The organism is Saccharospirillum alexandrii, from assembly GCF_004000275.1.
In the GTDB taxonomy this organism is placed as follows: domain Bacteria; phylum Pseudomonadota; class Gammaproteobacteria; order Pseudomonadales; family Natronospirillaceae; genus Saccharospirillum; species Saccharospirillum alexandrii.
In genome coordinates, this window is record NZ_RCIP01000003.1 from 57672 (window position 1) to 173014 (window position 115343).

General features: G+C 54.6%; 107 protein-coding genes and 4 pseudogenes (2 of these 111 cut by a window edge). 56 read left to right on the plus strand and 55 right to left on the minus strand.

The window, feature by feature from the left end:
* Window positions 1-1241 carry the final stretch of an efflux RND transporter permease subunit gene (locus EP166_RS13885; RefSeq protein ID WP_127558120.1) on the plus strand. Its footprint begins 1852 nt before the window's first position, so the window shows 1241 of its 3093 coding nt (coding positions 1853-3093); its start codon lies off the left edge, out of view; its stop codon occupies window positions 1239-1241.
* An 11-nt stretch (window positions 1242-1252) separates the two neighbouring features.
* On the opposite strand, the gene EP166_RS13890 is transcribed toward EP166_RS13885, so the two are convergent.
* The 5 genes and pseudogenes from EP166_RS13890 to EP166_RS13910 all read right to left on the minus strand — a co-directional run bounded on the left by EP166_RS13890 (window position 1253) and on the right by EP166_RS13910 (window position 6524).
* Window positions 1253-2122: an ATP-binding cassette domain-containing protein gene (locus EP166_RS13890; protein ID WP_127558122.1), complete on the minus strand. Its 870-nt coding sequence runs from the start codon at window positions 2120-2122 to the stop codon at window positions 1253-1255.
* Between the two features lie 4 nt (window positions 2123-2126).
* A pseudogene (locus tag EP166_RS21520) lies at window positions 2127-3094 on the minus strand (iron chelate uptake ABC transporter family permease subunit).
* Window positions 3091-4065, minus strand: coding sequence for a FecCD family ABC transporter permease (locus EP166_RS13900; protein WP_164743948.1), 975 nt, complete (start codon window positions 4063-4065; stop codon window positions 3091-3093). Before EP166_RS13900 ends, EP166_RS21520 begins: the two are co-directional and overlap by 4 nt.
* Window positions 4066-4121: 56 nt before the next feature.
* A complete protein-coding gene (locus tag EP166_RS13905) occupies window positions 4122-5018 on the minus strand; it encodes a Fe(3+) dicitrate ABC transporter substrate-binding protein (RefSeq protein ID WP_127558126.1) in 897 nt (298 codons plus the stop codon).
* A 366-nt stretch (window positions 5019-5384) separates the two neighbouring features.
* Complete coding sequence (locus EP166_RS13910; RefSeq protein WP_127558128.1) at window positions 5385-6524, minus strand: serine hydrolase domain-containing protein; 1140 nt, start codon at window positions 6522-6524, stop codon at window positions 5385-5387.
* Window positions 6525-6654: 130 nt separating this feature from the next.
* On the opposite strand from EP166_RS13910, the gene EP166_RS13915 reads away from it, so the two are divergent.
* Window positions 6655-6945, plus strand: a complete 291-nt coding sequence (locus EP166_RS13915) for a hypothetical protein (RefSeq protein ID WP_127558130.1) — start codon at window positions 6655-6657, stop codon at window positions 6943-6945.
* Between the two features lie 52 nt (window positions 6946-6997).
* Window positions 6998-7354 carry a winged helix-turn-helix domain-containing protein gene (locus tag EP166_RS13920; RefSeq protein ID WP_181952724.1) on the plus strand — a complete coding sequence of 119 codons (357 nt, stop codon included), beginning with the start codon at window positions 6998-7000 and terminating at the stop codon, window positions 7352-7354.
* On the opposite strand, the gene modC is transcribed toward EP166_RS13920, so the two are convergent.
* The 3 genes from modC to modA are packed head-to-tail and all read right to left on the minus strand — an operon-like array spanning window position 7348 to window position 9890.
* The gene (modC, locus tag EP166_RS13925; protein WP_127558132.1) at window positions 7348-8409 is read right to left on the minus strand and encodes a molybdenum ABC transporter ATP-binding protein; all 1062 of its coding nucleotides are present in this window, start codon (window positions 8407-8409) and stop codon (window positions 7348-7350) included. The genes EP166_RS13920 and modC overlap by 7 nt on opposite strands.
* Window positions 8406-9104, minus strand: coding sequence for a molybdate ABC transporter permease subunit (modB, locus tag EP166_RS13930; RefSeq protein ID WP_220432586.1), 699 nt, complete (start codon window positions 9102-9104; stop codon window positions 8406-8408). Before modB ends, modC begins: the two co-directional genes overlap by 4 nt.
* Window positions 9105-9113: 9 nt before the next feature.
* Window positions 9114-9890: a molybdate ABC transporter substrate-binding protein gene (modA, locus tag EP166_RS13935; protein WP_127558134.1), complete on the minus strand. Its 777-nt coding sequence runs from the start codon at window positions 9888-9890 to the stop codon at window positions 9114-9116.
* A gap of 447 nt (window positions 9891-10337) precedes the next feature.
* Between modA and phnD the strand changes: the two genes are divergently transcribed.
* From phnD to EP166_RS13970, 7 genes are all read left to right on the plus strand, one after another.
* On the plus strand, window positions 10338-11279 hold the full coding sequence (phnD, locus tag EP166_RS13940; RefSeq protein WP_425470049.1) for a phosphate/phosphite/phosphonate ABC transporter substrate-binding protein: 942 nt from the start codon (window positions 10338-10340) through the stop codon (window positions 11277-11279).
* 52 nt (window positions 11280-11331) lie between these two features.
* A complete protein-coding gene (gene phnC, locus EP166_RS13945; RefSeq protein ID WP_127558138.1) occupies window positions 11332-12129 on the plus strand; it encodes a phosphonate ABC transporter ATP-binding protein in 798 nt (265 codons plus the stop codon).
* Window positions 12126-12944 (plus strand): phosphonate ABC transporter, permease protein PhnE, encoded by an 819-nt coding sequence (gene phnE / locus EP166_RS13950; protein WP_127558140.1) that lies wholly within the window; start codon window positions 12126-12128, stop codon window positions 12942-12944. Before phnC ends, phnE (EP166_RS13950) begins: the two co-directional genes overlap by 4 nt.
* Complete coding sequence (phnE, locus tag EP166_RS13955; RefSeq protein WP_127558141.1) at window positions 12938-13747, plus strand: phosphonate ABC transporter, permease protein PhnE; 810 nt, start codon at window positions 12938-12940, stop codon at window positions 13745-13747. The genes phnE (EP166_RS13950) and phnE (EP166_RS13955) overlap by 7 nt, the downstream gene beginning before the upstream one ends.
* A gap of 72 nt (window positions 13748-13819) precedes the next feature.
* On the plus strand, window positions 13820-14728 hold the full coding sequence (locus EP166_RS13960; RefSeq protein WP_220432587.1) for a DeoR/GlpR family DNA-binding transcription regulator: 909 nt from the start codon (window positions 13820-13822) through the stop codon (window positions 14726-14728).
* Window positions 14729-14838: 110 nt separating this feature from the next.
* On the plus strand, window positions 14839-16887 hold the full coding sequence (locus EP166_RS13965) for a hypothetical protein (protein WP_127558143.1): 2049 nt from the start codon (window positions 14839-14841) through the stop codon (window positions 16885-16887).
* Window positions 16888-16960: 73 nt separating this feature from the next.
* On the plus strand, window positions 16961-18916 hold the full coding sequence (locus tag EP166_RS13970; RefSeq protein WP_127558145.1) for a choice-of-anchor tandem repeat NxxGxxAF-containing protein: 1956 nt from the start codon (window positions 16961-16963) through the stop codon (window positions 18914-18916).
* 33 nt (window positions 18917-18949) lie between these two features.
* Here EP166_RS13970 and EP166_RS13975 read toward each other — a convergent pair whose 3' ends face one another.
* Window positions 18950-19834: an EamA family transporter gene (locus EP166_RS13975; RefSeq protein WP_127558147.1), complete on the minus strand. Its 885-nt coding sequence runs from the start codon at window positions 19832-19834 to the stop codon at window positions 18950-18952.
* A gap of 147 nt (window positions 19835-19981) precedes the next feature.
* Between EP166_RS13975 and EP166_RS13980 the strand changes: the two genes are divergently transcribed.
* Window positions 19982-21406 carry an aminotransferase-like domain-containing protein gene (locus EP166_RS13980; protein WP_127558149.1) on the plus strand — a complete coding sequence of 475 codons (1425 nt, stop codon included), beginning with the start codon at window positions 19982-19984 and terminating at the stop codon, window positions 21404-21406.
* A 56-nt stretch (window positions 21407-21462) separates the two neighbouring features.
* Here the strand turns inward: EP166_RS13980 and EP166_RS13985 are convergent, their stop codons facing one another.
* On the minus strand, window positions 21463-22674 hold the full coding sequence (locus tag EP166_RS13985; protein ID WP_164743950.1) for a cyclic di-GMP phosphodiesterase: 1212 nt from the start codon (window positions 22672-22674) through the stop codon (window positions 21463-21465).
* Between the two features lie 233 nt (window positions 22675-22907).
* On the opposite strand from EP166_RS13985, the gene EP166_RS13990 reads away from it, so the two are divergent.
* Window positions 22908-24191, plus strand: coding sequence for an aspartate aminotransferase type Ic (locus tag EP166_RS13990; RefSeq protein ID WP_127558153.1), 1284 nt, complete (start codon window positions 22908-22910; stop codon window positions 24189-24191).
* Window positions 24192-24268: 77 nt separating this feature from the next.
* On the opposite strand, the gene EP166_RS13995 is transcribed toward EP166_RS13990, so the two are convergent.
* From EP166_RS13995 to hydA, 5 genes are all read right to left on the minus strand, one after another.
* Complete coding sequence (locus tag EP166_RS13995; RefSeq protein ID WP_127558155.1) at window positions 24269-25267, minus strand: ABC transporter substrate-binding protein; 999 nt, start codon at window positions 25265-25267, stop codon at window positions 24269-24271.
* Window positions 25268-25318: 51 nt separating this feature from the next.
* Window positions 25319-26281, minus strand: coding sequence for an ABC transporter permease (locus EP166_RS14000; protein ID WP_127558157.1), 963 nt, complete (start codon window positions 26279-26281; stop codon window positions 25319-25321).
* Window positions 26274-27107 carry an ABC transporter permease gene (locus EP166_RS14005; RefSeq protein WP_246026306.1) on the minus strand — a complete coding sequence of 278 codons (834 nt, stop codon included), beginning with the start codon at window positions 27105-27107 and terminating at the stop codon, window positions 26274-26276. The genes EP166_RS14000 and EP166_RS14005 overlap by 8 nt, the downstream gene beginning before the upstream one ends.
* A 72-nt stretch (window positions 27108-27179) precedes the next feature.
* Complete coding sequence (locus EP166_RS14010; protein WP_127558159.1) at window positions 27180-28013, minus strand: ABC transporter ATP-binding protein; 834 nt, start codon at window positions 28011-28013, stop codon at window positions 27180-27182.
* A 22-nt stretch (window positions 28014-28035) separates the two neighbouring features.
* Entirely contained in the window at window positions 28036-29481 is a 1446-nt protein-coding gene (gene hydA / locus EP166_RS14015; RefSeq protein WP_127558161.1) for a dihydropyrimidinase, read from the minus strand.
* Between the two features lie 459 nt (window positions 29482-29940).
* On the opposite strand from hydA, the gene EP166_RS14020 reads away from it, so the two are divergent.
* Window positions 29941-31209 carry a Zn-dependent hydrolase gene (locus tag EP166_RS14020; RefSeq protein ID WP_127558163.1) on the plus strand — a complete coding sequence of 423 codons (1269 nt, stop codon included), beginning with the start codon at window positions 29941-29943 and terminating at the stop codon, window positions 31207-31209.
* Between the two features lie 20 nt (window positions 31210-31229).
* Here EP166_RS14020 and EP166_RS14025 read toward each other — a convergent pair whose 3' ends face one another.
* Window positions 31230-31907: a TetR/AcrR family transcriptional regulator gene (locus EP166_RS14025; RefSeq protein WP_127558165.1), complete on the minus strand. Its 678-nt coding sequence runs from the start codon at window positions 31905-31907 to the stop codon at window positions 31230-31232.
* A gap of 296 nt (window positions 31908-32203) precedes the next feature.
* Here EP166_RS14025 and EP166_RS14030 point away from each other — a divergent pair, with 296 nt between their 5' ends.
* The 4 genes from EP166_RS14030 (at window position 32204) to EP166_RS21640 (ending at window position 37855) form a co-directional block, all read left to right on the plus strand.
* Window positions 32204-33556, plus strand: coding sequence for an NAD(P)-dependent oxidoreductase (locus EP166_RS14030; protein ID WP_127558167.1), 1353 nt, complete (start codon window positions 32204-32206; stop codon window positions 33554-33556).
* Between the two features lies 1 nt (window position 33557).
* Window positions 33558-34832 (plus strand): NAD-dependent dihydropyrimidine dehydrogenase subunit PreA, encoded by a 1275-nt coding sequence (gene preA / locus EP166_RS14035; RefSeq protein WP_127558169.1) that lies wholly within the window; start codon window positions 33558-33560, stop codon window positions 34830-34832.
* Window positions 34833-35036: 204 nt separating this feature from the next.
* A complete protein-coding gene (locus EP166_RS14040; RefSeq protein WP_127558171.1) occupies window positions 35037-35861 on the plus strand; it encodes a M48 family metallopeptidase in 825 nt (274 codons plus the stop codon).
* A gap of 260 nt (window positions 35862-36121) precedes the next feature.
* On the plus strand, window positions 36122-37855 hold the full coding sequence (locus EP166_RS21640) for a methyl-accepting chemotaxis protein (RefSeq protein WP_127558173.1): 1734 nt from the start codon (window positions 36122-36124) through the stop codon (window positions 37853-37855).
* 28 nt (window positions 37856-37883) lie between these two features.
* Here the strand turns inward: EP166_RS21640 and EP166_RS14050 are convergent, their stop codons facing one another.
* A complete protein-coding gene (locus tag EP166_RS14050) occupies window positions 37884-38714 on the minus strand; it encodes a hypothetical protein (RefSeq protein ID WP_127558175.1) in 831 nt (276 codons plus the stop codon).
* 21 nt (window positions 38715-38735) lie between these two features.
* The gene (locus EP166_RS14055; protein ID WP_127558177.1) at window positions 38736-39302 is read right to left on the minus strand and encodes a YceI family protein; all 567 of its coding nucleotides are present in this window, start codon (window positions 39300-39302) and stop codon (window positions 38736-38738) included.
* A gap of 212 nt (window positions 39303-39514) precedes the next feature.
* Between EP166_RS14055 and EP166_RS14060 the strand changes: the two genes are divergently transcribed.
* From EP166_RS14060 to EP166_RS14090, 7 genes are all read left to right on the plus strand, one after another.
* Entirely contained in the window at window positions 39515-40402 is an 888-nt protein-coding gene (locus EP166_RS14060; protein WP_164743951.1) for a LysR family transcriptional regulator, read from the plus strand.
* Window positions 40403-40796: 394 nt separating this feature from the next.
* The gene (locus EP166_RS14065; protein WP_127558181.1) at window positions 40797-42533 is read left to right on the plus strand and encodes an AMP-binding protein; all 1737 of its coding nucleotides are present in this window, start codon (window positions 40797-40799) and stop codon (window positions 42531-42533) included.
* A gap of 25 nt (window positions 42534-42558) precedes the next feature.
* On the plus strand, window positions 42559-43455 hold the full coding sequence (locus EP166_RS14070; RefSeq protein WP_127558183.1) for a bile acid:sodium symporter family protein: 897 nt from the start codon (window positions 42559-42561) through the stop codon (window positions 43453-43455).
* 263 nt (window positions 43456-43718) lie between these two features.
* The gene (bioB, locus tag EP166_RS14075; protein ID WP_127558185.1) at window positions 43719-44774 is read left to right on the plus strand and encodes a biotin synthase BioB; all 1056 of its coding nucleotides are present in this window, start codon (window positions 43719-43721) and stop codon (window positions 44772-44774) included.
* 264 nt (window positions 44775-45038) lie between these two features.
* Window positions 45039-45905: a putative selenate ABC transporter substrate-binding protein gene (locus EP166_RS14080; RefSeq protein WP_127558187.1), complete on the plus strand. Its 867-nt coding sequence runs from the start codon at window positions 45039-45041 to the stop codon at window positions 45903-45905.
* Entirely contained in the window at window positions 45902-46567 is a 666-nt protein-coding gene (locus tag EP166_RS14085; RefSeq protein ID WP_127558189.1) for an ATP-binding cassette domain-containing protein, read from the plus strand. Before EP166_RS14080 ends, EP166_RS14085 begins: the two co-directional genes overlap by 4 nt.
* Window positions 46564-48045, plus strand: a complete 1482-nt coding sequence (locus tag EP166_RS14090; protein ID WP_220432588.1) for a PhnE/PtxC family ABC transporter permease — start codon at window positions 46564-46566, stop codon at window positions 48043-48045. The genes EP166_RS14085 and EP166_RS14090 overlap by 4 nt, the downstream gene beginning before the upstream one ends.
* A 337-nt stretch (window positions 48046-48382) precedes the next feature.
* Here the strand turns inward: EP166_RS14090 and EP166_RS14095 are convergent, their stop codons facing one another.
* The 7 genes from EP166_RS14095 to EP166_RS14125 all read right to left on the minus strand — a co-directional run bounded on the left by EP166_RS14095 (window position 48383) and on the right by EP166_RS14125 (window position 57841).
* Window positions 48383-50497 (minus strand): TonB-dependent siderophore receptor, encoded by a 2115-nt coding sequence (locus EP166_RS14095; protein WP_127558191.1) that lies wholly within the window; start codon window positions 50495-50497, stop codon window positions 48383-48385.
* Window positions 50498-50616: 119 nt separating this feature from the next.
* Entirely contained in the window at window positions 50617-51585 is a 969-nt protein-coding gene (locus tag EP166_RS14100; protein WP_127558193.1) for a helix-turn-helix transcriptional regulator, read from the minus strand.
* Between the two features lie 301 nt (window positions 51586-51886).
* On the minus strand, window positions 51887-52918 hold the full coding sequence (locus EP166_RS14105; RefSeq protein ID WP_127558195.1) for a DUF2157 domain-containing protein: 1032 nt from the start codon (window positions 52916-52918) through the stop codon (window positions 51887-51889).
* A 453-nt stretch (window positions 52919-53371) separates the two neighbouring features.
* The gene (locus EP166_RS14110) at window positions 53372-53986 is read right to left on the minus strand and encodes a LysE family translocator (RefSeq protein WP_127558197.1); all 615 of its coding nucleotides are present in this window, start codon (window positions 53984-53986) and stop codon (window positions 53372-53374) included.
* Window positions 53987-54046: 60 nt separating this feature from the next.
* Window positions 54047-55846, minus strand: a complete 1800-nt coding sequence (locus EP166_RS14115) for an ABC transporter ATP-binding protein (RefSeq protein ID WP_127558199.1) — start codon at window positions 55844-55846, stop codon at window positions 54047-54049.
* Window positions 55843-57600: an ABC transporter ATP-binding protein gene (locus EP166_RS14120; RefSeq protein WP_127558201.1), complete on the minus strand. Its 1758-nt coding sequence runs from the start codon at window positions 57598-57600 to the stop codon at window positions 55843-55845. The genes EP166_RS14115 and EP166_RS14120 overlap by 4 nt, the downstream gene beginning before the upstream one ends.
* Complete coding sequence (locus EP166_RS14125) at window positions 57593-57841, minus strand: hypothetical protein (RefSeq protein WP_127558203.1); 249 nt, start codon at window positions 57839-57841, stop codon at window positions 57593-57595. Before EP166_RS14125 ends, EP166_RS14120 begins: the two co-directional genes overlap by 8 nt.
* 155 nt (window positions 57842-57996) lie before the next feature.
* On the opposite strand from EP166_RS14125, the gene gloA reads away from it, so the two are divergent.
* The 3 genes from gloA to EP166_RS14140 all read left to right on the plus strand — a co-directional run bounded on the left by gloA (window position 57997) and on the right by EP166_RS14140 (window position 60449).
* Window positions 57997-58554: a lactoylglutathione lyase gene (gene gloA, locus EP166_RS14130; RefSeq protein WP_127558204.1), complete on the plus strand. Its 558-nt coding sequence runs from the start codon at window positions 57997-57999 to the stop codon at window positions 58552-58554.
* A 276-nt stretch (window positions 58555-58830) separates the two neighbouring features.
* Complete coding sequence (locus tag EP166_RS14135; protein WP_127558206.1) at window positions 58831-59301, plus strand: hypothetical protein; 471 nt, start codon at window positions 58831-58833, stop codon at window positions 59299-59301.
* On the plus strand, window positions 59268-60449 hold the full coding sequence (locus tag EP166_RS14140; RefSeq protein ID WP_164743952.1) for a GGDEF domain-containing protein: 1182 nt from the start codon (window positions 59268-59270) through the stop codon (window positions 60447-60449). Before EP166_RS14135 ends, EP166_RS14140 begins: the two co-directional genes overlap by 34 nt.
* Window positions 60450-60821: 372 nt before the next feature.
* On the opposite strand, the gene EP166_RS14145 is transcribed toward EP166_RS14140, so the two are convergent.
* Complete coding sequence (locus EP166_RS14145; protein WP_127558210.1) at window positions 60822-62138, minus strand: methyl-accepting chemotaxis protein; 1317 nt, start codon at window positions 62136-62138, stop codon at window positions 60822-60824.
* An 819-nt stretch (window positions 62139-62957) separates the two neighbouring features.
* Here EP166_RS14145 and EP166_RS14150 point away from each other — a divergent pair.
* The 5 genes from EP166_RS14150 (at window position 62958) to EP166_RS14170 (ending at window position 66076) form a co-directional block, all read left to right on the plus strand.
* Window positions 62958-63611 carry a response regulator transcription factor gene (locus tag EP166_RS14150; protein WP_127558213.1) on the plus strand — a complete coding sequence of 218 codons (654 nt, stop codon included), beginning with the start codon at window positions 62958-62960 and terminating at the stop codon, window positions 63609-63611.
* Between the two features lie 131 nt (window positions 63612-63742).
* The gene (locus EP166_RS14155; protein ID WP_127558215.1) at window positions 63743-64870 is read left to right on the plus strand and encodes an SLC13 family permease; all 1128 of its coding nucleotides are present in this window, start codon (window positions 63743-63745) and stop codon (window positions 64868-64870) included.
* Window positions 64831-65274: an anion permease gene (locus EP166_RS21645; protein ID WP_127558217.1), complete on the plus strand. Its 444-nt coding sequence runs from the start codon at window positions 64831-64833 to the stop codon at window positions 65272-65274. The genes EP166_RS14155 and EP166_RS21645 overlap by 40 nt, the downstream gene beginning before the upstream one ends.
* A 23-nt stretch (window positions 65275-65297) precedes the next feature.
* Window positions 65298-65816: a hypothetical protein gene (locus EP166_RS14165; RefSeq protein WP_127558219.1), complete on the plus strand. Its 519-nt coding sequence runs from the start codon at window positions 65298-65300 to the stop codon at window positions 65814-65816.
* A 56-nt stretch (window positions 65817-65872) separates the two neighbouring features.
* Window positions 65873-66076 (plus strand): hypothetical protein, encoded by a 204-nt coding sequence (locus EP166_RS14170; protein ID WP_127558221.1) that lies wholly within the window; start codon window positions 65873-65875, stop codon window positions 66074-66076.
* Between the two features lie 83 nt (window positions 66077-66159).
* Here EP166_RS14170 and EP166_RS14175 read toward each other — a convergent pair whose 3' ends face one another.
* Window positions 66160-66714 carry a hypothetical protein gene (locus tag EP166_RS14175; protein ID WP_127558223.1) on the minus strand — a complete coding sequence of 185 codons (555 nt, stop codon included), beginning with the start codon at window positions 66712-66714 and terminating at the stop codon, window positions 66160-66162.
* A 410-nt stretch (window positions 66715-67124) separates the two neighbouring features.
* Window positions 67125-68177 (minus strand): helix-turn-helix domain-containing protein, encoded by a 1053-nt coding sequence (locus EP166_RS14185; protein WP_127558225.1) that lies wholly within the window; start codon window positions 68175-68177, stop codon window positions 67125-67127.
* Between the two features lie 138 nt (window positions 68178-68315).
* Between EP166_RS14185 and EP166_RS14190 the strand changes: the two genes are divergently transcribed.
* Both EP166_RS14190 and EP166_RS14195 read left to right on the plus strand, forming a co-directional pair.
* Window positions 68316-68669: a DUF805 domain-containing protein gene (locus EP166_RS14190; RefSeq protein WP_127558227.1), complete on the plus strand. Its 354-nt coding sequence runs from the start codon at window positions 68316-68318 to the stop codon at window positions 68667-68669.
* Window positions 68666-69214, plus strand: coding sequence for a hypothetical protein (locus EP166_RS14195; protein WP_127558229.1), 549 nt, complete (start codon window positions 68666-68668; stop codon window positions 69212-69214). The genes EP166_RS14190 and EP166_RS14195 overlap by 4 nt, the downstream gene beginning before the upstream one ends.
* A 167-nt stretch (window positions 69215-69381) precedes the next feature.
* Here EP166_RS14195 and EP166_RS14200 read toward each other — a convergent pair whose 3' ends face one another.
* The gene (locus EP166_RS14200) at window positions 69382-70506 is read right to left on the minus strand and encodes an NADH:flavin oxidoreductase (RefSeq protein WP_127558231.1); all 1125 of its coding nucleotides are present in this window, start codon (window positions 70504-70506) and stop codon (window positions 69382-69384) included.
* Window positions 70507-70611: 105 nt separating this feature from the next.
* Between EP166_RS14200 and EP166_RS14205 the strand changes: the two genes are divergently transcribed.
* Window positions 70612-70977 (plus strand): winged helix-turn-helix transcriptional regulator, encoded by a 366-nt coding sequence (locus tag EP166_RS14205; RefSeq protein WP_220432589.1) that lies wholly within the window; start codon window positions 70612-70614, stop codon window positions 70975-70977.
* Between the two features lie 102 nt (window positions 70978-71079).
* Here the strand turns inward: EP166_RS14205 and EP166_RS14210 are convergent, their stop codons facing one another.
* Together EP166_RS14210 and EP166_RS14215 are read right to left on the minus strand one after the other, a co-directional pair.
* Window positions 71080-71709, minus strand: a complete 630-nt coding sequence (locus EP166_RS14210; protein ID WP_127558233.1) for a hypothetical protein — start codon at window positions 71707-71709, stop codon at window positions 71080-71082.
* A 100-nt stretch (window positions 71710-71809) separates the two neighbouring features.
* Window positions 71810-72571 carry a helix-turn-helix domain-containing protein gene (locus EP166_RS14215; protein ID WP_127558235.1) on the minus strand — a complete coding sequence of 254 codons (762 nt, stop codon included), beginning with the start codon at window positions 72569-72571 and terminating at the stop codon, window positions 71810-71812.
* A gap of 121 nt (window positions 72572-72692) precedes the next feature.
* Here EP166_RS14215 and EP166_RS14220 point away from each other — a divergent pair, with 121 nt between their 5' ends.
* A complete protein-coding gene (locus tag EP166_RS14220) occupies window positions 72693-73556 on the plus strand; it encodes an SMP-30/gluconolactonase/LRE family protein (RefSeq protein WP_127558237.1) in 864 nt (287 codons plus the stop codon).
* Between the two features lie 54 nt (window positions 73557-73610).
* On the opposite strand, the gene EP166_RS14225 is transcribed toward EP166_RS14220, so the two are convergent.
* On the minus strand, window positions 73611-74012 hold the full coding sequence (locus EP166_RS14225; protein WP_127558238.1) for a RidA family protein: 402 nt from the start codon (window positions 74010-74012) through the stop codon (window positions 73611-73613).
* Window positions 74013-74154: 142 nt separating this feature from the next.
* Between EP166_RS14225 and EP166_RS14230 the strand changes: the two are divergent.
* Together EP166_RS14230 and EP166_RS14235 are read left to right on the plus strand one after the other, a co-directional pair.
* A pseudogene (locus EP166_RS14230) lies at window positions 74155-75047 on the plus strand (LysR family transcriptional regulator).
* 241 nt (window positions 75048-75288) lie between these two features.
* Complete coding sequence (locus EP166_RS14235) at window positions 75289-76926, plus strand: methyl-accepting chemotaxis protein (protein ID WP_220432590.1); 1638 nt, start codon at window positions 75289-75291, stop codon at window positions 76924-76926.
* A gap of 299 nt (window positions 76927-77225) precedes the next feature.
* On the opposite strand, the gene EP166_RS21760 is transcribed toward EP166_RS14235, so the two are convergent.
* The gene (locus EP166_RS21760; RefSeq protein ID WP_127558240.1) at window positions 77226-77414 is read right to left on the minus strand and encodes a LysR family transcriptional regulator; all 189 of its coding nucleotides are present in this window, start codon (window positions 77412-77414) and stop codon (window positions 77226-77228) included.
* A 105-nt stretch (window positions 77415-77519) separates the two neighbouring features.
* Between EP166_RS21760 and EP166_RS14250 the strand changes: the two genes are divergently transcribed.
* Window positions 77520-78356, plus strand: coding sequence for a PhzF family phenazine biosynthesis protein (locus EP166_RS14250; RefSeq protein WP_127558242.1), 837 nt, complete (start codon window positions 77520-77522; stop codon window positions 78354-78356).
* Between the two features lie 106 nt (window positions 78357-78462).
* On the plus strand, window positions 78463-78663 hold the full coding sequence (locus EP166_RS14255; RefSeq protein ID WP_220432591.1) for a DUF2237 family protein: 201 nt from the start codon (window positions 78463-78465) through the stop codon (window positions 78661-78663).
* A gap of 116 nt (window positions 78664-78779) precedes the next feature.
* Here EP166_RS14255 and EP166_RS14260 read toward each other — a convergent pair whose 3' ends face one another.
* From EP166_RS14260 to EP166_RS14270, 3 genes are read right to left on the minus strand one after another with little or no spacing between them, the layout of a single operon-like run.
* Entirely contained in the window at window positions 78780-79169 is a 390-nt protein-coding gene (locus tag EP166_RS14260; RefSeq protein WP_127558244.1) for a hypothetical protein, read from the minus strand.
* Window positions 79166-79660 carry an anthrone oxygenase family protein gene (locus EP166_RS14265; protein WP_127558246.1) on the minus strand — a complete coding sequence of 165 codons (495 nt, stop codon included), beginning with the start codon at window positions 79658-79660 and terminating at the stop codon, window positions 79166-79168. Before EP166_RS14265 ends, EP166_RS14260 begins: the two co-directional genes overlap by 4 nt.
* A 49-nt stretch (window positions 79661-79709) precedes the next feature.
* Entirely contained in the window at window positions 79710-80900 is a 1191-nt protein-coding gene (locus EP166_RS14270) for a helix-turn-helix transcriptional regulator (RefSeq protein WP_127558248.1), read from the minus strand.
* 241 nt (window positions 80901-81141) lie between these two features.
* Between EP166_RS14270 and EP166_RS14275 the strand changes: the two genes are divergently transcribed.
* From EP166_RS14275 to EP166_RS21765, 3 genes and pseudogenes are all read left to right on the plus strand, one after another.
* Window positions 81142-81717, plus strand: coding sequence for an OmpW family outer membrane protein (locus EP166_RS14275; protein WP_127558251.1), 576 nt, complete (start codon window positions 81142-81144; stop codon window positions 81715-81717).
* Between the two features lie 205 nt (window positions 81718-81922).
* Window positions 81923-82600: a DUF4386 family protein gene (locus EP166_RS14280; protein WP_127558253.1), complete on the plus strand. Its 678-nt coding sequence runs from the start codon at window positions 81923-81925 to the stop codon at window positions 82598-82600.
* A gap of 59 nt (window positions 82601-82659) precedes the next feature.
* Window positions 82660-82812 (plus strand): annotated as a pseudogene (locus EP166_RS21765) (LysR family transcriptional regulator); the annotation flags it as partial.
* 55 nt (window positions 82813-82867) lie between these two features.
* Here EP166_RS21765 and EP166_RS14290 read toward each other — a convergent pair.
* Window positions 82868-83698, minus strand: a complete 831-nt coding sequence (locus EP166_RS14290; protein ID WP_127558255.1) for a LysR family transcriptional regulator — start codon at window positions 83696-83698, stop codon at window positions 82868-82870.
* Window positions 83699-83851: 153 nt separating this feature from the next.
* Between EP166_RS14290 and EP166_RS14295 the strand changes: the two genes are divergently transcribed.
* The gene (locus EP166_RS14295; RefSeq protein WP_127558257.1) at window positions 83852-84130 is read left to right on the plus strand and encodes a hypothetical protein; all 279 of its coding nucleotides are present in this window, start codon (window positions 83852-83854) and stop codon (window positions 84128-84130) included.
* A gap of 162 nt (window positions 84131-84292) precedes the next feature.
* Window positions 84293-84886 (plus strand): LysE family translocator, encoded by a 594-nt coding sequence (locus EP166_RS14300; protein WP_127558259.1) that lies wholly within the window; start codon window positions 84293-84295, stop codon window positions 84884-84886.
* Window positions 84887-85268: 382 nt separating this feature from the next.
* Here EP166_RS14300 and EP166_RS14305 read toward each other — a convergent pair whose 3' ends face one another.
* Window positions 85269-85712 carry a MarR family winged helix-turn-helix transcriptional regulator gene (locus tag EP166_RS14305; protein WP_127558261.1) on the minus strand — a complete coding sequence of 148 codons (444 nt, stop codon included), beginning with the start codon at window positions 85710-85712 and terminating at the stop codon, window positions 85269-85271.
* Between the two features lie 99 nt (window positions 85713-85811).
* Here EP166_RS14305 and EP166_RS14310 point away from each other — a divergent pair, with 99 nt between their 5' ends.
* Complete coding sequence (locus EP166_RS14310) at window positions 85812-86303, plus strand: DUF2798 domain-containing protein (RefSeq protein WP_127558263.1); 492 nt, start codon at window positions 85812-85814, stop codon at window positions 86301-86303.
* Between the two features lie 60 nt (window positions 86304-86363).
* Here the strand turns inward: EP166_RS14310 and EP166_RS14315 are convergent, their stop codons facing one another.
* Window positions 86364-87272 carry an oxidoreductase gene (locus tag EP166_RS14315; RefSeq protein WP_127558265.1) on the minus strand — a complete coding sequence of 303 codons (909 nt, stop codon included), beginning with the start codon at window positions 87270-87272 and terminating at the stop codon, window positions 86364-86366.
* Window positions 87265-88362, minus strand: a complete 1098-nt coding sequence (locus EP166_RS14320; protein WP_127558267.1) for an MBL fold metallo-hydrolase — start codon at window positions 88360-88362, stop codon at window positions 87265-87267. Before EP166_RS14320 ends, EP166_RS14315 begins: the two co-directional genes overlap by 8 nt.
* Window positions 88363-88646: 284 nt before the next feature.
* Between EP166_RS14320 and EP166_RS14325 the strand changes: the two genes are divergently transcribed.
* Window positions 88647-89321 carry a TetR/AcrR family transcriptional regulator gene (locus EP166_RS14325; RefSeq protein ID WP_127558269.1) on the plus strand — a complete coding sequence of 225 codons (675 nt, stop codon included), beginning with the start codon at window positions 88647-88649 and terminating at the stop codon, window positions 89319-89321.
* Window positions 89322-89648: 327 nt separating this feature from the next.
* Window positions 89649-91397: an ABC-F family ATP-binding cassette domain-containing protein gene (locus EP166_RS14330; protein ID WP_127558271.1), complete on the plus strand. Its 1749-nt coding sequence runs from the start codon at window positions 89649-89651 to the stop codon at window positions 91395-91397.
* A 286-nt stretch (window positions 91398-91683) separates the two neighbouring features.
* Here the strand turns inward: EP166_RS14330 and EP166_RS14335 are convergent, their stop codons facing one another.
* From EP166_RS14335 to EP166_RS14345, 3 genes are all read right to left on the minus strand, one after another.
* On the minus strand, window positions 91684-91917 hold the full coding sequence (locus EP166_RS14335) for a DUF1059 domain-containing protein (RefSeq protein WP_127558273.1): 234 nt from the start codon (window positions 91915-91917) through the stop codon (window positions 91684-91686).
* 61 nt (window positions 91918-91978) lie between these two features.
* Window positions 91979-92359, minus strand: a complete 381-nt coding sequence (locus EP166_RS14340) for a SpoIIAA family protein (protein ID WP_127558275.1) — start codon at window positions 92357-92359, stop codon at window positions 91979-91981.
* Between the two features lie 643 nt (window positions 92360-93002).
* The gene (locus EP166_RS14345) at window positions 93003-93641 is read right to left on the minus strand and encodes a dioxygenase family protein (protein ID WP_127558277.1); all 639 of its coding nucleotides are present in this window, start codon (window positions 93639-93641) and stop codon (window positions 93003-93005) included.
* A gap of 364 nt (window positions 93642-94005) precedes the next feature.
* On the opposite strand from EP166_RS14345, the gene EP166_RS14350 reads away from it, so the two are divergent.
* Window positions 94006-94545 carry a CAP domain-containing protein gene (locus EP166_RS14350; protein ID WP_220432592.1) on the plus strand — a complete coding sequence of 180 codons (540 nt, stop codon included), beginning with the start codon at window positions 94006-94008 and terminating at the stop codon, window positions 94543-94545.
* Window positions 94546-94757: 212 nt separating this feature from the next.
* On the opposite strand, the pseudogene EP166_RS14355 reads toward EP166_RS14350, so the two are convergent.
* From EP166_RS14355 to EP166_RS14380, 6 genes and pseudogenes are all read right to left on the minus strand, one after another.
* A pseudogene (locus EP166_RS14355) lies at window positions 94758-94937 on the minus strand (transposase); the annotation flags it as partial.
* A 67-nt stretch (window positions 94938-95004) separates the two neighbouring features.
* On the minus strand, window positions 95005-95325 hold the full coding sequence (locus tag EP166_RS14360; protein WP_127558279.1) for a hypothetical protein: 321 nt from the start codon (window positions 95323-95325) through the stop codon (window positions 95005-95007).
* Window positions 95326-95335: 10 nt separating this feature from the next.
* Window positions 95336-95695, minus strand: coding sequence for a hypothetical protein (locus EP166_RS14365; protein WP_127558281.1), 360 nt, complete (start codon window positions 95693-95695; stop codon window positions 95336-95338).
* A 50-nt stretch (window positions 95696-95745) separates the two neighbouring features.
* Window positions 95746-96072: a hypothetical protein gene (locus tag EP166_RS14370; protein WP_127558283.1), complete on the minus strand. Its 327-nt coding sequence runs from the start codon at window positions 96070-96072 to the stop codon at window positions 95746-95748.
* 15 nt (window positions 96073-96087) lie between these two features.
* Window positions 96088-96531, minus strand: a complete 444-nt coding sequence (locus tag EP166_RS14375) for a hypothetical protein (protein WP_127558285.1) — start codon at window positions 96529-96531, stop codon at window positions 96088-96090.
* A 992-nt stretch (window positions 96532-97523) separates the two neighbouring features.
* Complete coding sequence (locus tag EP166_RS14380; RefSeq protein ID WP_127558287.1) at window positions 97524-98153, minus strand: dioxygenase family protein; 630 nt, start codon at window positions 98151-98153, stop codon at window positions 97524-97526.
* 142 nt (window positions 98154-98295) lie between these two features.
* On the opposite strand from EP166_RS14380, the gene EP166_RS14385 reads away from it, so the two are divergent.
* On the plus strand, window positions 98296-98835 hold the full coding sequence (locus EP166_RS14385) for a CAP domain-containing protein (RefSeq protein ID WP_220432593.1): 540 nt from the start codon (window positions 98296-98298) through the stop codon (window positions 98833-98835).
* A 128-nt stretch (window positions 98836-98963) separates the two neighbouring features.
* Here EP166_RS14385 and EP166_RS14390 read toward each other — a convergent pair whose 3' ends face one another.
* The 5 genes from EP166_RS14390 to EP166_RS14410 all read right to left on the minus strand — a co-directional run bounded on the left by EP166_RS14390 (window position 98964) and on the right by EP166_RS14410 (window position 105763).
* Window positions 98964-99908 (minus strand): DUF2971 domain-containing protein, encoded by a 945-nt coding sequence (locus EP166_RS14390; RefSeq protein WP_127558289.1) that lies wholly within the window; start codon window positions 99906-99908, stop codon window positions 98964-98966.
* A 188-nt stretch (window positions 99909-100096) separates the two neighbouring features.
* The gene (locus tag EP166_RS14395) at window positions 100097-102094 is read right to left on the minus strand and encodes an ATP-binding protein (RefSeq protein WP_127558291.1); all 1998 of its coding nucleotides are present in this window, start codon (window positions 102092-102094) and stop codon (window positions 100097-100099) included.
* A 248-nt stretch (window positions 102095-102342) separates the two neighbouring features.
* On the minus strand, window positions 102343-103212 hold the full coding sequence (locus tag EP166_RS14400; protein WP_164743953.1) for a DUF4435 domain-containing protein: 870 nt from the start codon (window positions 103210-103212) through the stop codon (window positions 102343-102345).
* 2 nt (window positions 103213-103214) lie between these two features.
* The gene (locus EP166_RS14405; RefSeq protein WP_127558294.1) at window positions 103215-104516 is read right to left on the minus strand and encodes an AAA family ATPase; all 1302 of its coding nucleotides are present in this window, start codon (window positions 104514-104516) and stop codon (window positions 103215-103217) included.
* A 320-nt stretch (window positions 104517-104836) separates the two neighbouring features.
* Window positions 104837-105763 (minus strand): LysR family transcriptional regulator, encoded by a 927-nt coding sequence (locus EP166_RS14410; RefSeq protein WP_127558296.1) that lies wholly within the window; start codon window positions 105761-105763, stop codon window positions 104837-104839.
* Between the two features lie 140 nt (window positions 105764-105903).
* Here EP166_RS14410 and EP166_RS14415 point away from each other — a divergent pair, with 140 nt between their 5' ends.
* Genes EP166_RS14415 through atzF form a run of 5 tightly spaced genes read left to right on the plus strand, consistent with a single transcriptional unit; the run spans window position 105904 to window position 112894 of the window.
* Entirely contained in the window at window positions 105904-107508 is a 1605-nt protein-coding gene (locus tag EP166_RS14415) for an ABC transporter substrate-binding protein (RefSeq protein ID WP_127558298.1), read from the plus strand.
* A gap of 4 nt (window positions 107509-107512) precedes the next feature.
* Window positions 107513-108538, plus strand: coding sequence for an ABC transporter permease (locus EP166_RS14420; RefSeq protein WP_127558300.1), 1026 nt, complete (start codon window positions 107513-107515; stop codon window positions 108536-108538).
* Window positions 108535-109413 carry an ABC transporter permease gene (locus EP166_RS14425; protein ID WP_127558302.1) on the plus strand — a complete coding sequence of 293 codons (879 nt, stop codon included), beginning with the start codon at window positions 108535-108537 and terminating at the stop codon, window positions 109411-109413. The genes EP166_RS14420 and EP166_RS14425 overlap by 4 nt, the downstream gene beginning before the upstream one ends.
* Entirely contained in the window at window positions 109413-111077 is a 1665-nt protein-coding gene (locus EP166_RS14430) for a dipeptide ABC transporter ATP-binding protein (protein ID WP_246026307.1), read from the plus strand. Before EP166_RS14425 ends, EP166_RS14430 begins: the two co-directional genes overlap by 1 nt.
* Window positions 111074-112894 (plus strand): allophanate hydrolase, encoded by a 1821-nt coding sequence (gene atzF, locus EP166_RS14435; protein ID WP_127558304.1) that lies wholly within the window; start codon window positions 111074-111076, stop codon window positions 112892-112894. The genes EP166_RS14430 and atzF overlap by 4 nt, the downstream gene beginning before the upstream one ends.
* A gap of 5 nt (window positions 112895-112899) precedes the next feature.
* Here atzF and EP166_RS14440 read toward each other — a convergent pair whose 3' ends face one another.
* Window positions 112900-113316, minus strand: a complete 417-nt coding sequence (locus tag EP166_RS14440) for a hypothetical protein (protein ID WP_127558306.1) — start codon at window positions 113314-113316, stop codon at window positions 112900-112902.
* A 465-nt stretch (window positions 113317-113781) separates the two neighbouring features.
* On the opposite strand from EP166_RS14440, the gene EP166_RS14445 reads away from it, so the two are divergent.
* On the plus strand, window positions 113782-115343 hold the 5' portion of the coding sequence (locus tag EP166_RS14445; protein WP_127558308.1) for an alpha/beta hydrolase. Its footprint extends 193 nt past the window's final position; the window shows 1562 of its 1755 coding nt (coding positions 1-1562); the start codon lies at window positions 113782-113784; its stop codon lies off the right edge, out of view.

The following is a 115343-nucleotide window of genomic DNA, read 5'->3' on the forward strand; positions in this document are numbered from 1 at the left end:
TGGTCGACCGCGATAATCGCCCTGTCTCTAACGGCGATTTTCTGAAAGCCTGGGGCGAGCGCATTGAGACCGGGCCCGAAGTTTCCTATCTGTCGACGGAAAATGAGAGCGGAGGTGGCCAGTCGACGCTGACCTTCTTTCTTGCCGGACGCAGCCTTACGGATCTCAAACAGGGCGCGGAAGAATTAAAAACTCGCCTCGAAGATTACAGCGGGCTCGCCAATGTCCGCGACACCCTGCCCTGGGGCGATGAACAACGGCTCTATGAACTAAACGCCACCGGCCGCGGCCTGGGGTTAACCGAGCCCGATATCGCCGCCCAGATCCGCCAGGCGTTCATGGGCATCGAAGCCCAATCCTTTACCGAATACGGCCAGGACATCCCGGTCATGGTTCGGCTGGCCCAGGCCGATCGAGATGCCCCAGGCGCTCTGTATGACCTGCCAATACGCACCGGCGAAGGCCACTATGTGCGCCTGGCTGACGTCGTTGATTTTCGAACCGAACGCGAACTCAATTCCATATTTCACAACAACGGCCAACTGGGTGTGGAAGTAAAAGCCGACGTGCTCGGCGAAGACGCTAACCTGGCTGACATTGCCAATGACATTCGCGCACAGGAGCTGCAACCCATTCTCGACCGTTACGGACTGACGGCCGAGATTCAGGGCAGCGCCCAGGACATTCAGGAAATGCAGCAGAACCTGATCTTCGCCGCCCTCGGTGGGTTCGCCCTGATCTACTTCATACTGGTGTGGATGTTCGGCAGTTACAGCTGGCCGCTGGCGGTCATGTCGGCCATACCACTCGGGATGACCGGGGCTATTCTCGGGCACTGGCTGCTCGGCTATGAACTGACGTTCCTGTCGTTCTTCGGCTTGTTTGGCCTGGGCGGCATCATCATCAACGACGCCATTATTCTGATTAACCGCTACCAGGAAATTCGCGTTGAACAACCGGAACTCGACTCAAGACTGGCTATTATCGAAGCCAGTTGCCAGCGCTTTCGCGCCGTCATGCTGACGTCAATCACCACCGTAGCCGGGCTGATACCCATTCTTATGGCTGACTCAGTGCAGGCGCAGCTGGTGAAAAGCATGGCCACTTCGCTGGCCTTCGGGCTCGCCTATGGCACCCTACTGGTGCTGGTTGTCATTCCCGCTACCCTGACGTTCATTGAATCGGCCAACCACCGGCGCCAGCAATTTTCAGGCTGGGTGAAGCGACGCGTTGTATCCTAGGGGTTGAGCGGTTAGCTGCGAGCCGTTAGCGCACAACTCGCAGCTCGCAACTCAACCCCCTCACCCGCCGGGTTAGGGCGAGCCGACGCGGGTCGCTTCACTCGCGGCACGCACAAAGGCGTACCGCTTTCCGGGTCGGGGACAATGCGTGCATCCAAACCGAACACCTCGGCCAACAAGGGCTCGGATATGACGGCTTCCGGTTTGCCCTGGGCCATAATCTGGCCTTCTTTCATGACGACCAGCTCGTCTGCGAAGCGGCAGGCCTGATTCAGATCATGCAGCACAGTGATCACAGTCCGCCCTTCGCCGATCAGTTCCCGCACCAATTCCAACAGGTCATACTGGTGTGCCAGATCCAGGTAGGTGGTGGGCTCGTCGAGCAACACAATGCCGGTGTCCTGTGCCAGGATCATCGCCATCCAGACTCGTTGGCGCTGGCCGCCGGAAAGCTGTGCGACCGGCCTGGCCGCCAGTCCGGTCACATCCATCCGCGTCATAGCCTGACGGACCCGCTCACGATCGTGCTCCCTGAGCTGACCGAAGGCATTGAGGTGGGGCGACCGGCCATAGGCGACCAGATCAAACACTCGAATGCCTTCCGGTACCAGGGGTGTCTGTGGCAACAGGGCGATGCGGCGGGCGATGGCTTTGGTACTCAGGCCGTTCAAAGTGGTGCCGTCTTGAAGCACGACTTGCCCGTGTTGTGGCGTCAGCAAGTGCGCCAGGCTTTTTAGCAGTGTCGATTTGCCACAGCCATTCGGGCCGACCAGCGCAGTCAGGCGGCCCTGGCCGAGGCTAAGAGTCAAGCGGTCGATAATGATGCGCTGGTCATAACCGACAGTCAGGTTCTGGACATGGAAAGCAGGAGGCAAAGTCATGGCATCACCAGTGTTTGTAGCGGGTGATCAGAAAAACGAAATAGGGCGCGCCAATAAAGGCTGTGACAATACCGGCCGGCAGTTCGATCGGCGGCATCAGAATCCGGGCGAACAGGTCGGCACTGACCATCAGAATCGCGCCCAGCAGCAGGCAAACCGGGATCAGCGGCAGATGCCGGTGCCCGACCATAAAGCGAGCCATGTGCGGCGCCACCAAGCCAACGAAGCTGATGGCGCCGCACACCGATACGGATGCACTGGCCAGCGCCACGGCGGTCACCAGAGCCAGCAGCCGCAACCGACCGACACGGGTACCCAGACTGGTGGCGGCTTCGTCGCCCAGATCGAGTAGATCGAGCCGATAGGCGATAAAGGCGGCGACGGGAATCAGCACCGCCAGCCAGGGAGCAATCAATGGCAGGTGCGACCCCAGACAGAACCGGTCAGCCAGATCAACGACGAATTAATTTCCAAAGGATACAGCGTCAGCAAAAAATCGATAGCAGCAGCGAAAAGGGCCGAGAGGGCCACGCCGACCAGTGCCAGTGAGGCCGGCTGGTTCAACACTGGCCGCGCCAGCCAAAGCAGGCAACCGAGGCTGGCAAAACCACCCGCCAGTGCGACGAACGGGACCCAGACGACAGAGGCGCCGGTCCACACAATGGAGAAACCGACGACGGCCAGGCTGGCGCCACCGGTTACACCCAGAATGTCGGGCGAAGCCAGGGGGTTGCGCACCACCCCCTGCACCAGCAGCCCGGACAACGCCAAAGCAGCACCGACCAGCGCGGCGATGAATAACCGCGGCATGCGATAGCCGTAGAGAATGAATTCATAGTCGGACTGGCCATGCACCAACGTCTGCCACAGCTCCGGTAGTGATATCTTTACCGCGCCAAACCCCAGATGCCAGGCAGCAAAGACGAGGAGTACCATCAGCAGGGTCACGGACGTGGGCAACCAGCGGGTCATCCCATGACCTCCAGGGTTTTCCGTCGTGCCAGGAACAGAAAGAAGCCTGCACCAAGGAGGGTAGTCAGGATGCCGACCGGGCTGTCGTTTGGAAAACGCAGACCACGCGCCAGTGTATCGGCTACCAGCAGCAGGATGGCGCCAAGCAGGGCGCAGGCCGGTACCAGCAATCGATAATCCGTCCCGATCAGGGCACGGGCGATGTGCGGCACCATCAGGCCGACAAAACCAATCGGGCCAGCGACGCAGACCGCCGCGGCGACCAGCAGAACCACCACCAGACTGCCCAGCCAGCGCACTTGCCGAATACCACCGCCCAGGTTCTGCATGCGCTCTTCACCCAGGCGCAGCAGGTTCAACGGTTGGCTCAGCCACAGCGCACCGGCAAGCCCCAGTAGCGTCCAGGGCACTACCAACTGGACGTCATCGAACGTGACGTTGCCAAGGCTGCCGGTCAGCCAGTGAAACACTCCGTAGGCGTTTTCATCGGCAAGGATAACCGCCCCCCGGGTCATGGAGAGAAACAGGAAGTTCAACGCGACGCCTGCCAGAATCACCCGAACAGGATGAATGGGCGTACGGTGCAAACCGCCAAGAAAGAACACCAGCACACCGGCCAGGCCCGCGCCGCAAAAGGTCACCAGCAGCAGTGGCAAGGCGGCCACCCAGGCGATCAGACCCGTCGCGGAGACGGCGAACGCCAGCGCCGCGCCGGCGCTGACACCAAACACCGATGGCGATGCCAGGGGGTTCCGGGTCATACCCTGCATCACCAGGCCGGCAACGGCCAGGGCCGCACCGACAAAGGTTGCAGCCAGGGCGCGCGGCAGGCGCAGTGACGCGATCACCTGATGGTTCAGATTGGCAGGGTCGAACGCGACTGCCAGGGTGACAACATCCCGCAAGCGGAGATCAAACTGAGAATGGCTGGTCAGGGCCAGGCCAAACGCCACCAACAGAACCGGGACCAACGCTCCGATCCGCCACAAGGGTGAAACGGCTCGCCTGACTGGCAAGGCTAGCGTCATTACTGAGCGGCCGTAGAGGTACCCAGCATCTCAACCAACTCTGCAGCCATGATTTCCGCCGAGATCATGCCCCGGTTGAGTGACCAGAGGCGCGGGTCGGTCTCGACGTAATGATCGTTCTTTACCGCGGTAATAACAGACCACAGCGGGTTTTGTTTGTAGGTATCAACAGCGGTCTGATCGCCGTACTCACCCACCAGAAAATAATCCGGGTTGGCCTGAACCAGACGCTCGAGCGTAATCTGGATGTAGGCTTGCTCGGTCTCTTCCGGGATGGGGCTGTTCAGCCCAAGACGTGCAATAACACCCCCGGCATAGGCACGCGGACCGTGCAACCAAACCCCCTTCTCGCTCGATACCGCGAATTGCACGGTGGCCTGGCTGTTCACCTGGGCGGCATACGCATCCATGGTCGCGTTGTGCTGCGCGATGCGCTCCGCCATGGCCTCTTCCTGACCGAAAGCCTGGGCGACTTTCATCACCGCATTCAGATTGTCTTCGTAGGTTTCACCACGGCTTTTCAGAATCAGGGTGGGTGCAATGCGCTGCAGGTCTTCATAAACAGCGGCGTGGCGCTCGACATCGGCAATGATCAAATCGGGTTCGAGCGAGGCGATGACTTCCAGGCTTGGCTGGGAACGAGACCCCAGGGATGTCCACTCATTCAGCTTGGCACGGATCGGATCGATCACCCGGGTCGCGTCGCCATCGTCGGCTACGCCAACCGGTGACACGCCCAGCGTCGCCAGCGCATCAACGAAAGAAAACTCCAGCGCCACCACCCGTTCAGGAGGGGCGGGCAAAACAACATCGCCCAACTCGCCAGCCACCCGGACTTCCGCCAGGGAAACGCCGGACAGCATCAATACAAGGAATAGAGACAGTACGCGTAGCATGGGTGGCACTCCTGATAGATGAAGCGCGGATGGTAGATAACCCCTCCTGCAAATGCAAATCATAATCATTAGTGAGGGTATAACCCCTCATCACTCTCGCTGATGTTGTTCATCACGCCTTGAGAATCTTCGCCAAACAAGACCGGGGTCCGATGCATAGGTTGATCACCATTACCTCGCGACGCTCTCGACTGGCTGGGGCTAGCCTTATCGGTGCATTGCTCTGGTTCACAGCCAGGGTATTCATGAGTAATCAGTAGCAACCCCGGGTCCCGCCCTGACCCGGGGGCATACACCTTGCCTAGGAGGCAGCATTTCGCTCATGCTGTGAGATAAGCGTCTGGCTGTAAGCCGCTAACTCGCAGCTCATAACCCTGTTCCAAGACTCCGCGCCACCCATGCCCAGGCCAGAGCGTCTGCACGGGGTACATTGCCTTCATTGAACACCATGGCGACCACGGTATCCCGCTCGGGAACCAGCACCAGCAAGCTGTACCACATAGTGTTGGAGCCGTTGTGCCAGAGCAGAGGCCCGGTGTCAGCGTTGCCCTCACGCAGCACCCAGCCAAAGGCGTAGTTCTCGAGAACCGGTCGGTGCAGGCGCTGATAACTGCCGGCACTCAGCAGAGTGCCTTCGCCACGCTCACCACGCAGGTGCTCATAGCCATAACGCGCCAGGTCTTCGACCGTCATATGCACGGTACCGGCCGGGCCGATGATGGCATTGTTGTCTGCTGCCTCACCGGCCGCCAGGGTGAGGCCCAGCAGATGTCGGTGGCCGCGTGGCTCAGTGAGTGATCCCCCGTTACTCCGGGGTGGCCCAAAGCCGGCACTGCCTAGATCCAGCGGCGCGAACAACCGCTCGCGCATGGCTTGCTCCCAGGGCTGACCAGTTAGGGTTTCTATCACGACGCCAGCGAGGGTATACCCCACATTAGAGTACTCGAACCCGGAGCCAGGCGTGGATTTCGGTGGCTTTTTCAACACCTCCATTACCGCCTGCCGGCGTGCAGCCGGGCGCTCTGCTTCTTCGGGTGATGACGTCATATTGACCCGTAGAGAGAAGTTGGCCGGCAAGCCGGCGGTATGGCTAAGCACCTGCGCCAACGTCAGCCCTTCCCAGCCCGGGTGCGCTGTGTCGGCCATGCCCATAACAGGCAGCAGCGGTGTTTCCCAGCCGATGTCACCGGCCTCTACCAAACCGGCCAGTACCGTCGCCGTCATCGACTTGGTGATCGAACCAAGGTGCCAGCGATCGGTCACGGTGATCGCAACGCCAGCCCCTTTCTTGCGGTCACCGGCGGCGCCGAGGTATCGAACCTCGCCGCCCTGAATGACGACGGCCGCCATGCCGACCAGGCCAGTCTCAGCCTGTTGCTGCTGTAGCCAGACATCGTCCATACCGTACTCTTTCTCCTCGGCCAGGCTGCTCGCTGGCCAGTGCAAAAACAGCATCAGGCCAACCGATAGCGTGATTCGATGATGTTGACGAGTGACCTTGTTCATTGCAATCACTGAGGTTACCTTGGGGGGCTCTGATGGAGCCGTGACGTCGATGTAAACCAGACGCTTGGCTGCGCCAATGACCGGAAGTCATCATTGTGAAACCATAGCCAAAACCTGAGAGAACGCCGGGATGTCACTCCAAAAAATATCGGGCCTGCTTATTACACTCTGCCTGTTGGCCACAACCGTGCTGGCAGGGTGCGCAACCGCCCCAACGGCTGCCCGGGACAACGACGATAACCTGCTCGGGCAAGACGTTCGCCTGGTGTATCAGCAGTGGGGAGAACCCGAGTACCGCTCCAATGCGACCACTGACGAACAGCAGCTTCATATCTGGGACGTCCATGGCTGCAAGCACAACATCACCACCCGGCCCAATGGCACCATTATTGGTTATGCCATAACCGGCAATTGCCCATAATCAGCCAGGGCCAATCCAGCCCGATCGATCAACATTCACAGGAGCTCACTGCGTGACAACAGCGCCCCGTTTCAGCCTGAAATTGCGCCTGCATCAGGGCGACGCCATCGCGCTTGGCCCGGGTAAAATTGAGCTGCTCGAAGCGCTGCACACCACCGGCTCCATCAGCTCGGCGGCGCGCAGTATGAAGATGAGCTATCGCCGAGCCTGGCTGCTGATCGATACCATGAACACGTGCTTTAAGGCACCGCTGGTCGGCACCGCCAAAGGCGGTAAAGGCGGTGGCGGAGCCCATCTAACGGAACTGGGTGAACAAGTGCTCAGGCATTACCAGCAAATGGAGCAGACCGCCCTGCACAGTATTGAAACGGACGTTGCTGCGCTTATGGCACACCTGAAACCTCAGTGAACGGCAATGCCTTTGATCAGGGCGTGCACCCGGTCTCCCGGTTTCAAGGCCAATTGCCGGCGTGAGCGTTCGGTAATGCGCGACAGCAGCACCTGCTTGCCCAACTTCAGCGCTATTAGCACATGACCCGGATGCGGGTCTGACTCCAGCGCCTCTATCTGAACTTCCAGGCAATTCAGCACGCTGCTGTCGGTCGCCGGTACAAGGCTGATCGTCACATCCCGGGCCGCCACGCTCAACCGCACCCGGGTGCCACGAGCCTGGCTCAATTGGGAGACCCAGACTGACTGGCCTTCGCACACCACCTCGGTCAGGTGGTCGGCCTCATCCTGGTGGGTGACAACGCCTTCCAACAGAGCTTGTGCGCCCTGCTGATGCGCCAGCGGCATATCGAGCCGGGTGAGCACCCGGGCTACCGGGCCCTGGGTCAGCACCCGGCCGTCATCCATCAGAACCAACTGGTCAGCCAGCCGCAACACTTCCTCCTGGCTGTGGCTGACATACACCACGGGCAACGCCAGGCTGCGATGCAGTTGCTCCAGATAGGGCAGTATCTCAGCCTTGCTGTCACTGTCGAGCGAGGCCAGGGGTTCATCCATCAACAACAGATCTGGGCTTGTCAGCAAGGCCCTGCCCAGCGCCACACGCTGGCGCTGGCCACCGGAGAGCTGATCCGGGTAGCGATTCAGCAAGGGGCCCAGTCCCAGCAATTCGATGGTCGTCTGCCACTCAACGCGCCGATGCGACGGCGCTACTCGCCGCCAGCCATAGCGCAGATTGCGCTCCACAGTCAGGTGGGCAAAGAGGCTGGCTTCCTGAAACACATAGCCCAGAGAACGCCGGTGCGTCGCCAGGCTCTGAACACCTGCTTGCCAGACTTCACCGGCCACGTCCAACTGCCCCCAGGCATCTGGCTCAAGCCCCGCCATGCAACGCAGCAGGCTGGTTTTACCGCAACCAGAGCGACCAAAAACGGCGGTAATGCCCCGTTCGGCCAGGTCAAAGGCTGCATCCAGTGTGAAGCCCCCCCGTTTAAGCTGAAAACGGACCTTCATTGCGCCACCCCTACCAGACGAAAGCGCCGGTTCAGGGCGTAGACGGCCAGCAACAGCGAGAACGCCAGCACCAGCAAGACCAGCGAGAGGCCATGAGCCGCGCCGTAGTCGAGCGCTTCGACGTGGTTGTAGATGGCGATGGACGCCACCTGTGTCTGGCCGGGAATACTGCCGCCAATCATCAGCAGCACACCGAATTCACCCAGAGTATGGGCAAAAGACAGCACAAAGGCGGTAAGAAAGCCGCGCCGTGTCAGCGGCAACACCACAGACAGAAAACGATCGACAGGCCCGGCACGCAAAGTTGCGGCGGCTTCGAGCGGCCGGCTGCCCAGGCTTTGAAAAGCATTCTGCAGCGGTTGCACCACAAACGGCAGGGAATAGACCATCGACCCGATGACCAGACCGGTAAAGCTGAACGCCAGATGGGTAAGCCCAATCGACTCCAGCGCCCCGCCTATGGCGCCCCTCGGGCCCAGCAATATCAGCAGATAAAAACCGATCACCGTCGGTGGTAACACCAGCGGCAATGCCACCAGCGCTTCAATCAGCACCTTGGCCCGGCTTGGAGTAAACGCCAGCCACCAGGCCAGGGGTACGCAGAGCACCAGCAGCAGAAGCGTGCTGGTCAGGGCGAGCCTGAGTGTCAGCAACAAGGCAATCCAGTCTGTCTCGGCGATGCCGGCTATCATCATCTCAGCACCTCAGGGTACGTCAGCGGGCAGATCATACCCGTAGGTCCGAAACAGGGTTGCCGCCTCCGCTCCGCGCAGGTAGCCGGCAAAATGCCGGGCGACTTCGTTTTGCATGGCACGGCGGGTCACCACTAACCCCTGTTCCAGCGGCTGGTGAACGCCAGCGTCGATCAGCGCGTGCCCGCCCTGCGACGCGATACCGGAGTTCAGCACCTGGGCCAGGGCAACGATACCAACCTCAGCAGCGCCGCTTTGCACCAGCTGCAGGGTGCCAGAGACGTTGTCGCCATAGACCAGCCGGGGCTGCAGAGCGTCCCAGAGGCCGGCCGAGATCAACGCTTCTTTTGCCCGCGCGCCATAGGGCGCAAGCCGGGGGTTGGCGATGGCCACCCGGCGGAAACGCTCGTCGGTCAGGTCAGCGAGCGCCAGCGATTGCGCATCGACCGTATTGCTCCAAATTGCGATGCGACCGATGGCGTAGGGCATCACCTCACTGGCGGCGAAGCCTGCCTCAACCAGTGCAGTGGGGTAGTCCATATCCGCAGAGAGGTAAAGATCGAAGGGGGCGCCGTGGGTGATTTGCGCGAAAAACCGGCCAGACGATCCATATTGAACGTCGATCCTGTTTTGCGGATAACGCTCACGATACTGTGCCGTTATCGCCTCCAGTACGAAACGCAGCTGGGAGGCTGCAGCTACCCGGGTGATTTGCTGTGCCTGAACCGCCGTCGCCATCAGCAGCGCCGTCGCCGCCAGTCCAGCCAACACCGTCTGACGGATCCACATCGCACGCTTCCTGACGTTAGGGGTTAACGCCCCGAAATATATCGTCATATATAACGACTGACAACACCGTAACAGACTCACCCGCAGCCACCGGGGGCTATTGAGGCGAAAAGGCCTGAGCCACCCACGGCCGCTGGTGCACCAGATCGAAGCAGACGATTCAATTGAACATACCATTCGATGACTGCCCTCTTATATTTCAATAACTTACTGCGACCAGTCTAAAGGCTTGCACTTTTTTGGCGCAGTTCGCCTTGCCAATTGAAGGTTTGCTGTTAGTATGAATGTTCAATTGAACATCTAACAATAACAAACGTATGGGGCAGGTCCTTTCAGGATGTTCAATTCAAGGCATGGAGCCTTAACGCATGGACCGCACCCAATGGAGAACCAATCATGAATCTGCATAAAACAATGCTCTCCCGCCTTTCACCTACGGCCACTGCCATGGCAACCGCTTTGTTGCTTGGCGTCAGCAGCCAGGCGTTGGCTGAATGCGAACGCGGTGCGCTCGATGCCATGTATTGCGACACCGACGGTGATTTGGTCGCTGACTTGCCGGCCGATGAATCGCAATGGGTTGACCCGGACACGTTGATTTTCGCGTACACACCGGTTGAAGATCCGGCCATTTATTCCGACATCTGGCAGCCGTTTATCGACCATCTGGCTGAAGTCACAGGCAAAGATGTGCGCTTTTTTGCCGTGCAATCCAACTCGGCCCAGGTAGAAGCCATGCGCAGCGGTCGTTTGCATGTGGCTGGCTTTTCCACCGGGCCTACGCCGTTCGCGGTTAACCTGGCGGGCGCCGTTCCGTTCGCGCTGATGGGCTCAAGCTCCGGTCAATTTGGGTATTCACTGCAGGTGTACACCCACGTCGATTCCGACATTTATGAGATGGCCGACCTGAAAGGCAAGCGCATCGCTCATACTTCGCCAACCTCCAACTCCGGCAACCAGGCACCCCGTGCCCTGTTCCCTGAAATGGGCGTTGTTCCGGGCGAAGACTATGAAATTTCGTTCTCTGGCAGCCACGACCAGTCAATGCTGGGTGTCGTTGCAAAAGACTACGATGCGGCGCCGGTCGCCTCGGAAGTGGTGGAACGCATGGCCGCACGCGGCCTCTATGATGAAGCCGACGTCCGCCTGGTCTGGGAGTCGGACCGTTTCCCGACAACCTCCTATAACCACGCCTACAACCTTCACCCTGAGCTTGCCGAAAAGGTACGTCAGGCTTTCTATACCTTTGAATTCGCAGGTACCGAATTAGGTGAAGAGTTCGACGGTGTTGAGACCTTCATCCCGATCAACTACAAGGATAACTGGCGCGTCATCCGCACCATTCAGGCCTCCAATGGTGTGCAGTACACCCGCGACAATCTTCAATAAGAAAAACAGGTGCCCAGGCCTGATGGCCGGGGCACCTCCGGGAGCGAAACCAATGTTAGAAATCACCAATCTGGTAAAACGATACGGGCGCAACGATCCGGTGCTCAAAGGCCTTAATCTGAGTGTCGATGGCAGCAGCGTTGTGTCGATCGTCGGCGCATCCGGTGCGGGCAAGAGCACCATGCTGCGCTGCATCAACCGATTGGTCGAGCCGACCTCGGGCTCGATCAAGCTCAACGGCCATGAACTGGTCAATCTTCGCGGCAGCGAGCTACGCCACTCCCGCCGACGCATCGGCATGGTGTTTCAGGGGTTCAACCTGATCGACCGGCTGACGGTAATGGAAAACGTTCTGTCCGGGCGGCTCGGTTATGTGTCGTTTTTCCAGGCGCTGACACGCCGCTTTCCGCAAACCGATATTAATCGTGCCTTCAACCTGATGGAGCGTGTGGGCATCGCGCACTACGCCAACAAACGGGCCGACCAGCTCTCGGGTGGTGAACGCCAGCGAGTTGCTGTGGTGCGAGCACTGATGCAAGAACCGGAGATTCTGCTGGCCGATGAGCCAACCGCGTCACTCGACCCAAAGACCTCCCAGCAAATCATGAGACTGCTGCAAACCCTGGCCAGTGAAATGTCGCTGCCCGTGCTGATTAATATTCACAACGTTACTCAGGCCCGAATGTATACCGATCGCATTGTCGGCATGCGCCATGGCCAGATGATATTCGACGGCGCGCCCAAAGATTTTAATCAGGACGCACTGGACGCCATCTACGGCGGCATCGAATCGCCGGAAGAAGACAGTGGTGAACCGCAACACCAGACGGCTCAGGAGGCACTGGCATGACACCCGTCAGAACCGCTACCGATGCGTCGTCGGGCAGGGTCTGGAAGAAACCCCCCTTTATTGCTAACCCCTGGGTTCGGTATGGGCTGGTTGCCATCACCCTGGTGTATCTATATTGGGCATTTTCAACACTGCCATTCAACTGGGAACGCATTGCCGAGGGCATGCCGCGTGCGCTGAGAATTTTTGGCGGCGCCTTCCCACCGAGTTTTGAACGGGCCGGATTGCTGTGGACCGGTTTCAAGGAAAGCTTCCAGATCGCATTCCTATCTACATTACTGGGGGTGTTTCTGTCGGTACCAATCGCGGTCATGGCGGCGCGCAACGTCGCTCCGCTACCGGTGTATTTGCTTGGGCGTACCATCATTATCGTATCGCGCAGTTTTCATCCGGTCATCGTGGCCATCTTGTTTGTCGCAGCGGTCGGCTTTGGGCCGCTGGCGGGCATTCTTACGCTCACGCTCTACTCCATCGGTTTTGTCGCCAAATTACTGGCTGAAGAGATTGAAGAGATCGACTGGGGCCAGGTAGAAGCCATGCGTTCGGTCGGTGCCGGCTACCTGAAGATGCTGATTTACGGTGTGTTCCCGCAAATCATGCCGCGTCAGATTGGGTTGTCCATGTACCAGCTCGATAGCAATTTACGTGCTTCGGCCGTCGTCGGCATTGTCGGCGCCGGCGGTATCGGAGGCACGCTGATGAACGCTTTCGGACGTTACGATTACGATTTCGCATTTGCCATTCTGCTGATGATCATCGGCATCATTCTGGTCAGTGAAGGCATCAGCGGATGGGTGAGGAAAAAAGTATGGTAGACCACGCAGCAAAACTGTCCGATCACGTCTGGTCTCGCTACGACCGCAAAGAACAGTGGACCCGCTACGCCGTATACCTGGCTACGCTGATCGCCATTGTCTGGGCGGTACGCGATATCGATATTTTCTGGCCCTGGGTCTGGGATGCCCCCAACCAGATTCAAAGCCTGGGCGCACGCATGTGGCCGCCCCGGTTCGATACCTGGAATGCCATATTCCACGCCATGCTGGAGACGGTGCACATTGCCACCCTGTCGACCATGCTGACCATTTTTATTGCTCTGCCGGTCTCCTACATCGCGGCACAGAACACAACGCCAAACAAGGCAACGCTGTGGCTGGGCCGGTTCATTCTGGTCTCCAGCCGCTCGGTGAACACCATCATCTGGGCGCTACTGTTCGTGGCTATTTTCGGCCCGGGTGTGTTGGCCGGTATTCTTGCGGTGATGTTCCGCTCCGTTGGCTTTATCGGCAAGCTAATGGGCGAGGCCATCGAGGAGATCGACCGGCGCCCGGTGGAAGCCATGGAAGCCACTGGCGCCAGCAAAATGAAGGTCGTGCTATACGCCATTGTGCCCCAGGTAATGCCGGCGTTCTTTGCCATCATCATTCTGCGCTGGGACATCAACATCCGTGAATCCACCGTGCTTGGTCTGGTCGGTGCCGGTGGCATCGGGGTGCTGCTGCAAGGGTCGATCGACCTCTTTGCCTGGCAGACTGTTGCAACCATTCTGCTGGCCATTGTCGCATTGGTTATTCTGGGTGAAGCGGTAACCAGCGCACTGCGCAAAAAGGTCATTTAACGCCCGCTGCGGGTGCCCGGCAATAGCCACGGCACCCGCGGTCAGTCGAATCTCGACGGCAATTCCGCTAGTATGGATGGTAGCAAAGCTGATGTTCTGTTCACCGGGTTGGACCATGCCGAGGCGCGCCTCGTACAATATCAACAAGGGTTTACTGATAGTGGCTTTATTCTAATGGGTGCCAAAGAACGGCAGTACAGTATTCTCGAATGGGTGCGCGAACAAGAGCATGTCGAGGTTGAAGACATTGCCCGGCGCTTCGGTGTCACCACCCAAACCATTCGCCGGGATATCAACAGACTCTGTGAACAGGGCTTGTTACGCCGCCGTTACGGCGGTGTCAGTTTGCCAACCAGTGCGTCAAAAAGCCCGCTGGGCGACCCCAAAGTCCGCAACCTGCTGGCCAAACAGCAGATGGCCAGGCGGGTGGCGGCTGACATCCCTGAAAACGCCACTGTCAGTCTGGGCGTGGGCAGCAGCATAGAGCTGGTCGCTCAAGCGCTGCTTCACCATCAGTCACTGCGCATTTTGACCAACAACCTCAGCGTCGCGTCCGCGTTATCAGGAAACCCCGGCATTGAAGTCATCGTCTCTGGCGGGCAATACCGACACAACGATCACGATGTGGTCGGCCCGGAAGTCACCAACTTTTTCAGCTCCTTCATTACCGACTACGGCATCATCAGCACCGGCAGCATGGATCTGCAACACGGCCTGATGGACTACGACATTCGCGAAGCCGAAGTGAGCCGCGCCATCATTTCCAATACCCGCGCCCGGCTGCTTGTGGCTGATCACAGTAAATGGACACTCAACTCGCACTGCAAGGTTGCCTCGTTCAAGTATGTGGATCGCTTTTACACCGACGTGATACCCGCCAATAAACGTGCGGAGTTACCCGATTCGGTAAACATCGTCGAATGTGGCGAAGCTGAGTCGGAGTTGGATAAACAGAACCCGCTGTCTGTCAGTAACCTCTAACCCTACCGACGATAGAGATGAGCCGGGCCGGTTCAGAGACAACTGCCTCAGGTTTCGCTAGGCTTGTATAACCGTTTAGCAACCTTCTTCATGCAAACAGGGCATCCAATGTGTCTCAACCGTCCGATCTGGCTGACAAACTGAACCGAAACCGGCGACGATTCCTGGTCGGGCGCCATCCGGAAAAAGCGGCCATAGAAGCCTTTGTTACGGCATCCCCGGATCAACCCGGACTGGTCATACACCTGTGTGCTCCTGGCGGGGTCGGCAAAACAACCCTGCTAAAAGACTGTCTTCAGGATACCCGTTACGAACACCCCATCTTGTGGTTCGATGCCCGTAACCTACCACCCAACCCCAACTTGTTTACCGCTGCCATTCAGTCTTTGCGTGACGAAAAAGGCGTTGGAGAAAAAGAGCCGCACCTACTGATCATTGACACCTTTGAATGTCTGGCACCCCTGGAAGGCTGGCTAAGGGACGTATTCATACCCGCGCACACTCTGGGCTTCAAACTGATCCTGGCCGGTCGGAATCCGCCCGCCCTGGAGTGGCGAACCGACCCGGTCTGGATCGATGAACATCGCCAGATAACCCTATCACCGTTTACCGACACCGAAGTGGATGACTACTTAACACTGCGCGGCATAGAAGCCTCAGGCTTTGAGCGCGCCCGACAGTTTGCCCGGGGGAATCCGCTGGCGCTGGCACTCTATACCGATTCGATCGGCAAGCAGGAGGGGCTCTCTAGCAGCCTCGCTCGCAGTTGGCATCAGAGACTGGTCGACAGCCTCGACAGCACGCATCAGCGAGCGGCACTTGAAGCCTGCTGTACGGTCCGCCAGATGGATGAACCCATGCTGGCCAGCATGCTCAAACTGCACCCACACGAAGCGGCCGACCTATACGACTGGCTGGCTTCGCAGTCGTACATTGAAACCGGAAGTAACGGCCTGTTCCCGCACGATCTGCTGCGCCAGGCGTTCACCGACGAGCTCAGGCAGCGCCAGCCTAACCGGCTGATTGAGCTGGGAGACCGGGCTTTTACCTACATCCATGATCGGCTTGAACACGCGGTCGAAGACCGACTCGGGCTCATTCAGGACGCCTTCTTTTTGCTGCGGGACATGGATATTCAGCAAACCATGAGCGAGCCGGATCGCAGTGATGTTTACGTCGACAGCCTTCGCCCGGCGGACTGGCCGTCCATCGATGACATGGTGCGACGCTTCGAAAATGACCATGCCGTTGACCTGGTTCATCAGTTTCACGCCTGTCAGCCCGAGTCGCTGACGGTTGTCAGGGACAGCGCCGGTAAAGCCATCGGTTTCTTTCAGATTCTTCGGGTCGACCGGTTACCCGCACACGTGCTGGAGGCAGACTCCGTATGTGCAGACTTTCTGTGCCTGGCCAGGCAGTCGCTGAAGCACTCGGGAACCGTTGTTTTGCATCGGTTCTGGCTGCACAGCGATCAGGACATGGCGGCGTCTTCGGTCTACACACAGGCTTTTTCGCACGCCGCTTTTCTATCGGTCAGTGTCACGCCAGCGGTGATGGGCAGTGTTCAGGGAGACACCCCCGAATGGCGGCGAGCGATGGCTCGTTTTGGTCACTCAGATGCCGAAATCACCATGCCCCGGCGACGCGGAACGCCAGCCATGGTCTTATACCAGGACTGGAGCGCCGACAACCGGGCTGGCATCAACTGGCTACGAAACGCCTATCGACAGGCGTTTGGTCTGGCAGAACCGCTCAACAGCGTGTCAGTGGCAACAGCACCTCTGCCTGACAAAAAGGCCTTCCAGAACGCCCTGCGTCAGGCATTTCGCAGCGCTACCCGACTCGACCGACTGCAATCCAACGCCCTGCTCGACAGCAAAGTGGTGCTCCAACACGGCCCGAACCAGGACCGGGTCACTCGCGCACAAAGCCTTCAGCGCCAGCTTGAAACAACCTGCGAACGACTTGAATCGCAAGTCACAACCCGTGACCATGCCCGAGTGTTGCAAGCCACCTATTTACGGCCGGCTCCCAACCAGCAAGCCGCCGCTGATCGGCTGGCCTTATCCTATGCCACTTACCGCCGCCGCCTCACGGAAGCCCTGAAGTTGGTAGAATCAGAATGGTGGGCTGACGAGCTGACATTGCGCGAAATGTGAGCAAAAAATGGAGCAGATTGTGAGCCATGACCCTCGTACAGTGAATGGACATTCGCTGAAGGATTAGACGGTCATGGAAACCAAACTCGCAACGCCACACCCTCACCTGCGTCGGGTACTGCTCAGTCTGATCATAACCCCTGCTCTGCTGCTGACGGGTTGCGGCAGCAGCGCCAGTGACGAGGCTGACGATACCGAAGACACCAGCGACAATGGCTCGGGGCCCATTGAAGGCCTGGTCGCGCCAACCGTGTCGGTGGACTATGACAACTGGCAATTGCGATTCAGTTGGCCGGAGATGACGGGCGCCGATGTCTATCGCATCTATGAAGACCCGGACAGCATGAGTGGCTACTCCCAGCTCGGGTCGGACCTGACCAGCAACGACTACGTGTACAACATCAACCTCAGCGAACGCACCAACGCCCGCTTTATTATCGAGGCGTGTGACGCGGAACAATGCATCGATTCCGAACCAGTGACGTTGGATGCCGTGGCATCAGGCATCACACCCATCGTCGTCAGTGGCGATGCTGCGCCAGGCATGGGCAGCGCTGTGTTCAGCAGCAACATAGGAACCGCACTCGACTTCGACGTCAATGGCCCGGGCACCATTGCCATACATGGGGTGACCGACCAGACCGACAGCGGCGGCAGTGCCCGTGATGGCATCTTTAAATATGAATCCGAAACCGGATTGACGCTCGTCCAGGCCGACGATGACAACCTGCCTTCAAGCGATGCCAGCTACAACGGGTTCTACGATGTCTGGATCGCCAATAACGGCAGCATTCTCTTTGCCGGGTTGCTGAATCTCGACAACACATTGACCGACGATGTTGACGGGCTCAACAACGAAGTCCTGTTACGCAATACGTCCGGCACCACAGAGCTACTGGCCCGTGAAGGCGAGCCTGGCAGGGGCGGCACGGCCTTCCCGACGCTAGACGCCGGCGCAAGCGTTTACTTCTCGGAAAACATCACCGCGAACCGGGTTTTTACCAACCTCAGTATCGATGCGTCTGGAGGCATTACCTTCCAGCTGGGGTCCAACACCGATGCCTTTCGAGTCGACGACGACTCTGACTTTACCGACCCGACCATCTGGACCATCACAGGCGATAACACCAAACGCCAATCGCTGAGTGCCAACCAGACAGAACTCCCGGGCAGTCTCGATATCGGTGTGTTCAGTGCGTTCAAACAATACAGCCAGAATGCATCCGGCCAGCTTGCCTACGGTCTGGCAATTAACGGGGTAGCCACCAGTACCAATTCCGGGGTGTATGTCCGGGATACAGACGGCTCACATACCGAGGTGGCCCGGGAAGCCGGTGGATCAGCCAGCGACTACATTGATCGATTGCAAACAGCCACCGTACAGATCACAGACAACGGCGAAGTATTCTACTTCACCCAAAGAGACGTCGCAGGTGTGGGCAACAGAGGCCTTTACACAAACGCAACCGGCACGTCCAATACCCGGATCGCCCGCATTGGCCTGCCGTTCTTGCTGGAAGACGGAACCACACAGGAAATTACAGGTTTCATCGGCGGAGGCAGCTCATTTTCTGCTGCCGACGACACAGCGGCATTTCTCGTGAATGCGGGTTCGGCAGACACAGAAGACGCCCTGATTGTCTGGCAAGATGGCACTGCGAAGCGTCGGTTCCAGGAAGGCGATGCGGTTCGCGGGCTGCTGGACAGTTCAACCGTTGATCTCGATCTGGTATCCGTCCCCGGAACCGGGCCGAGGATCGAAGTCAACAACAGCGGCTGGATTGGATTCCAGGGGCTCACGGCCTTTGGCACTGAAGCGTTGTTTGTTTCCAGCCCCAATGAGTACACTCGATTGATTGTGCGGGAAGGCCAGTCGTTCTCAGTGGGTGACACTGACTATGGCACCGTCACGGAGGTCCTCGACTTCCAAATTGATCAAGCCGCCAACATGATTGTAGGCTTGCGTTTCGTCGGCGGTACCAACGGCATTTTCAGTGTCACCCTGTGCGGTTCTGACGAACCTTGCTGACGTTGTGCCGGCAGGGCCAGGGTGGCCCGCCTTTCAGGAAGTCCGTCCTGACAGGCGGGTTAACATCCCGGCCCGCCATTGACTGACCACCAGGCCGGACAGTATCAGCATACCGGCAATCAACTTGGTACCGTTCATCGATTCGCCGTAAAACAGATAGCTCCCCAGTAAACCAAAGATGGGCACCAGCAGCGTTAAGGGTGCCACGGTCGACAAGGGGTATTTAACGATCAGGCGGTTCCACAGCCAATACCCCAGCAAAGTCGTGGGGTACGCCTGAAACAGGACAGAAAACCAGACGTCCCGGTTCATCTGTGCCGGCAACATCAGAAAGACGTCTGAACCTTGAGCAAGCCAGGCCACTCCTACCAGCGGCACAGGGGCAAACAACATTCCCCAGACACTGAACGCAAAGACCTCAGTGGTCCCTGCTTTTTTGACGATAATGCCGGTCAGACTCCAGCTAATGGCCGCAACCAATACGAACAACGTACCCACCAAACTGACCGAACCATCCTGCAACGTCAGGCTGACAGCAAGCCCCAGCAGGGCCAGCCCGGCGCCCAGCAATTTAGGGCGTGTCAATCTCTCCTTCAACCAGAGCCAGCCCAACAACAGACTTGAGACCACACTCAACTGCATCAGCAAGCCTGCCATTCCGGCCGATATCCCGACGGTGATTGACCAGGTCATCATGCCCCAAACGCCGGTGCCAAACGTCAGCCCGTAAGCGAAGAAATAGCGAACGGGAACCGCCGGTCGGGTAACGAAAAATACCGCTGGAATAGCCGCCAATGTGAAGCGCAATGCGACCAGTATGGTCGGGTCTATCTGATCGGCCCCCAACTTAATCACCGAAAAGTTGAACCCCCACAGACACATCACAGCGATGCCCAACAGCAAATCATTCATACGCATGGTCGTTTCTCCGGCCTCATCAACATCAGAGTGCCATGGTAACCAGCGCTCAAAAGAGTAAACAGATTCAATTCTTAACAATAAAAAGAGTACAATTTACGAACGCTCGCCCCTCAATAGCACGCCGCTCCGGTAAGAGGCCCTGACATGCGCTACAAAACGATCGCCGATCAGATCATCAGCGACATCGAACAAGGCACCCGGGTGGCCGGCACCCGAATGCCCCCGTTGCGTGCATTGACCAAACTTTACGGGGTCAGCATGACCACGGCGATCAACAGTTACCGGTTGCTTGAGGAGCTAGGCTGGATCGTCGCCAAACCCCAGTCGGGTTTTTACGTCACCCAGCCGCTGGCCGAACAAAAGACACCCACACCACCGTCGTTCCAAAGCCGGATGACGGATCCAATCCAGGGGCACTCGAAACCGTTCATCGCACCGTCCGTGATCAACCCGGGACCTGGTCCACTGGGCATATCACAAATGTGTCCGTCTTTAATGCCAACTGATGCTTTGCAACGAAGCCTGAAGCGCGGTATCCAAAGGCTGGGAAGACGCTTACACGATTACCCGGATCGTCAGGGTGAGAAAACACTGAGGCACGCACTGGAACGGCATTTCCTGGCGTATGGCTTCCCCTTCTCCGCTGATGAGCTGGTCATCACCAACGGTTGCATGGATGCCGTACGTGTCGCCCTGGAAGCCACAACCCGGCGAGGCGATGCCGTTGCCATCAGTTCGCCCTGTTTCAGCGGGTTGCTGGAGCTGCTGGCCGGACTGTCCCGCAAAGTGGTTGAAATACCCTATACCGAGGAAGGCATTGATCTGATCCAGCTAGAGCAACACCTTAAAAACGGAACCGTCAAAGCCGGTTTATTCAGCACATCACACATGAACCCTCAGGGAACCAGCCTGTCACTTGCCCAGAAACAGGCACTGGCTGCACTGGCCAGCCAATACAAGACGCCCATCATCGAAGACGATGTCTACATGGAACTGGGTTATGAAAAAGTCACGCCACTGCCGGCAAAGCACTGGGATTCAGACGGTTACATTCTCTGGTGCGGTTCCGTCTCAAAAACGCTGACAGCAGGCTACCGCGTCGGCTGGTGTTTACCCGGGCGCTACTTGCCCGACGTCGTACGACGCAATGAGTTCAGTCACTTCGGTGTGAACTCCCCCATTCAAATGGGGCTGGCAGACTTCATCGCGACTGGTCAATACCACAGTCACTTGCAGAAAACGCGCCTTCGATTGGCCAACCAGATGCGTCAATACCGAAACGCACTGGTCGGGTTGTTACCGGCTGACGCAGCGTTGAGCAATCCGACCGGCGGGATGGTGTTGTGGGTACAGGTACCCGGTTTGAACACGACTGAGCTGATAAAGGCTGCTCAGCAGAAAGGCATCAGTCTTCGAATTGGCTCACAATTCACTAGTCTGCCTTTGTACCACGACTGTTTCAGAATAAATGCAGGCTGGCCGCTTGAAGAAGACACCGATGAAAGCCGGCTGGCCAGTAGGCATTTGCACGCACTGGCAGAATGGGTCGCCCGAAACCGGGAAGAGTGATCGCTTTGCTGCGATTCACACATTCCGTGATCTGACGTGACGCAGGGATGCTAAGGTTACAGAAATGGCGTGACATCCAGGTTTAACTGACGCGCGTCCAGCGTCCCTACAATGTCGTACTTCGCATTTTCGCTGGAAAGGTCGACAAGCACCGGCTCAACCTGATGCCGGTTCACGGTATTGTAAAAGACTCTGACCATAGGGTGTTTCGGGCTGCGTCGGTTGGCTTCAACCACCACCCCGGCCCTGTTCCGTGTTAACTCAACAAGCGTTCCCACCGGATAAACTGACAGACACCGGATAAAGTCGTACACCAGATCCTTGTCGAGGTGGAAAACACTCCACTCAATCAGCTTTCTCAGCGCCATGTCGGGCGCCATGCCCGCGTGGTAGACACGGTCTGCGGTCACGGCATCGTAAACGTCGCAGATGGCCGCCATCCGGCCATAGCGATCGATTTGATCCCCTGTTTTGTTTCGCGGATAGCCCGTGCCGTCAAGTCGTTCATGATGCAGCTGGCAAATCGACCGGCTCAGGTCACTTAACCCGGCCGTCACGTCCAGAATCTTCTCGCCATAGGTGACATGGCGCTTCATTTCCTCCCACTCGTCAGCTTCAAGCTTGCCGGGCTTGTGCAATATCGAATCAGGCACCAGTACCTTGCCTATATCGTGCAGGATACCGCCGATCACCAGCTCCTTTAAGACGGTTGGCTCGAGCCGCATTGAGCGGCCAAATATGCCCAGCAGAATGCCGACGTTTATCGAGTGTTGAAGTAGATAGGTATCTTTTGAGCGAATATGCGACAGGCAAGCCAGGGCATTTTCATTGGTATTGAGTGATTCAAGGAGCTCTTCGGAGGTCTCATCGACCGCCGCTACATCGATGGGCTGGTTGTTTTTGACATCATTCAACACATCGTCCAGAACAGTGCGGGCTTGCTGGTAGCGCTTTTCAGCCCGGTCTCGCTCTTGCGACACCGGTACCCGTTTTAGGGCCGTTCCGGCATCCGACTGAAGTTGCAACGACTCCAGTTGCTGGGCTTGAATCTGCTTTTGTTCATCCGCAGGCAATGCCTCCGGACAATCCAGCCCCTTGGCCGTGTCTATATACAGCTCGGTAACCCCAAGCCGCTTAATCTTCTCGATGGTCGCCTGATTGCCAATCTTGCCACTTCGTGATGCATTATTGCTCGGAACCCACTGATTATTCAGATCGGAGACATACATTCCGGGCTTCAACATGCCGATCAGTATCTTCTTTATCACTGTACACCCCGAACCATGATGAAAACCTTCCACTACCATCTGCCTATATTAGCAACTTGCCCAATACCTGTCCCATATATGAGCAACTATTAACCAATGATTCAGATAGGCCGGTTATATCGTACATCGCTCCAGTATAGGCGGTTTAATCCACCCCATATGAAGACGGTCTACAAATCTCGCGCCCGGGTGGTAGAGTTAAGGCGCAACCGACAGGGAAACCAGCCAACACCATGATCACCGACCCGACTACTTTGACCCCGAGCCAGCTAAAGACCCTGGAAATTGAACTGTTCAATCAATTCTGTGCGCTTAAGCGGCTGGGACTGAACCTCGATTTAACCCGCGGCAAGCCCTCTACCGAGCAGTTAACCCTGTCCAACAGTCTGGATGGCATGCTTAAGGGCGACTATCGATCACGCGATGGCATCGATGTGCGTAACTACGGTGGCCTGGAAGGTTTGTCAGAATGTCGTGAACTGGGTGCCACCCTGCTCGACATGCCTGCCAACCAGGTGCTCGCGGGTGGCCATTCCAGCCTGACGCTGATGCACCAGGCCATGAGCATTGGCTACTACGATGGCCTCAGTGGCCCCGGCAGCGCCTGGCGTCTGAGCGGGCCAGTCCGGTGGCTCTGCCCGGTGCCGGGCTACGACAGGCATTTCAGCATCTGCGAGCACCTTGGCATCGAGATGATTCCGATCAGCATGACCGACACCGGCCCGAACATGGATGACATCGAACGCGCCGTTCAACAAGACCCCAGCATCAAAGGTTTGTGGTGCGTCCCGCGTTTTTCCAACCCGACTGGAATCGTCTACGACGAACAGACTGTTCAACGAATCGCCAGGCTAAGCAAGATTGCCGGCGAGCATTTTCGGGTCTTTTGGGATAACGCCTACAGCGTGCATGCGCTCGACGACGATGCCCCCGAACTTGCCAGTCTCTACGAAGCTTGCCGTGACGCGGGCACTGAAGACAGCGTACTGCAGTTCGCATCAACCTCTAAAATCACCTTTGCTGGCGCCGGGGTCGCGTTCCTGGGTGCCAGTCACGACAACCTGAAACACATAACCGCCTCGCTCAGTGCCATGACCATAGGCCCGGACAAAGTCAACCAACTGCGGCATGCGCGCTTTTTTGAACAACACAACGCCCTCGAAACTCATATGGCTCAGCATGCGGCGGTTCTGAAACCGCGTTTTAAAGCGGTTCACCACCACTTAAAAGACGCCTTTGGCAGCAATAACCTGGGGCACTGGAAAACGGTGAAGGGCGGGTATTTTGTCGCTTTTCATACCCGGCCCGGGCTGGCCAAAACCGTTGTGAAACTCGCCGCAGAAGCGGGCGTGAAACTGACACCCGCCGGTGCCACCCACCCTTATGGCAACGACCCGAACGACACCTGCATTCGAATCGCGCCTTCTGTACCCAGCGTCGACGACGTCACCGCCGCCATGAAGGTTTTCACGCTGTGTGTGGAACTTGCCACCGTTCGACAGGCACTTGATCTGTGAAGCGGCATGGCTGACCTGAAGAGACTGAACAAGGAGCCAGCTGGGTGCTTGCTCATTACAAGTTCGTTCATTTACCCTTACATGCTCATTGCATTAAACACGGCATGCGAATAGGCCCCTTGTGGAACCTGGGTAATTACCGGGTCTGAATCACTGCCGAGCAGTATATCAACGGTGCGATCAAACGCAGCGGGCTCCAAATAACCGATTCCCTCGCCACTGGTGCTTAGCAACTTGGCAACTTCAGTCATCATTCGAACCTGGTGTTCTTCCGTTTGTGCGCCGGTCTCGTCATACTCCAGAACGATCATTGCAGCAGCCTCCGGGTTCTCCATGGCCCACTCCCAGCCTTTAATCGTCGCTTTCAGGAACTTGGCGTAAGACTCAACCATGGCCGGGTCCGCCAGGTCTTCCTCCAGCACATACAAGCCGTCTTCCAGTGTTGCAACACCTTCATCCTCATACTTGAAAAGAACGAGTTCGTCTGGCGTCATGCCGCCGTCGATCACCTGCCAATACTCGTTGTACGTCATGGTAGACACGCAATCGGCCTGCCCCTGAAAGAGAGGGTCCACATTAAAGCCCTGCTTTAATACGGTTACTCCTTCACCACCCTGGGTTGAATACCCTAACTTCGCCATCCAGTTTAGAAACGGATACTCATTGCCGAAAAACCAAACACCGAGTGTTTTACCGCCAAAGTCTTCAGGTGATTCAATACCGCTCGACTCCAAACAAGTAAGCATCATGCCAGACGCATCGTAAATTTGACCGATGTTCACCAAGGGTAACCCTTTCTCTCGTGTAGCAAGCGCAGAGGGCAGCCAGTCGACTACGATGTCGGCGCCACCCCCGGCCAGAACTTGCGCTGGCGCGATATCCGGGCCACCAGGTCTTATGGTCAGATCAATACCCTCGTCTTCATAGTAACCATTTTCCAGAGCTACGTAATAACCAGCGAACTGCGCCTGGGTCACCCATTTCAATTGCAGAGTTAATTCGTCAGCAGCGTGTGCTACCAGGCTAGATGCGAACAACGCAGCGCCAGCAGCTAATGAGACTACGGTTTTGTTCATCTTTTTATCCCTTACAATTAGCCCAATAATAAGCACTTCAATTGGATCAGCTTAACGAGCCCGCATACCACGCACGGAGGCATGCCAGAACAAGGTCGCTTTTTCCAGTAATGCCAAAGCGCCGTAACTTATGGAACCAGCCAGGGCCGCCACCAAAATGGTGGCCCAGACCATGTCCATATTCATCCGACCTACTTCGGTCGAGATTCGAAAACCCATGCCAACAATGGGGGTACCAAAGAACTCGGCAACAATCGCGCCGATCAGCGCCAGGGTTGAGTTGATCTTCAATGCGTTAAAAATAAAGGGAAGCGCTTGCGGCAGCTGACTCTTAAAGAAGGTCTGCGTCTTGGTTGCGGCATAGGTGTGAAACAAATCTTTCTGCAAGGCATCGACTGACTTCAAGCCAGTGAGCGTATTGATAAACATGGGGAAGAACGTCATCACCACAATCACAGCTGCTTTGGACTGCCAGTCAAATCCGAACCACATCACCATGATCGGCGCTATACCCACGATGGGAATTGCCGACATGAAGTTGCCCATAGGCACCAGCCCATTTTGCAGGTACCTGCTCTTTACAGCCAATTTCGCAACAACAAACCCCGATGTACAACCGATGACATACCCGGCTAATACCGCTTTCAAATAAGTTTGCCTGAAATCCGCCCACAGAATTGAGGTGTTATTAAAGAAAGCGCTGACAATCGTGCTCGGCGGAGGCAGTAGAACAAAGGGGACCTGATATCCGCTCACCATACTCTCCCAGGTAAGCCCGACTATCAGTGCAAACACCAGCGGCACAGAAATGCGCGAATAACGACTTAATGGCCTACCCTGGTCGCCATAGGCCGTTAACAGACTCATGACTTTCGCAGCACTGACATAGATAGCTGGAAAGAGCAGTAACAGAACAGGAGACCGATCAAAGAACCCGGGTTCTACCATCAAGGATATCGCAGATAAACTGCAGAAAGATAAGGCAAAAAAACCGCACACCAACTTGCTATTCATGAGCAAGCCCTCTGCGGCGCAGTAAAACTTTTTCAGCAAGACTGACCAGCCAAACCAAGACCGAACCCAATAGTGCGGCCATGAACAGCGCTGACCATATCTGTGTGGTTTGTCCGTAATAGGAGCCGCTTAACAGCCGCGCGCCCAAACCACCCTGTGCACCCGTTGGCAATTCGCCCACAATGGCACCGACCAACGCCGCTGCTATTCCTACTTTTAGACTGGCAAACAAATAGGGTTGCGCCGAAAACCAACGTAACTTCCAAAACAGCTGATGAGCATTGGCACTGTAGGTATGCAGTAGTTCCATATGCAGGCTGTCAGCTGAGCGCAGGCCTTTCACCATGCCGATAGTGACGGGGAAAAACGACAAGTACATGGATATTATGGATTTTGGCACCAACCCCGTTAAGCCCACTGCACCAAGAACAACAACGATCATCGGTGCTATGGCGAGAATAGGAATGGTTTGAGAGGCGATCACCCAAGGCATCAGGCTGGCTTCCAGCGTTCGGTTATGGACAATACCGACGGCAATCAGGATACCCAGAGCAGTGCCGAGCAGGAACCCTAGCAATGTCGACTGCAAGGTTATGAGCGTATGAAACACCAGGGATCGTTTCGAGGTTATGCGAGTGTCAAAGACCGTATTGTAAAGCTCATCAATCACTTGGTGCGGTGCGGGTAGCATTGGCCGTTTCACCTGGTAGGCTTCTGCAACAACGGAACTGATTGTCCAGTCCATATTCCGGCGCTCGTAGTTATTTACTAACTGGTTACCATTCATTAATAGCGCAAAAAGATACCAGGCACCGATGATGATCACGATGAAACTCGCTATTGCAAACCACTTTTCATGCACTATTCTGCTCAACACAAAAAAGAACCCCGCAGTCAGTTAGTCAATGGCATGCTCATGCGCCAGTGCGGCTCGTATCTGAGCCGACAGGGCATGAAAGGCCTCGGTGTCTCGCAAACCCAGATGCTTCATCTTTGGCAGTGGGCTGTCGATAACGCTGACGACGCGGCCAGGCCGGGGTGACATAACAACTATCTTGGTCGACAACATGACCGCTTCTGCAATTGAATGGGTAACAAATACCACCGTTTTTTGGGTTTGCTCCCAAATTTTCAAAAGCTCAACGTTCATGTGATCCCGAGTAATCTCGTCGAGGGCTCCAAATGGCTCATCCATCAACAGAAGGTCTGGCTCAATACATAAAGCGCGCGCTATGGAGGCCCGCTGCTGCATCCCGCCGGACAGCTGCCAGGGGTATTTCTTGTGGAAGTCATTCAGGCCAACCATGCTCAGATACTTGTCGATCTGCTTATTCTGATGCTCGGTCGACTGGCCGGATATTTCCATGGGCAGTGCGCAGTTTTGTTGAATTGTCCGCCAAGGCAGCAACGCCGAGGCTTGAAACACATAACCATAAAGACGATTCAAACGGGCATCCTCTGGCGTTGTGCCGTTTACGGTAATGCTGCCGTCAGTTTGTTGCTCCAGGTCAGCAATAACACGCAGCAAGGTCGTTTTACCACAACCCGACGGGCCAATAAGAGACACAAACTCACCTTCCTGAATATCCAGGTTGATATCAGAAAGCGCGTTCACCGGGCCGTCGTTGGTTTCAAAAACCAGAGACAACCCCTTTACGCCAATCATTGTCCGCCTTGCGGTACCAGGGTCAGCTTCAGTCGATTCGGTTATTGAGCTTTCTACCGCCAACATTGTGTCTCCTCACATATCACGGTTAGGATGAGCGCGTTACAGCAACCGGAGCGTTAACTTCATTGTGTTTCTTCACGGCCTCGAAAATGGTCGGAAACGCTGGACGCTTGATGTAGCGGCCGGCGCCCTCCTCTACCATCAACTGACCCTCTCTGAACACGACCTTGCCCTGGCTAATGGTGATTTCAGGAGACCCTTTGACGGTGCGGCCTTCAAAGATATTGAAATCGATGTTTTGGTGATGCGTCTTCGCTGAAATGGTGTGTTCTTTATTGGCATCCCAGATGACGATATCGGCATCCGCACCTTCGGTGATGGACCCCTTTTGTGGGTACAGGTTGAATATCTTCGCCGTATTGGTCGACGTTACCGAGACAAATTCGTTTTCGGTCAATCGGCCTTTGTTGACGCCGGAGTCCCACAGAACCATCAGGCGGTCTTCTATTCCCGCCGTTCCGTTTGGAATTTTGGAGAAGTCATCTTTACCCGCTGCTTTCTGGTCTTCGCAGAAACAACAGTGGTCTGTTGCAGTCGTTTGCAGAGTGCCACCCTGCAGCGCTTTCCACAGCACTTCCTGGTGACCTTTAGGGCGAAAGGGTGGGCTCATAACATGCGCCGCTGCCGTGGCGAAATCCTCTGCCTGGTAAACGCTGTCGTCCAGCTCCAGATGGCCAGCCAACACTTCACCGTATACGCGCTGACCGTTGTGACGCGCCCTGGCAATTTCATCGACCGCTTCCTTGCAGGACACATGGACCAAATACAATGGCAATCCAATGGTCTGCGCAATGCTGATCGCCCGGTTAGCTGCCTCGCCCTCAACCTGGCTCGGGCGCGACAAGGGGTGCGCTTCAGGGCCGGTAAAGCCAGCCGCCAGTAACTGCTTCTGCAAGTGGTAAACCAACTCACCGTTCTCAGCATGAACCGTTGGCATGGCGCCCAGCTCCAGGCACCGGCTAAAGCTGTTCACCAGCGTTTCGTCGGCCGCCATAATGGCGTTTTTATAGGCCATAAAGTGTTTGAAACTGTTGATACCTTCTTCTTTTACCAGCCTGCCCATGTCCTCATACACGGTGTCATCCCACCAGGTAATCGCCACATGGAAGGAATAATCGGAAACCGCCCGTGACGCCCAATCTTTCCACTTTTCATAGGCTTGCATGATCGGCTCTTGAGGGCTTGGAATAACGAAGTCGATGATCATGGTGGTGCCGCCCGCCAGACCGGCCGCTGTGCCTGTGTAAAAATCCTCGCTGGCGACCGTTCCCATAAACGGCAGTTGCATATGAGTATGAGGGTCGATTCCACCGGGCATGACCAGCTTGCCCGTGGCATCGATGATTTCGGTGTCTGTCGGTACATCCAGCCCCAAACCGATTCCTTTAATCACGCCGTCTTCACAGTAAACATCTGCAACCGTGCTGACGTCCGCATTAACTATTTTTCCGCCCTTAATCAGAATGCCCATATCTACCGTCCTCATGCTTCAGTGTCATCTACGCGTCTGGCTGTGTTTTTTGAGGCGCTATGTTTGCTGCGCCGGTGTTGATCCAGCCCGCGTTTATACATCCATAGAAAAGGGTGAAAGCAATTGATTGACCAACTGGACAAATGATGAGAAATAAATTTTCAGGAAATGGATAAATCGGGCGCTGCAGGGCCTAGGGGATCACCAAATCGTTCATTTTCTTGAACAGGACGAGATGGTTGCCGGCTCAAAAAACGATCAGTAATGGGGCATAACAGGGCTTTAGCGACGCATTTTGAAGCACTCACCATCTACACTGACCAATATATTTAACACACCCTGTTCAATAACCACCCTAAATCAATGGGTTAGCGTTAATCGTTAATGTTCTGTCCAATTGGTCAAATCATTGCTTACCAAAACGACACCTTGTTGGAAAACTCTGCAGCGGAGGCCGCAATGAACACATTCAGCATTAACAGCGATCGTCTTTGGGACAGCCTGATGGAAATGGCCAAAATTGGTGCCACAGAAAAGGGCGGCTGCCGGCGCCTGGCACTGACCGACCTCGACAAACAAGGCCGTGATCTGTACGTAGCATGGGCCAAAGAAGCCGGGTGCACGGTGAAGGTCGACCAGGTCGGTAATATCATCTGCACCCGCCCCGGCGAAAACAACGATCTGCCACCCGTCGGCACCGGCAGCCACCTCGACACTCAACCCTCTGGCGGCAAATTTGATGGCGTGTTCGGTGTTCTGGCAGGCCTGGAAGTCATTCGTTCCATGAAAGACCACAGTATAAAAACCAAACACCCCATCGAAATATCCGTTTGGACCAACGAAGAAGGCTCCCGCTTTGCCCCTGCCATGATGGGTTCGGGCGTGGTTTCTGGTCGCTTTGGCTTGCAAGAGATTCTGGATAAGGTTGACGTTGAAGGCCTGCGTTTCGGTGATGAGTTGGAGCGAATAGGTTACGCGGGAGATACCCCTGTTACCGGCCGAAAGTTCCATGCTTTCTTTGAAACCCACATTGAACAGGGGCCGTATCTGGAGGCCGAGGAGAAGCAAATTGGTGTGGTCACCGGCGGCCAGGGCCAGCGCTGGTTCGACGTGGTGCTTACTGGCCGCGAATCCCACGCAGGCACTACACCGATGCACTTGCGCAAAGATGCGTTGGTGGCCACCTCACAACTGGTGCTGAAAGTTGAAGAGATCGCCAAATCTCACAAGCCAGGCTGTGGCACGGTTGGCTACATGCAGGTATTACCCAACTCTCGCAACACCATTCCCGGGGAAATTTCGATGAGCGTCGATCTCCGCCATCCTGTCGATGAGGAATTGACGGCCATGGATGAAGCGCTTAAAGCCGCTGTTGCGGAGATCATCGCCGATACGGGTGTCGATATCGCTTTGAAGCCGATCTGGTATTACGCGCCCATTCCTTTTGACGACAACTGCATCGAAGCGGTGCGCAACGCCACCATCGATCTCGGCTACAGCTACATGGACATCATTGCCGGGGCCGGCCACGATGCCTGCTATGTTTCAGATTTCGCGCCGGCCAGCATGATCTTCACGCCCTGCCTGAACGGCATTAGCCACAATGAAATAGAAAGTACAACGCAGGAAGAGTGTGAAGCGGGCTGCTCAGTTTTACTGAACGCCATGACCCGCATTGCGGGCCTGGTTTCGGCCGATGCTTCCGTAGGTGAGGCCGTTGGTGCCTGAAACCGGCACTGTGGCGTGAGCTAGACCAGGCTAACGCCACAGCCTTTCAATACAACGCGAGTAATTAACTCTACCCCTTCATTGTAATCGGCTTCTTCCAGCGCATCCCTGGACAATAGAATACTGCTCTGCACTTCAAAGTCGGCATAGGATTGTGTCGATGACCACAGCATGAACATCAGATGTTCCGGGCTGACTGGGTCCATCCACCGTTTAGCCACCCAGCTGCGAATTACGCCACAGGTACGCTCAAATTGCTCTTTTAGCGGCCCCTCCAGCTGTTCTCTAAGGAAAGGAGCGCCGTGTAAAACCTCAGCTGCAAATATTCGCGATGCATTTGGGTGCTCTTTGGATTGACGAATCTTACTAACAATATAATTGCGCAACGCTTCGCGCGGATGCTGATCGGCTGTCATGTCATCCATGTGGTGCATCCACCCCTGTAGTAAGTCCACCAATACGGCCTTGTACAACCCTTCCTTACTTTTAAAGTAATACAAAATGTTGGCTTTAGGCAGTTCAGCCGCGTCAGCAATAGCCGATATCGTCGTTCCCTTAAAGCCTCGCTCACTGAATACCTGTTCAGCCACCCGCAAGATTTGCTCAGAATTATCTTTGCGTATATCGACTAACTTGCGACGACCCGACGCTGTCCCCGTCGTTTTTTTGGTTTTGGATACTGCTGCTGCTTTTGTCATGCCTTGATACTGCGCTCTCAGGTTATGCAATGCTTGGTTTCGGTGCGCTATTGAATAACACCCCGAACACATCAACGGGATTCATCCTCCTGCAGTGTAATCGAATAGTTTCGATGATGCCCCTTAAGCCTTTGCTGCAACAGGGATTTTTCACTCATCCCAGCGCGCTCATCACGCCATTGCGTCATCTATTGACCATTTGGTCAGAAGGTGGCACGACCAATGCTTAGCGTTAATCACATACCGTACACACAACAATACTCAAAGATTTCTTGCAGTCTGACAGAGGACACACCATGACCGCGGCCAGCACCCTGGTGGATACCGATCCATCGCCCAGCCTTGATGACTTGTTCAGTGATATTAAACCGGCGCTGTCCCATCGCCAGGCAGTCATAGAAAGCGCCCGATGTTACTACTGCTACGACGCACCGTGCGTCAAAGCCTGCCCCAGTGATATTGACATTCCCAGTTTCATCGCAAGCATTCACCATGAGGATGTGAACGGTGCCGCTGAAACCATCTATGAGCAGAACATCATGGGTGGCAGCTGCGCCCGGGTATGCCCTACCGAAATATTGTGTGAGCAAGCCTGTGTACGGAATAAGGAAGAAGAGTGCGCACCGGTGTTAATTGGCTTGCTACAACGCCATGCAACAGACAACGCCGTGTTTCCAGACCACCCTATTGGCCGCGCATCCTCAACCGGTAAGAAAGTTGCTGTCGTCGGGGCTGGCCCCGCAGGCTTGAGCTGCGCGCATCGCCTGGCTGTATTGGGCAATGAAGTGGATGTCTTCGAAGCCCAAAGCAAAGCAGGCGGCCTGAACGAGTACGGCATCGCCAAATACAAACTCACCAATCAGTTTGCCCAGAAAGAAGTCGATTTTATTCTGGGTGTTGGTGGCATAACAATTCACTACAACAAGGCACTCGGAAAAGAGATTCATCTAACCGATTTGACCGAACGGTACGACTCGGTCTTTTTGGGTATTGGCTTACAAGACACCCGTGAGCTCGGACTTGCCAACGAAAGCAGCATCGGCGTGCTCAACGCCGTTGACTTCATAAAAGAGCTCCGTCAGGCCAATGACATCGACCAACTCGACGTACCACGCACTAGCGCTGTCGTTATTGGCGCTGGTAACACCGCCATCGATATCGCCTGTCAGTTGAAGCGCCTGGGAACCGAGGAAGTCACGCTGGTTTACCGGCGTGGCGAGGCGGATATGAGTGCCACCGACCACGAACAGCACATCGCCAAAGAGCACCAGGTGCGCATTAAAACCTGGGCACGTCCGGTCGAAATAAGGGCGGACGCAAACAACCATGTCAGCGCCGTCCGCTTTGCAAAAACCAGGATCGACAACGGCAAGCTAATGGATACCGGCGAGTTTTTTGAAGTGGCTTGTGAAGCTGTATACAAGGCAGTCGGTCAATCCCTGGCCTACCCAGCGGATGAAACCCAGCTACCCGACCTCGGTGGGGGCAAAATCTCAACGATGGATAACTTCAAAACGACCATCAGCAAGGTATTCGCCGGAGGGGACTGCACCGGAGTGGGCCAGGACTTGACGGTCGAAGCGGTACAACAAGGCAAACTGGCCGCAATGGCGATTCACAACTACTTAACCGGCTCAGAGGGAAACTAAGATGGCTGATTTGACAACCGTATTTGCAGGCATTAAGTCACCCAACCCGTTCTGGCTGGCCTCGGCACCACCCACCGACAAAGCGTACAACGTAGAGCGCGCTTATGAAGCAGGCTGGGGTGGCGTGGTTTGGAAGACGCTGGGTGAAGACCCGGCTGCAGTCAACGTTTCCTCTCGCTATTCCGCGCATTACGATGGCAACGGCAACGTATCGGGTTTCAATAACATAGAGCTGATCACCGATCGCAGCCTGGAAGTGAACCTGCGTGAAATTGAAGCGGTTAAGAAAAGCTGGCCCGAGCAGGCACTGATTGTTTCCCTCATGGTGCCATGTGAAGAGCACGCCTGGAAAACCATCGTCAGGGAGGTCGAGAAAACCGGTGCTGATGGCCTGGAGTTAAACTTCGGCTGCCCCCATGGTATGCCGGAAAGGGGAATGGGTGCCGCCGTTGGTCAGGTACCGGAATACGTAGAACAGGTTGCCCGCTGGTGCAAGATGTACAGTACACTGCCTGTTATCGTGAAACTGACGCCCAACATCACCGACATTCGCTTTGCAGCTCGTGCGGCCAACGCCGGCGGTGCTGATGCCGTATCGTTAATCAACACCATCAACTCGATTACCAGCATAGATCTGGACCAGATGGCGGCACGGCCCATTGTCGACGGTAAGAGCACTCACGGCGGCTATTGTGGCCCTGCCGTCAAACCCATTGCCCTGAACATGGTGGCCGAAATTGCCCGCGACCCTGAAACCGCCAGTTTGCCGATTTCAGGTATTGGTGGCATCAGCAACTGGCGCGACGCGGCGGAGTTTATCTCGCTCGGTTGCGGCAATGTTCAGGTATGCACCGCGGCCATGATCCATGGTTTCAGGATCGTGAAGGAAATGAAAGACGGCTTATCCCACTGGATGGACAGCAAAGGCTATAACACCATTGCCGACTTCCAGGGCGCAGCGGTACCAAACACCACCGATTGGAAATACCTCAACATTAACTACAAGGTGGTTGCGGAAATTGACCAGGAAAAATGCATAGGGTGTGGACGCTGTTTCATCAGCTGCGAGGATACCTCCCATCAGGCGATTGCCATCACCGCACAAAACAACGGCACCAATAAGCTGGAAATCATTGAAGAAGAGTGTGTTGGCTGTAACCTCTGTGAGATTACCTGCCCGGTAGACGACTGCATCACCATGGTAAAACGCGATGTTGAAAAACCTTACCTGAACTGGACACAAGACCCTCGCAATCCGCACCGCGAGGCATCCTGAAGGTCAGATACAGAGTCCGGGTCGGCAAGTCACATTGACTGGCATCAGGCGGAGGCTCGGAGCAGCCTGCCAGTGAACGTGCAGGCCATGCCGGGGCTCTCTCCTGTAAAGTCAATTCGAGGAGTGAACAGAAACAAACGGAAGCTGCTACTATAAAAAGCGTTCACCGATCATGGTGATTGTCCAACACTGCAAGGATCTTCCATGAAACACATACTCATCACCGGATTGACCGTGTTGCTGATCTCAGCCTGCGCCACCAGCCCCACCGGCCGCTCCCAATTGATGCTGATATCGCCGGAAATGGCCATCAGTGAGTCCAAACAGGCCTACGTCAGCACGGTTACTGACATATCCAATGAGTTTCAGCTGATGACCGACGAGGCGTGGGTTGACCGCATTTCCACGATCACCGGCCGCCTGGTCACCGAGGCGATCAGGAAATACCCGGATTCACGAGACTGGGACTGGAGCGTCGCCATCATCGACGACCCGGACACGCTCAACGCCTGGTGCATGGCGGGTGGGCGAATGGCGATCTACACCGGCATTGTTACCCAGCTGAACCTGACGGATGACGAAATTGCTCAGATCATGGGGCACGAAATCTCCCACGCGCTGGCCAATCACACCGCCGAAAAGATGTCCCGCGCCGTGCTGGTGAATACAGGGTTGGCCATCACCTCTCAGGTCACCGACCAGAATGGCTATGTACTGAACGGCAGTGCCATCGCCGCGCAGCTGGCGCTGCAACTGCCCAACAGCCGGGATGCGGAACGTGAAGCAGACGAAATAGGCATAGAGCTGGCTATTCGGGCCGGTTACCGGCCCGAGGCAGCCGTCTCGCTCTGGCGCAAGATGTCACAGGCTGGCAGCGGCGGGCCGGAATTTCTAAGCACTCACCCCTCACCAGGCAACCGTATGGACACCCTTCAGGATCTGGGTAACAAACTGAAGTCCTTGAATCCAACTCAGTCAAAATCTGCAGTACACCCGGTTAGCATTGTGACCGATACCCGACAACTGTAAATCAGAGAATCGTTGGGGGAGGCATTGCGCCAGTGTTGCAAGCCTCCCGGGATTTACCCTGTCGCAACAGCCCTTCCGCGGGGCTGCTTCACCAGGCATATGCGATCAACCCTGTGTGCAAATCGCCGAGCCGACTGAAACCCAAACAGCACCCCGCCTTCGTTCTTACCCAAACAAAGTATAAAGTTTTGTCTAAACTGCCAGATAACCTGCTCAGTGACTGAATGTCCTGACCCATCTCTTTATGGAGCTACCTGGCTATGCTTGGCTTTTCTAACAACGTTCTCACGGCAATTAACAATACCTTTGCCTCTATTGAGTTCAAACTCGATGGTACCATCGTTAGAGCCAATGCGCTTTTTCTGGAAACCATGGGCTACCGGGCTGACGAAGTCGTTGGCAAGCACCATCGGCTGTTTGTAGACCCCGACGAAGCGAACAGTCGGCAGTATGAAGACTTCTGGAAAAACCTTCGGGCAGGCAAGGCACAAACCGCCCGGTTCGAGCGAATCACCAAAGACGGCCGCAAGGTCTGGTTGCAGGCTTCCTATACGCCCATTCTGAAAGGTGGAAAAGTAAGCCGGATCATCAAGTTTGCCAATGACATTACCAGCCAGGTATTGCGTGAATCGGATTACGAGTCAAAGGTCCAGGCCATTCTTCGGTCTCAGGCAGTCATCGAGTTCGACCTTTATGGCAACATTCTGGACGTCAATGAAAACTTCCTGGCTGTATTTGGCTATGAAAAGCAAGAGCTCGTTGGCAACCACCACCGCCTGTTCGTCGATGCGGCCTACGCCCAGAGCACGGACTACAAGGCATTCTGGGAAAATCTGCGCAAAGGTCAGTTTCAGTCCAATGAGTATCGGCGAATCGCCAAAGATGGGTCGGATGTCTGGATTCAGGCCACCTACAACCCCGTTAAGGATCCGAAGGGCAACGTCCTGAAAATCATCAAGTTTGCCAGCGATATCACGGCCGACGTGTTAAAGCGTGAGAATTTCAAACTGTTGTCGCTGGTCGCCAATGAAACCGATAACTCAGTGATCATTACCGACGCCAATGGCCTGATCGATTACGTTAACCCGGGGTTTGAACGCCTTACCGGTTATAGCCTTCAAGAAGTCGCTGGCAAGAAGCCGGGGGCACTGCTTCAGGGGCCGGATACAGACAAGGCTGCGATCGCCCGAATCCGCCAGGCGCTCGACAAGCAAGTGCCCTTTTACGATGAAATATTGAACTACAGCCGCAGCGGTGAACCTTACTGGATATCCCTCTCCATCAATCCAATCTTCGATGACAGTGGCGCCATTGATAAATACATATCCATCCAGGCAAACATAACTTCTGTCAAACAAATGGCTCTCGACTTCGATCGCAAGTTGGCCGCCATCAGTGAAGTATTGCTGCTCGTAGAGCTAACCCCCAATGGTAAGCACGCGCACTGGAACGAGTTAGCGAAAGCCAAACTACTACCCATCATCTCAGAAGCAGACTTCGCAAGCCTTGTGTTTAATGGATTAACGAAAGAAGAAATTGGGCGAATAGATACCGAAGGGTCTGTTAAAAAGATGGTCAGTGTTGAACGCAACGGCAAAGCACTGCATCTCGACGCTCGTCTTTGCTGCCTCAGAAATGTGAAGCAGGAGGTCGCACAATACCTTTTGCTGGGACTTGATATCACAGATCGAAAGCAGGCAGTGGGTCAGACTAAGGTGGCGATGACCAGTGTGCTGGATGCCAGCAAACAGATCAGCGCCATTGTCAGTGCCATTAACGGCATTTCCGAACAAACCAACTTGCTGGCACTCAACGCTGCCATTGAGGCAGCGCGCGCCGGGGATGTCGGTCGGGGCTTTGCCGTAGTCGCCGATGAAGTAAGAAGCCTTGCTGCGAACTCAAAGCAATCGAGTACTGAAATAGACAGCCTGGTAAAAGTAACCGTCGGGAAGATTGAGGAATTGGCAGGCTTGCTGTCCAAAATCGACGACTAAGCCTGCATCGATACCATTAACGCTCACGTCAGTACAACGACTGCTCCGGCCACACGTACCAGAGGCTGAATGCCAGCGGCAATGCGGTTACCAACACCAACACGACCAGCTTAAGCCACCAGCGACTTGCCTCAAGCCGGGCACGAAACAGGCTGCCTACCAGCCAGGGCAAGGCGGCGGCCAGCAGAGCCACGGCAGGTACTTCAACAAGGTGGTAGGCCGTCAGCGCGACCCACATCAGCGGCAGCGTCAGGCAGGGAAGCAGGCGTTGCCACAAACGGGGAACTTGCCAGCCTGCAATAAGCGGCGCACCCCTGGCAACCCACCAGCAAACCGCCATCACCACACCCATGGCACCGGCAATTTCGGCAAGCTTGATACTGCCGGCCAGTCCAACGGTCGGTGCCAGCACCGCCACCGGCGCGACCAGGAAGCCTGGCATCCAGAAGTCTGTGGTTTTCGGCGAGTCTTCCCGGTCATCTGCACCCAAGGCCACCAGGGCAACAGGCACGAGCAGCGCCAGTGCCTGGCTTATCCAGACCACGGGGCCAATTGAACCGGCAAACACCCAAACCACCCAGACACTGATTGGAAGGCCGAGCAGCATCAGCGCCGCGCCCTGACGTCGGCCGAGGCTGGCGGCGAGTACGGCCACCAGTGTCATCAGCCAGAGGCCATCCATCGCCGCAGGTTCCAGCACGTGGTTTAACCGGAAGCCCTGTATCCAGCCAAAAGCACCCAGAATAGCCAGTAATGCCCCAGCCGCGGGCGCCCAACTCAATCGCAAGCTGGCCGCCGCTGCCGCCAACATGACCAGCAATGGCATTACAACGGTGGGCAGCAGCATGTCACCAATCATGGTTATAACTCCCGCTGGCCGTTATTGGCGAATACCTTCAATGAAGATCGTCAGTTCGGTTTCATCGGGCACGTTGGGGATGAAATAGTCGATGTCAAAATCGCTGCGCATCAGTTCGGTGGTCGCTACGAAGCCCTGACGAAAGCCACCCCAGGGGTCGTCACCTTCACCGATTTTCACAATGTTCATTTCCACTTCGCGGGTTACACCGTGCATGGTCAACTCGCCTGTCAGCACACCTTCCTCTGCGGTGCCTTCGTAGGCGGTGCTGGTAAACTCAATGGTCGGGTACTGGCGAACGTTGAAGAAATCCGGGCTGCGCAGGTGCTCATCGCGATCAGAGTGGTTGGTGTCGATGCTGTCTGCCTGAATTTCAATGGATACGGTATTCTCCGACAGGTTGTCGTCCGACCAGGTATAGGAGCCTGAAAATTCGTTAAAGCGGCCCGGCAAACGGGAAACCCCCAGGTGACCGGTTTCAAAGGTAACCGCCGAGTGGGCATGGTCAATCTGGTAATCGGCGGCCAGTGCCGAGGCACTGATCATTGAGGCGGAAATGGCCGCCAGCGTCAGGGACAGAGTTTTCATGATCGCTTCCTTATTGAGTGTGAGACAGGATAGAGCCCGCCACTCTACTGAGTCACTCACACGCTGTAATCCACTGTAATTGAAAATGGCTTTTTCGAATTTGGAAAACAGTGACCCCGGTTCTACTCTGATGTATAGAAAGCATAAGGACACCAACATCAAATCCAAAACCGGGTACCATGACCGGTTGGGTCAGAAGAAGGAGGCCGTTGATGGACCGATTGGACGCCCTGCGGGTGTTTTGCGCCGTCGTCGAACACAGTAGTTTTTCCCGCGCTGCGGCAGAGTTGAACATATCGGTCGCGAAAACCAGCAAACTGGTCCAGTCGCTGGAACAGGCCCTGAACACCAGCCTGTTGCGTCGCAATACCCGGCGCATCACCCTGACCGAAGCCGGTGAACGCTACTACCACGACGTCGTGCCCCTGCTGGAAGAGATGGCCAACATCGATGCCCGCGTCGAACGCATGACGACCACCATCAGCGGCACTCTTCGCATGACCATGCCGCTCGACTTCGGGCGCCGGCTGATCATGCCACTGATCCCCGAATTCAAACTGACCTACCCCGACCTGGAGCTGGACATTGAACTGTCGGATCGTCACGCCGATCTGGTTGCCGAGGGCTTCGACCTGGGTCTGCGTGTGGCCGACCTCAAAGACAGTAGCCTGATCGCCAAACCGCTCGGCACCTATCGCATGAAGTGCGCCGCCTCACCGGAATATCTGGCCCGCCACCCAGCCATCAACACGCCGGATGATCTGGAAGCACACCCCTGCCTGACCTACTCACTGAGCGCCCAACCCTGCAACTGGCATCTGATTAGCGACGAGGAAGAAGCCCGGGTTCGGGTTCGCTCGGCTCTGCAGTTGAACAACGGCGATTTGCTGGCCCAGGCAGCCTGTCAGCACCTGGGGGTCCTTTACCAGCCGGACTTTATCCTGAGCACCTACCTGGACTCCGGCGCACTGACGCCCATCTTAACCAACTGGCAAGACCGGATGGTTCATGCCTGGCTGGTCTACCCGGCCCGAAAATACCTGCCGATGAAAGTGCAGGCGATGCTCGGCTTTCTGAAAACCCACCTTTCAGACCAATAACCGGTTACCAAGGGTAGCGGAAAACCCGTCTGGCGATTCAGCCAATCCACCGCTTCACCCTGACACCGCACCTGCAACAACGCCCGCTCTATGTGTCACCCATGCACCACCACCGGCTAGCCAGTCGTTATTGAAGATCCACTTTCGCATTAGGTGTCAAGTAGATGGCGGCAAGTGTCGGTGACGCTTTGGCAAAGTAGCGATCGGGGTCAATAATCCGTGAGTAGTTCGGGCATATGTGCAGTTTTCTACACACAGACACTAAAGCGGTTGTTGCTTTACAGTACTGTTGAGTATTGTATCGGAGAATAAAAACAAAAAAGACCTGTAGCACGTTACCCGGAGTCCGCCTTGGGGTACGAACGCTGACAGCGTCATCACTGCGAGGCCATTCATGTCGAATGATCAGTATTACGATAGCAAACCCTGGGAAAGCCATTACCGGGCAGCCCGATCCGAGGCCGGTAACAGCACAGCCAGTCACCCCAAGCACAACAATCTACCCGCCCTGATCCAAACGGCCAGCCAGACCTACAGCGACCAGCCGGCGTTCACCACCTGCATGCCAAACGGCATGAACGGCCGGCTCACCTACGCCGAAGTTGATGAAATGTCCGATGCCTTTGCCGTCTATTTGCGCGAATGCGTCAAGCTTGAAGCTGGCACCCGGGTTGCGGTGCAAATGCCCAACTGCCTGACTCTGCCGGTGGTCGCCTTTGGCGTATTAAAAGCCGGTTGCATCCTGGTGAACGTCAACCCGCTCTACACCAAGCGGGAAATGGAGCACCAGTTCAACGACAGTGGTGCCCAGGCGCTGATCATCGTCGATATGTTCGTCGATAAACTCGACGCCATCCTGGCGAAAACCGGCATCAAACAAGTGGTCATCACCTCTGTTGCCCAGTGGTTTCCCCCGGTCGTTAGGGGTGTGCTCAAAGCCGTACTGAAATACTGGAATCGGGCGATACCCCGCCATCAGGTCAAAGCCGACGACATCAACCAGGCCCTCAAGAAAGGCCGCGAAGCAAAAGCACAGGCAAGCCTCGACGTTCGCCAATACTGGGAGCACCTGACTCGCTCAGACACCGCACTGCTGCAGTACACGGGCGGAACCACCGGGGTCAGCAAAGGGGCCGAGCTGACGCACGGCAACCTGATCAGCAACCTTGAACAGGTCGATTCCGTGGTTCAGGGGTACATCGAACCCGGCAGGGAATGCATTCTGACCGCCTTGCCGATGTACCACATCTTTGCGTTCACGGTGAATTTACTGGCTTTCTACCACAAGGGCGCACACAACGTTTTGGTACCCAGCCCCCGGCCCATCCAGAATTGCCAGCGCGCTTTCGATAACTACCCAATCTCGGCCATCTCGGGGGTCAACACTCTCTATAACGCCCTGCTGAACGAAGAATGGTTTACCGTCTACCCGCCCAAAACCATGAAGGTAGCCATGGCAGGCGGTACCGCGCTGCACCAGGCGGTCGCCGAGCGTTGGCGTACCATAGTTGGGAGCCCCATCTCTGAAGGCTATGGCCTGACCGAAACCGCCCCGGTCATTTGTTTTAACCCGATCGGCCAGGAACGCCCCAACAGCATCGGCATCCCCGCACCCGACACTGACGTGCGCATCGTCGACGAACAGGGAGCCACCGTACCCGTCGGCGAGCCCGGTGAAATCATCGTTCGTGGCCCTCAAGTCATGAAAGGTTACTGGAACCGCCCCCAGGATACCGCCGATGCCGTCAGAGACGGCTGGTTCTATACCGGCGACATCGGCGTGATGACCGAAGACGGTCACTTCAGCATTGTTGATCGCAAGAAAGACATGATTCTGGTCAGCGGCTTTAACGTCTACCCCAATGAGATCGAAGACTGCATCGCCCGCATTCCCCAGGTACAGGAGTCAGCCGTGATTGGTGTCGCCGACGACCAAACAGGTGAAGCGGTACAGGCGTTTGTGGTGTTGCGCGAAGAGGGCATTACCGAGCGCGACATCATCGCCCACTGCAAGCAGGAACTCGCGGCCTACAAAGTGCCCCGAAAAATCGTCTTCTGGGATGAGTTGCCCAAAACGCCGGTCGGCAAGGTGCTCAGAAAAGAAGTCCGCGCCGCCGCCTTACAACAATAACCGCTACTCAGTCGGAGCACAGAACATGCTTAGTCCATTGGAAGAAAGTTTACTGTCGGTGATGATGGTGATCATCATGTTTGGCATGGGGTCATCACTCACCTTTAAAGATTTCCGACTGGCCTTGCGTCACCCGCAAGCGGTGGGCGTGGGTTTTGCCTCTCAGTACTTGCTGATGCCGCTGATCGCCTTTGTGTTGTCACGGGTACTGAATTTAACGGTTGAACAAACGGTGGGCCTGGTGCTCATCGGTTGCATGCCGGGCGGTACCACCTCCAACATTTTTGCGTATTTTTCAAAGAGCTTGCTCAGCCTGAGCATTATGATGACCATTTGCTCCACCCTGGCCGGCTTTGTGATGGTGCCCCTGTTAATGGAGTTTTATACTCAGGGCATTGACGATGCGTTTCGCATACCGCCAGACCAGATCGCGCGCTTATTGTTTGTGTTGCTGATTCCCACCCTGATCGGCATGTGGCTGCGCCGTAAAAATTCCAACATCGGCGCGGTTATCGAACTGATGGGCGGTATTCTCGGGGCCATCGTCATCATCTTTCTCGTGATCACCTGGGTACCCAGAAACTGGCGCTTGCTGGTCGAGACCAACTGGGAAGTGTACGCCGCGGTGATTTTGATCGGGCTCATTGGCTTCACCTTCGGCTATTTATTCTCCCGCGTGCTCAGACTGAACCCGCAAAAAGCCAGAACGGTATCGCTGGAAACCGGTATCCAGAATGGTCCGCTGGCGGCGCTGATCGTCATCATGACGTTCGCCGATGAAACCCAGCAGCTCATCCTGCTGATACCGGTCATGTACTCCCTGTTTATCGTGATCAACTCCACCATCGCTACTGTCTTCTACCGTCGCTGGACCCGGCGTGAAGAACTGGCACGAGACCAGGCCAAAGTCGAACCGGCCTGAAGTCCCCCTTTCTGCCACACCTTGCGGCTAACCGTCGCAAGGTGTTGCTCTGAATACATCGCTTGTTTTCTAGCGCCCGGTTGAGCCATGCGGTTGGCTGCAAACATCTGACTGCGGCTTATTGATCCAACAAATACGGTGCTTGAACACCACAAGACAGCCGATCACAAATCATCCAGCTGTAAATTTTTAGATCCGAAAAAGTTGACTGCGATTGGCTCACACTTAGACTTCCAGGCGCCACTCAACAACAAGGATTTCTCATGCAGGCGCCCGGTGCAATTCGGCACGACTGGACAACCGCCGAGGTGGGTGAGCTTTTCGCACTGCCGTTCAATGATTTGCTGTTTCAGGCTCAGAGCGTACACCGCCAGTATTTCGACCCCAATCGCGTACAAGTCAGTACCTTATTGTCGATAAAGACGGGCGCCTGCCCGGAAGATTGCAAATACTGCCCGCAAAGCGCGCGCTACAATACCGGGTTAAAAAAAGAGCGGCTGATGGACGTAGAAACCGTGCTGCAACGGGCGAGGGAAGCCAAACACAATGGCGCTACTCGCTTTTGCATGGGCGCAGCCTGGCGCAACCCTCACGACAGAGACATGCCCGCCGTTATCGGAATGATCAGCGGGGTTAAAGCACTGGGCCTGGAAACCTGCATGACGCTGGGCATGCTCAGCCCCCAGCAAGCCGCTAGGCTGAAAGACGCCGGGCTCGATTACTACAACCACAACCTCGATACCTCGCCAGACTACTACGCCGATATCATCAGCACCCGCACCTACCAGAACCGGTTGGATACGCTGGAACAAGTGCGCCAGGCGGGCATGAAGGTATGTTCAGGCGGCATTGTCGGTATGGGTGAAAGTGCCAACGACAGAGCCGGTTTGCTGGTGCAACTGGCCAACCTGAAGCCGCACCCTGAAAGCGTACCCATCAACAAACTGGTCAGGGTAGCGGGAACACCCCTGGAACAGGTCGAAGACCTTGATGAATTTGAGTTCATCCGCACCATTGCGGTAGCTCGCATCATGATGCCCGGCAGCCACGTGCGGCTCTCCGCCGGCCGTGAAGCCATGAACGAACAGATGCAGGCGCTGTGCTTTTTGGCCGGTGCCAATTCGATATTTTACGGCTGCAAGCTACTGACAACCGCCAACCCCGAAGAAGATGCCGACACCCGCCTGTTCAGTAAACTCGGCATCAACACCGAACACAGCCACCGCGACAGCCATAAAGAGCCGGAGGCCGACGCAATGAATGCATTGAATCGCCAGCCAACCAATGCGTTGTTTTATGATGCCAGCTCCAAATCCTAGTTAGCCCCCAGAGTGCGTCGTTTGCCTTTTGCAAAACCAAGGGGCAAACCACACCGTCACGACTGCACAGACGATGCCACCTGCCTCACCATCCCGCGGTAAAAGCCACGGGCACCGCTACCTTGCATCATTGCCAAAGTATGTCACTGAATTGCTCTGCGACAATGACCGGGTAAATACAAGCTCAATGCCGTATTTTGATATACTCCCACCCCAATTTCCTCATGCCCGTTTACGACAAGGGCCTCAACAAGGACACACTCCATGAACCGGATAACAAAAACCCTCTGCGTCAGCATCGCATCGCTTCTGACGCCAGCCGTTCTGGCCGACACCTTTGTGTTCACCGCCATCCCAGATCAGGACGAACGCCAGTTAACCGAACGGTTTGGCAAGATCGCGGACTATCTGGAACAGCAGTTGGAGGTCGACGTTCAATACATTCCGGTTAAAAGCTATTCTGCTGCGGTCAGCGCGTTTCGCAGTGACCAGGTGCAAATGGCCTGGTTTGGCGGCTTAACCGGCGTTCAGGCGCGTCAGTTGGTGCCGGGCAGTCAGGCCATTGCCCAGGGTGTGGAAGACACCGCCTTCATCTCCTATTTTATTGCCCATGAAAGCACCGGCCTCGCCCCGGCCGATTCGCTGACCGATACCTTGCGTGGTAAAAGCTTCACCTTTGGTTCCAAGGGTTCTACCTCGGGCCGGCTAATGCCGGAGTTTTATCTGCGAGAACAGTTCGGCGAAGCGCCGGAAACCCTGTTCAACCGGGTCGGTTTTTCCGGCGACCATTCGCGTACCATCGCCCTGGTCGAATCGGGCGCTTATGACGTGGGCGCCGTAAACTACGCTGTTTGGGACGCCGGAGTCGAGGCAGGTGATATCGATACCGACGCCGTGCAGGTCATTTGGGAAACCCCGGCCTATCCGGATTACCAGTGGACGATCCGCGGTGATGCTGACGCCCGTTTTGGCGACGGCTTTACCCAGCGCGTTCAACAGGCCCTGCTCGACATGACCGACCCGGATCTGCTCGCCGCCTTCCCGCGCAGCGGTTTCATCCCGGCAACGAACGCGGACTACGCGCCGATTGAAGCCACCGCCGTCACCATCGGCATCATGGACGCGCAGTGACCGGGTTTCGACTCCAACAGGCCGCGCTAACCGTAGGCGGCCAAACTGTTTTGCACGATCTGGATATCACCATCCGGCCAGGTGAGCGGGTGGCGCTACTGGGAGAATCCGGCGCGGGCAAAACGACTCTGTTGCGAGCGCTGCGCGAGCAGCAACCAAACCGTATCGCCTGGTGCCCGCAGCAGCCCGGGCTAGTGCCGGTGCTGCCTGTCTTTCACAATCTCTATATGGGCCGACTCGATCAATACGCCACTGCCTATAACCTGTTGAACCTGATTCGCCCCACCCCGGCCCGCCGCCGCGAGGTCACAGAGCTGGCCGACCGGTTGGGCCTGGGTGACCAGTTGTGGAAACCTGTAGAACAACTCTCTGGCGGTCAGCAAAGCCGGGTCAATCTCGGCCGGGCGCTGTATCAGCAACGCCCCCTCTTCATCGGCGACGAGCCGGTATCGGCCATCGACGAACGCCAGGGTGCCGACCTGCTCACCCTGATATGCGAACAACACGAGACCGTTGTGCTCGCCCTGCATAACATCGACCAGGCCCTGGCACACTGCAACCGCATCATTGGCATTCGGGCCGGGCGGGTGGCATTCGATAGCCCGAGCGACCAACTGACCAGCGCCGACATCAAACCGCTTTATCCATCAGACGCATCATGACCACGCGCCTTCAGCTTCGCGATACTGGCGCCATGCGCCGCACCACCGGCCTGTTCATTCTACTGGCGCTGCTGTGCCTGCCCTGGGCCGATATTGCTGTGCATACATTGGACCCCGGCCGTGAACTGGGGCGCCTGGCCCAAGGCCTGCTGTGGCCACAATGGCCTACCACCCGCACCCTGGCCGAGGCCATAGCCAGCACCCTGGCCTTCGCTTTCCAGGGCGTGGCTTTGGGTGCCATCGCAGGCTTTGGCCTGGCATTGCTGTACCGGCGCCGCGCTGTTCGCTGGCTTGCCGCCTCGCTGCGTGCGGTGCATGAATTGTTCTGGGCGCTGCTGTTTATTCAGTTGTTTGGGCTGAGTACTCTGGCCGGTGTACTGGCCATTGCTGTCCCCTATGCTGGAATATTCGCCAAGGTCTACGGCGAACTGTTCGAGGAGACCGACCCGGCGCCGCGCCAGGCATTACCGGCCAACGCCAGCCGACTGTCGAGCCTGATGTTCACTACCCTCCCCCAAGCCTGGCCAAACCTCGCCGCCTACACCCGCTACCGTTTGGAGTGCGGCATTCGCAGCTCCGCCGTGCTCGGTTTTATTGGTTTGCCAACGCTGGGCTACCATCTGGAAAGTCTGTTGCGCCAGGGCTTCTACGCTGAGGCAGCACCGTTTTTCTATGCCCTGCTGATTCTGATTGCCACCCAACATCGCTGGTGCCGGGGCTGGATGATTCCGGCAATGCTGCTGGCTGCGCTGTGGTGGCTGCCGCCGGTCGCCCCGGTAAACGGCGCCCTGATCTGGCAATTTCTGACGCACGACATTGTGCCCGCCCCGTTGCGTAGCGGCATGGATGCACTGCCCTGGTTTATGGATCTGTGGCAAGGCCAGCTTTGGCCGGGGCTTATTAACACCCTGGTATTAGCCATGCTGTCCCTGGTGGTAATGGGGTTACTCGGCGTGATGCTGTTCCCAACCGTTTCACGATTATTCGGCAACCGCTGGACGCGAGGCCTAAGCCACGGCGTGCTGGTGATTCTGCGTTCCCTGCCAGAATACCTGCTGGCATTTATTGCGCTCATCTTGCTCGGCCCTAGCATGCTGCCCGCGATTATCGCGCTTGGCCTGCACAACGGCGCCATCATCGCCCACCTGATCGGCCAGTACAGCAACACCCTGGTGCTGCGCGACGATGCCGCCCGGGGCCTAAACCGTTATTTCTTCGAGGTGCTACCGCGCCAGTTCCGGCTGTTCCTGGCATTTTCACTCTACCGCTTCGAAACCGTCATCCGCGAGACAGCAATTCTCGGCATGCTCGGTATCCCCACGCTCGGCTTCTTCATCGATTCCGCCTTCGCCGAATTCCGATTCGACCGGGCGGTAATGCTACTCGTCGCCAGCGCTGTGCTGAACATCGCAGTGGATGGGTGTGCACGGATAATAAGGCGACGGCTGCACTTGCAGCAGCAGGTTCAGGTGTGTTGAATCAACTCTACATGCGACATAACTAGCCCCCCGAAGGTGACGACGTTGATTACGCAACGTCTCTAGAGATATCTACAGGGTCGAGAAACCGGAATTATGAATGTCGGGTACATCCCATGGATCTAGATTAGGGCCAGATACTCGTGCCTACTTTGGTTATTACCTGTCCAGGATCTCCGAGGGCCATCCAACATGGTTTCAACCGCGCCGAAGAACATTGGGTGATACCACGCGCCATCCGACCTCCAGGCAAGACCCGGCCATGAGTGCCGGGCCCTTACCGTGTAATGCATTCAGTGTATCCCGGTTAGCGCGCTTTTGCTGATCGGGCCGGCCCTTAAAAGGCGTACGACACCGCGGCGGTAATGGTCCGCTCGGCGCCGAAATAACAGAAATCCAGACTGTTGTAACAAGACGCTACGTAAGACTCGTCGAGCAAATTGTTCACCGTTACCCGGCTGGTGAGGCCGTTGGCACCCAGCGCGCCGAAATCGTAACCCACCGTCAGGTCCAGCAGGGTGTAGTCCGGAACCTTTTTGGTATTGGCATCGTCAGCGTAGATATCAGCCGCATGGCGCACACCCAGACCCACTTCGCCGCCCTCCAGCAACCCACGGCCAAAGCGGTAATCCGCCCAGACATTCAGTTGATGCCTGGGCACCTGGCTGGCGGTCTTGCCCTCGCGATAGGGTTCCGACTGCTCGAAGGTCACATCGGTATAAGCATAGCTGGCCTGAACCTTCAGTTGGTCGGTCAGCTGGCTACGGGCTTCCAACTCAACCCCCTGGGAGCGCATTTCACCGATGCTCCGGTAGAAACTCTCCTGGGGTAGCTTGGTCGCCAGGTCTTCCTGGTGAATGCGAAACAGGGACAGCGAGTACTGATCCTGAGAGCCTGTCGGCTGAACTTTCACCCCGGCTTCGATCTGCCTGCCCTGGCTCGGCGCCAGCAAATCGCCGCCTTCATCCGTATAGGCACTGGGCGAGAATGAGGTGGAATAAGAGGCATAGGGCGCGACCCCGCTTTCAAACGCATACACCAGGCCCGCCCGTCCACTGAACTGGGTATCATCCAGTTGTGCGACAACGTCGGTGTCTTTGTTGGTATTGTTGATCGCCACCCAGTCGTGGCGGCCGCCCACGGTCAGGTGCCAGCCGCCCAGGGCGAGCTGATCCTGCAGGTACAGCCCGGTCTGGCGCAGCTCGCGCTCATTGCGCACTGCCGGGTACATGGCACTGGGTTCGGCTCCATAGTCGGGGTCAAAGGCGTCGATGTTGGGAAAGACCCCCGAGGACCAGACCACCTCGTTGTCGCGCTGCTGGTAATCCACACCAACCAGGACTCTGTGCTCCACCGGCCCGGTCCTCAGATCCGCCTGCACCTGGTTGTCCAGGGTGACGGCCTGCAACTGCTCGTCACCCCCGGAGTAATAGCGGGTCAGTTCGGTATCGTTGGCCCAGCCATAAGCATAGACTTGCGCCAGCGACACCTCGGCCGACAAGTAGCGCGCTTTCTGACGGACCGTCCAGTTGTCTGTGAAGCTGTGCTCCAGGTCATACCCCAGCAAGGTGGTGTCCCGCTCGAACCGGTCGTAGCCAGGCTCCCCCTCAAAGAAGGTATTATCGATGGTCTGACCATTGCGCGGCTCAACGGTACCTTCATAGGGCAGGCCGCTGTGGTAGCCACCTTCCGGTTCATGTTGCAGATAGGCCAGCACGGTCAGGCTGGTATCGTCGGTCAGGTAGCCGGTGATCGACGGCGCGATCGCATAGCGCTCTTCTTTCACAAAATCCTGCTGGCCATCGGCACCGGAAGCCAGCCCGGTCAGCCGATAGGCAAAGGCATGGTCGTCATCCACCGGGCCAGTCAGATCGAAGGCCAGGCTGCCTTGCTGATGGCTGCCAGTGGTCAGCCGCACTTCGCCACTGCGTTCAAATTCCGGTTGCTTGCTGCTGAGCGCAACCAGGCCACCCGGCGATCCCTGGCCGTACAGCACCGAAGCCGGCCCCTTGACCAGTTCAACCCGGTCGAGAAACCACGGATCGATAACGAACGAGCTGTAGGAACCACCGTCGTTCATCACCCGCAGTCCGTCCAGGTAGGTATTGTTGATACTGCCATCCGAGAAGCCACGCAGAATCAGGTAATCGTACCGGTTGGAGGCACCCACCTGGTTGGTGCCGACGCCCGGGCTGTAACGGGCGGCCTGCTGGACGGACCTGGCACCCTGCGATTCCCAATCATCCGGGCTGATAACTGACACGGTTTGGGGGGTTTCCAGAAAAGGGGTTTCGGTTTTGGTCGCGCCTTCGGAAGCGGTGACCGAGACAGCATCCAGCTGGAGGCTGTGGGGCTGGTCGTCGGCTGCCACCTGTTCAGCCATGGCAGAGGAGCCTGCCAATCCGGCAATAGCCAGCGTGACAGACCGGGACAACAAGGAAGGTTGGAACATGGGGTTGGACCTCAAGTGACATCTCATAAAATAGTAATGAGAATTATTACTTTTTGAGGCCCGTTGCGCGTATGCGTCCTGACAGGCTGCGTATGCGCAACGACAAATCCGGCGGTTACTCAGGCGATGTCGCTGGGTGACACCCCAAATTGCTTGCGAAACGCGGTCGCGAAATTGGTGGCGTGCCGGTATCCGCTCCGGTGGGCGGCCTGCTGAACGCTGAACCCCTGTTGCAGCAACGAACGCGCCAGCTCCAGGCGACAATGGCGCAGATACTCGAACACCGGCATGCCGTAGGCCCGGCTGAACTTGGCGCGCAGACTGCTGGGGCTCATCGCCACCTGACCGGCCAATTGGTGCAGGCTGTAGTCGTCGGTGGGGGCCAGTTCCAGCTGTTGCCGGATGCGCTCCAGTCGTTGAAACTCGGCCGGGCTTACCCCCCGGCTGGCCGCCATGGCCATCGGCTCGCCGGACAGCCCGTGCCCCACCAGCTGCAGGGCCAGGCCCTCCAGCACCAGTTGACCGGCCAGGTCTGCCGCTTCCGACTCGAGAGCCTGCTGCAGAGTGGTCAACAGGTTGACGGGCACCCGCCAGGCATGAACGGGCGATGGCGACGCCCGCAGCAGTTGCGCCAGCGACGGGCTCAGTGCGCCAAGCTGACCCGGCGTCGCCGGGTTCAGCGCCAGTGTTACTGTCTTCAGCCGTGGCCCGGGGCATTGCACCGCATGCAAGGCGTGGCCCGCCCGCAGCTGCAAACTGAGTGCCTGGCCGGCCTTGAGCTCACAACGGTAGGCACCCACCTCCAGGCTGATGGCGCCTTCCACTACAATCACAATCAATAACGGTGACTGGCCGAGAGAGATCGACTCGTACCGGTGCAGCACATTCAAATCAGACAGGGTAAACCGAAAGCCGGAAGCCAAGGTCCATTGTCGAACAACACCCCGGGCCACCGCCTGATGATCCAATCCCCGACGGTGGGATCTCAATCCGGGGAAGCGGTAATCTATGCCGAAGCGCTGCCCAAACGACAGAAAATCCCCTACGGAAAAAGCCCGGTTAGCCGGGTAGACCTGAGTTTCCCGCACCTGCGAAGACCCTTTGTTAACCTGATGAACAGTGCCAGCTGGTAACCAGCGGCCCGGAGGGTATCAGCTCGAAGGATGACACTCAATATAAATGGTATTGATTATCATTCGAAGATTCTATCTGATGTCCATCACGTGACGCGCTCAGAAACCGGGGTTTGATGGTCACTGATGTGGGCGTCTTAGGAAGATCTCTCCGCGTTGGACTCATTTGCAAGGTCTGGACATGCCTGCATGAGTCCGCCTTGTGGCAACGCCCCTCGGATAAGCCAGAACCCGGGGGGAGTGATTCAGAGGCTCTCTAGCGGTTTTTCGAGTCCAGCAATTCCCGAAAGGCAACAGGCAGCCAACCCCGTACTTTTGCAGTCAGCGCGTGCTCATTCTTCTGCCAAAGAACTCCCAAATAGATAATCGCCAGGCCAATCGCCGTTAGCGCAATCGGAAACAGCAGGCTCTCTTCAAACACCGAGTGGGCGAGGTACCCGAGATAAAAGCTACTGCCCAGCGCACCAAACACCACAAAAACCCGGCGCACCAGCATCACGCCCAAGCCCATCATTAACAGGTTAATGCCAAAATACAGCAGTTTCGACAACTCGCTGTCAGAATGCTGTGCGGTCAGGCCACCCCAGAACGTCAACACACCGAACAGGTAAAGCCAGAACGCGTAATCCGCCGAATGCCTGGCCCGAATGTCCACCCAGAATGCCAGGCCCAGCATCAGCAAACCAAAATACAGCGATACCAGCGACCGCAATTCAAAATCGGGACGCTCACCCACCAGCATGGCCGCCAGATCCATCGATAAGTACCACAGAGTGAAAGCGATCGGCAAAACCAGAAACGGGTACTTGTATAGCCGGGCAATAATGACACCACTGGCAAGCGTACCGAGCTCCATATAAAGCCAATGCCACTTAATGTACCGGTGGTAATCACGGTACTCACTGCCTTCGGGCCAGACACCCAGCCCTTGCTGAAACCCGTAGATGAACAACGGCGTGAGAAACACCGCGAAGGTGGCACATATGCCCGCTGGAATGGCATAACCTTGCTTCTGAAACCGGTTGGCAAGCAGTAACCCGCCTGCCGCATAGAAAAACGAAATACAGACAATGCCCCAGCCACCAAAGGCTTCCCAGCCTAGGCCCATAAACAAGGTCATGGCGCCAATGGCAATGAGCCCGCCAAGGTAGTAGAGCACATGGGTCAGGCTGAAGCTTGGACCCACCTCCGGTCGGGCTTGCAGAAACGCCAGCAACCGCGAGGATTGCTCCTGCGAGAGAATGCCTTCCGCGACGGCCGCGTCCATGGCGCTTTTTGTTATTTTCATTCGGTTATTTCCTTGTTTTGGCTAGACCAGCGAGCCATCTGAACTGGCCTGTCACCTGCCCTATTATTTTCGTCATTCATACTTGACCTCAAGTTAACATGAGGAATTAGCATGGCCGTGCTCAGATCAAACACAGCAACCATGAGGAAGCAGCCATGTGGACCCGTCAACTTCTGAACGTCATCAGATCACGATACCAGCGCGCCAAGTGGTTAAAACACCAGCGGGCCATGCGCCTGGACTTGGCTCATCTGAGCGATCACCTTAAAAAAGACATTGGGCTGAACAACCGTGGCGCAGTGCCTTTACTGACCTGGCTCGATGCGCCAGAAACAACACGGACTGCGCCAACCAGGGAGCACCCACATCCAATTAATCTCCCAAGAACGAACAGCTATTGAGGAACCGTTAACCGGAATGCAGGGCAGGCATCCCGCTCATAAAACGCCGATGTTAATGACTGGTAAACGGTAAGGCTGAGCCAATGGCAATAAACAGCCCGCCACAGACGTGATTAAACCGCTTACCGACCCGGGCCAGCCAGGGCCTAATGGTAAAAGCCAATCGTGCCAGCCCGTACTCGACAAAGAACTCACCCACGGCAAAGGTCAGCGCCATGATCACGAACTGCTGCAACAGGGCCGCATTCGGGTCCAGAAACTGCGGTAGAAATGCACCAAAGAACAACAGCACCTTGGGGTTTGATACAGCGGCCAGCAAGCCTTGCCGGAACAATGTGGTACCCGATACCCATCTCTGTTCCGAAACATTCTCGACCTGCGGCGGAGGTGAGCGCCATACCTGGATGCCCAGCCACACCAGATACGCCGCCCCGACCCATTTCAACACCATCAGCGCATGGGCTGAGGCCTGCAATAATAGGCCGATACCAAACATCGACAAGGCAATGGCGATAATAAAACCAAGCGTGCCACCACTGATGGTAAACAGAGACCGCCGGTGGCCATAAAGCGCGCCATGGGTCAGCGCGAGCAGGCTATTGGGCCCGGGTGTTAACGACAACCCAATGACCGCAACCAGATAAATCAACCAGATGTCCAGCGCCATGGCCCCGCCCTCATGTCCCTTTATCGGGGCACTATGCAGCCCGCTCCGGCCGTTGTCTACTCAGGTTACAGCATTAGGTTCGCCATCATGGCCGTCGGCATCACCCGGGTTGTCGGCCTGTTGCAACAACCCGGCGTACACGGCGTTTTGCGCCAGCAACTGCTCATGGTTACCCTGCTCGACGATGCGCCCCTGGTCGAGCACGAGAATGGTGTCGCTGTGCCGGATCGTACTCAGGCGGTGTGCAATGGCGATCACGGTCCGTTCTTTAAACAGTCGGCTGATCGCCCGTTGAATCAGGTTTTCGGTCACCGAATCGACGGAGCTGGTCGCTTCGTCAAGCATAATCACCTGGCCGCCCTGGGCGACAGCCCGGGCAAAGGAAATCAATTGCGTCTGACCGGCACTGAGGTTGCCGCCATTGCCGTCCAGCTCCATGTCATACCCGCCGGGCAGTGTTTTGATAAAGCCATCGGCATACACATAGCGAGCGGCTTCGTGTATCTGTTCCCGGTCTACCGAGGGTTTACCGAGGCCAATGTTGAAAGCAATGCTTTCGTCGAACAGGTACACATCCTGCTGCATCAGAGAAAACAAAGGCATGGCGTCTTCGATCGATAAAGACGACAGTTCGATGCCGTTGAGCAGAATGCTGCCTTCGTAATCCTGGTAGACTTTTGAGATCAACCGCAGAATCGTCGATTTGCCGGAACCGGTTGTGCCCACCAACGCCAGCTGATGGCCCTTTTCCAGCCGAAAAGAGACGTCTTTCAGCACCCAGGGGGCGTCAACCGCGTAACGGAAAGACACATCCCGAAACTCCAGCGACTCGAAAGTCTGCAACCGATCCCCCAGCGTCTCTTTACTGATGAGGTCACGGCCGTCTTCCTCCAGCGGTTCCTGAAAAAGTTCGTCGATGTGATCGAACGCAGCGAACGAGCGCTGAATAGCGGCGATCTGTCCGGTGAAATCACGCAGCGGTACGAAGACTTTTTCCATGTTGTTAATGAAGGCGATCAGCACACCGAGCGTCACCGCCTCCTGCACCACCTTGCCGGAGCCGTACCAGATGATCAGACCAATGGTGATGGTGGTCACACCGGTAATCACGGAAAACAGCACGGCATCATATTTGTTCGACTTCAACTGGGCCTGTAAAAACGACTCTGTATAGTCGGCATAGCGTCGTTCAACTTCCTCTTCGGCTCCGTACAGCTGCACCGTCTTGACGCCGAGCAGACACTCCTGCAAAAAACCGGTGCCCCTGGCCAGAGCGCTGCGGGTAATCTGATACATGCTGCGCAGTTTGTCGCGAATCAGTTTGGTGATGTAGAGCACCGGCGGAAAAACGGTCAGCACGATCAACGTCAGCTTCCAGTCGATGGCCAGCATCAGAATGATCAAGGCGATGGTATTGATCAGGTCCCGCACCATCGACAAAACACCCATGACAAAGGAATCGGAAATGGCTTCCAAGTCACTGGTCAGGCGCGATAGGGTAACGCCCGCCGGTGTCCGGTCGAAATAGGTTCGGGGCAATTTCAGGATGCGTCGGAACAGCACCATGCGAATATCAAACAGTGTGAACTGCCCGGTTTTTCTCAGGAAAAACGAATAACAGGAATCAGCGATGTAATTGACAGCAACCACGCCAACCATCAGCCCAATCAGCAAGGGCAAGCCTTCGAACTCACCAACGGACAGATAGTCGTCAATAATCTTAATGGTCAGCCAAGGAAACAGCAGGTTGCTCGCGATGGACAATGGCAACATCGCGACGCCGATCAGGCCCCAGGTTTTGTAGGGCTTCGCAAATTGCAGAAAACGGCGAATGTAGCTGATGTCGAGTCCCCTGATCATGCGGTTTCCTCCACATCGTGCTGCTGCAGCTCCCAGGTTTCCCGGTAGTAATCGCTGCTGTCGAGCAATTGCTCATGAGTGCCCCGAGCAATGATTTCTCCGTCGTGCAGCACCAGAATCTTATCCAGATTTTCCAGAGCGCTGATGCGATGCGAGACCACCAGCACCGACTGCTGCCCGATGCGATTGAACAGGCCACCGAGGATTTTGCGCTCCGTCTCGTAATCCACGGCAGAGAGGACATTGTCCATGATGATCAGATCGGCCGGGCTGAGCAGTGCCCGCGCGATACTCAGACGCTGCTTCTGGCCGCCGGAGAGCATAATGCCCTTCTCGCCTACCAGAGTCTGGTCGCCATCCTGAAAGCGCGAGATGTCGTCGCTCAACTGGCTCAACGCCAGAACCTCGTCGATCTGATGTTTGTCGATAGACTGCCCATCGGTTCCGAAGCGGACATTGGCTTCCACCGTATCGGAAAACAAATAGGGCTCCTGGGTGATGGTGCGCACTGTGCCACGCCACTGCCGGCGCGGCAGTCGGGCAATGTCGTCCTCGCCCCAGAAAATATGCCCTTCCGGAACCTCGAGATGGTGGTTAATGCAATTGACCAGTGTCGTTTTCCCGGCCCCGATGCTGCCCAGCACACCCACCTTTTTGCCGGGCCCAATATCGAAGCTGATGTCTTTCAGCGCCAGGGTCTCCTGCCCCGGGTAGGCAAAGTTCAGATGACGCACACTGAGGGTTCGCCCGACCGGCGCCGAGGACGCAGGCTCAAGCAAGGTACGATCCGTCTCGGGTATCTCGGCGTTCATAATGGACTGAACACTTTCGATGCTGACCATCCCCATCTGATAGACCACGGCGATCCGGCCCAGTTGCGCCAGTGGCAACGCCAACAGCGCGGAATACGACAGGAAGGCGGTCATTTCCCCCAGCGTCAGCCCCTGTTGCAGCACCATGTAACCCCCGAACCCGAGAATCACGACCTTCATCAGGTCGTTGGCGTAATCCAGCAACGGCAGAATGAACGTCTGTATCCGGGTCACTCGCATAATGGTATCCAGCAGGCGGCCGTTCACCTGCTCGATTTCAGCCAACACCCAGGGGCCCATCTGCTGGTTCTTGATCAAGTCGATGCCGGAGAGGTAGTTCATCAACTGTTCGGAAAGCCGTTGCAACCGATTCATGCGCTCGGCCTGGTACTTGCGCATTCGCAAAAAGCCCTGGTTGAAGGCAATGAACGCCAGCGCCACCGGAATGACCGAATACAGCATCAGCGAGGGCGAAATGCGCCACATCCAGATCGGCGTCAAGGTCAGCGCGAAGATCACATTCACGGTCTGCAGGAAGCCAATGCCGTAGAACAGCCGGATGCCGTTCATGTCATTGTTGATGATCGAAATCAGCTTGCCGGACTGAAACCGCTGATGATAGGCGTTGGGTAATCGATTCAGCCGAAAAAACAAATCGTTCTTCAACTGCGCTTCGGTAATTCGCCCCGGGTTCAGTGAATACATTCGCGACAGAATGCGCACACCGACCATGATCAGCGAAAACGCAACCACCCACAGTACGTACTCATTCAAATTGCTGCGGGCCGCCTGATCGGCTTTGCCAAGCAGATCGATGGCCTGCTGAATGTAGCGCGGTATCTCAACCTGCAGCCAATTGACCACGAAAATACAAACCACAGCAATCAGATACGACCACTTATTCAGCAAGAAATAGTGAAGAATGAACTGGCGTTTAGTCATCGGCCTTCTCAGGCGTGCTGCAGACGGATGGTTCGGTGCAGTGGGTGGGCGGCTCGATGCCGTACTCGTTTTGACAGGCACGGATAATGGCGTGGCGAACATCGCCCTGCTGTTCGAGGGCGTCGAGCAACCAAACCGGCAGACGAACCGGCCGTGTTTTGATGCCGGGTTTACGGCCACAGCCGGGCCGGGCGCCGCCACGGCTGCAGCAGCCGCCTGGCTTGTTGGTCGAATCTGACAAGAGGAACTCCGGGGGAAATTTTGAAAAGTGTACACTTTTCATTTCAAAAGTACAGCCCGGGCTTCGGCGGCTTGCCCTTCCCTGACGCTTGAGCCAACCCGGTGTTTGGGCTTTACTGTGCGCCGATAACCCTTCAAGCAACAACAGGAGTAACGATGAGCCGCCATTTTGAAACGGCCGAAGGCCTGAGCGAAGCACGCGACCCGGCAACCGAAGGCTTTGTCTTCAACCAGACCATGCTGCGCATTAAGTCACCTCAAGCCTCACTGGACTTCTACACCCGCGTGATGGGCATGACGCTGGTACGCAAACTGCCCTTTCCCGACATGCAATTTACCCTCTACTTCCTGGCTGCCGTAGACCCGGCCGACCTCAAAAACTGGGCAACCGACACCGACACACGCACAGAACAGACGTTCAGCCGCCCAGCCATGCTCGAACTGACTTACAATTGGGGCTCGGAACAGGATGATGCGGTTGCCTACCACAATGGCAACAGCGACCCTCGCGGCTTTGGCCACATCGGCTTTGCTGTGCCCAACCTAAACGATGCCTGCGCCCGCTTTGAAGACTTGGGCGTGCCCTTTGTGAAACGTCCACAAGACGGCAAAATGAACGACCTCGCCTTTATTCAAGACCCGGATGGCTATTGGATCGAGATCTTTGAACCCAGCCGCATCCCGGCTGGCCTGGCGGCACACCTCGGGGAGTAAACAGGCCCGGTAACTTCTTGTTGGTTCGCTCAATAGAGTCCATGTACACTGTCGGACGTTTTTTGACCGATACCGCGACCTTCGGGGCCATGATGTTCAAGAGCGCAATGCCCTTTTTCATCCTCTTCAACCCCGAGGTCCGGCAGAAGCATACGACTACCGGTCAATAGCCAACCTGAAAGCTACGCTGTACATTCGGTTGTGTGGAGGGGCTGCTGACACAACCTGACGTACCAACATCGCGTTTCAAGGTCTCAACGGACAAGAGGGCTTTCCGTGAAAATGCTGTACAAGGCACTTATTTCGCTTTCGTTATTCCTACCCATGCTGGCGTGGTCGACGAACCATCGCGAGGGCATCACGCTGATTCAAGGTACTGAAAGCCGCGTGATGAACCTGGAGGAGCTACACACCCAGGCAAACGTCTCCATTGCTATTTATGAACCTTTCCGGCGCGATCAGATCTCAATCCAGGGCATTCGCCTGGCAGACTTTGTATCGCAGCACTTCGAAGGTACCCCCGACAGTATCGAACTTCAGGCACACGATGGTTACACCGTCGTCATCTCCAACTGGCAAGACCAAAACTGGATTCTCATGACCCACGAGAACGACCGGCCACTGACGTTACGAACCCATGGTCCGGTCAGGTTGGTAGAGGAAGACCTGCGCAATCGCGATCCGAACATACTGCGGGACTTCACCGAATGGGTATGGATGATTCAACAGATCAGGGCGGTAGAGTGAACCTGCCGCAAAACCGGTTATCCTGGTGGTTGTGGCTAGCCACGTTGAGCTTCGGTGTTGTTGCGGCCTGGGTGGTGTACGAAGTACGCTGGTTTTATCCGGACCTGCAACGCCATTTCGGCCCGGTGGGCGACCCACAGGTAGGCCGCCAGATCATCACCCGTTCTCGCGAGTATTTGCAAAACGGGCTCACGATACTGGCCACGGAGCCGCTGGATGAAGCGCAGTTCGAAGACGGCTATTTTCAATTCGAACTGGCCTACAGCTTCCTTAATGTTGGGCTCTATCTGGAGCGTTATGAGTGCACTGAACCGAGTTTGAACCAACTCGGTCAACTGTTAGATCGCCTAACGAGTCCCGCCACGACCGATCTGGCGTCCGTCGTGCGCACCGTCAACCCCGTCATTCAGTGCGCAACGTCCATTGAACAACATCAGTGGGAACTGCGTCAGACACGTGCCCTGCACATGGCCGAACGCCTCGATCGCAGTCAGCGCTGGTTTTTAACCGTTACCGGCATTGCCTACTCCATGGGTGTATTGTTTCTTGTGTTTTATGAACTCCAGAGACGACACACCAATCGTTCTTTGAAATCCCAGGTATCCTGGATGGAAAAAGCGCTGGAAGATGCCCTGACCGGCGCGCAAAACCGGCGCGCCTTCGACCAGGACCTCCAACGCCATTTCAAACGATTCAAGAAAGGCGGTGACAGTTTTTCGTTGCTGATGTGCGACCTGGACTATTTCAAAACCTACAACGACCAATTTGGCCATACTCGCGGCGACGAAGCCTTGCAGCAGGTGGTTGAAGCCATCACCCACACCCTGAGACCCGGGGATCAGGTGTACCGGTACGGCGGTGAAGAGCTGGCCATCCTTTTGCCCAATACGCGTCAGCAAGAAGCGCGCCCAATTGCGGACAGAGCCATTACGGCAGTGCGCCGGCTGGGCATCGGCAATCCCGCCAGCCCATTGAAAACATTGACCCTAAGTGCCGGCCTGGCAACCAGTGGCGACACCGACACAACAGGGGAAGACGTGCTAAACCGGGCAGACAGTCTTCTGTACCAGGTAAAAGTAAGCGGCAAAAACGCTGTCATCGACGAATCACAGAGCGACGTTATTCCGCATGATTCCAACACACCCTAACACGGTGTGATGGAACCAGCCTGCACTTCACACTCAAGCACCCTGGTCAGGTTAAATCTCGTAGCCTATCGATTCAAGACATGAGTCGTGGTTCCTGTGCTGGCCGGTTGAAAGAGGCGTACATTCTTCAGACAAACCACAGGTCACCATGAGTTCGAAGCCGCCTCCCTCCCGGTTACATTCAGCCACCGCAGCTAGCGCGGCAGCGATAGTAGCGGCGGACGAACCACCGACGCTGCGAAACTGATACCTGGACGCCAACCAAAGCAGTAATTTAGGGTAAACCATACCGCTTGTTACCCCACCTTTTATAATGAGGTCACAGGCTTCCTTCTAACTTAGAATTGTCCTCCTTGGACACGTAAACCCAGCCTATTTCAGCTGATTGGCAAACTGGCTGACAACGCTCACAACTTGCTGCGCGCCTTTTTTGATTTCTTTCATAACGCGGCCAGATTCACTGGACAGCTCCAAACTTTGCTGTGCTTTTTCTTTACTCTGTTTGATCGCGTTGACCGAAGACTGTGTCAGGTTCTGATTTCTTTGCACTACTTCCGCAATTTCCTCGGTGGCGTTACTGGTTCTTGAAGCCAATTGGCGAACCTCATCGGCCACTACCGCAAAACCCCGCCCCTGCTCCCCGGCCCGGGCTGCTTCAATGGCCGCATTAAGTGCCAGCAGGTTGGTCTGATCGGCAATGCTGCTTATGCTCTGTACGATACTGGCAATCAGTTGCGATTGTTTGTCCAGGGCCGATATTTCCTCTCCCGCCAGATCCATTTGGGTGGACAATTCGCGAATGACATTAAGGGTTTTTTCAATAACCTGGGCACCCTCATCGGCCATGGCATCGGTTTCTTTTGAGGTGCTGTAAGCAATGTCTGCCGCAGAGGCTACGGCCTTTTCTCTTTCAACTTCGGTTGTGATAACAGTGGCAAACTTAACCACCTTGTAAAGCACGTCATCCTGGCTAAAAATAGGGTTGTACGAGGCCTCTAGCCAGACATCTCTGCCACTCTTGCTGATTCGCCTAAATCGGTCAGAAACGCTTTCACCGTTGGCCAGCCTTTCCCAGAAACGGGCATAAGAGCTGGAAGCCACTTCTTCAGGATCACAAAAAATTCGATGGTGCTTCCCTTTTATTTCATCCATGGAATAACCCATAGCATCCAGAAAAAGGTCATTCGCATGCATCACATGACCATGTGTATCAAACTCGATTAACGCCGTTGAGCGATTCAGTGCTTCAACCAGATCCTGATAGGCTCTGGACGTATCAATGGTGCGAGTGAGAACGGTGCTGTGTAGCGTAAATTCCTCGAGGTTACCTGCTTCATCTACGACTGGCTGAAACACTGACCTCAGCCATTCTTGCTTGCCATGTGCATTCAGAAATTGTATGGCACCAACCCAGTGTTCTCTGTTTTCCAGGGCGCTCTTAAGGCTAGCAAAATGCGGTGTATCTCTCGCATTCTCAGGCACGCATTCCAGGAGCTTTCTGCCCTTTATTTCCTCATCGGAGTACCCTAGCTCATCGGCCGTATTCTTGTTTTGCGCCGTAATGGTGCCTGAGCCGTCTATTATCAGCACCAGCATTTCTGCATCCAGGCTTTTTCTAACCTGCTTCAACTTGAACAGCTTACTTTCTAGTCTGGCTATTTCGGCTTTTGAGCTTCGATTAAAAAACATAAAGATACCATCGTCTGGGTGGGCAATAGCGCTAGCATTGTAACGGCTGCTTAGCAGGTAAACTTTAGGGGATTATAGCCAACAAAATACAAACCGCGATTCGTCCAAAAAAACGACCGGACAGCGCCTCTGAGACACTCACCTGGGTATGAGACCAACCAAACATACCCAGTCGTCTTTTACGCGGCAGCCAGTCGCTGCGTCAGATCACGCCGACTAATTTGGTGGAGATCGAGTGTCGAATCTCGGGCATCAGAGGCAGCCGGGTATCCACGTTAGGACTATCTTTTTGGCTATTAAAAAGCCCCCATTGATAGCCAATAAGTATGAATTTCATCGGGACTCTATCCGGCAGATTGGCGCTTGTTGTGCATGTTCACCAGGGCTCTTTCAACAGCATTGCCCAAGTTTAGTGCTTTGCGACCCATCGCCTCTGGACTTATAACAAAGAGAGTCCGAATATGACGCTGTGCGGCACTACATCGCATAATTGAAGTTGGCCCTTGTGGCCTGAGCGCTACTTTTAGCTCCCATTAACAATGGGGGATTATTGCAAGAGCAGTACGGCGGACCCTACGAAGTCCCGGCGAACCATAGAAGGGCGCCCTAACCGCTAGTCAATCTTGGTCAGTCGTACCTTTTTTGAAGTCCCCGGGACTCTCATTAACACTGACAAGGATAGGCTACGATGCAAAAGGCCCCTGTGAATCACTCTGCCACACCCTCCATCTTCCTTGCGGTTCACACCCGCCGGCTCGCCTTGTTTAAACCCGGCACCAGGTAATATCCAGAGTTCGGGCTAGACACAGGTCTAACTCAGTGGATATTAGAGTCTTCATTTCACACAGCTACCCGTTATTGCGGTATGGATTACGCTGTCTTATTACCGACGCCCCAGGGTTGTTACTGGTAGGAGAGAATGACGCAAGCCGTCAACCGCTGCGACAGTTGCAACGCCTAAAGCCAGATGTTGCGTTAATCGAACAACAAGACAATGAAAAATGCTGGCAAACACTAGACGCCATTAAAGTTCGCGGCCTGGCCGTCCGGGTGATTTTGGTAGCCATTCATCCCAGAGGAGAGGTCATCTACCGCGCCATGACAGTCGGTGCCGCCGGATACATTACCCGCCAGACGCCTGCTGGTCGTATTGCCGAAGCGATTGAAATTGCGGCCTCTGGGGATGTAGCCCTCTCTCCCGATGCGCAATCATCTCTGCAAGCGTTTTTGCAATACCAAAGCAATCACCAGCAAGAACAGTCACCCCATCCATTACCGCGTTTTTCAGAAATAGAACTGGAAGTGCTCTATCTGATCGCTCAGGGGTTGTCTAACAGCGAAACCGGGCGTCTGCTCCACATCAGCTCGTCCACGGTCAAAAACCACCGCCAGAATCTCTTCGCCAAACTGGGCGTGCCTAACGCACCCGCAGCGGTGTATCGCGCCATCCAGAACGGCCTGCTCGAACCCTGACTCTTTTCGGGTACATCACCGCTCCTGAGCCCATGCCTGCCGACTTGTCCAAAAGTCTGGCCGTTCAACCCATGGTCGTCTGCATTGCCCTGGCCTAGCGTTGAGGCTCCTGAGCAGCGAAGGAGGCCGACATGGCTCTTCCAGAAACCAAAACGCCAACGTCCAACAAGCCACCTTTCACCCGAACCAAAGTAATAGGCCTGTTACTCGGACCAACACTGATGCTGGCCATCCTGATGATTCCCCTGAGCCTGACCTGGGAGCAGCAGGCGCTGCTGGCGGTTATTTTTATGACCGTTACCTACTGGATCACCCAGCCCATTCCCATTCCGGTGACCTCCATCCTCGGCCTGACGCTAACCGTCGTGTTCAATGTTGCGCCTGCCCGTACCGTCTTCGGTGCGTTCTCGTCGCCAACCCTGTTTCTGTTGATCGGCGGCTTTATGATTACGCTGTCTATGGTGAAATACGGCCTGGGGCAGCGGGTTGCCCTGGGCGTGCTGTCACTACCGGGTATTGGCCATTCAACCACGCGCATCATCTTTGCGTTCGGCCTGCTTGCGGCCCTGCTGTCCGGTGTCATCGATAACGGCGCGGTGGCCTCTATGCTGGTACCGATCGCCATTGGCCTGGTGCAAGCGCTCTCGCCAGACATTCATGAAAAACGCCCGGACCTGTCCAACCACCACCCCCTCCGTTTCGCCACGGCACTGATGCTGATTACCGCCTACGGCGCCACCGTCGGTGCGCTGATGACGCCCTTTGGTGATGCCACCAATATGGTGGGCCGCGAGTTTATACAAGCCGAATTCGACGTGTTGATTTCAGTAGGCAGCTGGATGGCGCTGGCAGTACCCATCGTCGCGGTTCTGTTTCTGCTGCTGGTCACCATCGTCATCCTGATCAATCGTCCGGAAGTGCGCACGCTGCCCAATGCTCAACAGCATCTGGCCGAACACCGTCGCCAGTTGGGCAGAATGAGCCGCGGCGAAAAGAACACGGCCATCGCCTTCGGTCTGGCGGTCTTCTTGTGGCTGCTGCCAGCACTGATGGCCTTGATCTTTGGTCATGGTTCGGCACCACACCTGTTCCTGGTGCAACGGCTGCCACCACCCGTCGTCGCTATTCTGGTTGCCTGCAGCTTGTTTCTGATGCCAGTCAATCGCACAGAGGGCTTCACGCTGCGCTGGCGTGATGTCCGGCAGATGGATTGGGCCCCGTGTTGCTGGTCGGTTGCGCCCTGGCGCTGGGCAACCTGATGACACTGACCGGCCTGGCTCAGGTTTTCGGTGCGGGCTTGGCCGACCGCATCGGCAATGTCGGCCCGCTGATTGTCAGTTTTCTCGCCTCGGGCACGGCCATTCTGTTCTCCGAGATCAGCACCAACCTGGTGAGCATCACTGTTCTGGTTCCGACTATTCCACCAGTCGCCGAAGCCGGCGGTGGTAACCCGCTGGTCGTAGCGCTGATCGCCACGTTTTCCGCCATTTACGGCTTTATGCTGCCGATATCGACCTCGGCCAACGCCATTGTTTTCGGTTCTGGCCAGGTGCCGGTCTGGCAGATGATCAAGACCGGGTTCTTCGTCGACCTGTCGGGGATCCTGGTCATCGTGACGGGTGTGACCCTGCTACTGCATGTTGTGCAGGTGGTTTCACTCTAACCCCACAGCGAAAGAGGTGACCCATGAGTACGCTCAAGACCCATGCAAACAGTAATACCGATACCGACACTAACACGGACGCTGATACGGACACTGACACCAATAGTGCCAAGGCCACGGCCGACCGGGAAGCGGAAGCTCAGCAAGAGAAATACAAGGAAAAACCGGTGGTCGACCGCGGCCCTCACGCCGTGGCGACCTCGGCCGTAGCCGCCGAAGCCGAACAGGGTGACGGCCCGGCTTCAGCTAGCGCGGCGAGCTCAGCGGTCGGCGATGGCGTCGCCGAAACCAGCGCGGTCTCAGTCAGTGTTTGCTCCGACTACGCCGCTGCCGCATCAGACACCGTCGCTGTCGCCGTTGGCCCTTATGGTGCCGCCGCAGCCGGGCCGGTCGGGGTGGCAGTAGTCGCGCCGGACGGTGCCAGCGCATCGAGCAATGCGGCCAACTCGAGCAGCACCAGCATCAATCACAAGGCTGGACAAGAGGCCACCGGAGAGGTGACCGAGTCCAACCGAAAAGCAACCAAGCGTCCGCATGCCTGAGGTGAAAGCCCTGGGTGAGGACAAACGCAGTCAACTGCTAACCATAGGAGGAAATCATGACACAACAAACCGACACGCAAGGCGCCATCCTGTCTCTGGTTAAAGAGATCAAGACGATGGTTATGGCAGAACGTCGTGAAGCCGAGTTCGATCAGGTACACGACAAGTTGAACGCTCTGACCCGGCAGCATGAAACGATTCGCAATGATTTGCGGGAAATTCTCATGATGCTGGCTCAGAACCAGACTGCCGCTGATTGACTCGACCCCTGGTTCGAGTGCCAAGCCCCCGGGGCTATTGCTCCGGGGGCTTTCTGCCTAATTATTACTGCCGCCCACTTCGGCTACCTAAGCGCATCGAACAGCAGCGGGGTCATCGTCGATACCTCCTGCGCGTACAAATCCTTCTCGCCTCTATGAACCACACCATTCAGGACCAAATCGAACTTTACGCGAACGTACCAGCCATCAACACAGGGGACTGGCTCCAGGCTTTCCGAGTCAAAATGTTGCTGACCTTGCTGCCAGAAGCCAGTTGTATAGTCACTAAGTAACACCACCGGTGCCTGCCCCGGAAATTCATAGGAGAAATTTCTTACGAGTATTGATTCAATGTTTGGGTTACGTCCAGCAGTGGTACCCGTGGCCCGCACAAAAAATTCAAAATTAACTGACTGGGGAGCATGCGAGTTTTTGTATAAAAAAGGGATATGATTTTTTGTTGCTGGAAACCAGGATGGGAACGTAGAGACCACTAGCTCGTTTTCATCATCGAGCGGAAACACATGCGACTCATACTCGTACTTCACAAAACGAGCACAACCCGCAATGGAGGTGAGAACTGCGACTAACACTGCACATTTGAATAGAGCCATAAAACTACCAAGCTTACATTGCATCCTGCCACCTTTAAAAAAACTTGCCGGTTAATCCATTGAACCACTAGTGGCAACTTATGATAATGAAGCCGCTAACAGCGAATTTTGAATCATCTTCATATCAACTTTCGACAGAAAATGACGCCCTGTTGACTTGATACAAGCAATCATTACCCTGCCACTGATAGCCAGAAAAGGCAGGCGCTTCATTGCTTTAGCCCAATTGAATCACGTAAGGGACTTTCGTACGGTACCTTTACACTAAAAGTGGGTTATCGCTTCTCTTCCATCAGACCGACCAGGTTACCACCCGGATCCCGAAGAAAACCCGTCCATAGCTCATGGTCCGGCATATTAGCAGCGAGTTGCGGTGCAAGTGTATCTGCAACAGCCAACATAGACGCCCACCTAACGTACACTGCAGTATCCCATCATGACGCCTTCAGTGACCGACGATACGCGCTTGGTGTTAGCTGAGTTACCCGAAGAAACTCCCGGTTAAAGTTGGACTTGGTCTGAAAACCAGACTCTAAGTAAACCTGGGTGATCGAGTGGGTGGTATTGGCCAGTAATTCCTTGGCCCGCTCAATGCGGTATTCATTTACAACTTGCGAAATGTTTCTGTTATACACCCGGTTTATTGCCACCGATATCTGTCGCGCCGGTATTCCGGACTTGCGAGCCAACCTGTCCAGTGTCAGGTCTGGGTCCAGGAATACCTCTTTCTCAATCATTAACGCCGTCACGGCCTTAATGATCGCTTTGGCCGCATCATCAGAAAGCTCCGAGCTCGGGTTGTCGTCAATAGGGCTGCCCGCTGTTTGCTCAGCCGGCTGTGCCACCTGGCCTCGACGGTCTGACGGTACCCTGCTCATGCCAATTAACAGCACCATCCCGGAGAGCACCGGCAGTAGAATGAAGTGCCCAATGCTGAGAATCGCATCGGCATGCACCCCCTGAAATGTAGCCATATCAACGCTGATGACAATGTCGAGCATTGCGGACAGTAGCAACAGTACGCCGGCGAATCGCTCAGCCACGATCGCGGTACCCGCCTGGGAAAGCCGCACTTGACCGGGCACTTTGTCGGCACTGAAGGACACCCGAATCAGAGCAACCCCATATCCCAAATAGATGAACGCCAAAAGAGGATCCAGCGGTGGGTTCCAAAAAGGATAGGTTAGCGAGCCCAGTATAACGAGCAGTGGCCACAGCGCATGAACCAGGAAGGCTGTCTTGTGATGGTGAGCCCGGGCGAAGCAATACCAGGCAGCGACAGGAACGCAGGATGCGACGGCCGGTTGCAACGCTCTGAATAGAGGGATATCCGTCAACGCTCTGATTCCCACGATGACGGGAACGGCCGCGCACAACCCGATAAACATATAGGTTGCCAGGCCAACAGGCCGTTGCTGTGCAATCAGTACGATAGCCAGAATAACCAGTAACAATGCAACGACAAAGGGGAGTGGCACAAAAATCATAGGAACCTGTAATCAGCAAGTTAATCGCCAGTGTGGCCTCAATCGCTTTCCAGTACGTCCTCGAACCCGATTGAGGACGCCTACGACGCTAGCACAGCCGACGATTGAGGTGTCTGGAATTGATAGGAGGACAACATTATGTACGAGTACCTGGACGGCTGGAAACGGTCCTTTCAATGGTCAGGAAACGCCTCTCGCCAGGCTTTCTGGCAGTTCATGCTGGTTAACTTACTGATCTCGGCGATCCTGGTTGGCATCGATGCCAGCCTTCATGGGTACGGCGCTTTAGAGGGACTCTACAGTGCCCTTGCACTGATCCCGACCCTCTCGGTCAGTGTACGACGACTCCACGACATCGGGCAATCGGGGTGGTGCCTGCTGCTGATTGTGATCCCTGTTATCGGGGTCCTGTGGCTCATCTGGCTACTCGCACAGCCAGGCGAGGATCAGGGCAACATCCATATCAACGCATCGACCGGGGGTCACGAATGAAACGCTCATACTGTATTGGCACGATTGCGAGCCTGTTCTTGGCCGGTGTCGCCATAACCGGTGCATTCGGCAGCGTTCCGGTTCCTGAACCTGACTCACCCGAGCCCGCTTTGAGCGATAGTGTCTTACCCATGGGAATGATTTTTATCGAATCGCCAAAACGAGGCAGGCTGGTGAGGCTAGAGGGGATTGTCGGCAAAGGTGAGCTGGTAGCGAGGCAGAATGACGGATCCTGTGTTTCGGTTGCCATTCGAATCGCCTCGGGGAATGTCAACGGACAGGGGGTCGGCATTTCACGAGCCGAAAGCATCCAACTCATTATCCACTCCAAAGCCATCACCGAGAGTTTATTGGCTGGACAGGAAATATTCAGCAGCCACCATACGGTGGGCTATAGCGATGGAGTGCCGGTGAGCGATATGCAGATAGCCAATGGGCTGAACATCACTGATGAGTTTGTCCTCAACCCCGGCGAATGGTCATGGACCTCCTTATTTGGGCTGGCTAAAACGGAAGTGACCTGTGAGCGACTGTTCTCTACCTGATACCCGGGTTCGGACTGTCGGCGCTTGACGCCCAGGCAATAGCTGAGCGACCAGGCCACCCCGTCCCATTGCCGATGCGACGCCACTTATCGGGGGTGTCACGAACGAGTCTGGCTGAAACCGGTGTTAGCCGTTGCTGAACACCGGTACAGTGAATGCTGGTCAGATCAGACCAGCTCTGCCAGTTGCGCCGGTTCGAATCCGGTCAGTTCATCGCTGGCACCACGTTGCACTTTCTGCGCCCAGTTGGGATCGCCCAACAAGGCCCGCCCGACGGCGATCAGATCAAACTCTTTGCGCTCCAGGCGCTGCACCAATTGATCCAGCTCCGTGCGCTGCGAACTGTGACCGCCAAAGGCAGAGAAGAAATCGCCATCGAGGCCCACCGAACCAACACTGATGGTGGGTTTGCCGGTCAGCTTTTTCGCCCAGCCCGCGAAGTTCAATCCGTTTTCACCATCAACCTCAGGAAATTCGGCTTCCCAGAAACGGCGTTGCGAGCAATGGAAAACATCCACTCCGGCATCGGCCAGAACCCCGAGCCATGCGTCCATTTCCGCTGGTGACTGCGCCAGCCTGGCTTTGTAGTCCTGCTGTTTCCATTGGCTTAACCGCAACAGCACGGGAAAATCCGCACCCACCGCCTGGCGGATCGATTTAATGACTTCAACACCAAAGTTGGCACGTGCCAGCACCGTGTCGCCACCCCAGCGGTCGGTCCGCTGATTGGTACCTGCCCAGAAAAACTGGTCAATCAGATAACCATGAGCGCCGTGCACTTCAACCACATCAAAACCCAGGCGTTTGGCATCTACTGCGGCTTGAGTAAAGGCGTCGATGGTGTCGGCGATATCAGCATCGGTCATGGTTTTACCAACGGGCTTATCCGGAGCGAACAGACCGGACGGGCTTTCCATCTCACCTTCCGCCTTCCAGCCACTGCCGCTGGGCGCCGTGCCGGTATGCCAGATTTGCGGACCCATACGACCGCCAGCCTGATGCACACCATCGATGACCGTTTTCCAACCGGCCAGCGCTTGTTCGCCGTGAAAAAAGGGAATGTTCGGTTCGTTACGAGACACCGGTCGATTGATCACCGTGCCTTCCGACAGGATCAGGCCGACATCCGCTTCGGCACGACGACGATAGTAGTCGGCATTGGCTTGGCCGGGAATGCCTTCGGGCGCCATATTGCGCGTCATAGGGGCCATAACAATGCGATTTTTAAGGGTCAGAGAGCCCAGTTCAACGGGCTGGAAGAGAACGGATGTATCAATAGAATCTGCAGACATCAAAAGAATTTCCTGTTCGGGTGTTTAACGGCGCACATAGTATATTTTTTATACCTAGTGTAAATTAGGCACTTCAATTGCACCAAGTTACCTTGAGGAAACCTTGTGGCCGACAATCCGTGTTTTACCGCCCATTGCCCAAATCGAGTTCTATTTGCCGAAATTGCCGACAAGTGGACGATGATGATTCTGACCGTCCTTGAGCAGCACCCGCGTCGCTTCAACGACATCAAGCGACTATTGGAAGGTATTTCCCAGAAGTCACTGACCCAGACCTTAAGACGCCTGGAGCGCAACGGCATTGTCACCCGCGATGTTATCAGCAGCTCACCGGTAGCGGTACAGTATGAACTAACAGACATCGGCCAAAGCCTGTTGCAGCCCTACAAGGCACTGTATTGCTGGACGAAGGAGAAACTGCCGGAGGTGAATAAGGCGCGCCAGGCATTCGACCAGCGCCAGCCCGCCTGAATCGACACCGGTACAGGGCAAAGGCACCCGCCCCGTCCATTAACGCAAGCTATAAGAAGATGGTTTTTGATAGCCGCCGATTGCAAGTGCCCCATCAGATCCTTAGCGGTTCTTATCGAGTCCAATTTTACTTCTAATGCGCTTTGCCCACCGTGGCCGCTGCATTTTATACCGATACAGACTGTCCGGAACGGTGATGTTCGGGTTGGCTAATACCAGCGCATCGAAAAAAGCCCGCCGATCAAACCCGCGATAGTTCCCGTACATGAGTTGCTTTTGCCCTCCGTCTTTGAGCAGGATCACGTTTGATAAAAACTCGTTCCTAACATCGCTGACTTGCTTCAACTCCGTGATGTCGGCCGTGTTAACCTCCCAGCTCACATCACCAAAGGTCGGGTCGACGTAAGACAGGGTGGTTGGTGTGACCTTTACCTCAACTTGCTTATTTTCAATCCAAAACCACAGTGCTAACCCAAGCAACATAGCTTCAACCACCCAAATAGCGATATCCAGAACGTAAAGCAGTTGATTAAGCGCTTCGGTATCACTCGTGAGCGTCGGGAGATAGGTGTGGGCTGCCCAATAGAGAAAGAGCGCAACGCCCGCATTAACCACAAGCAAAGTGGCTGAAGACCGCTGTTGTCTGGTATACAGAAAGTAAGTTGGCATGGTTTTACCTTCGTAAAATTCAATCTTACGCCCCCCCAGACCCTGATTCTGGCGAATGCTCACCGTGAACCCTATTTCAGAGCCTGACGAATTTCTGTTTTAAATGAACCCTTATTCGCAGCGAGCTGGATCCGCCAATCAGGACCAAACCAAGACACCCACTTTATAGCCCCACGGATATTTCTGCAGGTTCCTCGATAGTAAACAATCGATCAAAAGGAGCCAGCCCGAACCCCGCAGTGAGTTTGTAGCCCCGACGGTGCTCCTTCGGCGCCATCAAACTATCGCGAAGCGCCAATCGTTGCATACGCTCAACGATCTCTTCCAAGTCGTGCATGATGATCTGGGCACTTTCACGGGTCAAATGCCGTCCCAATGTTTCAAACGCATAGTCCGGGCGGTGTTTATGGTCGAACACCCAACCCAGAAACGACTCGTTAACCTCACGGATGACGCGAGCAAGATGCTTGTCCCCGACAAAATCGACAGGGGTCTCCACACGCAACGAAACGTCCCCGCTGACCGGGTTTAGGTCAATCAGCTCCAGTGTTTCCAGCCGTCGCAAATAGTGATACAAACCGGGCTCGGTTAGACCCGAGACTTGTTGCAGTTGCTCGGGCTGGTATCGGCTCACCAGCATCATGAACACACCGAGCAATGACCGGTCTTTTGCCAGAGCCCGTGACTGCTCCGGTTGCAACGGCGTCGATACCGGGATCGCCTGGCTCTCAACCTCGATCAATTCGTGCAAATCCACCCCCACCGCCCGGCAAAGGGCAGAAAGGCGGCTCAGTTTGCAGTCTTTGTCGGCGAAAATCCGCTTAATGGTGACCTCCGAGACCCCCATGCGCTCGGCCACATCGGCATAAGTCATCTCCCGGGTGCGCAGGATGGCTTTCAAGCGAGAAAACAGTTGGTCAGACATAGTGCGATACTCTCTCCCCACGATAGGTATCCAATTACGATACGCACCAACCTTCGAGTATCAAATTACAAAATCCACTTTAAGCTGAGCTATGTTCCCATCGCACAAAGAGGAGCCACACATGAAACGCATCCTGCTCGGTTTATGGTTAACGTCAGTTCTGAGTCAGACATCCCTGGCGACTGATACCCCCACCACACTTTGGACAGTAAACGGTTTCGATCAACCGGAATCTGCCCTGATGGACCCTGAACGGTCCTACGTTTATGTCTCCAATATCAACGGGGACCCAGACGAAAAAAACGGTCAGGGTTATCTGTCTCGCCTGACAACTGACGGCCGCTTGACCGAGCAACGATGGGTAACTGGCTTGAATGCACCCAAAGGCATGGCGATCCATGACGGGTATCTGTACGTGGCAGACATCGACCGTCTTGTGAAAATCGAATTGAACACTGGCCGGTGGGTGCGCGATTTCACTGCGCCGGAGGCATTACTGCTGAACGATGTCGTCGCTAACGGCAACGGAACCCTCTATGTATCGGATATGGTCGGCAACGCCCTATACCGTTTACAAGGGGGTGAATTCGTCGCCTGGATAAGAGACGACCGGCTGATGCACCCGAATGGATTAACGATCCATGACGGCGCTCTGATCGTGGCCGCCTGGGGTACACCGATCAACGCCGATTTCAGTACCGCCCAGCCCGGTAGCCTGCTGAGAATTGACTTGACCACTTACACCATCACCGAAATTGACGGCGGAGAGTCCCTGGGCAATCTAGACGGTCTGGTTAGAGTCGATTCAGGCTATGTCGTCAGCGATTGGATGTCGGGCACGCTCATGCGTATCGGGGACGAGGGACGCCGAACCGTGCTGGCCCATTGGACAATGGGGTTGGCGGATATCGGCGGTGCTGGCTCCACCCTGGTAGTCCCGTTCACAATGGACGGAGAAATCAGGGCGGTTAGCGTGGCGCCCTAGTGCGGAAGTACAGGGGATATCCCAATGACAGCCACGCGGTTCCGACTCTCCGGGCTAAGACACATTTTCAGGCAGTTTTGCGATCACCTTGATTTCAAACTGAAAGCCAAACAACCAAGTAACCCCAATTCCGGTCAGTGTTGGGTAGGGCGCCTCGCCCCAGTTTTCATGCACTACCTTCATCACAGGGCCAAACACCGACTCAGGGTCGACAACAAACAGAGTGGTGTCGATCACATCGTCAAAGGTGCAGCCCGCCGCCCTGAGAATGCTGTTCAGATTATCGAACGCCCGTTGTACCTGTTTTTCCAGGTCGGGTTCCGGTGAGCCATCCTCGCGGCTGCCTACCTGCCCGGACACAAATAAGAGCCCGTTGGAACGGATTGCCGGTGAGTAGCGGTTTTGTTCGTAAAGTGCCTGGCGGCCGGTCGGGAAAACGACGTCACGTTTGTTCATGGGTAACTCCATCATTGCTGGTTAGTGTGGGGCCACTGTAAAGCGGCTTTCCGGGCCGATAAACTGGCCATAACCGTCAACATTGTTTGTATAATCCAAACAATCAAATCGAGCCGGAGTAACCATGGACCGTTTCAACGCCATGCAGGCGTTCGTTCGAGTGGTGGAAACAGGCAGCTTTACCAAGGCCGCTGACACACTCCACATGAACAAAACCAGCGTTACGCAACTGGTTCAGCAGCTGGAGGCACATTTGCGGGTCAAGCTGCTCAATCGCACCACCCGTAAAGTCAATGTAACCGCTGACGGTGCGGCCTATTACGAACGGGCGGTGAAGCTATTGGCCGATATGGACGATGCAGAAACCAGTTTGTCCAGCGTCATGACCACTCCCCGCGGGCGACTGCGCGTGGATGTACCCAGCCCACTGGCTCGTTTTATTCTGATGCCCGCCCTGCCTTCGTTCTACGCACAGTACCCCGACATACAGCTGGACCTGGGTGTCAGCGACCGGGTTGTGGACATCGTTGGAGAGGGCGTGGACTGCGTGGTGCGTGGCGGGGAATTGACTGATCTTTCACTGGTGGCACGCCGTGTAGGGAGTTTGCCGTTCGGCCTGTATGCCTCCCCGGGTATCTGGAGCAATTCGGCACGCCCGCGCACCCGAGCGAGCTGGCAGGGCCGCATCATTGCGTTGTCGGCTTCACCTGGGAACGGATTGGTAAGGCACTGCCCTATGTATTAAAACAGAACGGTCAGTCCATTACGGTGCAAGGCCGGAACCGAATTTCCGTCGACGATGGCAACGCCCATCTGGCTGCAGGCATGGCGGGCCTCGGGGTACTCTCACTTCCGGTCTACATGGCGGATGAGGCAGTAACCAGAAATGAACTGATACCCCTGTTCGAAGACTGGCAGCTTGACCCGATGCCGCTGTACGTCGCCTTTCCACAAAACCGGTATATCAGCGCCACACTGCGCGTGTTCATTGATTGGGTATCTGATTTGATGAACCCAGCAGCGACCAGCAACTGAGACACCCACCCCGCAGTAGTAATACACGGTATCAGTAGTCAGTTTTTAGTCGCCATCAAATGTGAACGGCCGCCTAACGTGGGTGTCTCAAGAGCGCTCCCCATGGGTCGCAAAGGAGCCCATGCGGAGGGTGTCTTTTAGCAGGTATGGGGTTAAGTCCCGCTTTACAATAATTATCTATATTTTCGTTTTGTGCCCGATTATAGTGCGCGCCCGAAAAAACCGACTCTGCGGAGGCCTCTTGAACAGCCTGAAACTGAAAACCCGAATTACTCTGCTGGTTCTGTCTGCAGTGTTTGGTATCGTGATCCTGACGGCATTGTCTGCCCTGTCAATTCAACGTGACCTGCAGCAAGGCCGACAGGAGCTCATCAGGTCAATCATTGAGGCGAACCATAGCATCCTGTCCTATTACCATGCCCAGGAAAGACAAGGTACGTTAAGCCGCGAAGATGCTCAGCAACGTGCCGTTGACACGTTACTGGCCGGCCGATACGGCGGCCGTGATGGTCGTTCCGAATACACCTACGCCTTTACTATGGATGGCGTGGGTGTCGCTCACTTGAACTCAGATCTGATTGGTCAAGAAGTGATTGATGCGATCCAGGATGGGCAGGGTCGGTACACCATAAGGAATATGGTCTCAGCCCTTAAGACTCAGCCTAATGGGGCCTTCGTAGAGACCTCTGTTCCCCGGCCAGGGGAGACTGAGACAGTCCCCAAATTGCAGTATGTCAAACAGTTCACCCCCTGGAATTGGTTCATTGGTACCGGCATCTACATGGATGACCTGGCCACAGAAGTTCGATCGAGCGTTTTGAGAGAAGTGGTCACATCAATTGTTATCCTTCTGACGATAGCCGCGATCGGGATATGGCTGGCTCGTGGAGTACTGCGCCAGGTCGGTGGTGAGCCTGGTGAGGCCATTGAACTGATGAATCGCGCAGCCAACGGCGATCTGCAGGTGAATGTACGAAATGCCCCCAAAGGCAGTATGTTGGCCAGTCTTGGTACCATGGTGAAATCATTGCAAACCATCGTTGCTGAGATCCGCACCGAGTCGCAGCAACTCAATAGCAGCGCTAATGGTATTAACAGCGCTGCGGCGGATGTTGCCAAAGCTTCCAATGAGCAAGCTGAAGCCACTGCTTCCATGGCTGCTGCCGTCGAGGAAATGACGGTCAGTATCAGCCACATCTCGGACAGCGCTAAACAAACCGAACAGGATTCACTCGCCTCTGCCGACCTGGCTGGTCAGGGAGTGGCGAAAGTCAGTGAAGCCAACTCGCAGATTTCCCGGCTTGCCGAGGTGATCACCGATGCCTCATCCAGGGTAAAGGCACTCAACCAACGAGCAGAGCAGATTTCCACCATTGCCTCCTCGATCAAAGAAATTGCGGATCAGACAAACCTGCTTGCGTTAAACGCGGCGATAGAAGCAGCACGTGCCGGTGATCAGGGCCGTGGCTTCGCCGTGGTAGCGTCGGAAGTACGCACTCTGGCTGGGCGTACTCAGACTGCGACCACTGAAATCGATGAGATGATCGCCGGAATTCAGGCCGATACCAAAGAGGTTGTCGTAACGATTGACGCTGCACTGCCTCAGGTGGAATCAGGTTCACAGTCAACCCGGGAAGCGGCTGAGTTGCTTGAGCAATTAAGGCAGGGTGCTGACAGTGCTCTTGAGCGCGTCCGGGAGGTGGCAAACGCCACACGCGAACAGAGTTTGGCGAGTACCGCCATCGCAGAGAAGGTCGAACAGGTATCAATGATGGTCGATGAGACCAGCCAGGCCATGCAGGCAACCTCCGAAAATGCGGAAGACCTGAACCGTATTTCACGGGAATTGAATGAATTGGTAAGCCGGTTCAAGGTTTAAGAGAGCCACCCTGACACCCACGCAGGCTATTCAATGAGAACTATCCGTATCTGGTCTCTGATAGCCGCCTGATGTGGGTGTCTCAAGAGCGCTGTAGTTTGCGCGACACCTTAACTGCAAACCCGGGTGTCGGGCATACAACCGACTTAGGCGGGGCGCCAGCCAGTATTGAATGAACGAGTGGGGAGCCGATAACACCAGCGGGTCCTTTACACTAGGCTGCTTCAAGTCTCGCGTGGCTTGCTCGATCTGGGTGAACACACTGGCCAGACGCTCACAGTACAGCTGGCCTTCGGGTGTTAACTGAACGCCCCGTGGCAGGCGCACAAACAGAGGCACATCGATCTGCCCTCCAGCGCCTTAATTCGATGGCTGATTGTGGCAGACGTGAGGTTCAATTCCCCTGCAGCAGCGGCAAAGCTGCCTGACCCCGCAGCGGACGCAAACGCTCGAAGCGTATTTAACGGAGGAAAGGTGACTGGGTTCATGGATAAATCCTAGTATCCCTATGGGCTACGATAAAGCAGTTTCCATAAATTATTCTAATGGCAGACTGACGGCTATGCCCCTTCAATACACAGGACTCAGACACGATGAATGATCAGCTCTTCCGCCTAACCGCGTTCACAACCGACCCGAATGGCGGCAACCCCGCTGGCGTTTGGATAGGGGAAACGCTACCCGACGCCGCCACCATGCAGCACATTGCCGCCGAGGTCGGCTACTCGGAAACGGCTTTTATCGCGCCGTCCCAGGGGCACAACCGAACGATCCGCTACTTCAGCCCGTTAGCCGAAGTCAGCTTCTGCGGCCACGCAACCATCGCCGGGGCGATCGTGCTCGGCCGTACCACGGGAGTGGGCCACTACACGCTGGATACAACGGTAGGCCCCGTGATGGTTCAGGTGAAATCGGCAGACAACCAGCTACAAGCCGCACTAACTTCCGTTGAAACTGCCCACAAGCTCGCGTCTGCAGAACTGGTAGGCGAGGTACTGGCACTTCTGAACTGGCGTCCCGAAGACCTGGACTCTTCCATCAAACCGGCCGTTGCCTATGGTGGTGCATGGCACCTGGTACTCGCGGTAAAGTCACAGACAAGGCTTAATCAGCTGAGCTATGACTTTGAATCCCTGAAAACACTGATGCTGCGTGAAGGGCTCACTACCTTACAGCTGATCTGCCGCGAGCGTGATGACCTATTTCACTCGCGCAACCCCTTTCCGGTGGGTGGGGTGGTTGAAGATCCGGCCACGGGCGCTGCTGCCGCTGCATTAGGGGGTTACTTGCGCGATGCCGGGTTAATTGACGTGCCAGCACAGTTCCTGATTCGCCAGGGCGAGGCCATGGGCAGGCCGAGTCAGTTGCAGATCTCGGTTCCGGCCGAGGGCGGAATTGTAGTGGCCGGCACAGCCGTCGACATTGGTTGACGGTCTAACAACCGGGGCCCGGATGCCCCGGCAAGCAACCTTGATAGAAATTACCAAGACACCCACCCCACTAGTATTAATACAACCTATCGAAAGCTAGTTCTTGATGGCCTTCCAGGGTGGGTGTCTCAACAGTGCTGACGACAGGATCGGGCTGAAACCGGGCGACCAGTGGTGCCTTTGCGCCAGTCGCTTCCTGCAGGCCCACGACGAGGGCTGTGCGCCGATGGTGAATCTGGAAGCCACTCACCGAAGTGCGTTATCGATCGTACCGCTGGAGGTGCTGAAAGCCAACGCGCCCCAGTGAGCCCCGAGGGGCTGTGACTGCATGGACGCCTGGACACTCACCCCAAACTATTAGTGAAAGCTATCTACTTCCTAACTGTGACACCCACCTTAAGACTTGACCCAGTAGCCTCCATCCTAAGAACCCAGCGTGGGTACCTTGCCTAAAAGGACGTAAGCGGCCAGCCCAAACATGACAGTGGTAACCGGGCCCCATAAAAGTCGTTCACTTCGGGATGGTGTGATCCAGTTTAAAAGCGTACAGAGTGCCTGTACCAACAGTGCCACCCAGCCTACCCATTCCGGCCAGTTCGGCGGCATTGCCGCTGCAGACAGGATGCCCCCAGCCATGCCCGCCAGTAACAGAACAGAAAAACCTGCCACCAGTCGGCCTTTAACCGGCAGTGCACCTTGAACACGCCCCCCTTGCGTCAGCTTGCCCCAGGGTGCACCTGCCATCAGGCATACTTGAAAGACAATGACCACGGCAATGAGTGAACCATACGTCCAGGCAGCCAGCTGAATCATAACGTGTTTCCTGACTGCAATAGGCCAACGATAAACATCAGCGCCGCGAGCAACGCTGAAATGGTTCGCAGTGTGTTAAGCATTGTCCATCGATCCAGGTAGTAATGCCACAACGCCTGTGCGGCCGGATCGGTTTGGGATACTGCCGCCAGCCTATGGTTCAACGGCACATTACCAAGCCCTGTCACCAGGAAGGTTCCGCCCAGGTAGAACAGGGAACCCAACAGCATGTAAGGCGCCGACGATGCTCCCCACCCTGCCACTGCAAGCACAGCGACCAACGCAGAGATCACAGCAGTACCCACGAACGTGCCCAGGAAAACCGGGTTGATAACCACAACGTTAATCGACTGCATTGCTGCGATGCCGTCCGGAACAGGCAGTCTACCCAGTGCTTTCATCACGAAGTTTGAAAAAGCAAAGAAAACGCCTCCCATTAATGCGGACCCCAGCAAGGCTGCAACCACCGCAAAGGTCGTCACGAAGTTCATGGTTCAGCCCTCCATAGGCCGGTTGCTGCAACCGCTTTTGCATAGCCGGCTAATGAATCGGCTCAGCTGAAGCGGCAGACATCTTGTACTTACTTGGCGTCATGCCTGTTCTCTTCTTAAACGCATTGTAAAACGATGAACGGGTATTGTATCCGACGGATAATGCGACTTCCAAAACAGTCTGTTCACTGGTTTTCAGCGCTTCTTTCGCCGCCTCAACACGAGCGTCATTAATGTAACTGTAAAAGGTCGTCTGCATTTCCCGGCTCAACACTTGTGATAGGTAATGACCGGAAATGCCAAGTTCAGACGCGAGCGTTGAGGCATCGATATCGGGGTTCAAATAGGATTTCTCTTCCATCATTTTCCGCTCAACCTTATCCGCAATGCGTTTTAATCGTTCATCATCAATCGAGGAATTAGCGTATTTTTGCTCAGAAACGTCTGCTGACTCGGGGTCTGAACCAGGGTCCAATTCGGGTTCCGATCCGGGCTCTTGGTCCGGGTCCGGTTCAATATGGGCAAAAACAGGTCTTCTGTTCAAAGTCTGCAGGCAAAACATCCAAATAAGCAGAAGGACCATTATTGAAAGCACGGTTTCACTAACAAACGGCATCGATGTGTCGGAAGATGCCCCCAAAACAATGAGTGCATAAAGCCAGGTGACCACCAGCAGAGCGACAAAGCCGACAAGCCAGTCCAGCCGCTTCCCTTCATGGTCCGCAAACTCGGTATTCAACCGTTGATGATACGCCTTGGTATTGATCACGATTCTACCAAGGTAGAGAACGCTCAGGATCGTCCACCCGACCAAAAGAAAGGCAAACCCTGCGGCATTAATGCCCACCCAGACCGAAAGCTGCTCCGGGTCGTTAAAGAACATGTTGTTGAAGTCTTCGCTCGGCATTAGGCCAATGGACAGGCTGAGCAGGCCAGCCAGCCCAACGGGTATCCAATGGAGGGTTCGTTTCTCGGGTTGTGGTTGAGTGCCATAGGCGGTCATAAGCTGCTGATACCAATAGATCATCGGTAGCAGTAGAAAAAAGACGACGGGGATTGAGGCGATATACAGCCTCGTAAATAGGCCTCCCTGTTCCAGCAGGAGTGTGCCGGATACCAGCCAACTCATGATAACAATGACGCCAGCGACGAGCTTACTCGGTTTGTGATAGGCCGGATTCAGATAGAGCAGTGATAGAAACAACACCCCTATACCCACGCTTATCCCGTCGATAAACATCCTTCATTCCCTTGAAATTGATCAAAAACCTGTCCTTCTCACTTGGAAAGGACGAAGACCGCGGCAGAAAAACCATAATAGCACCCTCAACTTTTGACGAAAACTGTAAAAAGTAGATGGGCTTTATGGCCAACGAAACGATCCACGGTAACGACAGATACAGCCGTTTCCCGGCGAAACGTTTTCCGATCGCCTTTATTCCATCGCTGATTACTTCTTAACGTAACCGGAGAAACCACTAATGAAACACCCCTTTAAGCTGTCTATTGCCGTTGCTGTCACCTTATCGACTGCCTTGCTAACCGTGGCCGAGGCTGATGAGTCAACCGTCAACACCAAAGCCTACTTTGGCGGCCAGACGATCAATGCCAGTGCCTGGAGTGCACAGGATGGCCATGGCTCGATCGGCGTGCTGACCGATTTCAAGACCGGCTTTCATGGCATACGCGTTGCCGTCGACCTATTTGGTTCGGGCAGCGAAGACAGTACGACGAGCCAGGTAAAAGGCACCTATTCCGCAGCGGCACAGCTGGGCTTGAGAAAGTACATTGACCTGCAAACGAAGTTCAGTCCCTACATTGGTGGCGGCGTTAACTTTGCGTATGCCGCACAGGTGAACAATGACGGGTCGGGAGACACAGAGGAAGAAGACATGGACACTGGGCTGTGGCTGAACGCCGGTGTCGACTACCTTCTGACCGACCAGTTCACAGCAGGCGTTGACCTTCGCTATGCCACAGCAGAAGTTGAGCTCTACGGCGAATCGGTTGCGCTTGATGCAACAGCGTTCGGTGTTTCCCTGGGGTATCGCTGGTAGGTCACACCATTACTATCCCTGGTATCAATAACAGCCAAATGAGAGTTGAGTGCATCTGTGATGCCTCAACTCTCCTTGGCGAGCAGGATAGGCCTTCGAAATGACTCAAAAACAGTGTCCTTCTCACTTGGAAAAGACGATTACAGGGGCGGAAAGGCCCAAGATGGCTCTATCCACTTGAGTTAAACACTGAGGAAACCAAGAGATGAATACACTTATCAACGAAATGAACACGGCACAGCGTCCGTTAAAACCCCTTGCCGGCGCAGCCTTTATCGGCATGGCGTTATGTTATATCACCCTATTCATCATCTATGGCGCCATATTGAGCACACCGGCAGACGCGATAACCGCCGAAAAGATCGCTTACCTCATTGAAAATAAGGCCTTATTTAACCTTACCTACGTTCTGGGCTATGTTCTTTTTGCGTGTCTGCTGTGTTTCTGCGTGTATGTCATAGGCAGCCTTTACCAGCAGGTGTCTCCGACTGTTATGGCAATGGCCAGGCTGTTTGGCTACTTCTGGGTGGTGGTATTGTTGTGCACGGGCATGATCGGCATCAGCTCTCATGAGCTATTGGCAAACTACAGCCCCTCGAATCCCGCTGCGGCAGAGGTGATCTACTATGCCAGAGCCCTGCTGACGGAAAGCCTGGGCGGCGGCATCGAGTTTATCGGCGGAGTGTGGCTGTTGCTATTGGGCACGATTAGCTGGCGCCACGGCCTGTTCTCAAAGCCCCTATCAGCGTTTACGCTGGTAAAGGGTGCGATCGGCGTAGCCACGCTTTTTTCCGCTGAGCCGGTGTTGAGAGACCTGTTCGGTATTACCGGCATCGTCTGGTTTCTCTGGATAGGCATTGTCATGATCAGGAAGCCTTCCTGATCAAAGCCTGTGTGAGAAGGCACCTAGCATGGGTGTCAGAATAAGCGGTCGCTCAATCGCTCGGCATATCGGCGGCCGCCTTCGGGCAAAACCTCACACGATTTAAGAATAGCCTGGGGGTTAAGCTGGTCAAACGAACCACCAGAGAGCTGACTCTGAGCGACAAAGGAAGGTTGTTTTACCAGAGGAGCCCAAATAGGCCACCCTTCTGAGCGCCAAACGCCAGCGCCAGAAATCCCCGAACAATACAAACACCCCCACGCATGGTTAACGCACACGCGTTGGCTGTTCCAGAGCACGGCATAGCCGATCGATCGCATTGCGAACTTCCGGTAAATGGCGATCTTGCTGATGAGTGACCAGCCATTGATCGTGAGCCAGCTCGGGTATTGGGCTGCTGACCCGGTTCAGTTGGGGCTGAGCATCGCCAATGAACGTTGGTAACAGAGCAATACCCCCGCCTACAAGCGCCAGATCCAGACTGTTGCGCGGGGCAGTAACTTCACAAACCACATCACTGCCGACAGTGCGACCCAACCAATCAGCCGAGGGCGTATCGGCAAGCACCTTGATCCACTGCTCCGGCGCCCCTTCTGCCGCGTAGGGTGCGAACTCGACTCGTGCAAGCTTGCGACAAACAAGCGCGTCTTCCGAGGGCCGGCGATTGCGAAACCCGATGACAACTTCGCGGTGTGAGATATCCAGCACTTTTTCCGCCGATACAAAGCGCAGCCGAATGTCCGGGGGTGAGCCCACCAGCCTGTCGAGGTGCTGAATCAGGGCCAGTGTTGTCCAGGTGCCAGCAGAGACCTTCACCAGCGGCCGAATACCAGGGGCTGGAGCGTCCGTCATACGGACAATGCGCGATTCAACGTCAGCCAGAGCTTCCAGTAGTTTTCGTCCTTCGCCCGTCAGTTCGTACCCGCGGTCATGTCTGACGAACAGCTCCCGTCCCATCCCCTGTTCAAGCTGATGCATTCGGCGGCCGAGTGTAGCCGGGCTGCGTTCCGTGGCTTTGGCTGCGGCAGAAAGCCCTCCTTCCCGGGCAACCGCGAGAAAAAGACGCAAATCATTCCAGTCAACTTCCATTTCATTCATGAAAAGACCTGTTCATTCTGTTTCGTATTATAAAAGATCATTGTCTTGTAATCTCACTCCAAGTCAACACTACAGGCGTTTTCATCACTGGATACCCCGACACGGAGACGCATTTGCTCCCACCACACTCAACAGCTGAGACAGGAGGCTGGCATGCACATCGACAACCAAGAGACAGACCAGGTACCGGAACAACTGCGCTCCAGAGGGTTCGGAGACGTACCCTTTCCTATGTCACGTAAAACGCAGGCCCTGCGCGAAGAAGACAGCTACATGGAAGCGTATGGCAAAGAGTGGGGCCTCCTCTGTGAACTGACCAATGCTCTCTCGAGGGCCTTAAAAGCCTGGTTTCAACCAGCAAGTAGATGGGTAAGCGCCAGCCGAAACAAAGCACAGCCTATGGGCTCACAATCCAACAACCGGGAACAATGAGATGGGCGCCCTAGCCTGTCGGTGCCAAACCAACTTGCGCAGACATTTCGCCCCGAAGCGTGCAGTGCCAGTTCCGAATATGGCGAGTAAATAGCATCAGGGTTATTAACCTACCCCGATACAGCAGTAATCAATCACCTGGAGACACCAGAGGGTCCGCAGATGATGCACACGCTCGCCTCGCTTGTATTGTTTCTTTTTCCACTCGCCTACAGCCCAGGCCCCGGCAACCTGTTCTTTGCCGCCAATGGTGCAAGGTTTGGTTTTTGGTCGACGATGCCGTTGAGTGCTGGGTACCATGTCGCAACCTGGTTGGTCACAGTCGCCATTGGGTTGGGATTCAATACGGCGCTGGAACTTTATCCGAATGTATTTCAGGTACTTAAGCTGGCGGGGTCTATCTACGTGTTCTGGATTGCCTGGCATTTACTCAGGGCCGGAGTTCTCGAGTCTACTGAAACCGCAAAATCAGCAACATGTCGGGATGGTTTCATATTGCTGATTCTTAACCCGAAAGCCTATGTCATTATCTCGCTGATGTTCACCCAATTCCTTGTTGATACCAATGGGTCGTCGCTACCGTTAGTCATCCTTATTGCCACTATTTTTACGGCTAACAATCTTCTCGCATTTTCCCTATGGACGATCGCGGGTGACACCCTGGCGCGACGCTTTCGCTCCGACAGCCAAGCAAAAACATTAAACGCCTTTTTTGGGACTCTACTGGCGGGTGTGGGGCTCTGGATACTTCTTTAAACCAGTGGGAAAAAATTTCCGTGTAGACACTGTTGACATCAAAGGTGTAGATGGCTTCCGCTGAAATCAATGAGCTTGAACAGGCGATGCAAGACATTAACCGCTCGAGCGAAGCGATCGCTGACATTTTGAGTGTCATCGAACACCTCGTCTAAGTGGTAACATTACCACCTATTTTGATGTCCGGTATCATTGAACCACTACCACCTGATACCTAACATAAGAGTTCAGCCGCCGAAGGTGGTCGGCCGGAACGACAGATTAGGCTTCGTTGTCGGGGCACCCACCCTAGTTCATTAACAAAAAAACCCTAGCAAGAAAAATCTTGATAGCCGTCTAATGTGGCTATCTCGACAGTCATTTTATCAATACTCTCAGTATGTCAACCTTCTGGCCCATCATCGTCGCATAAATTATCGGACATGTGAGACGCCACCCGATAAAAACTTTCAAGATCTTCAGCACTCAAGTCGCGCGTCATTTTTTCAATGATGGCTTCATCGACTTCATCGATCTGTCGCATGACCCGGTTTCCTTTCTCGGTAAAAGCCAGCAATTGACTGCGCTTGTCTGTTGGACTCGGGGTTTTCTCAATCAACTTAAGGTCAATCAGCGTATTTAGTAAGCGGGTGACCTGTGCTTTATCACGCTCCAGGAATTGGGCAATGCCCTGTGCCGTGCAGGGTGATCTTTGCTCGATGATTTTCATAACATGGATATGCATGGGCACAATGTCTAAATCGAGCGCTTCAATGTGATGATGCAGCTGGCGCTTTAGGGTATGTGCTATCCGAAAGCTGCTTTCCAAAAGTCTAGTGTCTGGCATGTGACAGAATCCAATAAAATTCGGTTGATTTTGTCAACCAATGAGATATGATTGATATTATCAACTTAATTGCTCGCGAATTCAACTGGAGACCTAGCCGTGACGTTACAAGCATCACTCGAAACAACCAACACGACAGCCAAGAAAACCCCTCTTATCTATAAGATCCTTGTGATCGCGGCCATGATGACTGTGATGGGAGGCACACTTACGGGTGTCATGACCTATGTGAATGTTGGTTACTCCAGTATGTTTTACATGGATTGGCTGACTTCGTTTTTAACCGCCGTTGTTGTGATGATGCCATCGGGTTTTGTATTCATGATGCTCATCAGCAAGATTGTTTCTTGGCTGCTGCCTAAGCAAGGTGAAAAAACACAAAATTTTGTCGTCGGTCTGGTTATGGCGGTCGTGATGGAATCGGTAATGGCGCTTACCACTGCGGCCAATAACATCGGTTTTGCAGACTCTGGCGAATTTCTTTCGGCCTGGCTCGCCGGTTTTGCCGCCGCACTGCCCATTGGCCTGGTACTCGCCGTGGTCATGTCGATGACGATTAAACCAAAACTTGAAAAATTCATGAAGAGCTAAGAAGCCGCCTAACGTGGGTGTCACGGTAGGCGCATCAAGAGCAATAAGCGATCAACACCATCAGGCGAAATACTTCGCCCCGATCAGTTTTAACGACACATCCCACAGTCGCTTGCTGACGTCTGCGTCCAATGCGTGAGGCCGGGGCTGTACTTTAACCGGTTGCTTGCCGCGCATTTCATTAAAGCCGTTGGGTCCTATGTAATCGCCACTGTGAATATCCTCGCCGAGCGCCGCATACAATTGAGGCAGTGCGCCTTCTTCCGGTGAGGACAACAGGAAGCCGGCCACGGGGGTCAGTATGACGATGAGCGGTTTGGGTAAATAACGGCTTAACGCGGTATTGGCAACACCCGGATGCGCTGCAACGGCCAGCGTCGAGTACCCGCGGTCTTTGAGATGTTTATCCAGTTCATAGGTGAACATCAACATGGCCAGCTTTGATTGGCCATAGGCTTCCATCTTGGAATAGCGTTTTTCGAAATGAAGATCGTCGAAATGAATCTTGCCGTTGCGATGGGCAATGGAACTCAGGTTAACAATGCGTGCGTCTCCGGTTTTTTCCAGCAAAGGCAACAGCAGGCTGGTCAACAGGAAGTGCCCAAAGTAGTTGGCCCCCATCTGTAACTCAAAACCGTCAACGGTTTTCTGGTAGGGCGGCACCATGACACCGGCGTTGTTGATCAGCAGGTCGAGCCGATCAAACTGACTCAGAAAGCGGTCAGCAAAAGCCCTTACAGAGGACAGGTCGCTCAAGTCGAGAAGCAGGTAGCTTAAGTTCGCTTCAGGTACGTCATTTTTTAACGAGGCGATGGCCGCTTCGGCTTTGTCTTTGTTGCGACACGCTAAAACCACCGTGGCGCCATTTTTCGCCAGTTCCAGTGCCGTCGAATACCCTAAGCCGACATTGGCGCCGGTCACGATAGCGACTCGGCCTTCTTGCGATGGTACGGAGTTGAGATCAAACATAGTCAGAGGCTCCTGGGGCTTCCTGTGCTGTAATGGATTGCTGCCGTACGTCCCACCAGGGGCGTATCGTCGTCGGTGGCGATATCAAATCGAGTCGTTCGCCAATGCGCGGTACCACAATGGCCTGGTTCTGTTTCTGAGCCTCGGCGACCACGCGCTGCGCCGGTTCATTCCAGGCATGAATCGACAGCGTGAAGGCTCCCCAATGCACGGGCATCATTACCCCGGCCTCAAGATCGCGCGCCGCTTTTACAGTTTCTTCGGGCATCATGTGAATGTCAGCCCAGGCCGGGTTGTACTGCCCGCATTCCAGCAAGGCAAAGTCGACCGCCCCGAGGCGTTGGCGTATTTCTGTAAAGTGAGGGCTATAGCCGGTGTCACCACTGAAAAACAGGCTGAAGTCGTCACTTTTTAAGTGCCAGCCACCCCACAAAGATTGGTTCTGACCGGTAGGGCGACGACCACTGAAATGCTGGGCCGGTGTCAGCGTGATGGCCAGTTCGTTGAGTGATGTAGGCTCCCACCAGTCCAACTCAACAATACGCGAGGGTTCAATGCCCCAGCCACGAAGGTGTGTACCTACCCCAAGGGGGACGTAAAAACGTTCGGTTTTCCCGGCTAGTTGCCGTATAGCGGTCAGATCCAGATGGTCGTAGTGATCGTGTGAAATAAACACGGCATCGATGTGAGGAAGATCGCCCGGTTGAATGGGCAACTGCCCGCTGTACCGTTTAGAGCCTAACCAGGGGTGGGGCGCCGCGACATCGGCAAAGACCGGGTCAAACAGAAAATTGCGCTGATGCCACTGCAACAAAAAAGACGAATGCCCGAACCAGTAAAGCTGAGGACCCTCAACCGGCGCCAACGCTTCTGGTTGAATGGGGATGGCTGCTACCGCCCCTTTGTCGGGCCTACGGTTCGGTGTGCCACGCAAAAACTGCCAGACCGCTTTCCATCCACCGACGTCGGGGTCTTTCGGTGCCGGCGGGCTCAAGTTGACGAACGCTGAACCGTTGTAATACTTGGATTGTTTAAATCGGTGTCGATCGTCGTCACTCGGACGACTGCCGAACTGTGAGCTGAAAAGCATAAAGGTAACTCCCAATAGCAAAATGAGCAGAATCACAGCGCCAATCGACTGCCAGAACCGCGTTAGTGGCTTTACAGCCACTCATGCCTCCGAGTTTGGTTAAGCCCGATCAGTGTTTGAGCAGCAAGATTCTTCACAGGGGCCGTCCAGTTGTGCAATGATTAACCTGATAATAAGAGACACAGTGTCTTTATTCAAGAGACGCTCTGTCTTTTATATCAAAAAATGACTTTCGACCCACAAACCGTATGATAACGACCCTGTGACCGGGACCTTTCAGAACTATGAAAACATGCAGTGGCTGGCAGCGAGCGCGCCAGGATGACCAGATCGAGCAACGTGAAGCACAGATTCTGCAGGCCGCCTCCGACCTGTTTGACTGCTTTCGTTACGATGACATTACGTTGGCGAAAATTGCCAAAGCAGCGGGCTTTACCCGGTCCAACCTATATCGGTATTTTCCAACACGGGAGGATGTGTTTCTGACATTAATGTCGAGAGACATGGATAGCTGGGTAACCCATGTTACCGGGCTGATGGAGCGCTCCGACATCACCCCAGAGACCTTTGTCGATCAATGGATGCCCATTGTGCTTGGCAATCCGAGAATGATGCGTTTCTATGAATTACTGGCTGGCGTGTTTGAGCAAAAAGCCTCGGCAGAGCGCCTGCTTGTGTTCAAACAGCGATTAAACGAGCAATTGTCAGAGATTATCGATCAGCTATTGCAGAAAAATCTGTTTGCATCCGCTGAAGGTGCCAGTCGGTTTTTAGTGACACATCTTGCCTTTGTCAGTGGCTTGTACCCAAAACTGAGTTTGTCGAAGCAGCATCAAGACCTGATGGAGAAATCGGGGCATTCGGAGAGCCCGGATGAGTATCGAATGCTGATGATGGAGGGGGTTCGGGCATTTTATAAAACCTACCAGGGCGACACCCGCAGCTCAATTGTCAGCTAGGGAGCCTCTGAACAACTCCCCCAGGGTTTGTTACAGCATGATCTTTAGACACCCATAACTACACCCGAAGAATCAGGCGGCCCATATAGAGCCATGGAAGACCTAAATTGGCATCCGGCCGAAGTCCGAGTAAACTGAATCGGTCACTCACCAACAAAAGGAGCTCCGCATGCAGTCCGCTGCAGTTATGTGCGTATTAAGTTACGCATACCACCTTGGAGACCCACGCAAAGCGATTCTGGCCGTTTAACGCACAGAATGCGCTGACCTTTCCAACGCCGATCAGTGTTCATCTGTGCTTCGTATTGAATTGCACGCAGGTGAGCTATGTCTTTAATTTCCTTATTCGATGTCTCCTATCAGGCAGGCACCAAATCTCTATTCAGTCAGCTATCCGTTTCCATAGAAACTGGAGACCGTATTGGTCTTGTTGGCCATAATGGCTCCGGCAAATCCACACTGCTGGCCTTGATGGCGGGTGATCTGGAACCAGATGATGGACGGGTCCAGGTTCAGCGCGGGCTGGTCATCGGTCGGGTTGAGCAATTTTTGCCGCCTGAATTGAACCCCATACCACTGCACGATGCGGTCATAGACGTATTGCCGGCAGCCAGGCAGCTTTCCGAAGGTTACCGCGTTGAAAATATTCTGACCGAACTGGGTTTTAACGAGTCGCAATGGGCATTGCCCATGGCGAGTCTCAGTGGTGGGCAGAAAAACCTGGCACTGTTTGCCCGTGCCGTCTTGCTGGAACCGGAACTGCTGTTGCTCGACGAACCCGGTAACCACATGGACAGCACAGCAATGTGGCATCTGAAGCGCTACCTACAGAAACCAGACGTGCCAGGCTTCATCATGATATCGCATGATCGGGACCTGCTCGACAGCGTCACACAGCGGACACTCTGGCTGCGAGATGAGCGTATCTACAGCTTCAACGACAGCTACACCGCTGCCAAAACGCGGCTGGCGGAACAGGATGAAGCCGCCGAGAAAGCCCGTAAGGCAGAGGAGCAGCAGATCGACAAACTCCAGCGCAGTGCAAAACGCCTGGCGCACTGGGGAAAAGTCTATGACAACGAAGATCTGGCCCGAAAAGCCAAAACCATGGAAAAGCGGATTGATCGGCTTGAGTCCGAAAAGACCTTTGTTACCACTGGGTCTGGCCTGTCACTCAACATCGATGCCGAACTGCTGAAAGCACGTCAACTGTTCATACTGGAAAACGAAAAGGTGACAGCTCCGGATGGAGCAGAACTGTTTCATGTCGAGGAGCTACTGTTTCGGCCAGGCGACCGAATTGCGCTGCTGGGCGTCAATGGCGCCGGTAAATCCAGCGCCATTCGCCGCCTGATTGAAACGCATCAACGTCCATCGGATCAACAATCGACGACCCGATTCAACCCCAATGTGCGACTTGGTTATTTCGACCAGGAACTCGAACGGTTCGAATCGGATCAGTCCATTCAGGATTGGGTTCGTGAGCAAACGAGCGCCGGTGACGATGATATTCGTCAGTCGCTCATCCATTGGGGGTTTCCCTACCTGGATCACAGTCGGTCGGTACGGATTCTCAGTGGGGGCGAGAAAGCCCGCCTGCTGCTAATGACCTTTCAACTGGACCAGCCCAACCTGCTGATCATGGATGAACCCACCAACCACATTGACCTGCAGGGAAAAGAAGAACTCGAAGCCAACCTCAGGCAACCCGGGTTGTCGCTGTTGTTTACCTCACACGATCGCCGATTCATTGAGCGGGTGGCGACCCGATTCTGGTGGATTCATCGTGGGCAGTTGATCGAAATTCATGACCTCGGCCAATACGATGACGTCTTTGGCTCACACGATCCTGTTGGGTCACCACAAAACGGCACTGATGCTGATACACCTCGCCATACAAAACCGGATTCGCAAATGGATGATCCGGACCGGTTACTGGAACGGATTATCGAACTGGAACAGAAACTGGCCGATGATCAAGCCCGAAAACCGAAATTTCAGAAACCCGAACGTCAGAAGCAATGGCAGGAAGAGCTGGCCCGGTTAATGGCGAGGCTTGAAGTGTTGGGAGGGTGACTACCACAGCCTGACATTCGATCTGAATCCGGCTTAGTCGGGAGGCAGCCTGGCCTCCCGGCCTGGTCCACTACACAACGGAGATATAGACGGCAATTGCACTAAGTAGTAAAAAAACCATGGCAAATGACGACCTTGGGACCTTATAACACTGCTGCCGGGATACCCACCCCTGAATCATTAATGAAAACCATCAAAAACTCGTTCTTAATAGCCGTACAATTTGGGTGCCTCAACAGTGTCTCACAGTGTTCACCTCACTGCTTTCTATTTGCTGCGGCTGATTCTACTCAGGCAAAGCCTCAAAGGCCTTGCGCTTCGATTCAAACCAGGCGTTCATCTCTGCCGGGTCCTTCATTAAGGCTTGCATTTCCTGCATGGCCTGAAGATGCGCCGGGTCTTGTTGCCGATGCATTTCCATACCGTGCTGCTGGCTTAGCTCGGCCATTTCTTCAAAGGTGTTCGCCTGGAACGCCATATCACAGGCGCCGCCCAGTTCTTTGCAGGTCATCGTTTTCATTGTAATCCTCCGGGGGTCAGTCGCTTGATCCAAGTCTTCCTAACCAGTTTTGGTTGCTCGGTTACTCATTAAGCCAGGCAATGGCTGCACTTTCATCTTCGAAGAATGCAACCTCACCCGACACAAACCAGCTGGCCATTTTTGAGACAGTCTGCTGCCATTCTTTATTGCCATAGATCGCGATTTTCTGAAACTCATTGCCGTGTTTCAAGCCCAGTTTAAAGTCATCCCAAGCGGCTCTGACTTCCCAGCCTTCCAACTCGGTACCGTCGATCAACATGCTCACTTTCGGGTTTTTCACTTCCGCCAGTGCGGAATCAATCATCGGGGTTATGGTTTCATAGTCGGCGTGGGTCAACGTTCCCCGGGCCTTTAACGACAAGAAAAACCGGTCGCTGACCCGCTCAATACCGACTGTTAAACCGTGACGTTTAGCGTTCATCGGTTTCTCCTTGTGGGCAAAAGCGGTGTCTGTCACTCGGTGACCCATGCTTATCTCGAATGAGCCACCCAGTGGACAATTACCCTAGTACCTCAACTAGCATCAGGCAAATACCGAACCAGCGGCAACCCAGGTGAGGGCGGCAACCATTGATAAAGCAACCCATCCGGGGTGACGACCGCGAGTGCCAATCAGCACGGAATGAACAACCCCTGTTATTACAGCCAGACAAGCGGCGATGGCGAGGGTGGTCTGCATAGCTTCCTTTCTGCTTCAGGTAATCCATCATGGTCGCTGTAAAACCGGAATGCCTCGACAAAGCGCTCCGGTCAACCGTTAAGTAGGGTCTTATAGCACGCTACCAGACACCTCACTGAAGTGCTCTCCATCGCCACTGGTTCCATAAGAACGCTACTGTAAACGCCATTGGATTCACCGGTTGTTTAACCTCATGTTCAGAGGCTCCCTAGCTGCGTTGTATCGTTGAAGCCAACAGGCCGGCCCCAACCAGCGCGCCACCCCCGCCTGATTTAGCCGCTTGCGAATACCAGCGCTGCCGGGACACGCACACCAAGTTAATTGGTGAAAAGCGGTCTAACCCGTCGCTTGGTAGTTAACTAACGTGGGTATGTCACCAAGGCCCCTAGATTCCTACCACAATGTCCCATTCTGCCTCCAACTCCGCAGAGGTGGAGCTGGAAGCGACAAATTCGACTTCCACCAACTGCCGCAACTCTGGGCTCCCCACGTTCCGATAGAGCCTGTCTGTAGAATTCTGAGGGTGCCCAGCAATATAAAGCTGAGTGGTCAGGTCCTCGAACGCCTCGCCCTTCACCATGAAGTGAATGTGCGGTGTTCGGCCCGGGTACGGAACCGGCTTGATGGTGCGGAAACGGTAGCGACCGTCGGCGTCGGTCGTTGTTGTGCCGAAGCCCTGGAAATTCGGGTCCTGGATCGCGTTATTGGGATCGCCCTGGTGATGGTAGCGGCCGTTGGCGTCGCATTGCCAGATCTCGACCCGCGCCTGGGGCACGGGTGAACCGCTGTTGTCGAGTATGCGGCCATAGACGTTGCAAATAACGCCCTTCGCCTGCTCACCATCATTAACCACAGTCAGGTCATTGTCGCGGTCGAGCGGCAGCTCATCCGGGTAGAATGGGCCGGCAGATTGGAGCGGAGTGAGAACGAAATGCCCTGCCGCACGCAGCAAGGGTGCCGGCAGCAACAGCGGCCCGGATGCAGCCAGGCCGATCAGGAACCGGCGGCGATGGGTTTCGGTCATGTCGATTCTCCGGACAATTGGGCGACTAGAGAATCAATGTAGCAGGTGCGGCCCTGTGTTGTAGCCCGGGGCTCACTAAACGTTAACTGAGGTGGGTGTCACGTAAACGTTCGCCCTCTAAAGTGGATGTTTCAAAAACGTTAAGCGTGCTTAGGAGCCTGTCGGACTTAGGATGAATCGGCTGCGGAAGCGGGATAGCGGCCCAAATATCCGCAAATTTAGAGCGCATAGGCCCACTATGCACTCGAAATTTGCAAACATTTGGTCTCGCTATACCACTCCCTCGCTTCGATCCCCCTAAGTCCGACAGGCTCCTTGCTTGTGGCATACTGCACACTCCTTATTACCGAAACCGGACACTACCATGGCTAAAAGCGTACTCCGCGCCCTCACTGCCCTTACCCTAGTCACAGCCTTGGTGGGCTGTCAGCCCGATGGCTCCGATACAAACGGTTCCCGTCAAACACTGAACGGCTGTGAAGTCGATGCCTACCAGGCCGACATGCTGGACCAGGTAAACGCCGCTCGTGCCACCCCGCGAACCTGTGGCGATACCGACTTCCCTGCCGCACCTGCCCTGAACTACCAGTGTGACCTGAACACAGCCGCAGAACGACACAGCCAGGACATGGCCACCAACAACTTCCACAGCCACACGGGCTCTGATGGCCTAAAACTTAAAGACCGGGTTAACGCGACTGATTATGACTGGAGCACGATCGGCGAGAACATCGCCGCCGGGCAGCGGACGGTGACAAACGTGATGGAAGCCTGGCTAGAAAGCGAAGGCCACTGCAAAAACATCATGAATGACCAATTCGAACATTTTGGCGTGAGCAGAGCGGACAATGAGGCAGCCGATTTCCAACGGTATTGGACTCAGGTGTTTGGCGCTGAGCGTTGAGGAGTAAACTGAGACACCCATCTCAAAGCTATTAATCAAAGCTATCAGGCGCAAGACTTTGATAGTCCCTAAGCGCGGGTGTCACATGAATCCTACTAATCAGTATCTTTCCCGGCTTACTTCCAACTTCGTACAGCTCGCTCCTAGACTTCTAAGTACTTTGGTTGGATTTTTTCCTGCTACCTACTATGCTGACAGTCCAGATAGGCCTTCTCGAGCTCTTTCATGCGTTTGACCATAGAGGCGTCCATACAACCGAATTTGGCGCGCCATTTGTAGACGCTGGCACTGCTCTTACCATGCTCTCGGCAAAGTTCAGGTACTGGCACACCACTCTCGGCTTGTTTCAGGATGCCCATGATCTGGCTATCCGTAAAACAGGACGTTTTCATGCAGAATCTCCGTCCCCTTTAGGATATTTGACATTCTACATTCGCGCTCCTTTAATTTCAGGCGCGACTACCCCGTCGCCTTTTTCATAAATTTATGAACCATGTCTTCAGCCATCCACCCATGCGCTGCTATCAATGCCAATAGTAGACAGTCTTTCATTTCAAATGCCTTCCCTGAAAGAACGTCGGCATAAGTTCCCACTACAATTAGAGTTCCGATAATTACTGTTGCCCATATACGAGCAGTTGTAACAACAGTTTCGCCCCGATCTTTTAGAAAAAGCCAGTAAGCTAAGTTAAAGGAAACAGTTACTGCAACAGCCCAAAATAACGCTAACGCTTGGGTATTGGCTAACTGAATGACGGAAACGCCTAAATTTAACTCCATGTCGACCACCTTACTCTGTTCTATTTATCTGTATTTGCTGGGCTTCTCCCTCAACCCCTCCGTATATCCAAAGCGGCCTATCCTCTGTTGCCGTTAAATCGTTGACGCTTTCTACTTGATACCAAACGTTAGTACCGGAAAATCCTCCATACGTTTTCTTTCCAATTATTTTGACTGTAGAGTTTTGTCTTGTACTTTCTATCTGCTGTCCAACAAAAAGATTAAACAACCCGTGGGGCGGCGCCTCTCTTACTGGAGACGTGGTGATCACAGTACCTTCCGCTTCAAACGGAATCGCCCCTCTCTCTATACTTTCTGCTTCAGCAGAAAAACTAAGCAAAAGAACTATAGTCATAATAAGTATTTTCATGTCCCTTCCTCGGAGGTAATCAACCTCTTACAGTCTACGACTAAATCATTCTAAAAAATAACATCAATTGCACTATTGGTTATGAGGTCAATTAATCTATCAGCTAAGCGCTCCACTCTTGCACGGGCTTGAATATCTTTTGTATTAAGATACTGTTCGGCTTCATACTTGCGAGCTTCTATCAAGCGCTCCAGCTCTGTATTACTGAGCTCTCCTTTTGCTCTCCTGATGAGCCATCCTTCAATAAGATCGCCAGTCTCTTTCAAAAAATCTTTCGAGTCTGACCTCATATCTTCAACTAAACTTTTGACCTCTTTCTTTAATAGATCTTTAGCGGTATCACCTGTTTCCTGGATGAATTCGTCTAGTTTCGACATACCCCCTCCTAAGTATTAATCATAACCTATACGAGACTTCTCCCCTTCAATGGCCTTATTGTAGTTCCCTTCGACGATTAGTTTAAGGTTACTAGAAAACTCACTAGAAAATAGCTCTTCATCTTCTAACAAGGCGTCACAGTCACCTTCAAATTGTCTCCAAACCAAACTGACAGCCTTCTCGGCAGTTCCATCTTCCAAGTCCGTACTTTTTGCATATTCATGTGCCTCACGAAAACGGGTGCCCCCACTTTCACATGCTTCACTTACTTTACTCTCATCCCAAGCATTGCCAGAACCTACTGTCCAGTTGTCCAGAAATATGATGTGCATTGCTTTTAATGTAGTCAGATTACTTAGCCGGGTCGTGTCAAAGTGTGTAGTGAAAAAGGAGGCACATCCGCCCAACAGAGAAAACGTAAGAAAACAAAAAGTATATCTGACTGCTTTTCTATTCATATGAACAACCTCCTAGTCGATCAAGCATTTATATTTACCGCATTAAAATCAAATTTTCTAATATAAATAATTTTAAATTTTAGTATTCTGAAATTCACAAATATGACGCTGGGGATCACTGAAAATATCAAGTTCTTGATTGGCAAATATGATTTTTTATATCTGCAAATTTGCCCATTAACGCTCCTCTAGAATTTCGGGTTGGTGATACCAATACCTACTTAATCATTCAAGCAATAATTGTACCTAGAAGTTAAGCGATTGATTTTAGGGTGAAAAATAGAGTCAATAAATAGTAGAGTTGGTTAACTGTAAAAATAGTCGACATATTTATTACAAAGGGACTCGCAAGGATTACCCAAATGACATGACCTCTACTTCAAGACGTAGCTGAAACACCCACCTGAAGACTTCCAGCAGGTGTCTCCGCCTGCCATGGCAATGGCTACGCTGTTTGGCTACTTCTGGCTGGCGGTGTTGTTGCGCAGGGGCATGATCGCCATCAGCTCACATAAGCCACTGGCAATCTAAAGCCCCTCGAATCCCGCTACGGCAGAGATGATCTATGCCACACTTTTCTCCACTAAACCTGTGTTGAGAGACCTATTAAGTATTACCGGAATCCTCTGATTTCTCTGGATGGGCATTGTCATGGTCAGGAAGCCTTAATGATCAGAGCCTTTGCGGGAAGCCGCCTAACTTGGGTGTCAGAATAAGCGGGATAAGCGGTCTGATCTCAGTGCGTTCTCACGGGAGCTGGCACACCTGCAGGTGACGTTTGCAAGCACCGAAGTAGCTATGCAGAAATCGGGTTACCTTGTAGGGGCATTATTGCCAGCGCAAGTGGCTGCCACGCGATAGAGCACACACGTTGTCTGGCTGTCAGCGCTAGCGGGACACACACACCAAGTTAATTGGTGAAAAGCCATCTAACCCATTGCTTGATAGTTGTCTAACGTGGGCATGTCGTCACCAGTGCCCCACCTAGCTTCCTACCACAATGTCCCATTCTGCCTCCAACTCTGCAGAGCTGGAGCTGGAGCGACAAAGTCGGCTTCCACCAACTGCCGCAATTCTGGGCTCCCCACGTTCCGATAGAGCGTGTCTTTGGAATTCTGAGGGTGCCCAGCAATATAAAGCTGAGTGGTCAGGTCCTCGAACGCCTCACCCTTCACCATGAAGTGAATGTGCGGTGTTCGGCCCGGGTACGGAACCGGCTTGATGGTGCGGAAACGGTAGCGACCGTTAGCATCGGTCGTTGTTGTGCCGAAGCCCTGGAAGTTCGGGTCCTGGATCGCGTTATTAGGGTCGCCCTGGTGATGGTAGCGGCCGTTGGCGTCGCATTGCCATATCTCGACTCGCGCCCGGGGCACGGGTGAACCGCTGCGGTCGAGTATGCGGCCATAGACGTTGCAAATAACGCCCTTCGCCTGCTCACCATCATTAACCACAGTCAGGTCATTGTCGCGGTCGAGCGGCAGCTCATCCGGGTAGAATGGGCCGGCAGATTGGGGCGGAGTGAGAACGAAATGCCCTGCCGCACGCAGCAAGGGTGCCGGCAGCAACAGTGGCCCGGATGCAGCCAGGCCGATCAGGAACCGGCGGCGATGGGTGTCGGTCATGTCGAATCTCCGGATAGTTGAGCGAATAGAGAATCACTGTAGCAGGTGCGGCCTTGTGTTGTAGCCTGGGGCTCGCTAAACGTTAAGCCTGCCTAGCTTGTGGCATACTGCACACTCCTTGTTACCGAACCCGGACGCTACCATGGCTAAAAGCGCACTCCGCGCCCCCACTGCCCTTCTCCTAATCACAGCCTTGGCGGGCTGTCAGCCTGAAGGCTCCGACACGAACGGTTCCCGTCAAACACTGAACGGCTGCGAAGTCGATGCCTACCAGGCCGACATGCTGGACCAGGTAAACGCCGCTCGTGCCAACCCGCGAACCTGTGGCGATACCGACTTCCCTGCCGCGCCTGCCCTGAACTACCAGTGTGACCTGAACACAGCCGCAGAGCGACACAGCCAAGACATGGCCACCAATAACTTCCACAGCCATACGGGCTCTGATGGCCTAAAACTTAAAGACCGGGTTAACGCGACTGATTATGACTGGAGCACGATCGGCGAGAACATCGCCGCCGGGCAGCGGACGGTGACAGACGTGATGGAAGGCTGGCTAGCAAGCGAAGGCCACTGCAAAAACATCATGAATGACCAATTCGAACATTTTGGCGTGAGTAGGGCGGACAATGAGGCAGCCGATTATCAACGGTATTGGACTCAGGTGTTTGGCGCTGAGCGTTGAGGATTAAACTGAGACACCCTTCTCAAAACCATTAAACAAAGCTATCAGGAAAAAGGCTTTGATAGTCACTAAACGTGGGTGTCTCATGAATCTGCGTTGCTACCCTCAATGAAGGCTGCCCCATTAGTTCATAAAAAGTCAGATTCGATATCCGACGCTCTATTATTATCAAAGTGCATTGCTTGAAGCACGCTAGGCTCTCTAGGCCAAAATGGGATATAGCTACTCTCATCAGACTGATAAAGTTCTTTATCAAATGAGTAACCTTGAATTTGGGTTAAACTGTAAAAATCAACAGGAAAGTCATTGCTATAATCAGAAAACATCCTATATAAATAATCCTTGAGTACGTTATTTGTTCTCAACCCAAAAATTATTTTAATAGGAACAAGCGGCAAGTCTTGTAGTGTATTGGGTTCGGTTTCGCTAATAACTCGATACTCATTTTCATATGCCCAGGCCTTACTCTTTGTGAAATAGTACCTATCTATCAACTTACCTAGATCACTATCTGACCCCTCTATAAAAATTCTATAAAGTAGGTCAATATCTATATGCTCAATATCGTCTGAGTATGAAACACCCTTCATGAACTGATTGTTTCCTAGCCAAGCATATTCAACACAAATTCCTTTATGTGAGTCTGCATAGTGAGACCATAGAAGAGGTTCTCTCCATTTATCAGATAAACAAACAATGCTCTTTGTAGTTTGTCTTTCTTTAACTTCTCTCCATATCCTATTCGCTAAAAGTTTGGCAAACAGCTCCTTTTCATCAATATTCTCATCATCTTCATAAAGATAACCTTGGACGCTATAACTTATCTCACTGAGTAATTCCTTATATTTCTCTCCAAACAAACTATTTCCAAGTTCGATTATTTTTTTTGATTTGGAGAGTGCACCCTTATTAGAAAACTTCGGAGTTACATCGAAAGGGTCGTTTAAACTCATAGGATCTGACATGTATATTTTCCCAGAAGCTAAAGCCACCATTACGTCAATTGTAAGCGGCATATATCTGTAATAGCGAGGCGCATTTTCTACTTTCTCAATGCCATTGACACGTTTCATATTAAGAACCAATACAAGTTAAAATGCTGCGTTAAAATTGCCTAAAACCAAAAGATGCTAGATACACTTATCTAGCATCAATATGGACACCTATCACAATCAATAGCACCAACCTATCGAATTCAAGGTTTCTAAATTCGGCGATTGTGCATGCCCTATTAGCCACATGTGATTTTTCTAGGAGTTCCTTATGCAATGCCTAATTTGTGGAAGAATATTCTGTTTCTCATAGATGCATCTTTTAGAACTTTGTCCCATCCTATAACTTCTATATAGAGATTTAAATTCTCATGCCATTTAAAGTAACCAAGCCTGTCTGGCATAGGCTTAAAGTCCTTTTCTTCTTCAAGCCACGACCTCACTTTTCTCGCTAGATCACAAACAACAAAGCCGTAAAATGGGGTGTTATCAGAGATCAGTATTTCTCTTCCCTCTGGCGTCTTAAAATCACCTGAGCGAAGCCTTCTTACATACCTAATCACTTGTTGAACAGGATCTTCATCTGAGGATGGATTGGCAAAATCATCACGTTGTGGCTTTTTGAACTCAAATATTGTTACAGGATTAGTAGCTTCGTTCTCACCCCGAAAAACCACCCTCCTGTCATAGCCCAAAAGATCAGGCCTATCGTGCAAACCTTTTAAAGGAAGGTCAGAAGATAAGTATTCTGTAAAATTCAACCTTTCGTCAATAAGCCAAAGATTATGCTCTTCGAATGGCGTCGTATCTGTATCTCCTTTTCGAGGAAATATAATGTCGTGCACAACCCCTTCCGATGAGTAGCTGCCATCCTCATTAAGCTCTAAACTTTTCTCAAAAAGATCGATTACGCTGCGTCGCAACGCAATATAATGCGCCAAATCATTTTTCCCAGCTCCCGATATTCTGCTTACGATTCCTGAAGCCTTTTCTCGTAACTCTTCCACCCCGCCCTTTTCCAGTAACTTCCTCACATCAGATCTGACACGAACCTCCTGTTCGTATTTTTCTTTTTGCAGTTTACTCTCAATCTGTTCATCAGTGGCATTGTATGGCATATCGCTTAAATCAATATCGTTCACGATCCCAGCGTGCCAGGGAGCTTTCTCTTTCACATAATCATTTACTTTTTTAACCTTCTTATCAAATCTAGCCTGAACCTCTGAATTAACCGACTCCTTGGCTAAATCTGCTGCTCTTTTCTCAATATCAGACTGTGAAATCCCATAAGTCGAATCATTATCTTTTTGAAACTCAAAACCACCACGCTCCAGGGAGACCAGGTCATCCAGAAATTGTCCAAAAACATAGACTTTTAATGTGAAGTTTTTGTCAACTATCTCATTACCATCCTTAACCTGCTCAAAAAATTCATCAACAAACTCTGGAATGTACTTATGCAGCGAAACGTTAGTAACTTCTCGCCTATGAGCGACGAGACTAATTTTGCTGGTTTGACTTCGAGGAGAATAGAATTTGAAAACTCTAGCAAAGAACTCTTCATCGGCTTTATTGCCACTAAGAAAAAAGCTATCTATTGAGGAATCAAGTTCGACTATTTGCCCATAAGACTCAACGTAGTCGTTAAGGACAATTACCTTTTCCTCGTTCTTTTCTCTCAACACAATACGTGGGGGCTTTATATTTTTGCTGACGAAGAATGGTAGCAATTTCTCTACCATTACCCTTGCAATTGTTGTGAGCCTTTTATCGGGAAAACTGGACCTTTTTAAGTGTACGAGGCTTACGCTGGTTCCTGTTGTATTAGAGCTCGACGGCGTAATTTCCTCATTAATAATAATTTCATTTTCTTTGCCCATCCTGAACGATCTGTTAAAGAATTTCTCGCCTTTATAAAAGGTGCTCTTAACCTCCATATCCTCAAAATATTTTAGACAAGTGAATCGTCCAAAACCTTTTCCACCTTCAGATATCTTATGTGCTGAGTACAAAGTATCGAATGAATCTCTGTTACTGTCATCAAAACCTATACCATTATCGAGAATCTCAAAACCATCAATTTCTGGCAATGGGTCATTAAGGTCCATTTGCTGATGCCTTTGAACAACAATATCAACAAGGCCATCATTAATGTTTTTTGCCTCGATCGCTTGAATAGCGTTCACAACCACCTCTACAACCGGCGTATAGACGCTTGTTCCTGATCGAATGTTTTCGATAGCTCTTTTTATATTAACGTTACTCATGATCGACCTTGCTTAAAGTTTCTGAAATGATCCTAATGCCGCGGTTCAGCGGTAGCCTTGGTAGAGTAAGTAGCGACAAAGTTGTCCGGCGGTGGACCATAAGACCCAAAGCGCAACTTGGACACCCCACTTAGCACAATAGTCATTTATTATCAATAAAAGGAACCTGATAGCCAGCTAGAGCGGGTGTCCATAGAGCATAATCTCCTTTGATAGGCGTTTATAGTCATTGGAGTCTCAAATACTGGTCAACATATACTAGCCGCAAGACCAGATTTAACAAATGCAGAGTTTAGTTTTCTAAATAATTCTGTTTGAATGAAATCGCTAACTTGATACCCGATTCTGAGTGCAGATTCCACTTTACGTTGATCCATATTTCTTTCAGATGAAACCCAGCTACCCTGATAAACCATCGATACTATCTTAGTTACATCGTGACCACAGTTAACTTGCAATTGGTCTCGCGCCTCAGCCCTTAACTCAGAAATCCGACCCATCAGAAAACTAGCGCTTACATGAGACTCCAGATTATTGCTTCTTCTCAAAATCTCATCTATTAGATCTTCTTCGCTAACAGTAATTCCAGTTCGATCTATATCTATAAAACTTCGAAAATTCAGTCCTTCAAACCTCAACCCGAGATCTTCTATATCGTTCAACCATCTTATAATACCAATAAAGTATGCCGCCTCCATAGCATTCTCATACAAATAATTTTTCATGAAATCCACTACTTCTGGAAGTGAATATTCGTTTACGTAATTATCCAATGACCTAGAGCAAAAAAGCATCATCTCGACATCATGATAGTCCGTTAAAAAGACAGAGTTTCTTTCGTAAATATCGTACTCAGCCCCTAGATGTAAAAAATCTGCATCACATATAGCAAACAATCTATTTGGATATTCGAATACCATTTCATTCATAATTTCAACAAGAGAGTTTTTCCCATCAAAAGTTTCCAAACTAATATATTGAGAATTTAGAAGACTTCGAAAAAGCTTTACATCTGTCTTGCCTTCCAAGATAACTATGACTTTGTTTTTATGAAGAGGGTGCCTAAATAAAAGCCTTATTTCATTTTTTTTATCATTTCCATCAAGATAACTTCTCAAAATCAGCCCTCGCCTTCAAGATCTATTGTTAACTCCCAATTACCATCAATTATTTGAGGAGAGTGAGTCGCAATAACAACAGGCATGTCCTGTATCTCAATTATTTCCTTAAGATCTTTTAGAAATTCTTTCTGCCAAGCAACGTGCAATGAAATTTCTGGTTCATCTATCAAAACCAAAATATTTTTTTCTGTTTTGAAGATTAATTCATATAGAAGCACCACTTGGTGCTGTTCGCCAGATGACAATTGAGTAAGCTTTAAGGCCTTTCCATAGTCAGTCGTGAAATGAAATCCTTCTTCCGCACTAATTCTGATCTTTTTAAATGAAAGTCTTTTATTGTTTAAAATTCTGGAAAACAATTCAATTTTTCTATATATGTCATCATAAGATGCAAGCTTTTCTTTAGTATCTTGAACATACAAGGTCAAGACCTTTGTATCTTCACTTTTTATTTCATCCAATACTTGCAGCGCCGGAAGATGTTGCGCAGATGACAGTAAATTAAAAGAAGATAGATCATTTCGCCTAGCCTGTAATTTTTGCAACTCTTCCTTAAGTTCTTCAGCCCCCATAGCAATAAAATTCTCATCGTTTCTTAAAAGTCGCTCTGGAAAGGTAGAATCGAGCTGTTGTGATGTATGAGATGATCTAAATCCAGATTCGCGTATTAAGTCCGACAACTCATCAGCAAACTTTTCAATAGTATCAGTAAAACTTGTTCTCCTTCCCCTTTGATGGTGTACTTTTCTTTGTATCAGCCTTTGGTCCTGTATAAAGTGCGCATTAAGCGAATCACTAAATTTCTGATACCATTCAGGGTAGTTTTTTATCGTGAGTTCATCAGGAAGATAGTCTGAAAAACTGTCAACAACCTCTTCGAAACTGAATACTTCATCTGTACGATGATCGATCCATTCCCGTGGCCCCACCCTTTGAAGAAAGGGAATATGCTCGTCTATGTAGTTTACTGAGTGTTTTTTAATTTTTGAGAATTCGTACTCTTTTTGATACTCATGCGTAAGGTCTACATCACTATGCCCCAATACAATCGTTAATGGTTTTTCTTCCACATCCTTGCGAATACTGAGAGTACCATGTGATGTATGTAGTTCTATAAGTGAGAATTGTAGGTCACACAGAAATGCTAGTTTCTTGTTAAATATTGCATCTATAACCTTCAAGCATATTGTCTTTCCATAGCCATTAGGAGCAGTGATAATAGTAATATTACCATCTTTAAAGCGCACATCATGGTTGAAGTGACCAAACAACCCATTGATAACGAGCTTTTTTAATTTCATGATTTTTCCATTTTCTTTTTCAGTTTGAGTGAAAATACATAATTGAACAATATAGCTTTGCCGTACGATCGAAGAAAATTTCAGTTTTAACAAAGAAGATTAGATTAGCTAAAATCTAATTTTTTACTAATAAACTCGCTACCGCCCGGCCGGTTACATGGCACACCAAGGCAAAATAAGTTGTGAGTTCACCATGGCACTCTGTGACGAAGTTGGCAAGTTTTTATGTTCTAAGAGGCGCGTTTGCGCCCCCCCCCCCCTCACAATTCATCAGGCTGGATTCTGTGGTTTGTTCTACTCCCCAAGGGCCTTCGACAGGCTCAGGCCGAACGGGGGTGCGGTTCCGGGGGTTGGGCCAACTCCTCCAAAGCCACAGAAAGCTGCATAGCAAACCGCGCTGTCGCCACCGGCAACACCCTCCCTTTTAACTGCCCCAACAACAAATGCCCTATCGGCACATCCCGCTCCGGCAATTCCCGAAACACCAGCCCATTATCAGCCGCGGCTTGCAGCCCAATGGGTATCTGAAACCCCACCACCTGTTCATGCCGCACATAGTGGCGGATCAGCTCGAAGGATTCGGTGTCTACCACCGGTGTTACGTTACGCCCCTGGGCTTTGGCAGCTCTGTCCAGCAGGTTACGCACACCGTATTCGGTGGCCGGGAGGATGTGGGGGTGTTCCAGGCAGTCGCGCAGGCGCAGGTCGGGTTTGTTGGCCAGGGGGTGGTCGGCGGCGAACACGGCGCATACCGGTTGGGGAATGCTGTGCATTACATCGAAGTCGACCAGGTGTTCCGGTTCAAACACCAGGGCCAGGTCGCTGCTGAAGCTGGCCAGTTCCCGTTCTACCTGGCTGCGGTCGCGTACCTTTATAGCAAAGGTCACGCCCGGGTAGTCGCGCCGGTAGCGCGCTATTTGGCTGGGCATGAAATACGGCACCAGCGCCTGGGAGCAGGCCAGGGTTACGTGGCCGCGGCGCATGCCGGAAAGGTCGGATACCAGGGATTGCACGCGTTGCAGGTCGGATTTTTGGGTGCGGAAGTGTTGCAGCACCAGTTCACCGGCCGGGTTCAGGCGCACGCCGCGCGTTAAGCGTTCGAACACCGGGGCGCCGAATTCGGCTTCAAAGCGGGCAATGCGGCGGTTCAGCGCGGAGGCGGTGATGTTGGCGTCTTCCGCTGCCTTGCGGATAGAGCCGGCGCGGGCCACCGCGTCTATTAACTGAAAGGTGTATAGATGCCGCATGGGTCTGCCCTGGAATCAAGTGGTGCATTTAATGAACCGGAAGTGTGAATTAATAGCATTTCCCGAACCACCGGTAAAGCGGCAGTATAAAACCATCCTGAGACTGTTCGATTGATGTCCCGCAACCGATGGAGCCAGCCATGACCGACACGAATCGCCGTACCTTCCTGAAAACCACCGCACTGGGCGCCGCCTCGCTGCCGTTTCTGAAAGTGATGCCCGCCCTGGCCGAAGGCCGCGATACGCTGGTGGTGGTATCGGGGCAAACGATCAACAGCCTCGACCTGCACCGGGTGGGCACCAACCGCGCCAGTTATCAGGTGGCCATTAACTGTTACGACCGCCTGGTCAGCTTCGGCACCAAAACCCTGCCCACCGGGGAACTCTCGTACGATTACGAAAACATCGTGCCCGAGCTGGCCGAAAGCTGGAGCCTGTCGGACGATGGCCTGGTCATCACCTTTAAGCTCAAATCCAATGCCACCTTCTGGGATGGCCGCAAGGTCACCGCCGAGGATGTGAAATGGTCGTTCGACCGGGCGGTGTCGGTCGGCGGTTTCCCAACCACGCAAATGCGTGCCGGTGGCTTGAGCAGGCCGGATCAGTTCGCCGCGCTTGATGCCGAAACCTTCACCGTTACCCTCGATTTCCCATCGAAGCTCTCGCTGCCCGATCTGGCCGTGCCGGTGCCCTTCATCATTAATGCCGAAGTGGCCAAAGCCAATGCCACGGCCGATGACCCCTGGGCCATGGAGTACCTGCACCAAACCCCGGCCGGTTCCGGTGCCTTTAAAGTCGCCCGATGGGACCAGGGGCAGCAACTGGTGTATGAACGCAACGACGATTGGGTCGGTGGCCCGGTGCCTGCCGTGCAACGGGTGATTGTGCGCGAAGTGCCCAGCCAGTCGACCCGCCGTGCGCTGATCGAGCGCGGCGATGTGCAGGTCTCGTTCGACATTCCGGACCGGGATGCCGCTGAGCTGGCCGATAAGATGACGGTGCATTCAACGCCCATCGAGAACTGCATTCACTGCGCCTGCTTGAACACCAACTTTGAACCCTTTCAGGATGCAAACGTGCGCAAGGCCATCGCCTGGGCGATTCCCTACGAGGCCATTTTCAACACCGCCGCCTACGGCCGGGGTACGCCCATGTGGGGTGGCCCGGAAACCGTGACCGATACCCAATGGCCGCGCCCTTTCCCGTACAACACCAATCTGGATACCGCGCGGGAGTTTTTGGCGAAATCGAACTATGCGGATGGATTTAGCGTGCCGCTGTCGATCAGTCTGGATCTGGCATCGTGGATGGAACCAACTGCCCTGCTGATACAGGAAAACCTGGAGAAAATCGGCATCAGCTGCACCGTCGAAAAAATACCAGGCGCGAACTGGCGTACCGTGGCACTGGTGGATAAATCGCTCGCCTTCCATCTGGAAAACTTCGGCGGCTGGTTGAACACGCCCGATTACTATTTCTTCTGGGCCTACCAGGAGGGCAAGCTGTTTAACTCTTCAAACTACTACAACGAAGAAGTGGAAGAACTCACCAACCGCACCCTGCACATGCCCATGGACCACCCGGAATACGCGGGCCTTATTCAGCGCATGTTCGAAATCGTGATTGAAGACATTCCGCGCATTCCGTTGTGGCAACCGGCCCTGAACGTGGCATTGAACGGCGCGACGGATTACGAGTTCTGGTTCCACCGCCAGTTGGATGCACGGCCAATCGCTGGGGTTTAAGACTATGAGTGCACCGCTTCGCGCCGTTCTCTGGCGCATTCTGCAAACCGTGCCGGTGGTATTCGGTGTGGTGGTCATCAGTTTCGTGCTGACCCGGGCCTTGCCCGGGGACCCCGCCGTTTATTTCGCCGGCGCCATGGCCGATGCCCAGTCGATCGAGGAAGTGCGCGTTGCACTGGGGCTCGACCAGCCCCTGTGGCGGCAGTTCTTTCTCTACGTGGGGGATTTGCTGCAAGGGGACCTCGGCAATTCTATCTCCACCGGCCAACCGGTATTAACGGACCTGGCCATGCGCTTGCCAGCGTCGCTGGAATTAACCTTAACGGCCTTGTTACTCGCCTGCGCTATTGCCATTCCGCTCGGCGTGCTGGCGGCGGTGCGCCAGGGTTCCTGGGTGGATCATCTGTGTCGGGTATTGGTCACAGCGGGTGTTTCACTGCCTACGTTCTTTACCGGCATTCTGCTGATTTATGTTTTTTATTATCTGCTGGGTATCGCACCTTCGCCGCTCGGCCGGTTGGATTTTATTTATTTTGAACCGCCCCGTGTGACGGGTTTTTACCTGATCGATAGCTTGATTGATGGTGACCCGGAAACCTTTTTTGCAGCATTGCGGCAGCTTATTTTACCGGCCACCACGCTGGCGCTGTTTACACTGGCGCCCATCGCAAGAATGACGCGGGCGTCGATGCTCACGGCTTTGTCGTCTGACTACATTCGCACCGCCCGGGCGGCGGGTTTATCCGGTGCCATGGTGTTGTTCGGCTATGCGTTTCGCAATGCGTTGCTGCCGGTGGTGACCACGCTCGGCATGGTGTTTTCGTTTGTGCTCGGTGCCAATGTGCTGGTGGAAAAAGTCTTCGCCTGGCCGGGCATTGGCTCCTACGCGGTAGAGGCGCTGGTGGTGTCCGATTACGCGGCCATTCAGGGCTTTGTGCTCGCCATGGCCTTGCTGTTTGTGTTTCTGAATCTGGTAATCGATCTGAGCTACACCCTGATCGACCCGCGCATAAGGTTTGCTGCCAAATGACGACTGCCAACCCCATCTCAGTACCCAGCCAGGGCGGCCTGTGGGCGCATTTGATTTATGTGCTGCGGGATAACCCGGTCACGTTGTTGTCGTTCGGGCTGTTCGCGTTTTTTATCGGCTCGGCCTTGTTTGGGCCTTACCTGGTGCCTTACGACCCGCTCGCCACCAATTCAGCCATTGCGCTGCAACCGCCCAACTTCAGCCACTGGTTCGGAACCGACAACCTAGGCCGGGATGTATTCAGCCGGGTGATAGTAGCAACGCGGCTGGACCTGAGCATTTCCATTGCCGCCGTGGCGCTCTCGTTCGTGATCGGCTCGGTGCTCGGTGCCATTGCCGGTTACTGGGGCGGCTGGCTGGATGCCGTGCTGAACCGGGTGTTCGATACCATTATGGCCTTTCCGCTGTTTGTGCTGGCCATGGGCATAGTAGCGGCGCTGGGCAATACCATTGAAAACATCGTCTACGCCACGGCCATTATCAACATTCCGTTTTATGCCCGGCTGGTGCGCGCTGAAGTGAACATTCGGCGTGAATCCGGGTTTGCCTTGGCGGCCCGGCTCTCCGGCAATTCGCACTGGCGGGTGCTGGCGTTTCACATTTTCCCCAACGCCTTGCCACCGATGATGGTGCAGGTGTCACTGAACCTGGGCTGGGCGATTCTGAACGCGGCGGGCCTCTCCTTTATTGGCCTGGGCGTGCGCCCGCCCGAACCCGAGTGGGGCATCATGGTCGCCCAGGGGGCGGACTTTGTGGTCTCCGGCCACTGGTGGGTCGCCTTGTTCCCCGGCCTGTGGCTGATGCTGGCGGTGTTCACCTTCAATTTAATGGGCGACGGCCTGCGCGACATCGTCGACCCACGGCGGAGAACCTGATGATGTTATCAATCAAAGATCTGGCCGTTGGCTTTCGTACCCGGCGCGGTGAAGTGCAGGCGGTGCGCGGCATCAGCCTGGAACTGGCCAAGGGGGAAACCCTGGGCATTGTCGGCGAAAGCGGTTCCGGCAAGTCGGTCACTTCCTTTGCGCTGATGCGCATTCTGGATGCGGGCGGTTCCATTACCGCCGGTGAAGTCACCTACAGCGGTATCGATTTACGCCGCGCCAGCGAAAGGGATTTACGCACCATTCGCGGCCGCGAAATCTCGATGATTTTTCAGAACCCGCGCGCGGCGCTGAACCCGATTCGTAAAGTCGGCCACCAGATAGAAGACGTGCTGCGCCAGCACGCCCGGGCCACGCGCGGCAACGCCCGCGAAAAAGCCATTCAGGCACTGCGCGATGTACGCATTAATGATCCGGAAGCGCGTTACTACGCCTACCCGTTCGAACTCTCGGGTGGCATGTGCCAGCGTATTGTTATCGCCCTGGCACTCGCCTGTGACCCGCGTCTGCTGATTGCCGATGAACCCACCACCGGCCTCGACATCACCACCCAGAAAGCGGTGATGGACCTCAGCCAGGAACTGATTCGGGAGCGCGGCATGGCGTCGATTCTAATCACGCACGATCTTGGCCTCGCCGCACAGTATTGCGACCGCCTGGCGGTGATGAAAGACGGCGAAATCGTCGAAACCGGCCCGGCCGAAGCCGTGTTCGCCAACCCACAACACGATTACACCCGCCGGTTGGTGGAAGCCACGCCAAGGCCGGATGCCAGCGTGCGCAGTCTGCTCCCGGCCGACCGCCGACCACCCGAGTTGGAATACACCCCGAGCGATCAGCCGTTACTGGAAGTGCGCGACCTGCGCAAAACCTTCGCGGGCAAGGCCGGGCCGGTGCACGCGGTGAAAGGCATTTCGTTCACGGTGAACCAGGGCCAGAGCGTTGGGCTGGTGGGCGAAAGCGGCTGCGGCAAATCGACGACGTCGTCGATGCTGGTGCGGCTGCTCGACCCGACCGAGGGGCAGATTCTCTACCAGGGGAATGACCTGGCGCAGATACCCGCCGAACAGTTTGGCAAGCACCCGCTGCGCGGCGATATCCAACTGGTGTTTCAGGACGCGACCGATAGCCTGAACCCCAGGCACAACGCGGGCGATTGCATTGCCGAACCGCTGCGTCGGCTGGCCGGTTTGCGCGGCAAGGCGTTGCGTGAACGCGTTGAGGAACTGGCCGAGTTAACCGGCTTGCCCGCCAACCTGCTCAGCCGGTTTCCGCACCAGCTTTCCGGTGGCCAGAAAGCCCGTGTTGGCATTGCCCGCGCCATCGCACTCGACCCGAAATTCCTGATTCTGGATGAACCGACCGCGGCGCTCGATGTGTCGATTCAGGCGGTCATTCTGAACCTGCTGGCCGACCTGCGTGCGCGCCTGGGCATGAGCTACCTCTTCGTCAGCCACGACCTGAACGTGGTGCGCCTGCTGTGCGATGAAGTGATTGTGATGCAAGACGGCGCCATCGTCGAAGCCGGCCCCGCCGCCCAGGTGATGACGGCACCGGCCCACCCATACACCCGCGCCTTGCTGTCGGCTGCACCCCGACCGCCCGAGCGCGTTTTAGAGACCGAACCCTTAGCCGAGGTGCAAAGCGCCCTATGACTCACACTACTACCCTTCCCCCGTTGGACGACCTACCGTTCACTCTCGCTTCATTGCGCGAGGCGTATGCCTGGGGGACTTACCAACCGGGCCAGATCATCGCCGAGTGTTACCGGCGCCTGCGGGCACTGGACGACCCGGGCATTTTCATTCACTTAATGGACGAAGCCGAAGCGATCAACCTGGCTGAAAGCCTGGGGGCTTACAACCCGGAACAACCGCTCTGGGGCATGCCCTTCGCGGTGAAAGACAACATCGACGTGGCCGGCATGCCCACCACCGCCGCCTGCGCGGCGTTTGAATACGCACCGGCCGAAGATGCCCACGTCGTCGCCTGCCTGCGCGCCGCCGGGGCGATGCCCATTGGCAAAACCAACCTAGACCAGTTCGCCACCGGCCTGGTCGGTGTGCGTTCGCCCTTCCCGCACCCGCGCAATGCCGTAGACCCGGACATCGTGCCCGGTGGGTCATCGTCTGGCTCCGCAGTTGCCGTTGCTCAGGGGTTGGTGCCCTTTTCACTCGGTACCGATACCGCCGGTTCCGGCCGGGTGCCGGCCGCGTTGAATAATCTGGTGGGGTTAAAACCGACACTGGGAGCGATTTCGAACCGGGGTGTGGTGCCCGCCTGTCGCTCGCTGGATTGTGTATCGATTTTCGCACTGAACATCGACGATGCGATGGCGGTATTGAACGTGGCCAACCATTACGATACGGCCGATGCCTACGCCCGGCCGTTAACCCTGCCAACCCACAGCGCACCGCTGCCTAACCCGGTTTTAGGCGTGCCGGATGCCGCCAGCCTGCGTTTCTTCGACGACGCCCTGCAAGCCGAGGCGTTTGCAGCGACGCTGGCGCAACTGGAAACCGAAGGCGCAACGATCGAACGCATCGACTTCACGCCGTTTTATCAGGTGGCCGACTTGCTCTACCACGGCGCCTGGATCGCCGAGCGCACCCTGGTGATTGATGACCTGTTAACACACACACCGGAGGCCGTTCACCCGGTCACCCAGCAGATCATTGAGCCCGGCCAGAAACTGACGGCGATGGATGCGTTCAAGGGTCTGTATCAATTGCAGGCGCTCAGGAAAACCTGTCAGGCCATACTGAAGCGGTTCGACTATCTATGCGTACCGAGCATTCCGACGTTCTACACTACGGCGGACCTCGAAGCCGACCCGATTGGCCCCAACAACCGGCTCGGCACCTACACCAACTTCGTTAACCTGCTCGACCTCTGTGCACTCACCGTGCCCTGCCCACCGCGCAGCGATGGTCGCCCGGGTAGCGTTACCTTTATTGGCACACAAGGCAAAGACACCCAGCTCGCCGCCGAAGGCCAGCGCCTGGAAGCCTGGGCGAAGGTCAGCCCCGGCAATACCGGCTGGCCGTATCAGAGCGGATCTGCTGCACCAGCCACGGCCGCCAGCGACGAACTGGTTCTGGCCGTGTGCGGCGCCCACATGAGTGGCCTGCCGCTGAACCACGAACTCACCTCACGCGGCGGGCGCTTTCTCGAACGCACCGAAACCGCACCGAACTACAAACTGTTCGCGCTGGCCGGTGGCCCGCCTTACCGGCCCGGCATGGTTCGGCAGGAAACCGATGGCGTTGCCGTGGCACTGGAGCTTTGGGCCTTGCCGAAAACGGCGGTGGGGGATTTCATGGCGGGCATTCCGGCGCCGCTGGGTATTGGCACCGTGGTGCTCAGCGATCAACGTCAGGTAAAAGGCTTTATGTGTGAAGCGGCTGGGTTGAGTGGGGCAGAGGATATTTCGGCAATGGGTAGCTGGCGGGTGTTTTTGCAGTCTGCCTGAGTGGGCTAGTCAAAACCACACGCCTGCCGAATCAAGTCGGGGTAACCCTGTTCAAATTCATTAGCGGGAGGCAGGTGGGCTTGCCAGGCTCGCACCAGTAACTGACGAACGTGTGCGGCATCCTGCAGTCGCGTTTCCACGCTGGTGTCTGGCAATACCAGGCTGACGTCAGTCGCGTCAGAGGCATTCATCGATTGGCGGGCCAATTGTTCGAAGCGGTGCAACTGCTGCGTAAAATCGAACGTCTGGGGGGCAACCCGAACCACCCAGGGCGCTACGCCGTAATGGAGGTTGGCGGAACCGTCCGGGAACAGCGTCAGCCGGCATTCGCCGGGCGGCATGAACAGGTCAAACGGCCTACTACCGGCCCCTTCACTGGCGCCCGCTGTTGTGAACAGTGCCAGCCCTGCAACCAGTGGCAAACACCGCCTGCCAATTCTCAGAGCACGGTTCTCTTTACTCTCACGCCTGCCTTGCCTGTCATGTCGCATGGCTAATCTACGCTCCCTGGTAAGGGTATAGGGGCTGGGTCCATGTGCTTGGCCCGCCGAAGGCGGTCATTCACCGCCGCCTTAAAGACCATGTTATACCCTAAAAGGATACTATCTAAATTGATGCTGTCTGAATGACTGCTAACTGCATAGCTAGAACAGCGGCCCATCAACCCGGCAACTGGCGCTGCGTCTCTGTGAAATTCCTCCAACAAACAGCTGGTTCGGACGCTCTGACTCTCTGTAAGCCATGTAATCATCCTCTTAATTCCACCATGCGAAACCATATTCTGTTTTAGTAGACATTACAAAACCGTTTCGGTATACCTGTGCCGAACTCGATTTCGAAGATATTCGAACTCAATAACGACAAAAAACGAAAATCAGGAACCTGCTATGTCTACAACCCTAAGAACGGCCCTGATCGGCATCGTGCTGATTCTGCTCGGTGGCTTTCTCGCCAATCGCATTCAAACCGTCTCTGGAGAGGTGGATGTCAGCACCGTCCGCTTTGCCGGTAACAACGGGTTGATCACCCACGCACGGCTTTACGTGCCGAACGGGGTCACCAATGACAACCCGGCCCCGGGCATCGTGGCCATTCACGGCTACATCAACAGCAATGAAACCCAGTCGGGCTTTGCCATTGAGTTTGCTCGTCGGGGCTATGTGGTGTTGGCACCCGACCAGACCGGTCACGGGTATTCAGACGCACCCGCCTTCGCCAACGGCTTTGGCGGTATGGATGCACTCGCTTACATGCAAACCCTGCCGTTTGTGGATACCGACAACATCGGTCTTGAAGGTCACTCGATGGGCGGCTGGTCGTCACTGGTCGCCGCCTCTGTCATGCCCGATGCCTATAAGTCGATCGTAATTGAAGGGTCGTCGACCGGTACCTTTGGCGCACCTGACGGCACCGCCACCTGGCCCCGCAACCTGGCTGTGGTGTTTTCGGCGTACGATGAGTTTTCGCAATTGATGTGGGGCGTAGAAATTCCGACTGACATCCGCTCGACCGACAAACTGAAGACGCTGTTCAATACCGATGAAACCATTGAACCTGGCAAGCTCTATGGCGATATCGACGCCGGTACCGCCCGCATTCTGTACCAGCCACCGGTCACTCACCCGGGGGATCACCTGTCGACCGAAGCCATTGGCTACGCCATCGACTGGTTCGATCGCACACTGGAAGGCGGGCAACCCATTCCCGCGTCCGACCAAATCTGGATGTGGAAAGAACTGGGTACCTTGCTGGCGCTGATCGGCATGGTCTTGCTGATTCCTGCGATCATCCCTGCGCTTGCCAACACGGCGCCTTTTCAGTCGCTTCAGGGCACCCCTGCCGAACCGAAACCCATTGTCGACGGCGGCTGGTGGATTGGCGCTCTGGTGTTCATGACGCTGCCGGTCGTGACGTTGTTTCCGTTCAAGGGGTTCAGTGAAGCCTGGGGCTGGCAGGCCAGTGCCTGGCTGCCGCAAAACATCACCACTCAGGTGATGGTGTGGGCGCTGGGGGTTGGCATCATTTCCCTGGTTTTGTTCATGGTCTGGCACGCACTGTTGAACCGGCAAACCGGTGCAACGGCACGCCACTATGGCTTGGCCACTGGCCAGGGTTTCTCGTTTTCGGTCGTGATCCGCTCGCTGGGTCTGGCGTTGGCGGTGGTCGGCGTGCTGTATGCGTCACTGATCGCCACGGCCTATGTGTTTGATACCGACTACCGGTTCTGGGTATTCGCCATCAAGCCGCTGAGCGCGTTGCAGCTGCGCATTGCGCTGGTCTATGCCATTCCCTTCTGCCTGTTCTTTACCGTGGTCGGCATTCTGCTGCATGGCCAGTTGCGTAAAGGAGACTGGAGCTTCCGGCGGGAATTGTTCGTTAACTGGGTATTGCTGATGGGCGGATACGCTGTGCTACTGATCGTTCAGTACACGCCGTTATTCCTGGGTGG

Coding starts and splice junctions, on each gene's coding strand:
- EP166_RS14295 (WP_127558257.1), top strand. CDS start 83,852: ATGCACATCGACAACCAAGAGACAGACCAGGTACCGGAACAACTGCGC.
- EP166_RS14190 (WP_127558227.1), top strand. CDS start 68,316: ATGTACGAGTACCTGGACGGCTGGAAACGGTCCTTTCAATGGTCAGGA.
- EP166_RS14300 (WP_127558259.1), top strand. CDS start 84,293: ATGATGCACACGCTCGCCTCGCTTGTATTGTTTCTTTTTCCACTCGCC.
- EP166_RS14115 (WP_127558199.1), bottom strand. CDS start 55,846: ATGATCAGGGGACTCGACATCAGCTACATTCGCCGTTTTCTGCAATTT.
- EP166_RS14200 (WP_127558231.1), bottom strand. CDS start 70,506: ATGTCTGCAGATTCTATTGATACATCCGTTCTCTTCCAGCCCGTTGAA.
- EP166_RS14010 (WP_127558159.1), bottom strand. CDS start 28,013: ATGTTGGCGGTAGAAAGCTCAATAACCGAATCGACTGAAGCTGACCCT.
- EP166_RS14070 (WP_127558183.1), top strand. CDS start 42,559: ATGCTTAGTCCATTGGAAGAAAGTTTACTGTCGGTGATGATGGTGATC.
- EP166_RS14345 (WP_127558277.1), bottom strand. CDS start 93,641: ATGACCGAAACCCATCGCCGCCGGTTCCTGATCGGCCTGGCTGCATCC.
- EP166_RS14380 (WP_127558287.1), bottom strand. CDS start 98,153: ATGACCGACACCCATCGCCGCCGGTTCCTGATCGGCCTGGCTGCATCC.
- EP166_RS14055 (WP_127558177.1), bottom strand. CDS start 39,302: ATGAAAACTCTGTCCCTGACGCTGGCGGCCATTTCCGCCTCAATGATC.
- EP166_RS14360 (WP_127558279.1), bottom strand. CDS start 95,325: ATGGAGTTAAATTTAGGCGTTTCCGTCATTCAGTTAGCCAATACCCAA.
- modB (WP_220432586.1), bottom strand. CDS start 9,104: ATGATGATAGCCGGCATCGCCGAGACAGACTGGATTGCCTTGTTGCTG.
- EP166_RS13915 (WP_127558130.1), top strand. CDS start 6,655: ATGTCACTCCAAAAAATATCGGGCCTGCTTATTACACTCTGCCTGTTG.
- EP166_RS14145 (WP_127558210.1), bottom strand. CDS start 62,138: ATGTTTTTTAATCGAAGCTCAAAAGCCGAAATAGCCAGACTAGAAAGT.
- EP166_RS14060 (WP_164743951.1), top strand. CDS start 39,515: ATGGACCGATTGGACGCCCTGCGGGTGTTTTGCGCCGTCGTCGAACAC.
- bioB (WP_127558185.1), top strand. CDS start 43,719: ATGCAGGCGCCCGGTGCAATTCGGCACGACTGGACAACCGCCGAGGTG.
- phnC (WP_127558138.1), top strand. CDS start 11,332: ATGTTAGAAATCACCAATCTGGTAAAACGATACGGGCGCAACGATCCG.
- EP166_RS14155 (WP_127558215.1), top strand. CDS start 63,743: ATGGCTCTTCCAGAAACCAAAACGCCAACGTCCAACAAGCCACCTTTC.
- EP166_RS14390 (WP_127558289.1), bottom strand. CDS start 99,908: ATGAAACGTGTCAATGGCATTGAGAAAGTAGAAAATGCGCCTCGCTAT.
- EP166_RS14350 (WP_220432592.1), top strand. CDS start 94,006: ATGGCTAAAAGCGTACTCCGCGCCCTCACTGCCCTTACCCTAGTCACA.
- phnE (WP_127558141.1), top strand. CDS start 12,938: ATGGTAGACCACGCAGCAAAACTGTCCGATCACGTCTGGTCTCGCTAC.
- EP166_RS14405 (WP_127558294.1), bottom strand. CDS start 104,516: ATGAAATTAAAAAAGCTCGTTATCAATGGGTTGTTTGGTCACTTCAAC.
- EP166_RS14065 (WP_127558181.1), top strand. CDS start 40,797: ATGTCGAATGATCAGTATTACGATAGCAAACCCTGGGAAAGCCATTAC.
- EP166_RS14255 (WP_220432591.1), top strand. CDS start 78,463: ATGGCCTTCCAGGGTGGGTGTCTCAACAGTGCTGACGACAGGATCGGG.
- modA (WP_127558134.1), bottom strand. CDS start 9,890: ATGTGGATCCGTCAGACGGTGTTGGCTGGACTGGCGGCGACGGCGCTG.
- EP166_RS14395 (WP_127558291.1), bottom strand. CDS start 102,094: ATGAGTAACGTTAATATAAAAAGAGCTATCGAAAACATTCGATCAGGA.
- EP166_RS14320 (WP_127558267.1), bottom strand. CDS start 88,362: ATGCTTTTCAGCTCACAGTTCGGCAGTCGTCCGAGTGACGACGATCGA.
- EP166_RS13975 (WP_127558147.1), bottom strand. CDS start 19,834: ATGCGTATGAATGATTTGCTGTTGGGCATCGCTGTGATGTGTCTGTGG.
- EP166_RS14305 (WP_127558261.1), bottom strand. CDS start 85,712: ATGCCAGACACTAGACTTTTGGAAAGCAGCTTTCGGATAGCACATACC.
- EP166_RS14120 (WP_127558201.1), bottom strand. CDS start 57,600: ATGACTAAACGCCAGTTCATTCTTCACTATTTCTTGCTGAATAAGTGG.
- EP166_RS14375 (WP_127558285.1), bottom strand. CDS start 96,531: ATGAATAGAAAAGCAGTCAGATATACTTTTTGTTTTCTTACGTTTTCT.
- modC (WP_127558132.1), bottom strand. CDS start 8,409: ATGAAGGTCCGTTTTCAGCTTAAACGGGGGGGCTTCACACTGGATGCA.
- EP166_RS14335 (WP_127558273.1), bottom strand. CDS start 91,917: ATGAAAACGATGACCTGCAAAGAACTGGGCGGCGCCTGTGATATGGCG.
- EP166_RS14040 (WP_127558171.1), top strand. CDS start 35,037: ATGAAACACATACTCATCACCGGATTGACCGTGTTGCTGATCTCAGCC.
- EP166_RS14050 (WP_127558175.1), bottom strand. CDS start 38,714: ATGATTGGTGACATGCTGCTGCCCACCGTTGTAATGCCATTGCTGGTC.
- EP166_RS14260 (WP_127558244.1), bottom strand. CDS start 79,169: ATGATTCAGCTGGCTGCCTGGACGTATGGTTCACTCATTGCCGTGGTC.
- phnD (WP_425470049.1), top strand. CDS start 10,338: ATGGCAACCGCTTTGTTGCTTGGCGTCAGCAGCCAGGCGTTGGCTGAA.
- EP166_RS14090 (WP_220432588.1), top strand. CDS start 46,564: ATGACCACGCGCCTTCAGCTTCGCGATACTGGCGCCATGCGCCGCACC.
- EP166_RS14110 (WP_127558197.1), bottom strand. CDS start 53,986: ATGGCGCTGGACATCTGGTTGATTTATCTGGTTGCGGTCATTGGGTTG.
- EP166_RS13905 (WP_127558126.1), bottom strand. CDS start 5,018: ATGCTACGCGTACTGTCTCTATTCCTTGTATTGATGCTGTCCGGCGTT.
- EP166_RS14195 (WP_127558229.1), top strand. CDS start 68,666: ATGAAACGCTCATACTGTATTGGCACGATTGCGAGCCTGTTCTTGGCC.
- gloA (WP_127558204.1), top strand. CDS start 57,997: ATGAGCCGCCATTTTGAAACGGCCGAAGGCCTGAGCGAAGCACGCGAC.
- EP166_RS14330 (WP_127558271.1), top strand. CDS start 89,649: ATGTCTTTAATTTCCTTATTCGATGTCTCCTATCAGGCAGGCACCAAA.
- EP166_RS14370 (WP_127558283.1), bottom strand. CDS start 96,072: ATGTCGAAACTAGACGAATTCATCCAGGAAACAGGTGATACCGCTAAA.
- EP166_RS13890 (WP_127558122.1), bottom strand. CDS start 2,122: ATGACTTTGCCTCCTGCTTTCCATGTCCAGAACCTGACTGTCGGTTAT.
- EP166_RS13990 (WP_127558153.1), top strand. CDS start 22,908: ATGATCACCGACCCGACTACTTTGACCCCGAGCCAGCTAAAGACCCTG.
- EP166_RS14430 (WP_246026307.1), top strand. CDS start 109,413: ATGATGTTATCAATCAAAGATCTGGCCGTTGGCTTTCGTACCCGGCGC.
- EP166_RS14095 (WP_127558191.1), bottom strand. CDS start 50,497: ATGTTCCAACCTTCCTTGTTGTCCCGGTCTGTCACGCTGGCTATTGCC.
- EP166_RS14315 (WP_127558265.1), bottom strand. CDS start 87,272: ATGTTTGATCTCAACTCCGTACCATCGCAAGAAGGCCGAGTCGCTATC.
- EP166_RS14250 (WP_127558242.1), top strand. CDS start 77,520: ATGAATGATCAGCTCTTCCGCCTAACCGCGTTCACAACCGACCCGAAT.
- EP166_RS14420 (WP_127558300.1), top strand. CDS start 107,513: ATGAGTGCACCGCTTCGCGCCGTTCTCTGGCGCATTCTGCAAACCGTG.
- EP166_RS14325 (WP_127558269.1), top strand. CDS start 88,647: ATGAAAACATGCAGTGGCTGGCAGCGAGCGCGCCAGGATGACCAGATC.
- EP166_RS14385 (WP_220432593.1), top strand. CDS start 98,296: ATGGCTAAAAGCGCACTCCGCGCCCCCACTGCCCTTCTCCTAATCACA.
- EP166_RS13980 (WP_127558149.1), top strand. CDS start 19,982: ATGCGCTACAAAACGATCGCCGATCAGATCATCAGCGACATCGAACAA.
- EP166_RS21640 (WP_127558173.1), top strand. CDS start 36,122: ATGCTTGGCTTTTCTAACAACGTTCTCACGGCAATTAACAATACCTTT.
- EP166_RS14270 (WP_127558248.1), bottom strand. CDS start 80,900: ATGTTTATCGACGGGATAAGCGTGGGTATAGGGGTGTTGTTTCTATCA.
- EP166_RS14170 (WP_127558221.1), top strand. CDS start 65,873: ATGACACAACAAACCGACACGCAAGGCGCCATCCTGTCTCTGGTTAAA.
- hydA (WP_127558161.1), bottom strand. CDS start 29,481: ATGGGCATTCTGATTAAGGGCGGAAAAATAGTTAATGCGGACGTCAGC.
- preA (WP_127558169.1), top strand. CDS start 33,558: ATGGCTGATTTGACAACCGTATTTGCAGGCATTAAGTCACCCAACCCG.
- EP166_RS14140 (WP_164743952.1), top strand. CDS start 59,268: ATGGATGATTCAACAGATCAGGGCGGTAGAGTGAACCTGCCGCAAAAC.
- EP166_RS14425 (WP_127558302.1), top strand. CDS start 108,535: ATGACGACTGCCAACCCCATCTCAGTACCCAGCCAGGGCGGCCTGTGG.
- EP166_RS14220 (WP_127558237.1), top strand. CDS start 72,693: ATGAAACGCATCCTGCTCGGTTTATGGTTAACGTCAGTTCTGAGTCAG.
- EP166_RS14265 (WP_127558246.1), bottom strand. CDS start 79,660: ATGAACTTCGTGACGACCTTTGCGGTGGTTGCAGCCTTGCTGGGGTCC.
- EP166_RS13960 (WP_220432587.1), top strand. CDS start 13,820: ATGGATGGTAGCAAAGCTGATGTTCTGTTCACCGGGTTGGACCATGCC.
- EP166_RS14410 (WP_127558296.1), bottom strand. CDS start 105,763: ATGCGGCATCTATACACCTTTCAGTTAATAGACGCGGTGGCCCGCGCC.
- EP166_RS13970 (WP_127558145.1), top strand. CDS start 16,961: ATGGAAACCAAACTCGCAACGCCACACCCTCACCTGCGTCGGGTACTG.
- EP166_RS13910 (WP_127558128.1), bottom strand. CDS start 6,524: ATGAACAAGGTCACTCGTCAACATCATCGAATCACGCTATCGGTTGGC.
- EP166_RS14105 (WP_127558195.1), bottom strand. CDS start 52,918: ATGAAAATAACAAAAAGCGCCATGGACGCGGCCGTCGCGGAAGGCATT.
- phnE (WP_127558140.1), top strand. CDS start 12,126: ATGACACCCGTCAGAACCGCTACCGATGCGTCGTCGGGCAGGGTCTGG.
- EP166_RS14340 (WP_127558275.1), bottom strand. CDS start 92,359: ATGAACGCTAAACGTCACGGTTTAACAGTCGGTATTGAGCGGGTCAGC.
- EP166_RS14280 (WP_127558253.1), top strand. CDS start 81,923: ATGAATACACTTATCAACGAAATGAACACGGCACAGCGTCCGTTAAAA.
- EP166_RS14030 (WP_127558167.1), top strand. CDS start 32,204: ATGACCGCGGCCAGCACCCTGGTGGATACCGATCCATCGCCCAGCCTT.
- EP166_RS21760 (WP_127558240.1), bottom strand. CDS start 77,414: ATGAACCCAGTCACCTTTCCTCCGTTAAATACGCTTCGAGCGTTTGCG.
- EP166_RS14290 (WP_127558255.1), bottom strand. CDS start 83,698: ATGAATGAAATGGAAGTTGACTGGAATGATTTGCGTCTTTTTCTCGCG.
- EP166_RS13995 (WP_127558155.1), bottom strand. CDS start 25,267: ATGAACAAAACCGTAGTCTCATTAGCTGCTGGCGCTGCGTTGTTCGCA.
- atzF (WP_127558304.1), top strand. CDS start 111,074: ATGACTCACACTACTACCCTTCCCCCGTTGGACGACCTACCGTTCACT.
- EP166_RS14185 (WP_127558225.1), bottom strand. CDS start 68,177: ATGATTTTTGTGCCACTCCCCTTTGTCGTTGCATTGTTACTGGTTATT.
- EP166_RS14000 (WP_127558157.1), bottom strand. CDS start 26,281: ATGAATAGCAAGTTGGTGTGCGGTTTTTTTGCCTTATCTTTCTGCAGT.
- EP166_RS14025 (WP_127558165.1), bottom strand. CDS start 31,907: ATGACAAAAGCAGCAGCAGTATCCAAAACCAAAAAAACGACGGGGACA.
- EP166_RS14165 (WP_127558219.1), top strand. CDS start 65,298: ATGAGTACGCTCAAGACCCATGCAAACAGTAATACCGATACCGACACT.
- EP166_RS14215 (WP_127558235.1), bottom strand. CDS start 72,571: ATGTCTGACCAACTGTTTTCTCGCTTGAAAGCCATCCTGCGCACCCGG.
- EP166_RS14175 (WP_127558223.1), bottom strand. CDS start 66,714: ATGCAATGTAAGCTTGGTAGTTTTATGGCTCTATTCAAATGTGCAGTG.
- EP166_RS14020 (WP_127558163.1), top strand. CDS start 29,941: ATGAACACATTCAGCATTAACAGCGATCGTCTTTGGGACAGCCTGATG.
- EP166_RS14365 (WP_127558281.1), bottom strand. CDS start 95,695: ATGAAAATACTTATTATGACTATAGTTCTTTTGCTTAGTTTTTCTGCT.
- EP166_RS14275 (WP_127558251.1), top strand. CDS start 81,142: ATGAAACACCCCTTTAAGCTGTCTATTGCCGTTGCTGTCACCTTATCG.
- EP166_RS14225 (WP_127558238.1), bottom strand. CDS start 74,012: ATGAACAAACGTGACGTCGTTTTCCCGACCGGCCGCCAGGCACTTTAC.
- EP166_RS14415 (WP_127558298.1), top strand. CDS start 105,904: ATGACCGACACGAATCGCCGTACCTTCCTGAAAACCACCGCACTGGGC.
- EP166_RS14080 (WP_127558187.1), top strand. CDS start 45,039: ATGAACCGGATAACAAAAACCCTCTGCGTCAGCATCGCATCGCTTCTG.